Source organism: Yersinia sp. SCPM-O-B-9106 (C-191), from assembly GCF_026183365.1.
GTDB classification, from domain to species: Bacteria; Pseudomonadota; Gammaproteobacteria; order Enterobacterales; family Enterobacteriaceae; genus Yersinia; species Yersinia rochesterensis.
The window spans coordinates 3,110,396-3,225,738 of sequence record NZ_CP110791.1 but is presented as its reverse complement, the minus strand read 5'-3'; the positions used below and the strand labels follow the sequence as shown (position 1 = coordinate 3,225,738).

Sequence of the window (115,343 nt, the reverse complement as noted above, 5' to 3'; positions counted from 1 at the left end):
TGATATTCCGTGTTTTGATTCTCAAATTTAATTTCAAAACATTGGGCCGTGAAGACAGTGATCTCAAGCTTTATTCAAAACAAGATTACAAGCAGAAAGGCGAAAGTCAGGGTGATGAGTTCCAACAGCGCGCCAGTGCTTATTTAGAAGCTGCAGGTGGGAAAGACAATATTGCCAGCTATACCCACTGCTTTACCCGTTTAAGATTAGTTGTAAAAGACATGAGTCGTGTTCAACCAAGTACAGCATTCAAAGCCTATTCCGCGATTGAGGTTTATAAAAATGGTAATGATGTACAGGTAATTGTTGGCAACAATGTGACGCATATTTACGAACAATTTGCAGAGTTGATGAATTAAGGAGTTTTTAGATGAAAAAATCATCCATTTTGATTGCTGGTGGTGGTTCAACCTATACCCATGGCATTATTCTTATGCTGTTGGATAATTTACACCGTTTCCCTATTTCGGAAATAAAACTGTATGACGATGATGGCCCTCGCCAAGAAGTTATCGCCAAAGCTTGTGAGATTATTTTGCGTGAACAATCCAACGGAATAAAGTTCTCCTACACCACCGATCCTCAAGCTGCTTTTAGCGGGGTTGATTTCGTGATGGCACATATTCGGCAGGGCAAACTTCCGATGCGTGAAAAAGACGAAAAAATCCCAATGAAATACGGCTGTGTTGGGCAAGAAACCTGTGGTGCGGGGGGAATTGCCTATGGTATGCGCTCTATTAGTGGAGTGCTGGAAATTCTTGATTATATGACAGAATATTCCCCGAATGCCTGGATGCTTAATTACTCTAATCCGGCCGCTATTGTTGCCGAGGCCACTCGTCGCTTACGTCCTACTGCCCGTATTTATCATATTTGTGATATGCCTATCAGTATTGAAGAGGCAATGGCTAAAATATTGCATTATTCTTCCGCGGAAGATTTAGAAACTCGTTATTACGGGCTCAATCATTTTGGCTGGTGGAGTTCTGTGCGTGATAAAGCTACCGGCGAAGATTTAATGCCAAAATTGGCTGAACACGTACGCCAATATGGTTATGCTGATGAGCAAGGCGAGGGTAAAGAAGAAATAAGTTGGAATGAAACTTTTGCTAAAGCTCGCGATAGTTTTGCATTAGACCCTGGCAGCTTCCCAAACACCTATTTGCAATATTATCTGTACGGCGACGATATGGTAGCACATACCTCACCAGACTATTCCCGCGCAAATGAAGTGATGGAAGGCCGAGAAAAGTTTGTGTTTGATGAATGCCGTAAAATTATTGCTGAAGGCAGTGCGGAAAATACTCAACTTAAAATTGATGAACATGCGTCTTATATCGTTGATTTAGCACAGGCTATTGCATTTAATACCAAGCGCCGCATGTTATTGATTGTGCCTAATAAAGGTGTCATCAGTAATTTTGATCATGATGCGATGGTTGAGGTACCTTGTCTGGTAGGTGCGGAAGGGGTTGAGCCATTAGCTATTGGCGATATTCCGACTTTCCAGCGTGGCCTGTTATATCAACAACATGCAGTAGAAAAATTAGTGGTAGATGCTTGGATTGAAAAGTCCTACCAAAAATTGTGGCAAGCACTGACATTGTCTAAAACTATTCCAAGTGCCAATGTGGCGAAGCTGATTTTAGATGATTTAATTGAAGCTAATAAATCCTATTGGACGCTGAACTAGCCATGACTAAACACCGTTATGGTCTATTGGGATTGTAACGGTGTGCCAAATCCGCGTGAGACCAACACCAGGGATTCACGTTTTATAAAATACTCATTAAAGTATTTCCGCAATCTGCCGATACTAATGTCTGATATTTATATGCTTTTAATCATAATCTAGTTAGCCAGAGCAATAAATTAAAGATGGGGAATGGCAGGTGAGCGAAACGTCTAAAGAGAACTTTGTAAAAACCAATAAATTAGCAATCTGTGCAATTCTTCGTGATCTAAAGAAGAACGATACCGCAGTGATGGTCACTCATGCCCGTGGGCAATTCATTAGCCGCATTCTGGATGTGCTTCCTGACTCGGATCAATTTATTTTTGATTTTGGCAGTGTCAGTCATGAGAACATCGCAGCACTGGCTGCTAGCCAACTGACAATTATTGCAGAGCCTACCGGTGCTAAAATTGAATTTACCTGCAATCCACTGAAAGAAATAACGTATTTATCTTTACCCGCTTTCAGCACTTTCATTCCTGAAAGCCTTTACTTTATTCAACGTCGGGAATATTTCCGGGTAAGTATTCCTCAATGGCCTGCTTATTATTGTGCAGGGAAATTCGCCGACGGCAGTAAATTCTCTTACACATTAGCGGATGTTTCTTTGGGAGGAATGGGGGTTTATGCCGCTAAAGGTAGCGAGTTCCCGGTTCAAGGGTGCGGCATTTTGCGTGATGTGTCAGTTGATTTATGTGGCTTTGGTATTTTTAAATTGGATTTGCAATTTATCCGGGCTATCGATAAACAAGTGGTAAATAACAAAGGTGAAACCCTCACCGTGCAGCGCTTGAGTTTTAAATTCCCTCGCTTAAGCCCAATTCAAGAAAAAGGATTGCAACGGGCTATTTTTGAACTGGAAAAACAACAAACCGCCAAAGCCCGAAAATTTCAGGATGGAATTTAGTTTTTGAAACTATACCCTAAATAATTTGAGTTACAGGAAAGCGGTCAACGCAAATGTGGCTTGAAGTATGCGGATATATGGGTGATGACCCGCTGTTTGTGTTATTGTCGGCAGGCAGCAGGTATTTCAATTTCCTTTCTGGTTATGTTTATAACTGTTTGTTTTTTCTTCCTCATTTCATGCCCGCATCCCTGTTTTTTTCTTTGGGCTATAATTAATACTTTTCAGTTTTATTGCTCTTGCATCTTCATGCGTATTGTCAGTCTTTACCTACCTCTTTTTTGACTGAACATTTTTACGTGTCAGCCTTTTGTTTTCCATCTTCACTCAGCATTTTTGACAGCATGCTACTGCAATGGCGTTTCCTGCTCAATATCACGCGGCTCGCACCGCTCAGACGGCTCACCTGAGCAATTCATTTGGATAGGCTTTTATCCAGCTATCCCCGATTTTTTGTTATGTAGATCGCCATAAGATTGTATGAGCACCGGACCAGAAGGTACCTATGAAATTATTTCTTAAGACTATTCTTGGACAGCGCCCCATGTGGGGATCACGAACAAAAGTCACTCCCTGGCATGATTTTGCCCCGGTTAGGGAAGAATTATTCAGTGTGGAGAGGTTGGAGCAGCATGCTGAAAGCCTCGCCAAAGCTCAGTCGATAACTACCCACCCGCCACGGGTATCTACTTTGCATGCCCGTCTGGATGATAACGCCAATACCTTGTTGGCGGCGTATCGGGCCAGTGCCGCAGAGTTGGAAAAGGGCCGCGCAGTCGTCCCTGCGGCAGAGTGGTTGCTGGATAATTATCATCTGGTCGAAGAACAGATCCGCGAGATTCGCGATGATTTGCCGCCGGGTTATTACCGTCAATTGCCGAAATTAGCCGATGGGCCCTTTGCCGGTTATCCGCGTGTTTTGGGGATTACCTGGGCATTTGTGGCGCACACTGACAGTCACTTGGATCCCGATGCTTTATGTCGTTTTATTATGGCGTATCAGCGTGTTCAACCGCTGACCATCGGTGAGTTATGGGCGGTCGCGATCACTTTGCGTATCGTGCTGATAGAGAACTTACGTCGCCTTGCCGATCAAATAACACAAGGGCGTAAAGCGCGTGCAGATGCTGAGGCGCTGGCAAATAAGCTATTAAAAACAGGAGACAGCCGATTAGCGCTGGAGTCCGATATTGCAATGCGCTCCACGGAGCCTTTATCTGAGCAATTTGCATCTCAGTTGGCAAAACGGCTTAGAGACCAAGATCCGCGTACCACCCCCGCGTTAGGATGGCTGGAGGATCGCCTGAAATTACAAGGCGTAACGGTCAGTGAGGTGGTGCAGAATGCCCAATTACGGCAAGGGGCTTCCAACGTTTCAGTCCGAAATGTGATAACCAGTATGCGGCTGATTTCGGATATTGATTGGGCTGATTTGTTTGAGAGTGTCAGTCTGGTAGACGAATGCTTACGGCAGGGAAGCGCCTTTGCTAGCATGGATTTTCAAACCCGTAATCTGTACCGCAGTGCTATTGAACAATTATGCCGTGGTTCGACTTTCACTGAACTGGAGATTGCCAGCCTTGCTTTGCAAGCAGCGCAGAATGCCGCCGCTACGGCAGAACCTGAAAACGTCGACCGCTGCCGCGATCCCGGTTATCACTTGATTGGTGCTGGGCGGCGTGAATTGGAAGAGCAGGTCAGATTCAGCCCATCAATACGATTGTGGTTTAGCCGCTTGAGCATCCGCCTCGGGGTTGGCGGCTATATGGGGGCGATTTTACTGGTCACGGCTGGATTACTGGCATTGGCGCTGTGGGCGCTCTCTTTCCCCGGTTTGGCTACCGGATGGCTGGTGTTATTGGCCTTCGTTGGCTTTATTCCGGCCACTGAAGTGGCGACTGCGCTGATAAATCGCGTTATTACCTGGAGCTTCGGCGCCACTATTTTGCCGGGGTTGGAATTGACCAACGGCGTACCCGATGAGTTGCGTACCTTGGTGGTGGTGCCGACATTGCTGACCAGTAAGGCAGATTTACTGGAGCAAATTGACCAACTAGAAGTTCATCATTTGTCGGGCACCACCAGCTCTCTGACTTTTGCCCTATTGCTGGATGGGGTTGATGCAGACACCCAAGTGGTGGCCAGTGACGGCCCACTGTTGGCCTTGGCTGATGAAGCCATAGCCCGGCTTAATCAACAATATGGCCCCGGCCCGACTGGCCCGCGTTTCCTGCTGCTCTACCGGCAGCGAATCTTTAATGAAAGCGAAAATCGCTGGATGGGCTGGGAACGCAAGCGGGGTAAGTTGCATGAGCTTAACCGCCTGTTACGCGGAGCAACAGATACTTCATTTATTGCTACCGCCGCCGGTGAGCCACAGGTGCCCGCGGATGTGCGCTATGTCATTACGCTGGATGCCGATACCCGCCTTCCTCGCGATGCGGCACTGCGTTTGATTGGCAAAATGGCACATCCGCTGAATCGGCCGCGTTTTAGTGCTGATCAACAACGGGTGGTTGATGGCTACGGTATTCTCCAGCCTCGAGTGACATTGGCATTGCCGATGGGTAAGGGTAGCTCATTGTATCAATGGGTTTTTTCCGGCCCGGGGGGGATGGATCCTTATGCCGCCGCGGTTTCAGATGTTTATCAGGATATCTTTGGTGAAGGTTCTTACACCGGTAAAGGTATTTATGATGTTGATGCATTTGAAGCGTCATTGCTGGGCAGGGTGCCGGATAATACTTTGCTCAGTCATGACTTGTTTGAAGGGATTTTTGCCCGGGCGGGCTTAGCCTCGGATATTGAAGTGGTTGAGGAATCTCCGGCACGCTATGACGTGGTCAGCAAACGCCAACATCGCTGGACGCGGGGCGATTGGCAATTACTGCCATGGATTATCAAGTCATCTATTATCAAACCCGCTAATACCACACCCGCTAATACCAAACATAGCCCCGACAGCAAAAGTGTTCCGCTGTTGGGCCGCTGGAAAATGGTTGATAACCTGCGGCGTTCGCTGGTTGCGCCCTTCACATTGCTGTTGCTGGGGATTAGTTGGATGCTACCGATGCCCGCGGCGTGGGTCGGCGTGCTGTTGGTCATCGTATTGACCGCTTTACCCGCTTTTTTGCCGATTTTATGCTCCTTGTGGCCGGCCCCAAATACTCGGCTTAGTAACCATTTTCGCTCTTTATTCGACGATACCAAACGCGCCGCTAGCCAAACATTCCTTTCGCTGGTCTTTTTGGCCGACCATGCCTGGCAAATGGCGGATGCTATTGGTCGAACACTGATTCGCTTGTTTATTACTCATCGAAACTTATTGGAATGGATGACGGCGGCCCAATCCGCAGGGCAGCCGCGCCCCGGTTTATCCGGTTTTTATCGCCATATGGCTGGTGGCACATTATTCGGTCTGGTGATGTCCGTCATTGCATTTATTTCCTCCCTAAATGCTTGGCCGTTGATTTTGCCCTTTGCGGTACTTTGGTTGTTTGCACCCGCGATTGCATTGTGGACCAGCCGCACCTATCAGGTGGTGCAGCATAACCCGATAACCGCGGACGATATTCTTGAGTTGCGTTTAACCGCCCGCCGCACCTGGCGTTTCTTTGAAACCTTTGTCACACCCGACGAAAATATGCTGCCGCCTGATAACTTTCAGGAGGATCCAAAACCGGTGGTGGCACACCGGACATCGCCGACTAACATGGGCCTGTATTTGCTCTCGACCCTGGTGGCGCGTGATTTTGGTTGGGCAGGGACGTACCGCACGTTGGTGCGGCTGGAAACCACCTTTGACACATTTCATAAATTGGCTCTTTTCCGTGGGCATTTCTTTAACTGGTATGACACCCAGGATTTGCGGGTGCTGGAACCGGCTTATGTTTCTTCCGTCGACAGTGGGAATCTGGCTGGGCATTTGATTGTATTGGCCAATACTTGTGAAGAGTGGGCGGCAGAACCGCTAGCAGCTAACGGCGCTAAGGGGTTGATGGATAATCTGTTATTAGCGAAAGCCGCATTCAGAGAGTTACCGCCGGGAGATGATGATTTTAAACGCAAACTCTGGGCGATTCTGGCGCAAATCCGCATGGATTTAAAACATGTTGGTGAAGCGGAAATGCTGCCGCTGACATTGAAACCTTTGTTGGCGAAAGCCTCCGCGATGGTGCATGGCGTTGCTCGTCCAATCGATGACAATGCATTTATTGATTTAAGTTATTGGATTGAAACACTGATTGTGGCCGCCGCTGAACATGAATATGACCAGCGATTGACCCAAGAGATGCAGGAACAGGTCGCTGACCGGTTGCTAAAGTTAGCGGCCGAAGCCCGTCATATGGCGTTGGCGATGGACTTTGCTTTCCTGCTTGATCCTGAACGCAAATTACTGTCTATCGGCTACTCGCTGGTGGATAACAGCCTTGATCCAAGTTGCTACGATTTGCTGGCATCTGAAGCTCGGCTCGCCAGCTTGTTTGCTATCGCCAAAGGCGATGTGCCTACCCGGCATTGGTTCCGTTTAGGGCGAGCGGCAACCCCCATCGGCAAAGGGGCCGCGCTGATTTCATGGTCTGGTTCGATGTTCGAGTATTTGATGCCATCATTGGTGATGCGAGCGCCGGCGGGGAGTTTATTGGATCAAACCAATCAGTTAGTGGTGGAGCGGCAACAGGCTTATGGGCGCAGTTTGAATATTCCATGGGGGATCTCTGAGTCGGCATACAATGCGCGCGATATCGAGTTTACCTATCAATATTCTAACTTTGGCGTACCGGGGCTGGGGCTAAAACGCGGCTTATCAGAAAACACCGTCATCGCGCCTTATGCGACCGGCTTGGCAACCATGATTGACCCCCATGGCGCACTGCAAAATTATGAGCGGCTGGCCAAGATGGGGGCGCTGGGGCGCTATGGTTTTTATGAAGCACTCGATTTTACGCGCTCCCGATTGCCGGAAAATCAGCCGGTGGCGATTGTCCGCAACTATATGGCGCACCATCAGGGGATGACCATTGTGGCTATCGCCAATACTGTCCAGCAGGGGCGGATGCGCAACCGCTTCCATCGTGAGCCGATGATTCAAGCTTGTGAATTATTGCTTCAAGAACGTATGCCGCGCAATGTGGCCATTGCTTACCCGCGTACCGAGGAAGTCTTGCTTTCCGCCGTGGCAGATAACGCGTTGCCCACCATGCGCCGCTTTCATTCACCTGTTATAGGGGCACCCGTTATCGGGCCGCCTATTACTCATTTGTTATCCAATGGCCGTTATGCCGTGATGTTGACCACCGCCGGTGCTGGCTATAGCCGTTGGTTGGATGTCGCGGTCACCCGCTGGCGGGAGGATGCCACCTGTGATGATTACGGTTCCTTTATTTTCCTGCGTGATTTGCGCAGTGGCCGCAGTTGGTCGGCAGGGGCGCAATTAGCCGCCAGTGATAATGCGCATCGCGAGGTCATCTTTGGTGAAGATCATGCTGAGTTTATCTGCCGCGACGGCACACTCACCAGCACCATGAATGTGCTGATCTCCAGTGAAGACGATGGTGAAGTTCGCCGAGTTTCATTGCTGAACACGGGCCGCCGTGCGCGGGAGATTGAACTGACTTCTTATGCTGAAATGGTGCTCACTGCGGCGGCAGCCGACAATGCCCATCCGGCATTCGCCAAAATGTTTGTGGTCACTGAATTCTTACCGGAGCTGGGGGCATTAATTGCGACGCGGCGGCCTCGCACGGCGCAGGAACCTCAGGTCTGGGCGGCACATTTCATGGTAGCCGATGGTTTGCCAGTGTCAGTATTGCAATATGAAACCGACCGCGCGAAATTTATTGGCCGCGGTAACCGGGTGGCGACCTCAACAGCGATGCAAGTGGGGGAGTCACTGTCGAATACCCTGGGGACGGTGCTTGACCCGATATTCTCATTGCGCCAAAGCTTATTGGTTCCCGCCAGTAAGACGGTCACCGTCTCCTTCTGGACATTAATTGCATCATCGAAAGAAGCGCTGCTGGACAGTGTGGATCGACACCGTGACCGCAGCGCCTATGACCGGGCGAAAACACTGGCCTGGACTCAGGCTCAGGTACAATTGCGCCATCTGGATATCAAAGCGGAAGAAGCGGCCGATTTTCAGCAATTGGCTGCGCCGATTCTGTATGCCGATGCTCGTTTCCGCTCGCCGTCCACGACTATCATGCGCGGGGCGGGGGCCCAGTCAATGTTATGGGCGCAATCAATCTCCGGCGATTTACCCATCGTTTTGCTGCGTATTGAAGACATTGAGGACATTGAGCAAGTGCGGCAATTACTGCGCGCGCACGAATACTGGCGCATGAAACGCTTGGCTGTTGATTTAGTTATCATCAATGAGCGGGCCTCTTCTTATGTGCAGGATTTGCAAATTGCGATTGAAACCGCGGTGCGCAGCAGCCAATCGCGCCCTCGTTTTGGTGATGAACTGCGCCAAGGGTCGGCATATGCTTTGCGGGCTGATTTGATGAGTGCAGAAACGCGCGCGTTATTATATTCGGTTGCGCGAGTGGTGCTGTCCGCTCGTTATGGCACCTTGGGCAATCAACTGAATCATCTATTGTTCGCTCTCGATAAAAAAGTGCTTCCGTCCAATAAAAAGCGATTTTCATCAGATAAAAAGCTATTCGTATCAGACAAAAAAACATCCTTATCTGATAACCGATTGATTGAAAAAGATAAAAAAACAGGATTCTCCCTGATTAAATCGGCCAATTCGCCAGCAAATTCTCCATTGCCGCTAGCGAAAACATTATTACCGCAACCAGACAATCTGGAGTTTTTCAATGGGCTGGGCGGTTTTGGCCAACAGGGGCGGGAATATGTCACTTACCTCAATGATGGGGAAAATACCCCAGCGCCTTGGATCAATGTTATTTCAAATCAAACCTTTGGCTTCCAAGTTTCCGCAACCGGCAGTGGCTATACCTGGGCCGAAAATAGCCGGGAAAACCAGATAACGCCGTGGCTGAATGATCCGGTCATCGATTCGTCCGGTGAATGCCTGTATTTGCGTGATGAAGATTCCGGCCTAGTGTGGAGTCCGACGGCGCAGCCCATCCGTGATGGCGGCACTTACATTGCTCGCCATGGTCATGGCTACAGCCGGTTTGAGCATCAGGCCAATGGCATTGGTATGGCGCTGCTGCAATATGTGCCGCTGGCAGACCCCATCAAGATATCTCGGCTGACATTGCATAATATGTCGGATAAACCACGGCGTATCTCAGTCACGGCTTACGCCGAGTGGGTATTAGCGACGTCGCGCGGTGCCTCCGGGCCATTTATTATCACTGAGATGGATGAGTCGACCGGCGCGATGTTGGCGCGTAATCCATGGAGCACCGCATTCCCCGGCAGAGTTTCTTTTGCCGACCTTAATGGTCAGCAAAATAGCTGGACGGCTGACCGCAGCGAGTTCCTCGGCCATTATGGCAATAGCGCCGCGCCGCTTTCATTGTTGGCAAAAATACCGCTATCAGGTGCGACAGGCGCGGGGTTTGACCCATGCAGTGCGCTACAGCAGACACTTGAACTGGCCGCCGGTGAGCAGGTTGAAGTGGTTTGGTTTATCGGCCAGTGCGACTCAGTGAGCGATGCACAGACATTGATTACGCGCTACCGCGCCGCAAATCTGGATGCGGTGCTGACGGAAGTCACGGATTACTGGCGCACGGTATTGGAAGCGGTTCAGGTGAAAACGCCGGACAGGCAAATGGATATCATGCTCAATGGTTGGCTGCTGTATCAAACATTGGCCTGCCGAGTTTGGGCAAGGTCGGCGTTTTATCAGGCCAGTGGCGCTTATGGCTTCCGTGATCAGCTACAAGATGGCATGGCGCTCACCTTTGCTCTGCCGGAGACAACTCGCCACCATCTGCTACGGGCTGCCGGGCGGCAATTCATTGAGGGCGATGTTCAGCATTGGTGGCTGCCGCATTCAGGGCAGGGGGTGCGCACCCGAATCTCTGATGATCGGGTTTGGCTCTCTTATGCGACCGCCACTTATATACTTGCCAGCGGTGATGCTGCGGTATTAGATGAAATCGTGCCTTTCCTCGAAGGGCCGATATTGCATCCGGGCGAACACGATGCTTTCTTCCAGCCATTAGTGGCGCAAGAAACTGCCTCGCTGTTTGAACACTGCGCTAAAGGGCTGGATCAATGCATTGAACTGACTGGTGAGCTGGGTTTGCCATTGATGGGGACCGGCGACTGGAATGATGGGATGAACCGGGTTGGTGAAGAGGGAAAAGGCGAAAGTGTTTGGCTCGGTTGGCTGCTGGTGGCGACACTGAAAATGTTTATTCCGTTGGCGCAAGAGCGTGATCCGCTGCGGGCCAGTCAGTGGCAGCACCATCTCACCGGCTTAATTGCAGCATTGGAACGGGAAGCATGGGACGGCGATTGGTATCGGCGTGCCACTTTTGATAACGGCAGTTGGTTGGGTTCCAAAGAGTGCGAAGAGTGTCGCATAGATTCTATCGCTCAATCATGGGCGGTGTTATCTGGAGCGGCGGATCCCCAGCGGGCGGTGCAGGCGATGGCCTCGCTGGAGCAGCATCTCATTCGCCCAGATGATGGGATGGCGTTGTTGTTCACTCCTCCTTTCGATAAAACGCCGGATGACCCCGGCTATATCAAAGGTTATCCGCCAGGATTGCGTGAAAATGGCGGGCAATATAGCCATGCTGCAATGTGGGTGATTCTTGCTTTTGCCGAGTTGGGAAAAGGGGATAAAGCGCGTGATTTGTTTGCCTTACTTAATCCTATAAATCATGGAGATACTCCAGAGAGGATTGCACGTTATAAAGTAGAGCCTTATGTGGTAGCCGCTGATGTCTATTCTGTCGCGCCGCATGTCGGGCGTGGTGGTTGGACGTGGTATACTGGCTCAGCGGGTTGGATGCATCGTGCGGGTATTGAGGGCATTCTGGGTATCCGACGCGAAGGGCAAGAATTGGTGATTAATCCTTGTATTCCAGCTAGTTGGCCGGGGTTCGAAGCGACCATCAATCTTGCGAATACGCGCTATGCTATCCGTGTTGAAAGTCCGGCGCAGCGCTGCCAAGGGATCAGTTCAGCGACATTGAATGGTTCTCCTATCTCCTATCAGCTCGATGGATTGCGGGTCGCGTTGGATGGGGGGGAATACGAACTGATTATCGTTTTGTAGCGGTTATTCACTGAATCGAGATAGACACGACTGATTCAGCCAACGAGTCAATCAGCGCTATCTCAACTTAACAAAATAAAAACTAAAAAATATGTTGAATTATCATGCGATTGCCCCAATATTATAAGTAGAATAATAAGGAGGATTAAGTATGGGGATCAGCGAAGAAGAGAGTATCCGCCGTTTGACTGATGAAAAAAGCTCGATTGGTCATTCGGCTAAATGGGTAGCAATTATCTCTGCTATCTATTTCATTATTATGCTGTTTTATCAGCATGAATTGGGTGTGTTAACCTTAGCGGGTGGGATTTTTGTGGTGTCATTCTCAATCTGGATGAAAAAACGCCAGAAAGTAAAATCTTACAAGGATCAACTGCAACAGATGGGCAATGACAAAATGGTGTAATTTTTAGGGTATGGACTGATTGGTCAGAGAACAGCAGGCGCAATGCCTGATGAACTGTTCATCCTATTTCAGCGATTTAGACATATTAAATCCCGTCACTACAAATGCCATTTGCTCATATAATCTTTTCGCCTGTGGGTTATCTGCCGCGACACGCAGTTTTATTTCAAATATACCTTGGGCAACCAGCAGTTTTTCCAATTCCTGTAAACAGGCCGAGCCATAACCTTGGCGCTGATACTGTGGCAGCACATAAAAATCTTTAATAAAGGCTGCGCTATCATTTACCCCCAAACCAAACCACAAATAGCCCACCAGTTGTTTATCGAGTTCAGTGTCACTTTTATTATCGAGACAAAACAAATGATCGCCAGAGCTATTAACACCGTCTGGTAGGTAGCTATCAAAGAGGTGTGTAGCATGAGCCACGGCCTGTTCGGCGCTATAACCGCTGTTGGATGATAAATCTTGTGCATACTCGGCAATAAATAAATTCCGATAGTTGCAGAGTTCGTCAGTGCGCATTGCTCTGAGTGTGACCATGATGTTTTTCCTAATGAAACGCGCTATGGTGATTATTCAGTCTTAGGCCGAGTAAATTTAATTCGGAAAAAACAGAGTAACGCTTTTCAGATAGTAAAATATATAAAATAAATCATCAGTGGGAATGTTATGACAACACAAAATAGCCATAAAGATGCGGTTGAAAGGCAGTTTGGTGATCAGGCAAATGCCTATTTGACCAGCGCAGTGCATGCTCAGGGTAAAGATTTACAGCGCCTGGCGACCCTACTGCAACCCCACGGTGATGCCCGTCTGCTTGATCTCGGCTGTGGTGCCGGGCATGCCAGTTTCACCGCTGCGGCCGTGGTGAAATCGGTGGTCTCTTATGATCTCTCTGCACAAATGTTGACTGTCGTCAGCCAAGCTGCGGCGGATAAAAAACTGACGAATATTGAGGTAAAACAAGGGCTGGCTGAATCCCTGCCTTTTGAGGATCAGAGCTTTGATGTTGTCATCAGCCGCTATTCAGCCCATCATTGGCATGATGTCGGCCAGGCTTTACGCGAAGTTAAGCGGGTATTACGGCCCGGTGGCAAAGTTATTTTTATGGACGTGGTTTCCCCCGGTCATCCAGTGTTAGATATTTATCTACAAACGGTGGAGGTGTTACGCGATACCTCGCATGTCCGTAATTATGCACCGGGAGAATGGCTGGCACTGTTTACCGAGGCCGGACTGGCCATTAATGAAGTGACTTCCGATCGGTTATATTTGGAGTTCAGCAGTTGGATTGCCAGAATGCGCACACCAGCACATTTTGCCATCGCAATCAGCGAGTTACAAAAACTAGCCTCTGATAGCGTAATTAACCATTATGAGATTCAAGCAGATGGTTCATTTACCAGCGATATTATGATGATTGTTGCAAAATGTAGCTAAATATATCAAAAATTGGGCGGCGGTATATTATATCGACGCCCACCTTGGGGTATTCCTCTTTATTTTTCTCGTGCGACATAGATTAATTTATTTCCTCCTTATTCTCCTCACAATGATTGATGTTCTTTACATAGCATTACGTCCCCTTGCATTGGTTCGCTCATAATTAACCTCACAAAGACATTATATATCACCCGTTAGTTGGAGCATATTATGAAACTATTACCTATCATCGCCGCTGCACTTATTGCTACCGCCTCATTCGCCACTATGGCTGCACAAGAAGTTAGCCCAGCACAAGCGACTAAATTGCAAAGCATGGGGGTTATTTCTCTTTCTAATATCAGTGGTTCACCGACGGATGTGGAGTCGGCACTGAATGCGAAAGCGGATGCAGATGGCGCCAGCCACTACCGAGTCATTGGTATTAGTAACCCAGGTGACTCGAGTAATTACAGTGCCAGCGCTGAGATTTACCGTTAATCTTTCACCATAAGTGAAAATTAATGAAATAGTTAGATACAGTATTGGTATTGATTATAAGCCCGATGTAACAATGGTAATTCATTGTTTTATCGGGCTTGATTGTTTCAGCGCTGCGGGTATTCATAAAGACAAATTTCTTCTAAAAATATGCAGAAAATAGTTAACTATTAGAGCAATCTTAATGAGAACTTAATGAAAATAAGGTGTTATTGTAGTCCATCCGGGTTTCCGAGGAGTGGCCATGCTAAACACTGTCCGGCGTAATTTTAAAAGTCAGTTTTCTTATTTACAGCGTTTTATTGCTTCACCCCGCACGGTGGGGACATTGGCACCTTCTTCGCCTTGGTTATGTCAGGCGATGCTGAACCAGGTAGATTGGAAAAAAAGCCTTAATATAGCTGAGCTAGGGGCAGCTGATGGGGTGCTCACAAAACGAATTTTGTCGCACATGTCAGAAAGCTCCCGCTTGCAGGCTTACGAGATTCAGCCACATTTTGTACATTCATTGCATCAGATTAATGACCCACGTTTGCAGGTCGCTTTTCGATCCGCCGAACAATTGGATCAAGATTACGATGTGGTGTTTTGCTGTCTGCCACTGTTATCAATCCCGACCAAGATAAGTATCAGGATATTACAGCAGGCCCAGCAGCGTTTACGGGCAAACAAGGGCGTTTTGGTCTTATTCCAATACAGCCATCTTTCCGAGCCTTTATTATCCCGCTATTTCACTTGGAAAAAGATACGCGTGGTGCGTAATTTCCCGCCAGCTTTAGTCTATATTTGCCAGCCTCGTTAAAGGCGCAGTCTTTAACGAGCATTATTACTCAATCCGATTACCGGGGTATTAACTCGTCAAGCGGACGCAACGGTCAGTGCGGTTAGCCGAGCCCAGGCAGTGCAAATGACTCTTAATGGCGATCTGGATTTGAGGGGATGGGCCATTAGATGATCTTTGGTTTCGATTATGAAGATAACCTTATATATCATAGCGATATGATTCGCGGTAAAAAGAACTCAGACTTTGATATCTATCACCCGGTATACGGCTTGATGCCGCCTTCAACCGCCGTCAGTGCTAAAGACAGTGACTAGCGCGAGAATCTGAAAAGTTATAGCTGGTTTATGCAAGGTTCCATTGAGCTGACGGATAAATGGATTGTACTGGCAGGTTTACGTTACGATCGTTTTGATGTGTTCGCGGGTAAAGGCCAGCTTTTCATCAGCAACACTAATAGTTCTGACAGTAAATTAGTTCCCCGTACTGGCTTAGTTTATAAGCTGACCCCCGAAGTCTCTTTATATGGCAGTTACAGTGAGTCTTTCAAGACTAACTCATCTATCGCCCCCCAAATAGATTTGCTGCCAACGAAGCAAGTCCAATCCTGGGAAGTGGGTAGCAAAGTGGAGTGAGTTAATGGGGTAACGGGGACTTTGGCATTGTTTGATATTGCAAAACGTAATGTCATGGTCAATGAGTTAGTGAATGGTGAAACCATCACCCGCACCACGGGCCGAGTATGTTTGCAGGGGTGAATTAGATGTCACAGAGCAATTGATGGATAGCTTAAGTGTGATTTCCACTTATGCCTATACTGATGCCGAATCACGGAAGATCCTGATAATAAAGGTAATTTGATGGTCAATGTGGCGCGCAATAGAGCGTCTATATGCTTGACGCAAGCATTGGGGTCTACAGGTTGGTAGAGCGGTGATGATTTGCGAATGGGTGCGAGTGCACGCTATGTTGGACGGCGTGCTGGTGATGCAGCCGACAGTTTTACTTTAGATGATTACACCGTGGCTGATACCTTTATTTCCTATTCATTACCGATTAATAATTATCGGGTGAAATAGCGACTCAATGTGAATAACTTTTTTGATAAAACCTATTACCCACCAAGTGGCGGTAATTTACGCGTTGCTGTTGGCGAACCTCGGCAGTTTGTTTTGCGTGCCAGTATTGATTTCTAATTACGGTTATTACCCGATATAAATTGATGCTGTACATCAGGTGATGGTGCAATATGCTATCTATCATCTGTATCGTTAATTTTACAATGTTGTAAAGTTTGCACTACTCTCAATTATCGGTATGATTTGCACGGCTGAGTGTTATCCAGTTTTACCGGTCAACCAAAGTGGCCGGTTTTTTGATGTCGAGAATTTATCCTCAAAAGTGGATACGAAAGGACTTTCAAGTAATGACACAGACTATCTTTTTGGTCGGCGCGCGCGGTGCAGGTAAAACAACAATAGGGAAAGCGTTGTCGCAGGCGTTGGGATACCGTTTTATCGATACAGATTTATTTATGCAGCAAACTTTGCAATCGAGCGTGGCCGAAATAGTCGCCCGCGAGGGGTGGGATGGTTTCCGTCTGCGAGAAAGCATAGCCCTACAGACCGTAACTGCGCCTAAAACGGTGGTTGCTACTGGAGGAGGCGTGGTGTTATCTCTTGATAACCGTACATTTATGCGCCAACAAGGGGCGGTTATTTATTTGCGAGCATCAGCCAATGTACTGGCAGAACGTCTGGCGGAAGATCCAGAGGATGCCCAACGGCCAAGTCTGACGGGTAAGCCAATAGTTGAGGAAATGCGGGATGTCCTGGCCAGTCGGGAGCCGTTATATCAGGAGGTTGCTCACCATGTGCTAGATGCTACTCAATCCCCTGAAGAGGTCGTTGAACATATTTTGCAGATTTTGGCCAATGAAAAGGTGAAGTTGTCAGACGGCCCAATAGGCCTTTAACTAAATTTGTAAAATTTGCTATTTCTAACTTATAGCAAGAATTGCCCGCCTATCTGATTGCCTGTTAATTATACGAAGCGTACAATTATCACCTGCGTAATCATTTCGACGTAAATTATTTGCGTCAATTAATGCCACTTAAGGCAAGGCCACCAAGGCGGGCCGATGAAAACCTTCAAATCGTTTATCCAGCAACATACCAATTTTATGCCAGCATTCTGGTCAATATTGATTGTTGTTTTTGAAACTTCGCTGGCGCTGTACATTCTACGCAATCTCTAATATTTCTTCATTTTCGACTTATCAACTTTCACCTTGTGCGGTGAAGGGATTTGTCGCTTCCTGCATTTTAGCCGAATAGCAACTTTTTACCGGTGGAGATAGGGCCGACGGAGGCAAAATTGTATGCTTTATCCGCAACCATAGCAGTGAATTCGGTTATGATCGCATTTCCTCATAATAATCAGTGACAGAACATTTATAGTGACCCTAATATGAAAGCTCAATCTTGATTAAGACGCGGGTGCAAAACTATGCTGAAATTTAATGAGTATTTTACCGGGAAAGTGAAATCTATTGGTTTTGACAGTGACAGTATTGGGCCAGCTAGTGTTGGGGTGATGGAAAAGGGCGAGTACACTTTCAGTACAGCGAAAGCGGAAGAAATGACAGTGATTACCGGTAGCTTAAAAGTGCTGATTCCTGGCTCATCAGGCTGGGAAGTTTTCAAACCAGGTGAGACTTTCTATATCCCAGCGGAAAGTGAGTTTAACTTGCAAGTTGCTGAAGCATCTTCATATTTATGTAAATATTTGAGCTAGTTTACTCATCGAACTTGCCCTCTCAAATATGGAGAGGGCGATATTTTTCGTTATCAATGCCAGCCAATATTAGTGCTGAGCTTCGCCACCCAAGGCTTCAATCAGATTTTTAATCAGAGCAGCCAACTCGCTGGTCATCAGAATAAAATCGGCATCAAAACGTTGTGCAAAATCTTCCCGATCGATATCTTCATTCTGCTCACGCAGGGTGTCAGAGAATTTTAGGCGTTTCAGCGAGCCGTCATCGGACAGAACTAGCTGAACACGCTCTTGCCAGTCCAGGGCCAACTTAGTGACTAGCTTACCGGCTTCAATATGCACCGCAATTTCATCACTGAATAAATCCTGTTTCTTACAGCGAATCACGCCGCCATCTTCTAAAATGGCTTTCAGTTCAGCTTCATCCATCAGTGCAAAGCCAGCAGGTAATTCTTTGCTACGAACCCACTCAGTTAAGGTCAGCTCAATCGGATTTTCTAATGTCAGTGGCACCACCGGCAAGGAACCCAAGCTTTTTCGTAGCAATGCCAGGGTATCTTCAGCGCGTTTTGCACTGGCGGCATCGACCATAATCAAATCATTGACGGTATCAATCCACAAGAAGGTTTGGTTAAAGCGACTGAATGCACGCGGCAATAAACTGTGCAGAACTTCATCTTTTAATGAGTCTTTTTCAGTTTTTTTCAGTTTGCGATGTTGTTCACCTTCGAGGCGTTCAATTTTGGCTTGTAACTCTTGTTTAATCACCGGCGATGGCAATATTTTCTCTTCTTTTCGCGCACAAATGACGATTTGACCATTAACCGTATGGGTTAATGCATCGCTATGTGAACCCATCGGTGATACCCAACCGGTTTTTGCCATATCCTGACTGCCGCAGGGGGTGAAACTGAGGGCGCTTAACTGTTTCTCCATTTCATCCGCAGATAGAGAAACTTCCCGGCTTAAACGGTAAACCATTAAATTCTTAAACCACAACATAGTGTTATCCCTGGCTCGGGCGCGCTTTAAGCGCGCGAGTTAATCAGACGCAGTGCGGCATGATAACGAATTGACGCGCCTGTCCCTAGTAAAAAGAATAAGAAAAAAACAGAGCCAGCTCGCAATTTGTATAACCCTATTCCTCTTTGCTGGGATTCAATCACCATCAAATACCCAATAGTGAGTGACAAATATTGTGGCGTTACAGCGCACGGTCACAAACTGTAAGAATAAGGTTTTTATTATTGTCATTGTCTTGGTATATCGAAGGATGTTTATCGTTAAAATCAGTTGCCATAAACAACAAACAATCTTGTCGATGAGGTAAGGCGCTATGCGCATTGGTATAGATCTGGGTGGTACCAAAATAGAAGTCATTGCTTTAGCCAATAATGGGCAGGAGCTTTTCCGTAAACGGGTTTCTACCCCGCGCCATGATTATCAAAAAACTTTGCAGGCGATCGCGGCGTTAGTCTCTGATGCAGAAGAAGCTACTGGGGAGCAGGGCAGTGTTGGTGTCGGTATCCCGGGCACGTTATCTCCTTTCACTGGCAAGGTAAAAAATGCCAATTCTGTTTGGCTAAATGGACAAGAGTTAGATAAAGACTTGTCAACGTTACTCTCCCGTCAGGTGCATTTGGCTAATGATGCCAACTGTTTTGCTGTTTCTGAAGCAACTGATGGCGCGGGAGCCGGAAAGCACCTGGTATTCGGGGTCATTATTGGGACTGGTTGTGGCTCAGGTGTTGCCATTAACGGGTGTGTACATGCTGGCGGTAATGGTATTGCCGGTGAATGGGGACATAATCCGCTACCCTGGCAAGATGATGAAGAGCGGCAGTATCAGCAGGAAGTTGCTTGTTATTGCGGGAAAAAAGGCTGTATCGAGACTTTTGTTTCCGGCACTGGCTTTGCCACTGATTATTTTCGTTTGAGCGGGCAGCCGCTCAAGGGGCATGAAATCATGGAGTTGGTTGAACAAGGTGATGTGCTGGCTGAACAGGTAATGGTTAACTACGAGAGACGTTTGGCTAAGTCATTAGCTCATGTCATTAACCTGTTTGACCCTGATATCATCGTGTTAGGCGGGGGAATGAGTAATGTTGACCGCCTGTATAAAACATTACCTACCTTAATCAGCCCTTGGGTATTTGGTGGCGAGTGCGAAACCCCAATCCGTAAAGCTTTGCATGGGGATTCTAGTGGGGTGCGGGGTGCCGCCTGGTTGTGGCCTACCCTTCGGCCTTGACGCTACAGCGTTGTTAGCAGCGCTCATGCACCCGAATCACTTACTTGAGTAAGCTCATCGGGATTTATTCACTTGCCGCCTAGCTGTAACGCCAATGTCTTTGGGTAATAACATTCGGCCTTGACGCTACAGCGTTGTTAGCAGCGCTCATGCACCCGAATCACTTACTTGAGTAAGCTCATCGGGATTTATTCACTTGCCGCCTAGCTGTAACGCCAATGTCTTTGGGTAATAACTTCGGCCTTGACGCTACAGCGTTGTTAGCAGCGCTCATGCACCCGAATCACTTACTTGAGTAAGCTCATCGGGATTTATTCACTTGCCGCCTAGCTATAACGCCAATGACTTTGGGTAATACCTTCGGCCTTGACGCTACAGCGTTGTTAGCAGCGTTCATGCACCCGAATCACTTACTTGAGTAAGCTCATCGGGATTTATTCACTTGCCGCCTAGCTGTAACGCCAATGACTTTGGGTAATACCTTCGGCCTTGACGCAACAGCGTTGTTAGCAGCGCTCATGCACCCGAATCACTTACTTGAGTAAGCTCATCGGGATTTACTCACTTGCCGCCTAGCTGTAACGCCAATGTCTTTGGGTAATAACATTCGGCCTTGACGCTACAGCGTTGTTAGCAGCGCTCATGCACCTCATTCTGGACGGCCTATATTCAGTCTTGATTGACTCGGAAGACATTATCTAACCGGCTAACCCCCAATCCATTGACTTTTTTAACCTTAATTTGCACCGGGATTCTGTCTTTCATAGCCTCAACATGGCTGATAACACCAATGGTTTTACCAGATGCATTCAGGCTATCAAGGGCATCGAGCGCAGTATCCAGTGTTTCTGCGTCCAGCGTGCCAAATCCTTCATCGAGGAACAGTGAGTCAATACTGGTTTTGTGGCTGACCAGATCTGATAGCGCCAAAGCCAGCGCTAAACTCACCAGGAAGCTTTCTCCCCCTGACAATGTGCGAGTGTCACGCATAGCATCCGCTTGCCAAGTATCCACCACTAGCAGCTCCAGAGCATCACTGGTTTTACGCTGTAATTGGTAGCGTCCATGCAGCCGACTGAGCTGATTATTTGCCAGATAAACTAAATGGTCGAGGGTTAAACCTTGTGCAAATTTGCGGAATTTATCACCCTCTTTGGAGCCTATTAAATGATTGAGATAGCTCCAGTCATCATATTGCTGCTGGCTATGTTCAATTTGCTCAAACAGCGCATGTTGGTTGCTACGCCGAACAGTATCGCTTTCTAACTGATTGCGTAATTCGCCTTGCTGTAATGTATTGGTTTTTAGTTGGGCGAGTAATTGCTCTGACCGCTGTTGTAATACAACCAATTCAGATGCTTGGCTGACCCCCACTGGGCAGGATTGTATAAGTTGATCCATTGCCTCACTGGCTTGCTGCTGGCGGATGTGTGCTTGTTGTTGCCGCTCGCTCAATTGTTGTTTCAATTGTTGCAAACGTTGCCTTTCCTCTTCACTCAGCAGAGCGGCGGTTAAGGCGGCCTCATCGTCGAATTCACTGCTTGTCAGTGTTTGTTGTAATTCCGCTTGAGCCGCCGCCGCGCGCTGCTGATATTGGTGCTGTTGCTGTTCCAGACCTGCGAGCTCACCAGAGAGTAAATTAAGTTGAGATTGCGCTTGTTGCAGGGTTTGTGCTGCATTTTGCAGCTCCTGCTCCGTTTGTTGCTGTTGTTGGCGTAATAACTGACGTACCTCAATAACATTGCCGTCACCAAACAGAGCCTGGCGCTGTTGCTTTTGTTGTTGTAACAGGGCTTCAGTTTGTTGATGTTGTTGAGTCAGCAGAGATAATTGTTCTCGGCATTCTTGTAAATGGCGACGCTCATTTTCAATCTGCGTTTCCAGTGCTTTTTGCCCCAGCGCCAGCTGTTGTTGTTCTTGCTGATATTGGTGCCAGCGTTGATTCTCTTCTTCCCGTGATGAAAGCCAACTTTGTTGTTGATCTGCTTCAGGCAATGAGAGTGATAGCTCAGCCAGCGCATGGCTGAAGTTTTGATGCACTTTTGCTAACTCAGCGAGTTGATGCTGATGATGTGTAAGCAATTTTTGCTGGGATTCTTGCGTATCTTGTTGGCGTTGAGCAATTAATGCCAATTGCTGCTGATGTTTTTGTTGCTTCTGTTCTGCTTGAGTCAGAATATCTTTGGCCTGTTGATATTGCTGATTCAGCTGCTCATATTCAGCCAGTTTTAGCTGACAGTTTTGCTCTGATTGTTCCTGTTGCTCGAGCCAGATTATTAAGGTCGCCGGTTCATTTAAAGCAAAGCTCAGGGCTAATGGCTGGGTCAGTGTTTGCCATTGCTGTTGGTAATCTGCCAACTGCTGATTGCTGTGCTGTAACTCTTGTTCCAGATGTTTGAGCTGCTGAAGCAAGCTTTGAGTCTGGGCATTGAGTTCGGAACCTTCAGTTGATAGCCGCTCAACCTGTAGGCGCTGTTCCTCAACACGGATAGCTGTCTCTGAGGGCTTTACCGCCTGATACTCCGTAATGGCTGGGTGATCCAATGCACCACATAGCGGGCATGCTTCTCCCGGTTGCAGTTTGGTTCTTTCTGCCTCTAAGCTGACTATGTGTTTTTCGCGTTCCAGCAAAGTTTCCAGAGTCGTCAGATGTTGTTTTTGTTGTTTATATAACTGACGTTTCTCGGCCAATTGCTGCTCGAGTAGTATGAGTTGTTGTTGCTGGCTGACTGCTTGCTGTTGTTGTTTATCATGCTGGGCCTGAACTTGCTGCACCAATGGTGATAATGCCGCTAATTGTTGCCGCACTGGCCGTTGTTGCTGGAGTTCGAACAGTTGTTGGCGTAGCTGTGCCGAGGGTTGCAGTTGCTCAAGTGCGGTCAATTGTTGCTGAATGCTACTTGTCTGTAAGTGGGCTTGCACTAATGCCGCTTGCTGCTGTTTATCTTGTTTATTCAGTGTGTCAATTTGCTGCTGTAAGGTCGTGATTAATGCAACCTGTTGCTGTAACTGCTGCTCACTGTCAACCGCTTGTTGTTGCTGTATGTGTAATTGACGGAACTGTTCACGCCATAAAGGCAAGTTCTTTTCCCAGTGCTGATGGTGGGCATATTGCTGGCTGTACTCAGTCAGTTGTTGTAGGCGCTGCTGGGTTTGCTTTAGCTGCTGTTCGTTCAGCTCAAGCTGCTGTTTGCCTTGCTGCTCTTTAGTTTGTAACTGTTGTAATTGCGTGCCAAGCAGCATTAATGAGTGTTGCTGCTGAGCAATAAGATTATCTAGCGGAACGACCTTTTGCTCGATCAGTGTTTCTTGTTCATGCTGCTGGGCGGCTTGTTGTTGGCGAGCAAGATTGGCTTGCTCCAGCGCCTGAGTCAGTGGTGTGAGTTGCGTCTGAAGTTGTTGCTGTTGCCCGGTTAATGTAGTGATGCGCAGTTGTATTTGTTGCAAATCCTGTAGGCTGCGCGAGCGCTCGCGCAACAGGGGGCGCAGCTTTTCTGCCGGCTCACTGCGGGCCAACCGTTGCAGTTCGGGCTGCGCCTGTTGATATTCTTGCTCAATAAGCTTCTGTTGTTGTTGATATTCCAATGCATTTTTTTGCTGCTGCTGCCAACTGGTGAGCCAATTTATTTGGTTTTGATTCACCCGCTGTTCTGAGGAAAGCTGCTTTTCTTGTTCTTCGAGCGAGTTTAATTGTTTTGCCAGGGCTAAACGCTGCTCTTCATTTAGCAGTTCAATACCATTGGCGCGTTGGTGCAATGCGTCCAGCGCAGTCTTGGCCAACTTATGTTGTTCAAATACATGTTCAGATAGCCGCCCATAGATGTCGGTGCCGGTTAATTCTTCCAATAATTCAGCACGGTCATTGGCATCGGCATTGAGAAAAGCGGCAAATTGCCCCTGCGACAGCATCATGGATTTAGTAAAACGACCAAAATCCAGCCCGGTGATTGCCGCCACCATATCCAGTTTATCGCGCACTTTATCGGCCAGAATTTTGCCATTCTCGCACAGTGCCAGCTCAACTTTGGGGGCTTGCAGATTCCCTTCCGGGCTATTTTTAGCACGGCGCTGACTCCAAAATGCCCGATAACGCGTGCCTTTTACCTCAAATTCAACTTCAGCTAGCGACTCCGCAGTATGGCGGGTCATCAGCTCATTTTGGCCCGGTGAGACAGTCAAACGCGGAGTTTGGTGGTATAGCGCGAGACAAATAGCATCGAGGAGGGTGGTTTTACCGGCGCCTGTCGGGCCGGTGATTGCGAATAACCCATTGCTGGCAAAAGGCTCGGCAGTGAAATCAATCTTCCATTCGCCCTGTAGAGAATTAATGTTTTTCAGACGCAGGCTCAAAATTCTCATGCTGGTTGCTCCTCTGCGGCATCTTTACCTTGCGATATATCCTCAACCACCTGATTGAACATTTGGCGCATGCGTTCCTGACGAGGTTCGGCTAAATCCGCCTCCAGCGCCAGCCGGCGTTCAAATACATCAGTGACACTCAACTCATTGAGTGTTTCCTTTTCCTGCCGCTCAATGCTGTTATGACGCAGTTCTTTACTGCGGCGCAATAATACCACTTCCACCGGAAGTTCTGCGGCTAGTGCTTGAATTCGCCTTTGAATATCAGTGAGATAGTCTTTTGTGGCGACTTCAATATCCAGCCATACCGGTAACCCCTGATGGCCAGAAAATGCAGCCAGCTGTTGCTCTATTTGTGTTAAATCGCCTTTGATTAACTGCATCGGCTGAAATTGTGGGATGAATAGCGGGGTCACTGATGCTAATGCTTGCTGGGCAAACTCCACCAAATAAACACTTTTCTCTTTGCTCAATTCATCAAAACTCAAGGCAATTGGCGAGCCGCTGTAGCGAATATGCTCGGTTTTAGCGACTTGCTGAGCACGGTGAATATGGCCCAGAGCAATATAATCCGCCGGGGGGAAAGCTTGGGCTGGGAAAGCGTCTAATGTGCCGATGTAAATATCTCGAACCGAGTCTGTGGTGGTAACCCCCACCGTGGTTAAATGCCCAGTGGCAATAATAGGTAAGGGCAGGCCAAGCTCAGCGCGCAACTCAACGGCCCGCTGATAGAGCGCTTGATAGTGGGCCGCAATGGCTTCTTGTAATGCCAGTTGCTTTTGTCCGCCGGATTCGCCAGCCTGACTGGTGACTAAATCGCGTGGGCGCAAAAAGGGGATGGCGCACAGTATGGCCGCAGGTTGCTCCTGACGGTTTTTCAAAATAATAACTTGCTGGGCTAAATCACTGCTGGCGCAGGATATGACCGTGGTATTCAGATAAGAAAGCAAACCCCGAGATTCATTCAGCGTTGAGACTGAATCATGATTCCCCCCCAAAACAATTAACTGGCAATTTGTTGATTGAAGCTCGACCACGAAGCGATTATACAGCTCTCGGGCATAGCTGGGTGGGGAGCCAGTATCAAAGATATCACCGGCTATAATCAGCGCATCTACCTGATTTTCTTTGATCTGTTCAATGAGCCAGTGCAGAAATGCTTGATGTTCAGCCGCACGGCTTTTGGTGAAGAAATGCTGGCCTAAATGCCAATCAGAGGTATGAATAATGCGCATAAATCTCCCGCTAGGGCAGGTTGTTTTCCAAAGATATTGGCGCTGATTATAAACACTGCCCGCCGGATGTCGCGGCTAAAAAAACAGTGTGAATGAAATCTCCGAGACGCTTCGCAAACTTGAGTGCTGCATTTTGCAATTATCATAAAATTTATCACTATGCTTATTGCTTGCAAGAGCGCGATGTTTTTCATAAAAATGTCACAAAACTGACGCATAATGGCTCCCGAAATCAAATAGTGACCACTAACTTACTGGCAGGGTTGATGATGGCAAGACGCATACTGGTAGTGGAGGATGAAGCTCCAATCCGTGAGATGGTGTGCTTTGTGTTGGAGCAAAATGGCTACCAACCGTTAGAAGCCGAGGATTATGACAGCGCAGTAACTCGATTATCTGAGCCTTACCCTGATTTAGTGTTGCTGGATTGGATGTTACCAGGGGGGTCGGGGATTCAGTTTATTAAGCATATGAAACGCGAAGCATTGACCCGAGATATTCCCGTGATGATGCTGACCGCCCGTGGTGAAGAAGAAGACAGAGTTCGCGGTTTAGAAGTGGGCGCTGATGATTATATTACCAAGCCTTTTTCACCCAAAGAGCTGGTGGCGCGGATTAAAGCAGTCATGCGCCGGATATCGCCAATGGCGGTGGAAGAAGTGATTGAAATGCAAGGACTGAGTCTTGACCCCTCTTCACATCGGGTTATGGCCAATGAGCAAGCACTGGATATGGGGCCGACCGAGTTTAAATTATTGCATTTCTTTATGACCCATCCAGAGCGAGTTTATAGCCGTGAACAGTTGCTTAATTATGTCTGGGGCACTAACGTTTATGTAGAAGATCGCACCGTTGACGTGCATATTCGTCGGCTACGCAAGGCGCTTGAAACTGATGGCCATGACAAAATGGTACAAACTGTCCGGGGAACCGGGTACCGCTTCTCAACGCGCTACTGAGTTTTCAGTGCCGGAGAATTCGTTGTGTTAGAACGTTTATCATGGAAAACGCTGGCTTTAGAGCTGGCTCTTTTTTGTTTGCCCGCATTACTGCTAGGTGCCTTTATCGGGTATCTTCCTTGGCTATTACTCGTCTCAGTGGTTGCGGCGCTGGTCTGGAATTTCTATAACCAACTCAAATTATCTCACTGGCTGTGGTTAGACCGCAGCATGACTCCGCCTTCAGGGCGTTGGAGTTGGGAACCTTTATTTTATGGCTTATATCAGATGCAACTGCGAAATCGGCGGCGTCGGCGTGAATTAGCCTTACTTATCAAACGGTTCCGCAGTGGCGCTGAATCTTTACCCGATGCTGTGGTGATGACCACCATTGACGGCAATATTTTCTGGTGTAACGGTCTGGCTCAGCAATTACTGGGGTTCCGCTGGCCGGAGGATAATGGTCAGCATATTCTCAACTTGCTGCGTTATCCCGAATTCAGCCAGTATTTACAACAGCAAGAATTTTCCCGCCCACTCACCTTGCAACTCAATAATGGCTATTACGTTGAGTTCCGGGTGATGCCTTATTCAGAAGGGCAATTATTGATGGTGGCCCGTGATGTTACCCAAATGCGTCAGTTAGAAGGGGCGCGGCGTAATTTCTTTGCTAATGTCAGCCACGAACTGCGCACCCCCCTGACGGTGTTACAGGGGTATCTGGAAATGATGCACGACCAAGAATTGGCGGGGCCATTGCGGGATAAAGCATTGGGAACGATGCAGGAACAGACCAAGAGAATGGATGGGTTGGTCAAACAATTATTGACGTTGTCGCGCATTGAAGCCGCTCCTAATGTAGATCTGAATGAGCAGGTTGATATTCCACGAATGCTGAAGATATTACAGCATGAAGTGCAAGCGCTGAGTGGTGGGCGTCATGAAATTACTTTCCGGGTTAATGATCAACTGAAAGTATTTGGTAACGAAGACCAACTGCGCAGCGCGGTGTCTAATCTGGTTTATAACGCCGTCAATCACACGCCTGATGGCACTAAAATTGAAGTGTGTTGGCAGAAAACTGCGCAAGGCGCACAATTTCAGGTGAGTGACAATGGGCCGGGAATTAGCCCTGAGCATGTGCCGCGCCTCACTGAGCGCTTCTATCGGGTGGATAAGGCCCGCTCTCGGCAAACCGGGGGCAGTGGATTAGGGCTGGCAATTGTGAAGCATGCTCTGAGCCACCATGACGCACGTTTGGATGTCATGAGTGAAGTCGGTTTGGGGACGAGATTTATTTTTACCTTGCCGAATCGATTGATTGTTCCGACGGTTTTAACCGAGAATGCAGTCAAATCCTAAGACTGCATGGACATCAAGCTGATGAGATGGGGAAAACTGGCGCTGTTGCATGCCCTGTTCGGGTTTAGCTACGGCGTTTTAGCACAATCTGTAGCGGTTTCACCTGCTACAGAGATTCAATCGCCAAAACCACATACCCTATCCGGCAATCTTTCCAGTGTCGGCTCAGACACCTTAGCGAACTTGATGTCTTTATGGGCAGATGATTTTAATCATCATTATCCCGGCGTTAATTTGCAAATACAGGCGGCAGGTTCTTCTACTGCTCCTGCAGCATTGGCGGCTGGGGCGACTCAACTCGGCCCGATGAGCCGCCCAATGAAAGCGGCTGAAATCGCCGCATTCACCCAGCGTTATGGCTATCCGCCGCTTGCTGTCCCTGTGGCAGTGGATGCCTTAGTGGTTTTTGTCCATCAGGATAATCCACTGAGTAAAATCACTTTATCTCAGCTTGATGCTGTTTTTTCGCAAAATCGCCTTTGTGGAGAATCTCATCCGATCCAGCGCTTTGGTGAACTGGGCCTGAAAGGGCCGTGGGCGGAGCGCACTTTACAGCGCTATAGCCGAAATTCAGCTTCAGGAACCTATGGTTTCTTCAAGCAGCGAGTGCTTTGCGATGGTGATTTTACGAACAATATCAATGAATTGCCTGGTTCTGCTTCTGTAGTGCAAGCTGTCGCCGGTTCATTAAATGGAATGGGTTATGCCAGTATTGGTTTTCGCAACAGCGGTGTTAAACCCCTGTTACTGTCGGCGGATGGTCAGGATTATGTGATGCCGACGGCCGAGAATGTCAAAGCTGGCCGCTATCCCTTGTCGCGCTATCTGTATATTTATATCAATAAAGTACCGGGCCAGCCGCTAGAACCGCTGACTGCCGCCTTTCTTGAGCGCGTTTTATCGCCAGAGGGGCAAAAGCGCGTGACCCATGACGGTTATTTACCCTTGCCGCCAGATGTCCTGAATCACACTCGAAAAGATCTGGGTTTCGCCGATTAAATTAGCTGGGTTTGTTTGAGTGTATCGGCCATAAATTGTTAACGGTTGGATATAAATGATACAAATCATATGGTGTGTATTTCTATAAATCTGGCACGATTAACTAGTTTGTATAAATTGTATAGATGAAGACTCTGCTTTTGTGATCCTGACTTGCCTTTCTCCGCTATAAACGGTCTACTTACCGCCGTTGTTGGCCTATTCCACCTGCAAATAACTCCAAAAACACTGCATACTGACGAAATAGATTGCTTATTAACCGCCGGAGTTTGCGTTTATCAGAGCTTTGTGTCGTTTCGATCACGTAGGAAAGACCACAACTCAAGGACTTTTTCTTTTGATCATTTAACTAGGCAACGCACATCACTATGAGTCATCGTTTATCATCTAAAGATATTATTGCATTAGGTTTTATGACCTTTGCCTTATTTGTTGGAGCTGGCAACATCATCTTCCCGCCGATGGTCGGTTTACAGTCGGGTGAACATGTGTGGTGGGCCGCTCTGGGCTTCTTGATTACCGCGGTTGGATTGCCGGTCATTACCGTCATCGCGCTGGCTCGAGTGGGCGGAGGGATTGATGCTCTGAGTTCTCCCATTGGCCGCGGTGCTGGTTTGGTGCTGGCGACCGTCTGCTATCTGGCCGTTGGCCCTCTGTTTGCTACTCCGCGTACTGCCACTGTTTCCTTCGAAGTGGGTATCGCGCCTTTAACCGGTGATGGCCCGTTGCCGCTGTTTATTTACAGTGTGGTTTACTTCGCATTGGTTATTGGGATTTCTTTGTATCCGGGGCGTTTGCTCGATACGGTCGGGCATATTCTGGCCCCACTGAAAATTTTAGCGCTGGCTATTTTGGGTATTGCAGCTTTGATTTGGCCCGCCGGCCCATTGATTCCCGCTACTGATGCTTATCAGAATGCTGCTTTCTCTTCTGGTTTCGTTAATGGCTATCTGACTATGGATACCTTGGGCGCGTTGGTGTTCGGTATCGTCATCGTCAATGCTGCCCGGTCACGCGGTGTGGTTTCTGCTGGATTGCTGACGCGCTATACCATTTGGGCGGGTTTGATTGCCGGTGTCGGGTTGACGTTGGTCTACCTGAGCTTGTTTAAGCTGGGTTCAAGTAGCGGTGCTTTGGTACCCGATGCCCAAAATGGGGCAGTGGTATTGCATGCCTATGTTCAGCACACCTTTGGTGGTCTGGGCAGCGTGTTCCTGGCTGCATTGATTTTCATCGCCTGTATAGTGACCGCGGTGGGCCTGACCTGCGCCTGTGCTGAATTCTTTGCTCAGTACTTGCCGCTGTCATATCGCGCATTGGTGTTTATCCTCGGTATCTTCTCAATGATGGTGTCGAATCTGGGGCTAAGCCATCTGATTCAGATTTCCATTCCAGTGCTGACTGCAATTTACCCACCCTGCATTGTATTGGTATTGATGAGTTTCACTTTGCGCTGGTGGCATAATGCTTCCCGTATTGTGGCTCCGGTGATGTTGGTCAGCTTGCTGTTCGGTATCCTTGATGCGGTAAAAGCCTCGACTTTTGCACATTACCTACCGGAATGGACTCAAAATCTGCCGTTAGCTGAGCAAGGTCTGGCATGGTTGTCGCCATCCCTACTGGTATTCATCGTCATTGGGTTGTACGATCGCCTGTGCTGTCGCCAGGAAATTGCTGCTAAGCAATAACGGCACGGTCATCGGATATTTTTAGCCACGGCTCATCCCCGTGGCTTTTTGCTGAAAAAAGACGGGATAAAGTTCATGGAATTACCAGTCAAAAATAAGCTGAAACGCGGCCTGACGACACGCCACATCCGCTTTATGGCATTGGGGTCAGCAATAGGTACCGGCTTATTCTATGGTTCGGCTGATGCAATAAGAATGGCGGGGCCAAGCGTATTATTGGCATACCTGATTGGTGGCGTGGTGGCATTTATCATCATGCGGGCATTGGGCGAGATGTCAGTCAATAATCCGCAAGCCAGTTCTTTCTCACGTTATGCACAAGATTACCTTGGGCCAATGGCGGGCTATATCACCGGCTGGACTTATTGTTTTGAGATTCTGATTGTTGCGATTGCTGATGTGACCGCATTCGGTATCTATATGGGGGTCTGGTTCCCGGATGTGCCTCATTGGATATGGGTGCTAAGTGTTGTCCTCATCATTGGTGCCGTCAATATGATGAGTGTTAAGGTGTTCGGCGAACTGGAGTTCTGGTTCTCATTCTTCAAAGTTGCCACTATCATCATCATGATTTTAGCGGGTATTGGTATCATTGTTTGGGGTATTGGTAATGGCGGGCAGCCGACCGGTATTCATAACTTATGGACTAACGGCGGCTTCTTCAGCAACGGTTTTGTCGGCATGATTCTGTCATTGCAACTGGTGATGTTTGCTTATGGTGGGATTGAGATTATCGGTATTACTGCCGGTGAAGCAGAAGACCCGAAAAAGTCTATTCCGAAAGCCATCAACTCAGTGCCATGGCGTATTTTGATGTTCTACGTCGGCACCTTGTTTGTCATCATGTCTATTTACCCGTGGAACCAAGTCGGCACTAACGGCAGTCCGTTTGTCCTGACCTTCCAGCACATGGGGATTACGGTTGCTGCTGGGATTCTGAACTTTGTGGTGATTACCGCCTCATTATCAGCCATTAACAGTGATGTGTTCGGGGTGGGCCGTATGCTTAACGGAATGGCCGAGCAGGGCCACGCGCCGAAAGCTTTTGCTGCCATTTCTAAACGCGGAGTGCCGTGGGTCACGGTGTTAGTGATGATGGGGGCGATGCTAACGGCGGTCTATCTCAACTACATTATGCCGGAAAATGTGTTCCTGGTGATTGCTTCGCTCGCGACTTTTGCGACTGTTTGGGTGTGGATTATGATCCTGTTCTCCCAAATTGGTTTCCGCCGCTCGTTGAGCAAAGAAAAGATTAAGGCGCTGGATTTCCCGCTGCGTGGTGGCACCTTTACTTCGGTGGTGGCTATCATTTTCTTGGTATTTATCATTGGGCTGATTGGTTGGTTCCCAGCAACGCGCATCTCATTGTATGTCGGGCTGGTGTGGATTGTCCTGTTGCTGGTGGGATATTACTTTAAGGTCAGCTATCAGAAGAAGAAAGCGGCGGCGCTGAAAACCGCTGAGTAACACTGAATCAATATCGAGAATCAAGCCGGGAAATGTCCCGGCTTTTTTATTTTTAAAATGATATTTTTCATTTGGCTCTCTCCGCCCCCGCCCTCATCCTCAATATTTATGCTGATAGATGAGGGATAAATATTCACAACATGGCATTGTTGATACCGATTTATTTATACAGGTGATTTATATATACAGGTGAATGTGTCGCGGCGTTAATGTCTGCACCAGATAGCCTTAACAGCAAGCGTTTTGGTTAAAGCAGGAGAATTTTATGCTTAGTGGTTGGCATTTACCGGTCGCGCCTTTTGTCCGTCAGCGCGGCGATGCATTACATATCACACTGTGGTTACATGGAGAGTGGCTACAAGGTGATAATTTACCGGCACAGGTTTTCTTACGCTGTGAGCCAGATAATGAAGAATGGCTACTCAGTATGAAGGGCGAACTGATCAATGGTTTCTGGCGTTATCGCGCGAAATTACCGTTACATGAAGGCCAGCCCGCGCGGCGTTATTGCTTCAAACTGTTGTGGAATGATGATCAACTGTGGTTCGGCCCATTAGGATTTTCAGTCGTTCCTCCGGCGCAATTGGCTCAGTTTGCTATTGAGTTACCCGATAGCGGCCCAGACTGGGTGGCCGACCAGATTTTTTATCAAATCTTCCCCGACAGGTTTGCCAGCAGCCAGGGTGAGCATGGGGTGCAAAATGGCAGTTATATTCATCATGCCGCCGGTCATCCGGTAGCACGCCGTGACTGGCAACAGCCACTGGATGATGTGAATGCCGCCTCGACATTCTACGGCGGTGATTTAGCCGGTATCAGCCAAAAACTCCCCTATTTACAACAATTAGGGGTGACCGCGCTCTATCTCAACCCGATTTTCACCGCGCCCAGTGTGCATAAATACGATACGCAAGATTATTATCAGGTTGATCCCTACTTGGGCGGCGAGAGCGCATTTCTACAACTACGCAGCGCCACTCGCGATGCCGGTATCAAATTGGTGCTCGACGGCGTGTTTAACCATACCGGGGATTCCCACCATTGGTTTGATCGCCATCAGCAAGGGGAAAATGGCGCTTGTCATCACCCCGACTCACCTTATCGGGGCTGGTTTAATTTCTTCCCCGATGGGCGGGCACTGGATTGGAAAGGCCATGCCAGCTTACTAAAACTTAACTTCGCTAATGAAGATGTTGTTAATCAAATTTATCGCGCCGAAGACAGTGTGGTGCGCCATTGGTTGAAGCCGCCTTACAGTATCGACGGCTGGCGGCTGGATGTGGTGCATATGCTGGGAGAAGAGGGCGGCGCGAAAGGGAATTTACACCATTTGGCGGGGATTTATCAGGCGGCGAAAGAGGAAAATCCTCAAGCTTATATTCTGGGCGAGCACTTTGGCGATGCACGAAATTGGTTACATGCCGGAGTGGAAGACGCGGCAATGAATTATATGGGATTTGCTTTGCCGGTACGCAGCTTCCTGGCGGGCTGTGATGTTGCCTATCATCCCATAAAACTCAGCGCCGAGGATTGTGCCTATTGGATGGATGAATATCGTGCCGGATTGCCTCATGGTCATCAGCTGCGTTCATTTAATCAATTGGATAGCCATGATACCGCCCGTTTTATCACTTTGCTGAATGGCGATAAAACGCGAATGCAAATGGCGCTAATATGGTTATTTAGCTGGATTGGTGTGCCGTGTTTGTTTTATGGCGATGAAATCGGCTTGGATGGTGGTAATGACCCATTCTGCCGTAAACCTTTCCCTTGGGATGAGGCGCAGTGGGATAGCGATCTGCTGAAATTATGTCAGCGCATGGCGGCCTTACGGCACAAGAGTTTGGCATTGCGGCGCGGCGGTTGTCAGGTTATTCACGCCAATGGCGATTCTCTGGTCTTTATTCGCAGTTATCAGCGCGAACGGGTGATGGTCGCCATACAACGCAATCATGCTAGTGATGTCTTCCTGCCGGTTTCTCCTTTACTGAATGTTACGCAATGGCAACGTTTGGAGGGGGCGTCCGAGCTGAATATCACTGACGCGGGCATCAATCTGCAATTGTCTGGCGAGAATGTCACATTGTGGCGTGGTCAATCTTAGTTATTAGCCATAGTGAGTGCTAACTTAAGAGTTGGCCCCGCAGGATAAAGATATTAAAAGCGGCTAAGCGCCGCTTTTTCTTTGGGTGAGATATGATGTATATGACGGGTATAGACAGTTGTCAGGTAAATCCACCGAAGGGAAAATATGATGAGCACAACTAAAAGACAGGCATTGATTATCGGGGCCTCTCGGGGCTTGGGTCTGGGGTTGGCTGATGAGCTTAACCGCCGAGGATGGTCAGTGACGGCGACGACTCGCGGTGTAGCAAAAGATAGCGCTGCACATGCGGCCCATTGGTTAACATTGGATATTAACCAGCCTGAAAGTATTAAAGCCTTTTTACCACAGGTGCAGGGGCAGGTCTTTGATCTGATATTTATTAATGCCGGTATCTCTGGGCCGAAACATCAATCAGCGGTTGATGCCAAACCGGAGGAGATCCTCGAATTATTCCAAACCAATGCGATTTCACCGATTCGTATTGCCCAGCACCTGCTGGCACAGCGTAATCCAAACCGCAGTGTCTTAGCCTTTATGTCTTCGCAGTTGGGGAGTCTTGGGCATAATGCTTCCGGCCATAAGCCTTTGTATTCAGCTAGTAAAGCAGCATTGAATATGATGACGCGCAATTTGGTTGCTGAGGTAGCCGACCCGTCACTGACGGTATTATCCATTCATCCGGGTTGGGTAAAAACGGATATGGGTGGGGATGCTGCGCCACTGACGATTGCGACCAGTGTGAAGGGGGTTGTCGACCAAATTGAGCGCGCTTCCGGTAAGGGCGGTCACGGCTTTATTGATTATCAAGGGCATACATTGCCGTGGTGACATAAATAAACCAGTAAATTCCCCCGTCGATATATTGATGGGGGATGAATAGCATTGGTAATCAATCGCTATCAGTAGCCGATGGCCGCACCCGCAGGGCGGCGAACATCATTAGCCCCATACAGATAGCCCTCGCGGACTTTCCCTGAGACCGCAGAATCATTACCCGAGTTAGCAGGGCTGACGCCCTCAACTCCCGCTAAACCAACCAAAATTAGCTCCGCAGCGCCCCATGGATTCTGCTCGACCATTTTATATCCCATATTTTTCAGTAGATTAAGGCTATCTGCGGACACACCACGCTGTTCATAATAGACTTCATCAGGTAACCACTGATGATGAATGCGAGGCGCATCCACGGCCTCTTGTGGTGCCATACCGTGGTCAATGACGTTCAATGCAGTTTGCAAGGTAATGGTGATAATCCGCGAGCCACCCGGTGAGCCTAAGACCATAAATGTCTTACCGTCTTTGGTCACTAATGTCGGGCTCATAGACGATAGTGGGCGCTTACCGGGGGCGATAGAGTTGGTGGCTCCCTGAACCAAACCATACAGATTTTGCTCACCGACTTTGACGGTAAAATCATCCATTTCATCATTCAGGAAAAAGCCTGTGCCGGGTGCAATCACTACCGCGCCAAAGCGGCCATTCACGGTGTAGGTAGTGGAGACGGCATTGCCATCATGATCGACAATGGAATAATGCGTTGTTTCAGGTTTTTCATGCGGTTGCATGCCCGGCTGAACTTCTACTGATGGCGTGGCCTTGTTGGCGACGATTTGTTTACGAATATCAGCGGCATAACTTTTACTCAACAGGCGATCAGTCGGGTTCTTAACAAACTCGGGATCACCGAGGAAAGTATTGCGATCCATATAGGCATGGCGCATAGCTTCTGTCAGTGTATGGATGTAAGCAGCAGAGTTAAAACCCATACTCTTCAGGTCATAGCCCTCAAGGACATTTAAAGTTTCGCACAAGGTCACGCCGCCGGAGCTAGGTGGAGGGGACGACACGAATTTATAGCCACGATAGCTACAGGTAATAGGGGCGGTTTCTGTGATTTTATAATTGGCAAAATCGGCAGCAGTCAAAATACCCCCGCCTTTTTTAGCTGCGGCTTCAACTGCTTGCGGTATTTTCCCCTGATAGAAAGCATCTGGCCCTTTCTCCGAGATAGCCGTCAGAGTATCAGCCAGATCAGCTTGAATCAGGCGGTCACCCGGTTGTAGAGCTTCACCGTCTTTTCGTAGGAAAATACGAGCCGATTCAGGATCTTGACGGAAGCGCTTAACCGTTGTGTCCAAAATATCAGTATCGGCGCGGGTCAATACAAATCCTTCCCGTGCCAGTTTGATTGCCGGAGCCATGACCTGTTGGCGAGTTAATTTGCCGTATTTCTTCTGTGCGCTGTCCATTCCCAAGACTGTGCCGGGCACGCCCGCGGCCAGATAGCCATACAGACTGGCATCTTTAGTGACTTTACCCTCTTTATCCAAATACATATCGGCGCTGGCGGCGGCAGGGGCGGTTTCACGGAAGTTTATGAATGTATCCGTCCCATCCGCGAGGTGAATGGTCATAAAACCGCCACCGCCAATATTGCCACAGCAAGGGTTCACTACCGCCTGGGCATAACCCACGGCCACCGCAGCATCAATGGCATTCCCACCCATTTTTAAGATGTCAGTCCCAACCTGTGAAGCCAGATACTGGGATGTCACCACCATGCCATTTTTCGCTTCCACTGCGGGTGTTGAGGCCGCATGCAGTGCTCCACTGACCAGTAAAGCCAATGCAGCCAAGGGTTTGTTCCATTTTTGCAAATGCATTCTGACTCCTGTTATTTCTTGCCCGCCAGGGGTTACCCGGTCATTTTTGTCTGGCAGCTTAAAAGCGCTGCTTATGGTGTGTGCAAAACACACGCCAGTAATAATTAATAGCAGAATTAATGTTTATGGCTGCTAATTAATTGGTAACCGGAGGGGAGGGAGAAAGTTTTACTGACATTGACAGGGTGATTTTTACTCAGTTGAAGTTCAGGTGAATGCAAATAACCAATTGAAAATATTGATGTATTCTTAAATTGGATCAGCTGGGAATAAAACTGATTATTATATAAATTCTGCGGCGGGTGCTTGAAGCTGTCTGCTTTGGGTATTCTCGAATCAGGAATAGATGCACAGATATGGAGCAGATGTTGCCATAAAGCAGATAAGAAAAAGCCAGTCAGTGTGAACTGACTGGCTTGATACCCCCCGAGTCAATCAGGGGTGGCATAAACTATTATTACAGTTTAGAGGCGTTTTCAGACAGATATTTAGCAACGCCATCTGGAGATGCGCCCATACCTGCTTTACCTTTTTCCCACTGTGCAGGGCAAACGTCGCCGTGTTCTTCGTGGAATTGCAGTGCATCAACCATACGCAGCATTTCGTCAATGTTACGGCCCAGTGGCAGGTCGTTAACCACTTGGTGACGAACAACACCGTTTTTGTCGATCAGGAAAGAACCACGCAGTGCAACGCCAGCATCTGGGTGCTCAATGCCGTAGGCTTTCTGAATTTCGCGTTTGATATCAGCAACCATTGGGTATTTAACTTCACCAATACCGCCTTTATCAACCGGAGTTTTACGCCATGCGTTGTGTACAAACTCGGAGTCGAAAGAAACACCAACAACTTCAACGCCACGTTTCTGGAATTCTTCGTAACGGTGGTCGAAAGCGATCAACTCTGAAGGACAAACGAAAGTGAAGTCCATTGGCCAGAAGAACAGGACGGCAGGGCGGCCGTTCAGGTGTTTTTTCAGGTTGAAGTTTTCAACGATTTCGCCGCTACCAAGAACAGCAGCTGCTGTAAAATCAGGGGCTTGACGAGTTACCAGAACCATAAATTACTCCTGTTAATTAGGGATGGATTAACCATTTGTCTCAAAAGTATCGGCACAGCATAGGTATTTAAACGCAATGAATAAAGAGATAAATACCAATCGCTGTGATAGCTTTTACCTATTGTTACAACGATTTTAGTTTCGTACTCTTGCTAAGATACCCATTCTGACAGAAAGCGCAAGTGACTTAGAGTCAATAACCATATAGATAGGAATGTTTTTGTCTAAATTTGTTTATGCTGTGCTTGTTGCATCATTGCAGGATAAAAATCCCAAAAGAGTCTTTCTAGCGGCTGATAGTGTTGTTCTATGTCGTGAAAAGAGCCTGCAAGCGCGGCTAATTTAGGCCGGCGGTTAGCCATACCTTGTAACACATCAGCTATAAAGGGTAGTTCAGCGTAGCGTTCCAGCCAACGCTCCGGCCATAGATAAGCATTAAGGTTCTGGAAACGGGCCGGTGTCAGTGACAAATGTGGCAAAATTTGGCATTGCGCATGTTCAATAAAGTCAGGCAGCGAACAGGCAGGTACCAGTTTATCCCAATTGCGTGCCAGAAAATGATCCCACAGTACATCCAGAGTAATAGGGGCAACCCGGCGATAATCTGCACTGAAATAACCTCGGGCCTCTTTAACGAGTGGCGATGTATCCGTCATGACATCAACGCGCCGATGCATCATGATGCCAGCGACTATCTCAGGGGGGTATTCCCCTTGTGGATTACCGCGCACAAAGTCAGCCAGCAAATTGCCCAATAAAGAGCTGTCAGCCAGTGTTGCAAGATGGAGGTGAGCAAGAAAATTCATTCGCTGAGTATAATGCAAATAAAGGCTAAATATGCTTATTTCTTGCAGCCAGCCCTTGAGGGCTCTAGACTAGCCGCCTGTTTTTGTGAACCGGCCTCTTATATCTGTTGGCCGGGTCTGTTCTGATATGAAGTGGAAAGCCATGCGTGTTGCCGATTTTTCTTTTGAGCTGCCAGAATCTTTAATTGCCCATTACCCCCAGCCCCAGCGTAGCGGTTGCCGTTTATTGTCATTGGATGGCCCTACGGGAACATTAACGCACGGCATTTTCACTGATTTGCTGGATAAACTGGTGCCTGGTGATCTGCTGGTGTTCAATAACACGCGGGTTATTCCGGCGCGTTTATTTGGTCGCAAAGCCAGTGGCGGCAAACTTGAAGTGCTGGTAGAGCGCGTGTTGGATGATCATCGCGTCTTGGCTCATGTCAAAGCGTCAAAAGCCCCTAAACCCGGCACTGAGTTACTGTTAGGCGATGATGAGAGCATCCGGGCCACCATGTTGGCGCGTCATGACACACTGTTTGAGCTGCGTTTTGACGATGAGCGAGATGTTTTTACTATCTTGAATGCAGTCGGCCATATGCCTTTGCCACCTTATATTGACCGCCCTGATGAAGATGCTGATCGCGAACTGTACCAAACGGTATACAGCCAGCGCCCTGGGGCAGTCGCAGCGCCAACCGCTGGCTTACATTTTGATGAACCGATGTTGGCGGCTTTGCGGGAAAAAGGCATTGAGATGGCTTTTGTGACTTTGCATGTTGGTGCGGGGACGTTCCAGCCTGTGCGAGTTGATACCATTGAAGAGCACATCATGCATTCTGAATATGCAGAAGTGCCGCAAGAGGTGGTTGATGCGGTTTTAGCCTGTAAGGCCCGTGGTAATCGCGTCGTCGCAGTGGGCACGACATCAGTGCGTTCATTGGAAAGTGCCGCTAAGGCCTGCGATAATGGCCTGATAGCCCCTTTCTTTGGTGATACTCGCATCTTTATTTATCCGGGTTATCAATATCAGATTGTGGATGCATTAATAACCAATTTCCATTTGCCTGAATCAACATTGATAATGTTGGTTTCTGCTTTTGCTGGTTATAAAAATACTATGAATGCATACCAGCAGGCGGTTGCAGAGCAATATCGCTTTTTCAGTTACGGCGATGCTATGTTTATCAGCCGTAATCCACGGGCACCGCAAGAGCCGGTCACCCCGTAAATAATAGAGTGACGGGAAAAGGGTAAGAGAATTTTTTATAAGATTTTGAAATAGTTTGGTTTTATAGGTTATTTTGACGAAAGCGCAGTCTGTTATCAGACCGCGCTTATATCACTCAACAAAAGAGTTTAGGTGTGAATCAGAAGTTAAATTTCCCACCCAGAGAAGCGGCGATATCGGAGTAGCTGTTGTCGCCAATCTGCCCTGAAATGCCGCCCTGCATGCTCAGGTTAGCTGTCAGCTTAGCTTCCACCCCGGTCTTGAGTTCTCCGACGTTACGCGCTCCTTTGATATGGTCATCCACACCGTCCATTCGCACGCCATACTGGTTAGTATTATACACCCAGTTAGCTTCGACATAAGGCTGGAACTTGCGCTCAGTATCCTTATCTAACGCACTTTTCCCATTCAGATAAGCACGCAGACCCAGCTTGGTCTGCACGTTATTGTTGCCCAGACCCTGCACGTATGAACCTGTATTTTCCGTATGATCGTCAGCCTTAACCCCCATCCAGATTGCCTGGGCATGCGGTTGCAGCCACAAGGTGTTTCTGATTCCGTGGGCCGTCGTCCAGCTATTTACCAGCCAATCATAGCCCGTTTCAAGTGATGCGGTCATACCTTGGCTGTCATATTTTTCCTCTGCCATATCCTGACCATTCACCTGATTTCTGAACCAGTTGTATTGCAGCCAACTGTCAGCGTACAAGCCTCCTTTTTCCCGGTTATTCGCATACCAGGAACCATACATCCCCGTGCTATAACCCGCTATGGTATTACGTGAGCTGTAGCCTTTCTGGCTGTTATAGGTTTGGCCTTGTGCATTAGCATAGCCCCCCATCACCCCCAGATTGAATTTGCCCAAGGATTCGGATGATACTTGCAGCACGTCGCCACCCAGTTGCAGGACATAGCGGTTAGTGCTGGTTTTGTTCTGACCATCCGTCATCGATGCCTTATTGCGCCCACCTTCGTTACGCATCCACATTGAGGTTGAACGCGTTTCACCGGTGACCAGGTCCTCGTACTGTGTCTCTCCAGCACGATCGTGCAAACTCAGCGTAAACAGTGTATTTGCCGCCTGAAGGTTGGTCGCGTAGCTGGCAGCTTCAGGTCTTACCTGATTGCTATGGCTATCCAGATACCAATCATTTTCTTTTTTCACGAGAGAGTAGTCATATAACCCAGCGGTGATCCGGTTACCCTGCGTAAAGACGGCATCCGAGTCACCCTGTACAGTAATCAGCTTGAGGCCCAGAAGCGTTTGTGCGCCGTGGCCTTTTTCATTGACTAGGTAAAGTGTGCTTGTGCCGGAGGAGTTCCCCAGTATTGTCAACTGGTCGGTCAGCGAGTCATCGTCTGCAAGCACTGCGCCCAGGGAAACTGAACTACCCTGTACGCCGACGTAATCGCCGTTGATTATCAGGTTATTCCCTGCGCTGGTTGCTGTGGGATTAAGCACTATACTGCCGCGGTTATTGAAATGGCCGTCGATGTATGAGGTGACATATTGCTGGTTTGACAATGTCAGTACGCCGCTGTTATTCACGTTTCCTGACAACCTGCTCAGGTGATTAAGCTCGAGGGTTCCTGCGTTCGAAAATCCGTTCCCGGCCCGCCACACCGTAGAGTCCAGCAACGTCAGTTTGCTGCTGTTGTCGATATTTACCGCAGACACGCTGGTCGTAGCATTAGCTCTGACCTCTGAACCGCCATGGAGCGTGATATTACCTGTCCCGCTGATTTCATGGCTAAATTCACCTTTCGTGTCCAGAAATATCATCTCATTATTATTGGTGATCCCGCCGGTTCCAGCCGCGTTCACGCCTTGCAGAACCAACGTACCCGAATTGAGAACAGTGCCACCGGTGTAGGTGTTATTCCCAGCCAGGATAAGCATGCCGTTACCAGTCTGAACCACAGAACCGGAGCCGGATATCACGCCACCGTAAGTCAGTGCATCGCTGCGGTTAAATAACAGCGCACTGTTATTGATGATATTTCCGGCCACTGACCCGGTGGTGCCGCCGTTACCAATTTGCAGAGTGCCCGCGCTGATGATGGTACCGCCGGAATAGGTGTTGTCACCGGTCAGTGTCAGCAAGTCGTTGCCAGCCTTAGCCAGAACACCTAAGCCGGATATCACGCCGCCGTAAGTCAGTGCATCACTGCGATTAAATAACAGCGCACTGTTATTGATGATATTTCCGACCACTGACCCAGTGGTGCCGCCGTTACCAATTTGCAGAGTGCCCGCGCTGATGATGGTATCGCCAGTAAAGGTATTGTCACCGGTCAGTGTCAGTGGGCCGTTGCCAGTCTGAACCACAGAGCCTGAGCCGGATACCACGCCACCGTAAGTCAGTGCATCACTGCGATTAAATAACAGCGCACTGTTGTTGATGATATTTCCGGCCACTGACCCGGTGGTGCCGCCGTTACCAATTTGCAGAGTGCCCGCGCTGATGGTAGTCCCGCCGAAATAGGTGTTGTCACCGGTCAGTGTCAGTGGGCCGTTACCAGTCTGAACCACAGAACCGGAGCCGGATACCACGCCACCGTAAGTCAGTGCATCACTGCGATTAAATGACAGCGCACTGTTATTGATAATATCCCCGTCTACTGACCCGGTGGTGCCGCCGTTACCAATTTGCAGAGTGCCCGCGCTGATGATGGTACCGCCGGAATAGGTGTTGTCACCGGTCAGTGTCAGTGGGCCGTTGCCAGTCTGAACCACAGAACCGGAGCCGGATACCACGCCACCGTAAGTCAGTGCATCACTGCGATTAAATGACAGCGCACTGTTGTTGATGATATTTCCGGCCACTGACCCAGTGGTGCCGCCGTTACCAATTTGCAGAGTGCCCGCGCTGATGATGGTACCGCCAGTAAAGGTATTGTCACCGGTCAGTGTCAGCAAGTCGTTGCCAGCCTTAGCCAGAACACCTAAGCCGGATATCACGCCGCCGTAAGTCAGTGCATCGCTGCGGTTAAATAACAGCGCACTGTTATTGATGATATTTCCGACCACTGACCCAGTGGTGCCGCCGTTACCAATTTGCAGAGTGCCCGCGCTGATGATGGTACCGCCGGAATAGGTGTTGTCACCGGTCAGTGTCAGCAAGTCGTTGCCAGCCTTAGCCAGAACACCTAAGCCGGATATCACGCCGCCGTAAGTCAGTGCATCGCTGCGGTTAAATAACAGCGCACTGTTGTTGATGATATTTCCGGCCACTGACCCAGTGGTGCCGCCGTTACCAATTTGCAGAGTGCCCGCGCTGATGATGGTACCGCCGAAATAGGTGTTGTCACCGGTCAGTGTCAGTGGGCCGTTACCAGTCTGAACCACAGAACCGGAGCCGGATACCACGCCACCGTAAGTCAGTGCATCACTGCGATTAAATGACAGCGCACTGTTATTGATGATATTTCCGACCACTGACCCGGTGGTGCCGCCGTTACCAATTTGCAGGGCCCCCGCGTTGATAGTGGTACCGCCGGAATAGGTGTTATTGCTAGTGAGAGTAAGTGTTGCTGCGCCTGTTTTGACCAGCGAGCCCAAGCCTGAAATTAGCCCCGTCGCAGTTAAATTAGCGTTGGTTTGAAGTGTTCCAGTGGTCTTCAGCAGCATGTCTCGTGCTGTACTTATTGCTGCGGTATTTTCCAGGGTGCCACCATTGAAAGTCAGCCCACCCTCTGCTGCTCCGAGGTTGCTATCATTCGATACTGACAGAGTACCGGCATTGATATTCCATGCTGTGACTTCCGTGGTTGAACCGTTCAGTGTCCAGGTGCTGTTACCGGTTTTTACATAGTCGTTGAAACCATAATATTGCACGGCACCTGACCATGAGGACGGTGATGTTGCCGCGAGGCTGGAGACAAAGAAACTGCCATTGGTATCTCCTCCTAGCGCCAGCGTGTCCCCACCACTGCTAATGACATTACCAACAAAACTGTAGCCGGACTCAAGGGTCAGCGTGTTATTTCCGCCGGAAAATTCAATCGCGTTAGCCTGCGTTGTTCCGTTGCCCGCCAGCCCTCCAGCGATAAGATTCGATGTCGTGATGGTGCTTGAGCCAGTAGACACAACACCGACCCCGGCGGCACCATAAGTCCCTGACGTACCCTCGGCCCCAGCCTGTCCTACTGAACCTATAGTGCCTAGGGGCGCGCCAGCATAGTCTGTCCCACCCGCTGATCCACCGGTCGCTAAACCGGCTCTCCCTCCATTTCCACCGTTGATAATACCCCGGTTGACCAACTGAAAATTACTCCCTGTCACGGCAGTGGCACCCGCAGCCCCGTTCCCAGCAGTCCCACCAGAACTTCCATCACCACCATCGCCGGAACGACCGGAATTGTTTGCACCCTGTCCCCCTCGGCCACCGGCACCACCGAAAGCGTTACCACCGGCACCGCCCGACCCACCGATGATTGAGCCGTCATTGCTTAGGTTGAACCCACTCCCTGTCATCGCGTTGCCGCCCATGCCGCCATTTTCGGCGACCCCAGCCAGACCAGCATCTCCACCATTGCCACCGTTGGCGTTAGTCCACTGTATAGGCCAGCCGCCGTTGCCGCCATTGCCGCCGTTGGCATTGCCACCAGAACCGCCTGCGCCACCGGCAAGTAAATTACCCGTCGTGACGTCGATAGTACCGCCGGTTACGGCTACGTCACCTGTTCCGCCTGATGTTGCGGTATTGGTGGCATCTAAACCGTGACTGCCATTAGCCCCAGAATTACCGGGGTTCCCTGCTGTGTTACCATTGCTCCCTGTCGCGCCTGAGGTACCGGAGGCATCAACACCGGCGGTTCCTGCCTGGCCCACTGTACAATCAGCATAAGTGGTGCCATTTACAATGCAGCTAGCAGCCTGCGCGGAGGATATGGCGGCTCCAAATGCCAATGCGGCAGCGCAAGCAAGCACGATCGGATTAAGTCGAAATTGGGGCGATGTGGGTAAAAAATGAGATTTTCCATTTAAAACAATATTATGGGTGTTGTTCATGGTTTTCCTTCGAGTTAAAAATGGCTAAAGTGACGTATGCCCGAAGATGACCATCATGGGTTTCACTCCAACTGTTTGAGCAATAAGGTAAATATACGGTTTCAATCTTATTTAGATCTTTATCGGCAGGAGAAAGGAAATATTTAAGGAGGATTGTCAGACTAAGGATAAATATTCGTGCGCAATGTGTAAGTTGGCTGGTGATTCTTTGTTGCACTGGTGTTGCCCGGATTTAACTTCATAGTTCGCCCCCACATATGTCCAAGTATATCCCCATGGGTCTTGTACTCTGAGAATGGCGGGTGCAGGTCTAACTCGTGCAACTTTCTCATTCGATGTAACATATTGCATATGTTCGACACTATAGCCACAGCGCGGTATGTGGGGAGTAGGTGAGGGGGTTCGGTGAGGTGGAATGTGGCCGATTTATGCCAAAGATATGAGACAAAAATGCAGAATACCGCAGATAACGATAAGTGCTACTTAAGCTGGTTGCTTGTGTAGCGGGTTGGACAGTTGTTATGATGCGCTCCTTTTAATCACGCATCAGACTGTTTCTCTGATGCTGGAGGTTATGTGAAGTACGAATTACAAAAAACTGATGGGCGCGCCCGTCGTGGTCGTCTGATCTTTGAACGCGGTGTAGTAGAAACCCCGGCATTTATGCCTGTCGGCACCTACGGCACAGTAAAAGGGATGACGCCGGAAGAAGTTGCCGAAACCGGTGCGCAAATCTTGTTGGGGAATACTTTCCACTTGTGGTTGCGTCCGGGTCAGGAAATCATGAAGTTGCACGGCGACTTGCATGACTTTATGCAATGGCATGGCCCTATCCTGACAGACTCTGGCGGTTTTCAAGTGTTCAGCTTGGGTGCGATGCGCAAAATCAAAGAAGAAGGGGTGACATTCCAAAACCCTATCAACGGCGATAAAGTTTTTCTCAGCCCAGAAAAATCGATGGAAATCCAGAATGATCTCGGCTCTGATATCGTGATGATTTTCGACGAATGCACACCCTACCCAGCAGACTGGGATTATGCGAAGCGTTCGATGGAAATGTCATTGCGCTGGGCTGCCCGGAGTCGCCAACGCTTTGATGAACTGAACAATAAAAATGCATTGTTCGGTATTATTCAGGGCGGCGTTTACGAAGATTTACGTGATGTATCCGTAAAAGGGCTGGTAGATATCGGTTTTGATGGTTACGCTGTGGGCGGCCTGGCGGTTGGTGAGCCAAAAGAAGATATGCACCGCATTCTGGAGCATGTTTGCCCACAGATTCCGGAGGATAAACCCCGTTACCTGATGGGCGTGGGGAAACCTGAGGATTTGGTTGAAGGTGTACGTCGCGGTATCGACATGTTTGACTGTGTAATGCCAACGCGTAATGCCCGTAATGGTCATTTGTTTGTCACTGACGGAGTCGTAAAAATCCGTAATGCCAAACATAAGAGTGATACTGCAACGCTGGACGAGCATTGTGATTGTTATACTTGTCGCAATTATAGCCGTGCCTACTTGCATCATCTTGACCGTTGCAACGAAATACTGGGTGCGCGGCTGAATACCATTCATAACCTGCGTTACTACCAATGCTTAATGGCGGGTTTACGTCAGGCTATTGAAGAGGGTAAATTAGAGAACTTCGTTGAAGATTTCTATGGTCGGATAGGGAAACCTGTTCCGCCATTATCTCCACAAGTAAGCGTTTGATTTTAAAATTATTACCTTTGTATTTGTCGGTCTAACAGTTACGATTCACCGTTTCTGTTTTATCGCACTGATTTCACACTACTGATATTGATAACAATGAGGGAATTTTAATGAGTCTTTTCATTTCCGATGCTGTCGCATCCGCTGGGGCTCCGGCTCAGAGCAGCCCGTACTCCCTGGTGATTATGCTGGTGGTATTTGGTCTGATTTTTTACTTCATGATCCTGCGTCCACAGCAAAAACGTGCCAAAGAACACAAAAAACTGATGGATTCTATCGGTAAAGGTGATGAAGTTTTAACCACGGGTGGTTTACTGGGTCGTGTTACTAAAGTTGCGGAAACGGGCTACATCGTCATCGCACTGAACGACACCACTGAAGTGATGATCAAACGTGACTTCGTTGCTGCCGTTTTACCGAAAGGTACAATGAAAGCTCTGTAATTTTCGATTTTCCCGAAGGGAATTGCCGTGTTAAACCGTTATCCTTTGTGGAAGTATCTGATGCTGATCGTTGTGATCTTCATCGGTCTGCTATATGCACTTCCCAACCTTTATGGTGAGGATCCGGCTGTTCAAATCACTGGTGCGCGAGGAATCGCCGCCAGTGAAACAACGCTGGTCCAAGTCCGTGACGTTTTAGAAAAAGACAACATAGCGAGCAAGTCCATTGCGCTGGAAAACGGTGCAATCCTGGCTCGCTTTAGAGATCCCGACGTCCAGTTACGTGCCCGTGAGGCACTGATGGAAGCGATGGGCGACAAATACGTTATCGCGTTAAACCTGGCTCCAGCAACGCCTTCCTGGCTTGCTAAGTTAGGTGCCGAGCCGATGAAGCTTGGTCTTGACCTCCGTGGTGGTGTGCACTTCTTGATGGAAGTGGACATGGATACCGCGCTGGGCAAGCTGCAAGAGCAAACGATGGATACCTTGCGCAGCGATTTGCGTGAGAAAAATATCCCGTATGCCACTGTGCGTAAGCTAGATAACTATGGTGTTGAAGTGCGTTTCCGCGATGATAAAACCCGCGATGACGCTATCAGCTACCTTTCTTCTCGCCACCGTGACTTGGTGATTGGCTCCAATGGCAGCAATACCTTAAAAGCTGTGATGAGCGATGACCGTCTGCGGGAAGCGCGCGAATATGCCGTTCAACAAAACATTACGATTCTGCGTAACCGGGTTAACCAGTTAGGTGTAGCCGAACCCTTGGTTCAGCGCCAGGGTTCAGATCGTATTGTGGTTGAGTTACCCGGTATTCAGGATACAGCACGTGCTAAAGAAATTCTTGGTGCGACCGCGACTCTTGAATTCCGTCTGGTAAACAGCAATGTTGACGCCACTGTTGCAGCCTCCGGTCGTGTGCCGGGCGATTCCGAAGTTAAAAATACCCGTGAAGGCCGCCCGGTTGTCTTGTACAAGCGCGTCATCCTGACCGGTGATCATATTACCGATTCAACCTCCAGCACCGACGAATATAACCAAGCTCAGGTTAATATCTCGCTCGATAGCGCGGGTGGTTCTGTCATGTCTAATTTTACCAAGGACAATATCGGCAAGCCGATGGCGACTTTGTTTGTAGAATATAAAGACAGTGGTAAAAAAGATGCTAACGGCCGAGCGATTCTGGTTAAGCAGGAAGAAGTTATCAACATCGCGAACATTCAGTCGCGCTTAGGTAACAGTTTCCGCATTACCGGCATTGATAACCCGGCTGAAGCTCGTCAGCTTTCTCTGCTGCTGCGTGCGGGGGCATTGATTGCTCCAATCCAGATTGTAGAAGAGCGCACTATCGGGCCAACCTTGGGTTCTCAGAATATTACCCAAGGTCTGGAAGCCTGCTTGTGGGGCTTGGCGGTTTCTATCCTATTTATGGTGATTTACTACCGTAAGTTTGGTGTGATTGCCAGTACTGCACTGTTGGCTAACTTAGTGTTGATCGTGGGCGTGATGTCTCTGTTACCGGGGGCGACATTAACCATGCCGGGTATTGCCGGGATTGTATTGACGCTGGCGGTAGCAGTTGATGCTAACGTGCTGATTAATGAGCGAATAAAAGAAGAGTACAGGAACGGGCGGACGATCCAGCAAGCGATTCATGAAGGGTACAAAGGTGCCTTCTCGAGTATCGTCGATGCGAACGTAACGACACTGATCACTGCGATTATTCTATATGCTGTGGGTACCGGTTCGATTAAAGGCTTTGCCATTACAACGGCAATCGGTGTTATAACGTCAATGTTCACCGCAATAGTCGGTACTCGTGCCATCGTCAACCTGCTTTACGGCGGCAAGCGCATTAACAAGCTGTCTATTTGAGGAGTACGTTGTGGCACAGGATTATACTGTTGAACAACTGAACTATGGCCGTAAAGTCTATGACTTTATGCGCTGGGATAACGTCGCTTTCGGCATCTCGTTGCTGTTGTTGGTAGCATCCATTGCGGTTATCTCCGTTAAAGGGTTTAACTGGGGTCTGGATTTCACCGGTGGTACGGTGATTGAAATTAACCTGGAAAAACCTGCGGATCTGGATCAATTGCGCGATACGCTGGAAACGGCGGGTTTTGAATCGCCAATCCTGCAAAACTTTGGTAGCAGCCGTGATGTGATGATCCGTATGCCACCTGCAACCGGCACTGCCGGGCAGGAATTGGGCAACAAAGTCATCTCGGTTATCAATGAGTCAATTGATAAGAATGCATCAGTAAAACGCATCGAATTCGTCGGGCCGAGTGTGGGCAGTGATTTAGCCCAAGCCGGCGGTATGGCGTTGTTGGTCGCGTTGCTGAGTATTCTGGTTTATGTCGGTTTCCGTTTTGAATGGCGTCTGGCACTGGGGGCGGTTATCGCCTTGGCGCATGACGTGGTTATTACCATGGGGATCTTGTCGTTGTTCCATATTGAGATTGACCTAACCATCATTGCATCATTGATGTCGGTTATTGGTTACTCACTGAACGACAGTATCGTGGTATCAGACCGTATTCGTGAGAACTTCCGCAAGATCCGCCGCGGTACGCCTTACGAAATCATGAACGTGTCTCTGACCCAGACCTTAAGCCGTACTATCATGACTTCTGCAACTACGCTGATGGTGGTATTGATGCTGTTTATCTTCGGTGGTGCGATGCTGCAAGGCTTCTCACTGACGATGCTGATCGGTGTTTCCATCGGTACGGTTTCATCCATCTATGTTGCGTCCGCGCTGGCGTTGAAACTGGGTATGAAACGTGAGCATATGTTGCAGCAAAAAGTTGAGAAAGAAGGTGCAGACCAGCCTTCAATCCTACCTTAAGTTGTAAGCGATAGTCTGTAAGACTATAACCCTGACACTGGTATAGCCGGTGTCAGGGTTTTTTTATTGTTGTATTCGCGATTTCCCTGTTATGTCCTCACTGTAAAAATTACTATCCATTAATTTATATGATTCCCTTTTAGCATTTTTATTAAAAGAGATTACTTTTCTAATTATTTTCTGTGTGAATGTGTTTTTTATATTAATTTACCACATGGAATTAATAAGGATAATAAGTCATTAAGTTGTTTTTTTTATGAATATTTCCCTTTATTTAATATCTAATCACTCAATTTTAACCGATTGTTTAGGCGGTAACAGGCGTGTTTTATATATTAAGGTTTACATTGAATTTAATGGGGGAGTAATGATGATTGTTTCAAATATTATGAGTAACACTCAAGTTGTAATTACTAATGATGACCAAAAGGATAAGTCTGATAGTAATAATATTACGTTGGAAAAAATAAAACTAGAGATAGTGACTGCTTTCACGGGGATAGAATATGATGCAAAATCAAAAATAAGTAATCTAATAAAAAGAAATACAAATGTAACGACGCTGGAAGATGTAATAATTAGTGTAAATAAATATCTAGAGAAAAGTAAAGGTACAGACAGATGTAATCTGTTCATTTCAAATATAGAAAAAGACCAAGATTCGGAACTTAATAAAAGTTATAAATTAGAAAAGCATAGTAATGGGGTGTATCAATTCATTGACCGAAAAGATATTGTGAAATTCGAATTGTCATCTGAATTAAATGTAATTAATCAGCAGAAAGAGAAGAAAATTAAGGAGCGAGTTAATAGCGAAAAAAATAATGAGATGAAAAGGGCTGAGTTACGTTTAAAAGAGGAGGTAAAGGTAAAAAAAGAAGAAATAGAATGTATAAAAAACGAGTTGAGAGAGCTTTTTAGTCGATGTGGTATATTCCGTGGTTTAGTCGATGTCCATAGCAGGGTATTTGAATGCAAGGTATTTTCAGGTTCAGATAAGATAATAAAGGAATATAATGCTTTAAAAAATAAAATACCAGACTCGAGTGATTTAATTATGCTTAAAAAGCATTTTGATGAATTGGGAAAACTGAAAATAAGTTATAATGCTGATGTGGTCTTAAATATGAATTCATTATCGAATTTCCATGAGGATTTAGAGTCGTTCAAAAGTGAAGAAATCCCCGACACAGCACAAATGATAAGCACTATGCTAGAGAAAGTTTCCAGTCAAGAAAAAACGATTTGGACTAAGTTTATGGATTCTATCGCTTATTTTCTATTTCCCAACTTATTTGAAAGTAAAGAGAGTGACAAAATAAAGTTCGTCACCAACTTAGTCAATTTGAAGGGGTTAGTAACTGATTTATATGAGAAGCCAGATTATAAAAACGTGTTGAAAGCAAAGTGGCTCTATGGATTAGTGACTCAGATGCTAATTAAGGGCACACCAGCCCAATATCCTTTTGACCCTCTCAATGTGTTATCGCCGGATCGTAAAGTTTGGTTAGAACTGCAAAAGGGATGGTTGAAGCCCCTTGAGTCTAAATCCGATGAACCGAAGCTTTCGTCATAGTTGATCACCATAAACTGCCGCTTCCGCCCTTTGTTGTCGCGGCAGTTCGCGGTAAACTGTTGCTAAGTTTAAGCTCACTCATCAGGAAGCGCTATGCATTGCCCATTTTGTGCCGCTGTGGATACCAAAGTCATTGATTCCCGTCTGGTGAGCGATGGTTCGCAAGTGCGCCGTCGTCGCCAGTGTTTAGATTGTAATGAACGCTTCACCACTTTCGAAGTGGCTGAACTGGTGTTGCCGCGCGTGATTAAAAGTGATGAGGTGCGCGAACCCTTCAATGAAGAAAAATTGCGTCGCGGCATGCTGAAAGCATTAGAAAAACGCCCCGTCAGCTCTGATGATGTCGAAACCGCCATCAGTCATATTAAATCTCAGCTACGCGCCACTGGTGAGCGTGAAGTGCCCACCAAGATGGTGGGTAATTTGGTGATGGAAGCACTGAAACGCTTGGATAAAGTGGCATATATCCGCTTTGCCTCGGTATATCGCAGTTTTGAAGATATTCGCGAATTTGGCGAAGAAATTGCCCGCTTGCAGGACTAGCCGCGGTAGCCGTAAAGCCGTTAGCACCATGCTAATTGTCACCACATAAAAGTAAGGAAAGCCATGCAGCCCGATGAATTTTATATGGCCCGTGCCTTTGAGTTAGCGCGGTTGGGCCGTTTTACGACGTCGCCAAATCCGAATGTCGGCTGTGTTCTGGCGCGTGATGGTGAGATTGTCGGTGAAGGCTATCACTTGCGTGCTGGTGAACCCCACGCCGAGGTACATGCTTTGCGGATGGCGGGTGAGAAAGCGCGTGGCGCTACTGCCTATGTCACCCTTGAGCCGTGCAGCCACCATGGGCGTACGCCACCCTGTGCTGATGCTTTGCTTGCCGCAGGGGTGAAGCGCGTGGTGGCCGCGATGCAGGATCCAAATCCGCAAGTTGCCGGGCGTGGCTTATATAAACTGAAACAAGCGGGTATCGAGGTTCAACACGGTTTGATGCTGGCAGAGGCCGAAGCCACTAATCTGGGTTTCTTGAAGCGCATGCGCACCGGTTTTCCTTATCTACAACTGAAAATGGCAGCTTCCCTGGATGGCCGTACGGCGATGGCTTCGGGTGAAAGCCAGTGGATTACCTCGCCGCAGGCACGTCAGGATGTGCAGCGTTTTCGGGCGCAAAGCTCGGCCATCCTCAGTACCAGTGCCACAGTATTGGCCGATGATCCTTCGCTAACCTTGCGCTGGCAGGAATTAGATGCTGAAACTCAAGTGCTCTATCCTCAAGATACGCTGCGCCAGCCAGTTCGAGTTATCGTCGATAGCCATAACCGCGTGACGCCAAAGCACAAGGTGATACAGCAAGATGGCCCATGCTGGTTAGCTCGGGTTGAGGCGGATGAGCAAACATGGCCTGGCAATGTCGAGCAATTGTTGCTGCCCCGACATGGCAATGGGGTGGATTTAGTCTTATTGATGATGCAATTGGGTAAGCGGCAAATTAATTCTGTTTGGGTTGAGGCGGGGCCGCAATTCGCGGGCGCTTTGTTGCAGGCCGGTGTGGTTGATGAATTAATTCTTTATATCGCACCAAAATTATTAGGCAGTGATGCCCGAGGATTATGCCAGTTAGCAGGGTTAACCCGCCTCTCAGATGCCCCAGAGTTTACATTTAGTGATGTGCGCCAGGTGGGGCCAGACTTGCGTCTGCGCTTGAAACCGAAGTATTGATGAATTATCCAGCAGGGATTCACTCTGCTAATCATAGTCTTGCCAGCGTTTTACAAATGCGCAGGGGCGGGGCGTGAAAGAATATGATAGAATCCGCCCCCCTGCGGGGTATGAACCTATATTGAGGAAAGCTATGAACGTTATCGAAGGTGTTGTTGCTACTCCTAATGCCCGCGTGGCGATTGCAATTGCGCGTTTTAACAACTTTATCAATGACAGCTTGCTGGAAGGTGCTATTGATGCCCTGAAGCGCATTGGCCAGGTAACGGACGACAACATCACTGTTGTTTGGGTTCCGGGTGCTTATGAGTTACCGCTGGTTGCTAATGTATTAGCAAAAACAAATCGTTACGATGCGGTAATTGCTCTGGGTACTGTTATCCGTGGGGGCACGGCGCACTTTGAATATGTTGCTGGTGAAGCGAGTTCTGGTCTGGCAAGTGTGGCCATGAACAGCGATATCCCGGTAGCCTTTGGTGTGCTGACCACAGAAAGTATTGAGCAGGCAATTGAGCGTGCGGGTACTAAAGCAGGTAATAAAGGTGCAGAAGCTGCCCTGACCGCGCTTGAAATGATTAATGTAATCAAAGCTATTAAAGGCTGAATTTAGTTAAGTTAAGGGGAATTCCGTGAAACCTGCTGCTCGTCGCCGCGCTCGTGAGTGCGCTGTTCAAGCGCTTTACTCTTGGCAGTTGTCTAAAAACGACATCGCTGATGTTGAATTACAGTTCCTGTCTGAGCAGGATGTCAAAGATGTAGACATCGCCTATTTTCGCGAATTGCTGTCTGGGGTTGCCGTTCATGCCGCATCTCTGGATGCGCTAATGGCGCCTGTTCTTTCCCGCCAGCTCGAAGAATTAGGTCAGGTTGAAAGAGCGGTTCTGCGTATTGCGCTGTTTGAACTGAGCAAACGTGATGATGTCCCTTATAAAGTGGCAATCAATGAAGCGATCGAACTAGCCAAAACTTTCGGTGCTGCAGATAGCCATAAGTTCGTCAACGGAGTGCTGGATAAGGTGGCTCCGATGGTGCGTAAACGAAAATAATTCGTTGCATTAACGACTTGAATTAAGGCCGGATTCCGGCCTTAATTTATTGATCAGTTAACATTTCTGGAATTGTATTATGGCATGTGGCGAATTTGACCTCATTACCCGCTATTTTGACCGGTTCAGAAGTAATCGCCGAGATGTAGAACTGGGTATTGGAGACGACTGCGCACTTCTTACAGTGGCAGAGAAACAGCTGTTGGCCATCAGTACCGATACATTGGTGTCGGGCATTCATTTCCTTCCTGATATTGATCCGGCCGATCTCGGATACAAATCTTTAGCGGTAAACCTTAGCGATTTAGCCGCTATGGGGGCCGATCCCGCCTGGTTATCTCTTGCTCTGACCCTACCTAATGTCAATGAAGATTGGCTGCAATCATTCAGTGATAGCTTGTTTGATCAGCTTAATTATTACGGTATGCAATTGATCGGCGGTGACACTACGCGTGGGCCGCTGAGCCTGACGTTGACCATCCAAGGTTTAGTCCCTGAAGGGCGGGTACTGAAACGCGCTGGCGCTCGGATTGGTGACTGGATTTATGTGACCGGTACATTAGGCGACAGTGCCGCTGGCTTGGCAATTTTACAAAATGAGTTGCTGGTTGATGATGAGGCAGACAGGGCGGCGCTAGTTCATCGCCATTTGCGGCCACAGCCTCGGGTCTTGCAGGGGCAGGCTTTGCGCGACCTTGCCAGCTCGGCTATTGATATCTCCGATGGTCTCATTTCTGATCTACAACATATTCTGAAAGCCAGTCATTGCGGCGCACGTATTGAGCTGGATGCTTTGCCGTATTCTGATGCACTAAAAAATCAGGTGGATGCTGATCAAGCTTTGCGCTGGGCATTGAGCGGTGGCGAAGACTACGAACTATGCTTTACTGTACCGGAGATAAACCGGGGTGCGCTGAAAGTTGCATTGAGTCACACGGGCGCAAATTACACCTGTATTGGGCAGATTGGGCCACAAGCGGAAGGGGTTAAATTCTTCCGTGAGGGTAAGGCGGTTGAGATGAATTTGCGTGGTTTTGATCATTTCTCAGCAGGTAGCCCTCATGGTAGGTAATAGCATGAATGAAGCCAAACGTCGTCTGCGGTTATCTAATCCGTGGCACTTGTTGGCGACGGGTTTTGGCAGTGGTTTATCGCCGTGGGCTCCGGGCACCATGGGGTCTATTGCTGCGATTCCTTTCTGGCTGTTATTGATTCAGTTACCCTGGCAACTCTATTCTCTGGCGGTGATGTTTAGCATCTGTATTGGTGTTTATATCTGTCACCGCACCGCCAAAGATATGCAAGTTCATGACCATGGCAGTATCGTTTGGGATGAATTTGTCGGAATGTGGATTACCTTGATGGCACTGCCAGTCAATGATTGGCAATGGGTCGTCGCCGGGTTTGTGGTATTTCGTATTTTTGATATCTGGAAGCCGTGGCCGATTCGCTGGTTTGATCGCAACGTTCATGGCGGGATGGGCATCATGGTGGATGACATTATTGCCGGTGTGGTTGCAGCCGCGATTATTTTTGTCATCGGGCACTATTGGCCAATAGATTTATTTTATTAAATAGCCATTAGAACAAAGGCATAACCGAGTGGTTATGCCTTAATTATTATCACTCCAACCAGGCTTCAATCTGGCGCTGTATTCCCGCAGCATCTAAACCAAATTCAGCCCGCATTTCATCTTGTTCACCTTGTGGAACAAAGCTGTCTGGTAAACCGAGATTCAATACTGGCACTAACTGGCGTTTTACCATTAGCAGTTCATTCACACCACTGCCTGCACCGCCCATAATGGCGTTTTCTTCTACAGTAACCAGTACCTCGTGGCTGGCAGCCAGTTCCAGTACCAATTCTTCATCCAATGGTTTAACGAAACGCATATCTACCAGTGTGGCATTCAGATTGTCGGCTACCATTTGCGCCTGTGCCAGTAATGTCCCAAAGCACAGGATGGCTATTTTTTCACCTTCGCGGCGCACGATCCCTTTACCAATAGGCATTATTTCTAGTGGCTCTAATGTTACGCCAGTGCCATTGCCTCGCGGGTAACGCACTGCCGCAGGCCCTTGGTGGTGATAGCCGGTGTGCAGCATTTGGCGGCACTCGTTCTCATCACTAGGGGTCATAATTACCATGTTAGGGATGCAGCGCATGAATGATAGATCGAATGCGCCCTGGTGGGTTTGGCCATCCGCCCCCACTAAACCGCCGCGGTCAATGGCGAATAATACTGGCAGATTCTGGATAGCAACATCGTGGATCAGCTGGTCATAAGCCCGTTGCAGGAAAGTCGAGTAGATAGCAACGACCGGTTTGTAGCCGCCAATAGCTAAGCCAGCAGCAAAGGTCACGGCGTGTTGTTCGGCTATCGCCACATCAAAATACTGTTGTGGATATTCACGCGAGAAGCGCACCATCCCCGAACCTTCACGCATTGCGGGTGTTACTGCCATTAACTGACTGTCTTTAGCGGCGGTTTCACATAACCATTCGCCGAAGATTTTAGAATAAGTGGGTAGGTTGCCCTGACTTTTCGGCAAGGTGCCAGAGGCCGGATCAAACTTAGGTACAGCGTGCCAGCCAATGGGATCTTTTTCAGCTGGGGCGTAGCCTTTGCCCTTCTTGGTCATGATATGCAACAGTTGCGGGCCTTTTAGGCTGCGCATGTTTTTCAATGTTTGTGTCAAGGCTTGCACGTCGTGGCCATCAATCGGGCCGATATAATTAAAACCCAACTCTTCAAATAAGGTGCTGGGTACCACCATGCCTTTCAGGTGTTCTTCGGTGCGTTTCAGCAAGTCTTTAATTGGCGGTAAACCCGAAAGTGCTTTCTTTCCGCCTTCTCGTAGGCTGACGTAGAGTTTGCCAGATAATAGCTGGGCCAAATGGTTGTTCAGGCCGCCTACGTTTTCTGAAATAGACATTTCGTTATCGTTAAGGATAACCAGCATGTCTGAATGAATATCCCCGGCATGATTCATCGCTTCGAAAGCCATGCCGGCAGTAATGGCACCGTCACCAATCACACACACGGTACGCCGGCCTTTGCCTTCACGCTCGGCGGCAACCGCCATCCCCAAACCCGCACTGATGGAGGTTGAGGAGTGGCCGACAGAAAGTACGTCATATTCACTTTCATCACGCCATGGGAAAGGATGTAAACCATCTTTCTGGCGAATGGTACCTATCTGCTCACGGCGGCCGGTTAATATTTTGTGCGGATAAGCCTGATGGCCAACGTCCCACACCAGGCTATCAAACGGCGTATTGTAGACGTAATGTAACGCGACAGTCAGCTCAACCACACCTAACCCAGAAGCAAAATGCCCACTGGATCGGCTGACAGAGGCAAGCAAATACTGCCGCAGTTCATCACATAACTTCGGCAGACTTTCTTTCGGCAACATGCGCAGTTCTTCAGGATTCTCAGCAAGTGCCAATGTCGGGTATTTGGCTATATCAATACTCATTCGATGCTCATATCAAAAGTTTAAGTAGGCACTCACGGACTGCCAGTATATTTCTAATTATCACGCTCAATAATAAAACAGGCTAAAGCCTGTAGTGGCGCTATGTTATAGGATTGCTCTGACAACTCATTCAGGGCGCTAACGGCTTCCTGATAAAGGTCCATGGCTTTGGCTTTGGCGCAATCTAACCCCAGAAGTGCTGGATAGGTGCTTTTTCCGTGTTGCTGATCTGACCCCTGGCGCTTACCAATTGTAGCGGTATCACCAATAACATCTAAAATATCGTCTTGCACCTGAAAGGCCAGACCGATGGCGTTTGCATAGCGGTCAAGTAATGGCAATGCTTCGCGGCCAGGGGCACCGGCTGCCAAAGCGCCGAGACGCATGGCTGCACGGATCAATGCTCCGGTTTTATGCCGGTGGATTTTTTCAAGGTCAGCGAGTGCAATCTGGCGAGTTTCTGCTTCCAGATCCAAAGCCTGACCGCCACACATGCCCGCCACACCACTGGCATGGGCTAATTCTGCAATCATCGACAGGCGGTCTTTATCTGCCACTCCGGGCATTGGGGCTTCCGCCAGGATAGAAAATGCCAGCGTTTGCAATGCATCACCGGCCAGAATGGCATTGGCTTCACCAAACTTCACATGGCAAGTTGGCTGCCCACGGCGCAAATCATCGTCATCCATCGCCGGTAAATCATCATGAATTAATGAATAAGCATGGATACATTCAATTGCCGCCGCAGGGGCATCCAAACAGGTCAGTGACAGGCCGAACATTTGGCCGGTGGCGTAAACCAAATAAGGGCGCAACCGTTTACCACCCAGCACGGCACCATAGCGCATCGCCTCAACCAAATCACTGTTGCCAAAAGGAAGCGGCGCAATGAAATCCAACAGAGCTTGGTTGATTCGCTGCTGGTGCGCGGCAAGCTGCTGATTGAAGTCCACTGAGGAGTGAATGTTAGACATAAGGCTACTCAGTATCTGGAGTGAAAGGGGTTAATGGCGCATCAACATCGTCGCTCAACAGAACTTGAACGCGTTGTTCAGCTTGCAGCAAGGTTTGCTGCCCAAGACGTGCTAATTGCACCCCGCGCTCAAACTCATTTAATGCCTCTTCCAGCGGAAGCTCGCCGGACTCCAGGCGAGTAACAATCTGTTCCAGTTCGCTGAGTGATGTCTCAAAACTGGCAGCTTTGGTTTCAGGTGATGCGGCTTTTTTCGGCATAGTTTTATTCGACTCGGTATTTTTATGAAACGTAACCTTAGATGGCGCGTAACGTCTTCCTGCTTACAGAGAGCAACTCTTCAGGTCAAAAATGTATTACCGGCTATTCTAGCGGATAATGAAGGGGAAATCGTGACGTTTAAGTCCGGTTTTTAGTACGCAGCAGCACATCATATAGTGATATACTCCTCGGCTTGCATGTTTTCGCTAACACTTTTGACTGTTGCTCTCAATAGCGACGCCATCACTCCATAACCAGACAACTAAAGACCGCCATGAAGTTTATCATTAAATTGTTCCCAGAAATCACCATCAAGAGTCAATCTGTGCGATTGCGCTTCATTAAGATCCTCACAACCAATATCCGCAATGTATTGAAAAACCTTGAGGATGATACCCTCGCGGTGGTTCGCCATTGGGATCATATTGAAATCCGGACTAAAGATGACAATCTTGGCCCACAGATTTGTGATGCTCTGACCCGTGTCCCAGGGATCCACCATATCCTCGAAGTGGAAGATCGCAGCTACACTGATATGCACAATATTTTCGAGCAAACGCTGGAAGCCTATCGTGAAACTCTGATCGGAAAAACATTCTGTGTTCGGGTGAAACGCCGTGGCAAACATGAGTTTTCATCGGGTGATATTGAGCGATATGTTGGCGGCGGTTTGAATCAACATATTGAAAGTGCGAAAGTTAAACTGACTCATCCTCAGGTCACAGTCCATTTAGAAGTTGATCAAGGCAAGCTGACACTGATCAAGGCGCGTCATGAAGGATTGGGCGGCTTCCCGATTGGGACGCAGGAAGATGTTTTATCTCTGATTTCCGGCGGTTTTGACTCGGGTGTCTCCAGCTATATGCTGATGCGCCGTGGCTGTCGCGTGCATTATTGTTTCTTCAATCTTGGTGGCTCCGCTCATGAGATTGGGGTGAAGCAAGTCGCTCATTATCTGTGGAATCGTTTTGGTAGCTCCCATCGGGTGCGTTTTGTTGCCATTGATTTTGAGCCAGTGGTGGGCGAAATTCTCGAAAAAGTCGAAGATGGCCAGATGGGCGTGGTGTTGAAGCGCATGATGGTGCGTGCGGCGTCTCAAGTTGCAGAACGTTATGGCGTGCAAGCGCTAGTCACTGGTGAGGCGCTAGGGCAGGTGTCCAGTCAGACACTGACCAACTTGCGTTTGATTGATAATGCCTCTGACACGCTGATCTTGCGCCCACTGATCTCGCATGACAAAGAGCACATCATCAATCTGGCGCGTGAAATCGGCACCGAAGATTTTGCTAAGACCATGCCAGAATATTGCGGTGTGATTTCAAAAAGCCCGACGGTGAAAGCGGTTAAAGCCAAAATTGAAGAAGAAGAATCTCACTTCGATTTCTCCATTTTGGACCGAGTTGTAAATGAAGCCAAAAACGTTGATATCCGTGAAATTGCTGAACAAAGCCGTGAGCAGGTGGTTGAAGTTGAAACTGTCGCCGAGCTGGCGGATACCGATGTGTTGCTGGATATCCGTGCGCCCGATGAGCAGGATGAAAAGCCACTGAAGTTAGACGGAATTGAAGTCCGAGCGCTGCCATTCTATAAATTGAGTTCGCAATTTGCCGATTTGGATCAGAGCAAAAACTATTTGTTGTATTGCGATCGCGGTGTAATGAGCCGTTTGCAGGCTTTATATCTGCGCGAGCAGGGCTATACCAATGTGAAAGTTTACCGCCCTTAAAGGTAATAAGTTAACGGCTACTGCGCTTTGCCATTCTGAGCTTGCGCAGTGCTCGCCGTCACATTAGTTCACTGTATTATTATTCTCGGTAGTTATAAATCCCTGGCGGTAGTACCAACTGCCAGGCGATCTCTTCGGCCTTTTCTCGTCCGAGCAGTAAAAAAACAATCTTTAGCGCGAAATCGATGGATGTTCCTGGCCCCTGGCTGGTGACCAGATTGACTCGCCGGTCATAAACAACACGTTGATCCATCCATTTTGTTGGGTCAATTTTGTCTTTTAATGCTGGAAAACCAGTCATATTGCCAACTGGGAATAACTGGTGATGTTCAAGGACTAAGGCGGGTGCGGCGCAAATGGCGGCGACCAAACGGCCCTCTTTATGTGTTTGTTCTACAGTGGCGACTAACAATGGGCTGTCGCGAAAGCATTCTGCGCCCTTAATCCCGCCGGGAAGCACTACCACATCAAACTTTTGATCCGCCACATCCACCAGGCGAGCATCGGCCAGTAGTCGGACGCCGCGTGAACACACAATTTCTAGTGCGCCGTCACTGGCGACACTGGCGGTCGTGACGTTAATCCCCGCACGCACCAAAATATCAATGGTGGTGACGGCCTCGGTTTCTTCACTACCAGGTGCCAGACAAACCAGCGCCGATACGCTCATACTCATTTTCCTTACGTTTAATTAAGTCATACAACCGGGCATTCTCCGGCAAGGTCATGCCGTGACTGCGTGCGCGCTGCAGTAAGTAGCCGGTGATGTAGTCTATCTCGGTGTGTCGTTGGCAGCGTAAATCCTGTAATAGTGACGAAATGTTATCGGCGGTGCTCTGGATAACATCATTGACATAGCTTAACAGGCTGCTGGTTGAGGTATGGTAGCCCTCCATCTCCATCACACTGGCGACCTCAGCACATAATTTCTCAATCAGTTCTGGATAGCGTTGCAGATCCCCATTGCGGCAGTTATATAGGCCGGTAAGCGGATTAATCACACAGTTTACCGCCAGTTTTTGCCAGCATGCCGCAGAAATGTCGTCATGCCAGGCTACGTCCGGCAGGGCTTGGTGCAAAACATCGGCCAATTGGCTGATATCGGTTGTAACAGAGGACATCGGGCCAATATGGGTAATACCGCTGGCGACATGGACGATAGTGTTGCCATCCCTGCGCGCAGCATGGGTGGTCACACCATGGAGAAAGAGATGGTCATCCCGTGGTAATTCTTCCTGTATGCCCATCCCATTGTGTAACAGTAAAATCTTACATTCGGGGTTAAGTTTGGGCAGTAGGGCGGTGATGGCACTGGATACTTGCCATGCCTTTAAGCAAACCAATAATAATTCACTTTTTGACAGATGCTCGGGATCATTAGTGGGGAGATTCTGATTGAATGCTTCGCCACCTAACAATATGACATTAACTGAACAGTAGGGCTGTGGCACACGAAGCCAGCCTTGCACATCGTGGCCTTGCTGGTATAGCGCTGATAACCATAACTGCCCGAGAGCTCCGCAACCAAGCACAGTAATTTTCATTGAGACCTCCTTGGTATGGGCGGAAATATACCCGTCGCCCTTCAATATGCAGGGGTGTTGGCTGCCCTTGCTCACCCCAGTCACTTAGTTATCTAAGCTCTTGGAGATTTACTCGGTTGCCGCCTACCTGCATCTCGAAGTCACTTGGGGATATACAGTGTTTTCTCAGTATTATGCTCTGATTATAGACTTTTGGGTCACAAAACGAAGAGTTAGCTACAAACCGGCTTCACCCAGAACCGTAGAGGAATTGAGCCATTGGCAGCACTTGGCTTTGTCTGTTGGGATAAAGCGGTTATTATGCTAGCCATTCATTTTATCAGGAGGAGGGAATATGCCATCTTTCGACATCGTATCTGAAATTGATATGCAAGAAGTGCGCAACGCAGTGGAAAACGCCACCCGTGATCTGGCAAACCGTTGGGATTTCCGTAATGTTCCTGCGAGTTTTGAGTTAAATGAAAAGAACGAAAGTATCAAAGTGGCCAGTGAATCTGATTTCCAGGTTGAGCAGCTGCTGGATATTTTGCGTGCTCAATTGACCAAACGCGGCATTGAAGGGGCGGCATTGGAAATCCCGGAAGAAATGGACCGCAGTGGCAAAACCTACAGTGTGGATGCCAAATTGAAGCAAGGGATTGAAAGTGCTCAGGCTAAGAAGCTGGTTAAGCTGATTAAAGACAGCAAACTGAAAGTTCAGGCACAGATTCAAGGTGAACAAGTTCGGGTTACCGGTAAAGCTCGTGATGATTTGCAGGGTGTGATGGCATTGATTCGTGGTGCTGATTTGGGCCAACCATTCCAGTTCAATAACTTCCGCGACTGATTGATAACTAAAACAGGTACAAAGGCATTCATCTCCTTTGTACCTGTACCCGTCATACTTCAAGCGGCATATGCGTTGGCTATGTTCGTTACTCGGCTCGTCTATGGGCCTCGCCTCTGTGAGGCCGCTGCAAGCAGCGTTCAAATGCCGCCTGCCCGCAACTCGAATTATTTAGGGTGTAAAATTGGGGTTATATCGCGTTAACTAACTCTTCTAGCTGATTGCGATTAGTTTTTTTGGTATCCACTTTGACATAAGCGCTGCGCTCGGCTTTCACCACCACGGCTTCCGTGACACCGGGTTGTGCTCTGATTCGCTCTTCTAAGGCTGAATCTTTTACCGCCAATTCTGACAAGGTAATACGCAGGCTACTGACATAAGGTGGTTCTTGCATGGTGGCACTCACGCCAAACCACACCAGCGCAATAACTGCGCCACCCGCAAACACCATACTTGCCCCTTCCATACCAAATATCCAGCCACCTAAACTCCCGCCGATAGCCACACCAATAAATTGGCTGGTGGAGTAAATCCCCATTGCGGTGCCTTTATAGCCCGCTGGTGATTCTTTGCTGATCAATGACGGCAATATGGCTTCCATCACGTTGAAAGCAATAAAGAATAGTTGCACACCGGCAATGATAATCCACAGCTGTTGCCCGGCAGACCACAGCACCACTTCAGCAGCAAACAGCACCGCGACACAGCCCATAAAGACCTGTTTCATGCGGCGTTTGACTTCAGCATAAATAATAAACGGTACGACTGCGGCGAAGGAGACCAACATGGTCACCAGATAGACAATCCAGTGTTGAGCAGGCGCTAAGCCCGCACTGGCCATCATCTGTGGCAAGGCCACGAAGCTCGACATCAATAATATGTGCAAACACATAATGCCAAAATTGAGTTTGAGTAGCCGGCTATTGTTGAGCACTTTGCTCACACTGCCCTTGACGATACTGGATTCGCGATTCAGCACATGGCTATCGGCATCCGGCACCACGGCTAAGGTTATAACAATGCCCAATAGCGCGAGTAGGGCGATGCTCCAAAACAGGGCTTGCAAGCCAAAAGCATGGGTGACAATTGGCCCGAGCACCATGGCGATTGCAAAAGTGACGCCAAAGCTGACACCAATAAATGCCATCGCTTTAGTGCGGTTTTGTTCACGAGTCAAATCTGATAACAGCGCCATGACGGCGGCGGCGATCGCTCCGGAGCCTTGCAGCGCACGGCCCAGAATGATGCCCCAGATTGAATCACTCATGGCCGCAATGACACTACCCAGAGCAAAAATCAACAGGCCGCCGACGATTAACGGCTTACGGCCGATGCGATCAGAAACTAGCCCGAATGGGATCTGGAAAATGGCCTGAGACAGTCCATAGATACCAATAGCGATACCAATCAGTGCTTCACTGGCACCGGAAAGCGCCATGCCGTAGGTGGTGAGAACCGGCAAAACCATAAACATGCCGAGCATGCGCAAAGAGAATACTGTACCCAGCCCCCAGGTCGCCCGAAGCTCCAGTGGGGTCATTTTATTGTCGTTCATTACCACCTCAAAAAAACATTCTCTCCCATTGTAATGATGTTGGGCACAGCCAGTAAATCTATTGATGTTTAGAATGTATTACAGGCGAGTTTTTAGTTAACAGTAGGGGAGGGCAAAGCAGAAATAAAAAGTGGCTGTTATACCCGTCATACTTCAAGCTGCATGTGCGTTGGCTGCTCTCAATAACCCGAATCATTGACTGGCGTCAACTCATCGGGATTCTATCGCTTGCCGCCTTCCTGCAACTCGAATTATTTTGGGTATAGAAACAGCCACTTTCAGATCAACAGGGTTGAAGTTATCCGACGTAAGTCAGTAACCCAGCCGATGTAGGGACATTGAAATCAACAGACATCATGATGCTCAATGACGTAATGGCAATGATAGAGAATACAAAGAGTTTTCTCGCCCATACGATGTCATTGGTTGCCTTGTAACCGCGTAATGCCATCCCCAACCACCAGACACTCACCGCAGCAGCTACAACCAAGTATTTGTAACCGGCATAACCACTTAAGGTCAGCATCAAGGTGGCGACCATAAATGCCAAAATATAAAGGGTAATATGGTTTTTGGTGACCGATATTCCTTTTATCACCGGCAGAACCGGAATGTTGGCAGCTTGATAATCCTTAAAGCGGAAAATCGCGATGGCGTAGGAATGCGGCATTTGCCACAAGCTGAAAATAAGCAGCAGAATCAAGGCACCCATATCAAACTGCCCAGTAACGGCACAGTAACCAATCACCGGTGGGGCGGCACCTGACAAGCTGCCAATCAATGTGCCGTAGACGGATTTGCGTTTCATATAGAGGCTATAAACCCCGACATAAATCACGAAACCAATCACAGCCAGCCACATGGCTAATGGATTAGCGGCAACATAGAGCAGCAGCATGCCAGCAATACCCAGCACTGTTGCATAAATCAGGCTCACTTTCGGATCGATAAGCCCTTTTACCAGGACACGATTCTTCGTTCTCTCCATGATGCGGTCGATATCACGGTCGATATAGTTGTTAAAAACGCACCCGGAGGCAACAACTAACGAGACACCGAACAGGGTGGCGAGAAAAAGGGGGTAATCAATCACGCCTTTGGAAGCGAGGAGAAATCCCCCAACGACAGAAATTAAATTGCCGAAAATAATTCCTGGTTTAGTTACTTGCAGGTATTGCTTAATCATCACATGCAGCTCTTCAGTCAACCATCATATTGATGTTGAGGTTGTACATAATCCAGAGTGAGCCCACAACAACGATTGCGATAATCATAGCGGTGAACAGGAAAGCCACCAGATTCCAACGTTCCTCGGACGATCCATTCATATGTAGGAAGTACACCAGGTGCACGATAATCTGCACCACGGCTAAACCGACCACTGTGGCCAGAATAGTCGTATGGGAGGCGGTACCGCTCATCACCATAGCGAATGGAATAACAGTCAGAATGACCGACAGAATGAAGCCAATAATATATGACTTCAAGCTACCGTGGCTGGCTCCACCGTGAGTCGTTGTTGAATGACTAGATGTTGGATGGCTCATCACATAGCTCCTAACAGATAGACAACGGTGAATACGCAGATCCAGACCACATCCAGGAAGTGCCAGAACAAGCTCAGGCACATCAGGCGGGTACGGTTCGTTTCATTCAGGCCGCGTTTTGCTACTTGAATCATCATAATGATGATCCAAACCAGGCCAGCGGTAACGTGAATACCGTGGGTAGCAACCAGTGCGAAGAAGCTAGACAGGAACGCGCTGCGATCCGGGCCGTAACCTTCAGCAATCAGGTGATGGAATTCATAGATTTCCATTGCCACAAAGCCCAGGCCGAACAGGAAAGTTAGACCTAACCAGGTATTAACCTGGTTTTTGTGGCCTTTGTTCATGCCCAGCATCGCGATGCCGTAAGTAATACTACTAAACAGCAACAGGAAAGTTTCGACCAGAACAAAGTTCAAGTCGAAGATATCCCGGCCTGAAGGACCGCCAGCGGTCCCGTTTACCAGCACTGCATAAGTTGCAAACAAGGTCGCAAACAAAATACAGTCGCTCATCAAGTAGATCCAGAAGCCGAATACTTTCGTCGCTCCTGCATCGTGATGCCCATGCTCTGCATGGGCGACGTTATGGTTAGTCAGAGTTTCAGTTGACATGATTCACGCCTGCTTTGCTGATTTGTTCATGATGAAGATCTTCAATGCGCTCCACTTCTGCAACTGGCACATAGTAATCAACATCCTCGTCGAAGCTTTTCACAATCCAGGTCACAATCATGCCGACGAAGCCAACGATGGCCAGCCACCAGATGTACCAGATCATGGCAAAGCCGAAGATCAAGCTGAAGCCAGCAATAATCACACCTGCACCGGTGTTCTTCGGCATGTGGATTTCTTCATATTTCGCTGGGCGTTTGTATGCTTCGCCTTTCTCTTTCATATCCCAGAATTCGTCACGGTCTGTCACTTCAGGAACAACAGCGAAGTTATAGAACGGCGGTGGGGAAGAGGTAGACCACTCCAGCGTACGGCCACCCCATGGGTCACCGGTCAGGTCACGATTCTGTTCGCGGTCACGGATACTGACGAACACCTGGATAACCTGGCACAAGATACCGCAAGCAATCAGCACTGCACCGCCTGCTGCCACCATTAACATCGCGTGGAATTCTGGGTTGATGTCCTGGCTCAGACGACGGGTCATGCCCATAAAGCCCAGTACATACAGTGGCATAAAGGCAACGAAGAAGCCGATAATCCAGAACCAGAATGCACGGATACCCCATTTTTCATTCAGCGTGAAGCCGAAGGATTTAGGCCACCAATAAGTCAGGCCAGCGAAGCAACCGAACACCACACCACCGATAATCACGTTATGGAAGTGGGCAATCAGGAACAAGCTGTTATGCAGTACAAAGTTTGCGCCCGGTACAGCTAACAGAACGCCGGTCATCCCACCAATAGAGAAGGTGACGATGAAGCCAATAGTCCACAACATCGCGGAGTTAAGCTGAATACGGCCTTGGTACATGGTGAACAGCCAGTTGAAGATTTTCACCCCAGTTGGGATGGAAATAATCATGGTCGCTATACCGAAGAAGGCGTTAACGTTGGCACCTGACCCCATGGTGAAGAAGTGGTGCAGCCAAACAATAAACGACAGTACGGTAATCGCGATGGTTGCCCACACTAAAGAGGTGTAACCAAACAGACGCTTTCTGGAGAAAGTCGCGGTAACTTCGGAGAATACCCCAAATACCGGCAGAACCAGAATGTACACTTCCGGATGGCCCCAGGCCCAAATCAGGTTGATGTACATCATCATGTTGCCACCCATATCATTGGTAAAGAAATGGGTGCCAAGGTAGCGGTCCAGAGTCAGCAACGCGACGGTCACAGTCAGGATCGGGAAAGAAACGATAATTAAAATGTTGGTGCAAAGTGCCGCCCATGTGAAGACAGGCATCTTCATCATCGACATGCCAGGCGCACGCATTTTCAAAATAGTGGCGAAGAAGTTAACACCGGTCAGCAAGGTCCCTAAACCAGAAATCTGTAGACTCCAGATCCAGTAATCGACCCCAACACCAGGATTGTACTCTTTCCCTGACAGTGGCGGGTAGGCCAACCAACCGGTTTGCGCGAATTCACCGACCCCCAGAGAGATGTTGATTAACACCACCCCGACGACAAAGAACCAGAAACTCAGGGAGTTCAGGAACGGGAAGGCAACGTCACGAGCACCGATTTGTAGCGGTACGACCACGTTCATCAAACCCACCACAAAAGGCATCGCCATGAAGAAAATCATGATAACGCCGTGAGCGGTGAAAATCTGGTCATAGTGATGAGGCGGCAGGAAGCCGGCCTCGCCAGCGGAAGCAAGTGCTTGCTGGCTACGCATCATGATGGCGTCGGCAAAACCACGCAAAAGCATGACCATGGCGACCAGAATGTACATGATACCGATCTTTTTATGGTCAACCGAAGTCAGCCATTCGCTCCATAACCATTTCCATTTGCCGAAATAGGTCAGGGCAGCGACAAGAGCCAGCCCACCCAGAACAATTGCAGCAACAGTAACCATAATGATTGGTTCGTGTAGCGGAACCGCATCAAGTGTTAATTTTCCCAACATCGTTTTATTCCTCGGCTCCGGCGTGAGCGGCGTGTTCGCCCATATCCATGCCCTGGCTCATATCCATACCTTTATGGGTATCATCGCCTTTCTTGTGCATGTTCATATCGCCCATAAATTTGCCAATAATTCCCTTAAACAGCTCCGGTTTAACACTGGAGAAATACTCAACCGGGTTATTTTCGCTCGGTTCAGCCAGTTTATTGAAATCGTCAGTGGTATTCAGGGTGTTCGGCGATTTTTTCACCTGTGCGACCCACTGGTTAAAGTCTTCCTGCGTAGGTGTTGCGATCGCAGTGAATTTCATACCAGAGAAGCCTTTGCCACTGAAGCTGCTGGAAATACCATTGTATTTACCGGCTTCGTTAGCAATCAGATGCAATTTGGTTTGCATCCCAGCCATCGCATAAATCTGCCCGCCTAACTGAGGGATAAAGAACGAGTTCATTACTGAGTTGGAGGTGATTTTAAAATTCACCGGAACGTCAGTAGGGAAAGCCAGTTCATTTACTGTAGCAATACCTTGTTCTGGATAGATAAACAGCCATTTCCAGTCAAGGGAAACCACTTCAATAGTGATCGGTTCTTTACCAGCCACTTCGAGCGGTTTGAACGGGTCAAGTTCGTGGGAGGTTTTCCAAGTTATCGTGGCTAAAATAGCAATGATAATGATTGGAACAGCCCAAACAACAAGCTCAATTTTGTTGGAATGGGACCAGTTTGGGGTGTAGGTCGCACTTTTGTTGGACGCGCGGTACTTCCATGCAAAAGCAAACGCCATAAAAATAACCGGAACTACGACGATCAACATTAAACCGATAGCAGTGAGTATCAGTGTTTTTTGCTCGACTCCGATTGCGCCTTTGGGGTTCATCAATACCATATCGCAACCACTGAGCATTACCGTGGCTGCTAATAAAGACAACATACCCATATTTTTAATGTATTTCTTAAGTCTCATCTAACGACCTCAATTACAAAAGGGCTCTATTGTCGTTTCATGTGTGCGGGCATTTTACGGGAAGGTTGCAGGACTGTAAACATACATCAGATTGTGTCAGCGGCTTGTTGACACTTTATGTTAAGGGGGTCACAGATGTTGTGCAGCGTGATAATTTACTAATGGTAACAATATGTTGGCGAAAGTGCTTGGGAGTGAAACTGAGGATGTTAAGGAAAAACAACGGTAATTGGCGTTTTATTCGTGGTAAATACTGATTTTTAATTATTTCGTAAGCTTATTTTATGTAAATAATATGTGATGCAATGGTAAATTTAAATATATTCCGGAGCGCTATAAATAGCTGCTCCGGAATCATTTAGTTAGAAGTTATATTTAATGGAATAAACGATACCATCTTGTAAAAAATCTTCGCCTAATTTGTTATAAGCATAACGGTACTGAATACCAGTAGTGAATTGCTTAATTGGTGTCCACCAAAGCGCAATGGCTCCGTTCACCCCGTCACGGCCACCGTTACCTGCGGCGTAGCGCTCAGCGCGGTTGAACTCCAATTCATTCCAGTTGGTGATGCTGAAGTTCTCATCGAATGCAGTAAAGTCATAACCTGCAACCCAACCGACGACATAACCGTTATTGCCTGAGTAATAGGTTTGATCAACATAATGCAGTGCAACGAAGGGTTTCATCCACACGCCAGCAACCGTTGCGTTATAGCCGATGCCGTACAAGGTATTCACTTCATGGAAGTTACTGTAATTATTACCTTCTGCACTTGGCAGTGAGTAAGTTCCGTAAAGGTGGCCATACAGGTTGAAACCGGTATCGCCTAAGTAGTAACGCCCGGTTGTTTTGAAAGTATAACGTTGGTTATCACCAGGTTGTGCCGTTTTTGAATTGAATGGGTTTTCTAAGTCAAAGAAGCCGTAAACTTCGCCCCAGCTATAACCTGCCCCACCTTCCAACTCAATATATGCGAAGTCATCTTTATGCGAAGAATTACCTGATTTATGCGTCGTACTGCGCGTCCAGTCTAAGTAGTTCATGCTGATATTAGCAAATCCCCATTGGTATTCAGCTTGCACAGCCGGAGCCAAGGTGATCGCAGCCAGCGCCGCAGCACCGATAAGAATTTTACGCATAAATGCCTCTGTGTGGTTGAAAGATGTCAGGAGAAATAAAAGGACATAATCCCTAACAAAAAGTGCGCTCATCATAGACTCAGAGCACGAAAGGATAAATAGTTGAAAGTGACGCAGATCTCTTTTTGTGAATAATATTTTGCAATTGTTGCTTTGATTTGTGATTAAGCTCAACAAATCAGCAGGGGAGTATTCGGATAGCTTATTTTGTAACCATAAAAAAAGCCGGTATAAATACCGGCCTTTGTCATTTAATGCGGTTTATTAAGCTAACTTTTCGCGCCTGAGTGCAAGATAATCTAATACCCCACCGAGAACCATGCCGAGCACGCTGAGCTGAATACCCCGTAACAGCAACATGTCAGCCACTTGGGTAGCTGCGGTCCAATCTAGCGCATTACTTATCAGTAAAATCAACCATGCAGCGAGTAATACGCAACCAATTGTCAAAAAGCGTAATGCCCAGCGATAAGCCGTTTTAAACGCCGTTCGCGGCATAAATTCATCTGTTTTCTGCGTATGCTCCAACGTCTTGCGGCAGATATAAAGCAATATCAGGCCAGGAATGGCCGCAGCAATGGAGAATAAATAGAAGAGAGGCCAGCCATGTGTTTCAACAAACCATCCGGCGATTGGGCCAACATATACACGGCCCACTGCGGATAATGCTGATAACAAAGCAAATTGTGTCGCGGAGAAAGATTTATTACACAGCGTCATCAGCAGAGCAACAAACGCCGCCGTCCCCATACCACCACACAGATTTTCCAGGAAAATGGCGCTACCCATGGAGAGTATATTTTTGTCTGTAATGGATAATAGCCAATAGCCAATGTTGGATACGGCTTGTAAAATGCCGAATATCATCAATGCCCTGAATAAACTCAGGCGCTGCATCAGCAGGCCGCCATACAGTGCACCAATAATTGTGGCGATTAATCCTAGGGTTTTATTGACCAGTCCGACTTCACCTGCATCAAATCCCACTCCACGAATCAAGAAAGTGGTGCTCAAGCTGGCGGCAAAGGCATCGCCCATTTTGTACAGCACGATTAGCAGCAGAATTAGCCATGCATTGTTGCGACCAAAGAAATCGCGCAATGGTTCGACGATTGCCTGTTCCAGTGTTTTCGGCGGAGCAATTCGAATGTCGGGTTCAGGGGCTAATAAGGTGGTAAATACCCCAATGAGCATCAACCCTGCCATCAGCCAGTAAGTGGATTGCCAACCGAGATAGCGATCCGCTATCCATAGCGCCAGCCCGCCAGATACCAACATGGCGAGGCGATAACCCAGCACGGAAACTGCGGCACCGGTGCCGCGCTCTTCTGCCGTGAGTAAGTCGGTTTTGTAGGCATCAAAAACAATATCTTGCGATGCAGAACAGAATGCAACCAGCACAGCAATAGCGGCCAGCCACCATAAATGTTTAGCCGGCTCCATAAAGCCCATGGCGATAATGGCGATGATTAATAGCAATTGGCTGATTATCAACCAACCTCGGCGACGCCCCAAAAATGAAGGGGTATAGCGGTCCATTAATGGGGACCAAAGGAACTTAAAAACGTAAGCTTGGCCGACTAAGGAAAAAATACCAATGGTTTTCAGGTCGACGTTTTCGACCGTCATCCAAGCTTGCAATGTCCCGCCGGTCAGGGCTAAAGGCAGGCCTGAGGCAAATCCCAACAACAAAAGAACAAGAGAATTACGTTGGGTAAAAAGGTTCGAATAGCGATTGGGCATGTGAGACCTACATGCTCAACCCCATGAGCGGGGCAGAGCATTCTGTTAAGCAGTAATAATGATATTAAGCAAACGGCAGATTAGCGGGCATTTTGTTTGATAAAGCTGCTGACACTGGTGTCCTGCGCCATATCTGCAATCACATCACTCAACACGGTATTAACGGCATCAGTGATCTTTTCGTTGGTCGCAGTAAAGGCGCCCTGGACGTTATAGCTGGCGCGGTAGTTTTTAACCTGCTTATTGCCGTTTTTCGCGGTTGCAGTAATCGAAATGTCGGCTTTGGTGGTAATGTTATAGCGAAGATTACCTTCCTGTACGTCAGCAAACAGTTGATTGACAACAATTTGTAAGTCAACTGGCGCATTAGTACCAATCATATAGCCGCGAGCCGTCATTTGCTTTTCGAGCACTTCTTGTAACAGGAAACGCAGATCACGCGATGGCGTTAATACCACCAACTGACCATCACGATTCACCTTAGCCAACGCAGCATCTTGGCGCTGATCAGCCCCATTAATGCTGATAGTCACCCCCATCAGGGTTGGATCTTGAGGTGGCAAGACCACTTTCGGAGTGACATTCAATGTGTTGTTACTGGCAGCACAGCCCGCCAGAATAAAAACAGCTAACAGCGGGAAAAGAATTTTCTTTAGCATGTTCACTTTCTCAATAGTTATGGAATTCTTTAATAATCAGAGCGGGATAGCAGCCATGTTATTTTGCGAGTTTGCAGTGGCGACATCATAGCACTGCGAGTGGCTGGTGGAAGATCCTGATGTAGAGAATTTCACCAAAAAATACGTTTTTCCCCCAAGAGACCTTTCGTTTACGTCAAAGCGCTTACAAATAGCATTTTGGTTAATGAGGAGATTGGCCCCTTAGCTTGAGCCGATAGCGGTGAGATATTCGGGATATTTTGTATCTGAAATGTTATAAAACAGCGAAAATACACTAATATTGCAATAGAACCTGTATTGCAATAGAACCTAATTGCAATAGAAAGTAGGCAGTTTTCTGCCTCAGCAGTAAGGAGAGCATGATGATTTTGATTCGAGAACAAATTGAAGAAAAACTAAAAGCGGCATTCGAACCGGATCATCTGGAGGTAATTAATGAAAGTTACCGCCACAATGTTCCTGCTGGTTCGGAAAGTCATTTTAAAATTGTGATCGTCAGCGATAAATTTCAAGATCAACGCTTTCTTACTCGCCACCGCGCGATTTATAGTGCGTTGGCTGAAGAGTTGGCGAGCACGGTTCATGCGCTGGCTTTGCACACTTATACCCTGAAAGAGTGGGCTGGATTACAAGATACCGTACCGGCTTCACCCTCTTGCCGCGGAGCAGGAACGTTGGCTTAACAGGAAAATTGGCTTAAACGGCCAGATTAATTAAATCAGGCTTGATAACAGTAGTCATTCCAGCCTGATTTAGGGTATTAGTAGATGAGAATTTTGCAGGCGGCCTTAGGGCCGCTTGTGTTTCTGTATAGGCGACATTTGCATTTTATTGGTGCGCCACAGGAGTTTTAGCCGAGGGAACGATTCTCGCGTGAATTTTACCGCGACAACATTCGCTTGCTTTCCTCGACTCATAACCTGTGCGCCGCTATAATGTCGCGTCTTATTTTTCCGGAATGGTTTCGGGACGCTTCTGACATCTGGGATACTCGGTTCTGTATAATGCGGCCGTCCCGGTTCTTAGAGGGTGTTTTCAGAGTTCGCATCATTCCTGACAAAGGGTGTGATGCTGCTTCGATGGCAGCTTCTGGAGTTGACCGAGCACTGTGATTTTTTTGAGGTAACAAGATGCAAGTTTCTGTTGAAACCACCCAAGGCCTTGGCCGCCGTGTAACAATTACTGTTGCTGCTGACAGCATTGAGAAAGCAGTAAAAAGCGAATTAGTGAAAGCCGCTAAAAATGTTCGTATCGACGGTTTCCGTAAAGGCCACGTGCCGATGAACATCGTTGAGCAGCGCTACGGCGCATCTGTTCGCCAGGACGTTCTGGGTGATCTGATGCAACGTAATTTCGTTGATGCGATCATTAAAGAAAAAATCAACCCAGCTGGCGCACCTAACTATGTGCCAGGCCAGTACAAAGAGGGTGAAGATTTTACTTATTCCGTTGAGTTCGAAGTGTATCCGGAAGTTGAGCTGAAAGATCTGGAAAGCATTGAAGTAGAAAAGCCAGTTGTTGAAGTCAATGACGCTGACGTTGATACCATGCTGGAAACTCTGCGTAAGCAACAAGCAACCTGGAAAGAAACTGACGCCGCAGCAACAGCTGAAGATCGCGCAACGTTGGATTTCACCGGCTCTATTGACGGTGAAGTGTTCGAAGGCGGTAAAGCGACTGATTTCGTGCTGGCAATGGGTCAGGGTCGTATGATCCCTGGTTTCGAAGAAGGTGTAATCGGCCATAAAGCCGGTGAAGAATTCACCATCGACGTAAACTTCCCAGAAGATTACCACGCAGAAAACCTGAAAGGTAAATCAGCTAAATTCGACATCGTGTTGAAGAAAGTTGAAGTGCGTGAGTTGCCAGAACTGACTGAAGAATTCATCAAACGTTTCGGCGTTGCTGATGGTTCAGTAGCAGGCCTGCGTGCTGAAGTGCGTAAAAACATGGAACGCGAGCTGAAAGGCGCGGTACGCAACCGTGTTAAAACTCAGGCAATCGACGGTCTGGTTAGCGCTAACGAAATCGACGTTCCAGCTGCACTGGTAGAAAGTGAAATCGACGTTCTGCGCCGTCAGGCTGCACAGCGTTTCGGTGGCAACGAGAAACAAGCTGCTGAATTGCCACGCGAATTGTTCGAAGAACAAGCTAAACGTCGCGTTGTTGTTGGTCTGTTGCTGGGCGAAGTTATCAGCCAGCACGAACTGAAAGCTGATGAAGATCGTGTTAAAGCGCTGATCGAAGAAATGGCATCTGCTTACGAAGATCCGCAAGAAGTTGTTGAGTTCTACAGCAAGAACAAAGAGCTGATGAACAATATGCGTAATGTCGCTCTGGAAGAACAAGCAGTAGAAACTCTGCTAGCTAAAGCCAAAGTTACTGAAAAACCAACGACCTTTAGTGAGCTGATGAATCAGACCACTACTGCGTAATGTTTTTTAGCGCATCAAACTGGATATAATTTATCTGGTGTATTGAAAAAGCCCGTAGCCTTCTGGCCGCGGGCTTTTTCTTTTAGTAACAATAATCCTTCAATAGTATGATTAATCTGACATCTTTAGCTGTAATTTGCGCTATATTTGAAAAGTGTTAACAGGTAAATAATCACTAGGGCGTCGGGACTACGGCAGAGATTGTGAGTGAGTTTCAGGTTAAAAAGAGGGTTGTTAGACTAAAAAAAAGTTTCATTGGGGCTTGAAAATGAATATTAATCCCCCAATTAATCTAACAGACGTTCATCTGAAACACTGGTTGATTACCACCGTCGAATGAGTCTGTATCTACCCTAAATAATTCGAGTTGCAGGAAAGCGGCAAGGGAGATAACCCCGATGAGCTTACTGTTGTAAGTGATTCGGGTTATTGAGTGTAGCCAACGCACATGCAGCTTGAAGTATGACGGGTATAACCGGGCTGTTTGCACGCATGAACATAGTCATCATTGCTTATCTCAAGTAGAATCGGTTATGAATGGCGCCAAAGTAAATTCTATTAGGAGACGGTAATGTCATACAGTGGCGAACGAGATCAATTTGCACCTAACATGGCTCTGGTGCCTATGGTGGTTGAGCAGACTTCACGTGGAGAGCGTTCTTACGATATCTTCTCCCGTCTGCTTAAAGAGCGCATTATCTTTCTGACTGGCCAAGTTGAAGACCATATGGCCAACTTGATCACAGCACAAATGCTGTTTCTGGAAGCAGAGAATCCAGAAAAAGACATCTTCCTGTATATCAACTCGCCAGGCGGGGTGATTACTGCTGGGATGTCAATTTATGACACCATGCAATTCATTAAGCCAGATGTTAGCACTATCTGTATGGGCCAGGCGTGTTCAATGGGAGCATTCCTGTTGACTGCGGGCGCTAAGGGTAAACGTTTCTGCTTGCCGAATTCACGGGTTATGATTCACCAACCGTTGGGTGGTTTCCAAGGCCAAGCTACAGATATTGAAATTCATGCCAGAGAGATTTTAAAAGTGAAATCGCGTATGAATGAGCTGATGGCACTTCACACGGGAAAATCTCTTGAAGAAATAGAGAGAGACACTGAGCGTGACCGTTTCCTGTCTGCTGAACAGGCTGTAGAATACGGTTTAGTTGATTCTGTGTTCACCCGTCGTGACTAACGACTTATTTCTGTGAGCCGATATACTATAGTTAGTGTAAATAGATAGTGAATGTAAATAGAACAAATCGTAGTGCTGCATAAAGCCAATTGCGTATTGTTTGTGCCCTACTCATTATATCGGCTGTCCGTTGCAAGCTAACGTGGCGTACAGAAATAGCGAGAATAGTCTCCCTGTCGCATGGTTTCAGGTGTGACAGATACTGAAGAAGAGGTTTACTGATGACAGATAAGCGCAAAGACGGTTCTGGAAAGCTGCTGTATTGCTCTTTCTGCGGCAAAAGCCAGCATGAAGTGCGTAAGCTAATTGCCGGGCCGTCAGTGTATATCTGCGATGAATGTGTCGATTTGTGTAACGACATTATTCGCGAAGAGATCAAAGAAGTTGCGCCGCACCGGGAGCGTAGTTCGCTGCCAACGCCGCACGAGATTCGTCGCCACCTGGATGATTATGTCATCGGGCAAGAGCCGGCGAAAAAAGTGTTGGCCGTTGCGGTATATAACCATTACAAACGTTTACGCAATGGCGACACCAGCAATGGTATCGAGTTGGGTAAAAGTAATATTCTGCTGATCGGCCCGACAGGCAGTGGTAAAACGCTGCTGGCGGAAACATTAGCTCGCTTCCTGGATGTGCCATTTACCATGGCAGATGCGACCACACTGACCGAAGCCGGTTATGTGGGCGAAGATGTTGAAAATATCATTCAGAAGCTATTGCAGAAATGTGATTACGACGTTCAGAAAGCGCAACGCGGTATCGTCTATATCGATGAAATTGATAAAATTTCACGTAAGTCTGATAACCCATCAATCACCCGCGATGTTTCGGGCGAAGGTGTGCAGCAGGCCTTGCTGAAATTGATCGAAGGGACTATTGCTGCCGTACCACCACAAGGTGGTCGTAAGCATCCACAGCAGGAGTTTTTACAGGTTGATACCTCTAAAATTCTGTTTATCTGTGGTGGTGCTTTTGCGGGTCTGGACAAAGTTATCGGGCAGCGCATTAACACCGGAACGGGTATTGGTTTCGGCGCTACGGTAAAAGGCAAATCAGAAAAGGCAACAGAAGGCGAATTATTGAGCCAAGCTGAGCCGGAAGATCTGATTAAATTCGGTTTAATTCCTGAATTTATTGGCCGTTTGCCAGTGGTTGCAACCTTGAGTGAATTGAGCGAAGACGCCCTGATTCAGATTCTGAAAGAGCCGAAAAATGCGCTGACTAAACAATATCAGGCATTGTTCAATCTTGAAGGCGTTGAACTTGAATTCCGTGATGAAGCGCTGACGGCGATTGCTAAGAAAGCGATGGCACGTAAAACCGGTGCTCGTGGTTTGCGCTCTATCGTAGAGGGTGCTTTGCTCGATACCATGTACGATTTGCCGTCTATGGACAGCGTGGAAAAAGTAGTGGTAGATGAGTCAGTTATTGCTGGCCAATCTGCACCGATGCTGATTTATGGCCAGCCTGAAGCTCAAGCTTCTGGCGAATAATTAGCCAAATAATCCAGATGGTTAGTATGACAATGGGGGATTTTATCCCCCATTTCTTTTTCCTCGCATTGTAATCGTTGAATGTAAGACATTCGTCCCCATATACTCAATTACCTATTTAGTGAAACTCGTGATGACTCGTGTTTCACGAGATTCCCAGTAATCTGGCGGAAGCTAAACTAAGAGAGAGCTCTATGAACCCTGAGCGTTCCGAACGCATAGAAATCCCCGTATTGCCTCTGCGCGATGTGGTGGTTTATCCGCATATGGTGATCCCACTGTTTGTTGGCCGGGAAAAGTCAATTCGGTGCCTGGAAGCTGCAATGGACCATGATAAAAAGATCATGCTGGTTGCGCAGAAAGAAGCCTCGACGGATGAGCCTGGTATCAATGATCTGTTTTCAGTCGGCACCGTAGCCTCTATTTTGCAAATGCTGAAATTGCCTGATGGCACGGTAAAAGTGCTGGTTGAAGGGCTACAGCGTGCGCGTATCACCACGCTTTCCGACAGCGGCGAGCATTTTGCTGCGCAGGCGGAATATCTTGAATCGCCGGTGATGGACGATCGTGAACAGGAAGTGTTGGTTCGCACGGCGATTAATCAGTTTGAAGGCTACATCAAGCTGAATAAAAAGATCCCGCCAGAAGTCCTGGCTTCGTTGCACAGTATTGATGATGCAGCACGCCTGGCTGATACTATCGCGGCTCATATGCCGTTGAAGTTAAATGATAAACAAGCTGTTCTGGAAATGTTCGATGTGACCGAACGTCTGGAATATCTGATGGCGATGATGGAGTCTGAAATCGATCTGTTGCAGGTCGAAAAACGGATTCGTAATCGTGTCAAAAAGCAGATGGAAAAGAGCCAGCGCGAGTACTATTTGAATGAGCAAATGAAAGCCATTCAGAAAGAACTGGGCGAGATGGACGATGCACCTGATGAGCATGAAGCGCTAAAACGCAAAATTGAAGCGGCTAAAATGCCGAAAGATGCGCGTGAAAAAACTGAAGCTGAACTGCAAAAACTGAAAATGATGTCGCCGATGTCGGCTGAAGCCACTGTAGTTCGTGGTTACATTGATTGGATGTTGCAGGTGCCGTGGAACAGCCGTAGCAAAGTTAAAAAAGACTTGGTAAAAGCGCAGGAAGTTCTGGATACCGACCATTACGGCTTGGAACGCGTTAAAGATCGTATTTTAGAATACCTCGCAGTACAGAGCCGGGTCAGCAAAATCAAAGGGCCAATCCTGTGTCTGGTGGGGCCTCCTGGGGTGGGTAAAACCTCTTTGGGGCAATCTATTGCTCGGGCGACAGGCCGTCAGTATGTGCGTATGGCATTGGGTGGCGTGCGTGATGAAGCGGAGATTCGCGGTCATCGCCGTACCTACATCGGTTCCATGCCAGGTAAATTGATCCAGAAAATGGCAAAAGTCGGGGTGAAAAACCCGCTTTTCCTGTTGGATGAGATTGATAAAATGGCGTCTGACATGCGCGGCGATCCAGCGTCTGCATTGCTGGAAGTGTTAGATCCAGAACAAAACGTGGCATTTAACGATCACTACCTGGAAGTGGATTACGATCTCTCGGATGTGATGTTTGTGGCGACCTCTAACTCCATGAATATTCCAGCCCCGTTGTTGGATCGTATGGAAGTTATTCGTCTGTCTGGCTATACCGAGGATGAGAAACTCAATATTGCTAAACAGCATTTGCTGCCAAAACAATTTGAGCGTAATGCCATCAAGAAAGGTGAGTTGACCATTGATGATAGCGCGATCATGAGTATTATCCGTTATTACACCCGTGAAGCTGGGGTGCGTAGTCTGGAGCGCGAAATCTCCAAACTGTGTCGTAAAGCAGTCAAAAACCTGCTGATGGATAAAACGGTTAAGCACATTGAAATCACTGGCGACAACCTGAAAGACTTCTTGGGTGTACAGAAAGTCGATTATGGCCGTGCTGATACTGAAAACCGTGTAGGGCAAGTGACGGGCTTAGCATGGACAGAAGTGGGCGGTGATTTGCTGACCATCGAGACCGCGTGTGTGCCGGGTAAAGGTAAACTGACTTATACCGGTTCACTGGGCGAAGTTATGCAAGAGTCCATTCAGGCTGCATTGACCGTGGTGCGTGCGCGTGCGGATAAATTAGGCATTAACCCTGATTTCTACGAAAAACGCGATATCCATGTGCATGTGCCTGAAGGCGCGACGCCGAAAGATGGCCCAAGCGCAGGTATTGCGATGTGTACCGCGCTGGTTTCTTGTCTGACGGGTAACCCGGTGCGTGCCGATGTTGCCATGACTGGCGAAATCACTTTGCGTGGCTTGGTATTGCCAATCGGTGGTTTGAAAGAGAAACTGCTGGCGGCTCACCGTGGTGGGATCAAAGTGGTGCTGATTCCAGATGATAACAAACGTGATTTGGAAGAGATTCCGGACAATGTTATCGCCGATCTGGAAATTCATCCGGTTAAACGAATTGATGATGTTTTAGCCATTGCTTTGCAAAATCCAGCCTTCGGGGCACAGCCGGTAGCGTCAAAATAGTGACGGATCGCAAAAAGTATTGATAAAACTGATGCTGGGAAGTGAAATGCTACTTGCCAGCTATTTTCTGTGCCGCTAAGTTAGTTCATCTGTCTGACAAAAGTTTAAGCCTTTGGGCTGCTTGCTAAGGTCGGGCAGGGTTGATATAACAGCTGCGCTGTCGTGTTGTCCGTAGGGATTTTCGGCGCGACAATAGAATTCTAAAGGGGATGAAAGAGTGAATAAGTCACAACTAATCGACAAAATTGCCGCAGGTGCTGATATTTCTAAAGCGGCCGCTGGACGCGCGTTGGACGCAATTATTGCTTCTGTTACTGAATCTTTGAAAGAAGGGGATGACGTAGCTCTGGTTGGTTTTGGTACTTTTGCAGTACGTGAGCGTTCTGCACGTACTGGCCGTAACCCTCAGACAGGCAAAGAAATCAGTATTCCAGCCGCTAAAGTTCCAGGTTTCCGCGCCGGTAAAGGCTTGAAAGACGCTGTAAACTGATTGCCGCGCCAATTATCACCTGTAGCCGAATATTGTTTGTGTTAAACAATAACCTGACGCAAACAATAACCTGACGCAGTTGAGCTGGTAAGGTAAGATACAAGGCGCATCGTTAATGATGCGCTTTTTTTTCGCGCAGCAGCATGAAGGGCTGTCGCAAGGAATGCTGGGTTTATTTAGACCTGCGCAACAGTTTTTATCCATATTACAGCGGAGTATTGTCACATTATGATGGACAATTTACGCGCGGCTGCTAATAACGTCGTGCTCAAAATCATTCTAGCCTTGATCATGTTGTCCTTTATCCTGACTGGGGTTGGCAGCTATTTGATTGGCGGTTCCAACGACTTTGCAGCCAAAGTTAATGGCCAAGAGATTAGTCGTGGTCAGTTAGAACAGGCTGTGCAGAGTGAACGTGGCCGCTTGCAACAGCAATTAGGTGAACAGTTCTCCGCATTGGCTGCGAATGAAGGCTACATGCTACAACTGCGTCAGCAGGTACTTGGGCAATTGGTCAACAATATGTTGCTCGACCAATATGCTAAAAAATTAGGCCTGACTGCCAGTGACGAACAAGTGAAAGATGCCATCCGCCAGGCACCTTATTTCCAGACTGATGGTAAGTTCGACAACAGCAAATATCTTGAGCTGGTTAATCGCATGGGCTACACCCCAGACCAATTCGCTCAATTACAGCGCCAGCAGCTGGTTAATCAGCAATTGCTACAAGCCTTTGGTGATACTGGCTTTGTACTGCCTGTCGAAGCACAGGCGATGTCAGCGTTGATTTTACAACAGCGTGACGTCCGTCTGGCAACGCTAGACCTTAAAGCTCTTCAAGCGCAGCAGAAAGTCACTGATGAAGAACTGCAAGCGTATTACGACCAAAATAAAAATAGCTTCATTGCACCTGAACAAATGAAAATCAGTTTCATTGCGATGGATGCCGCTGCGATGCTGGATAAAATCACGATCACTGAAGAAGATATCGCCGCATATTACGAGCAGCATAAAAGCACCTATACCCAGCCAGAGCGACGTAACTACAGTGTTATTCAGTTTAAAACTGAAGCTGAAGCCAAAACTGCATTGGATGAGTTGAAAAAAGGCGCTGATTTTGCCGCTATGGCAAAAGAGAAATCGACTGACATTATTTCCCGCAAAAATGGCGGCGAATTGGGTTGGTTGGAGCCGGAAACCACCGCGGATGAGCTGAAACAAGCCAATCTGACTGAAAAAGGTCAGTTGTCTGATGTGGTGAAATCTTCTGTGGGTTATTTGATTGTTCGTCTTAACGATATCAAACCTGCACAGGTAAAACCGTTGTCAGAAGTTCATGATGCACTGGCTAAACAGGTTAAGCAGGAAAAAGCAGTTGATGCTTATTACGCCTTACAGCAAAAAGTAAGCGAAGCTGCTACCAGTGACAACGAATCTCTGGCGTCGGCAGAAGAAGCCGCAGGTGCTAAAGCTAAGCAAACTGACTGGTTCACCCGTGATGCTGTGCCAGCTGAGGTTAATTTCAAACCTGTGGTGCAAGCAATCTTTGAGGGTGGCTTAGTGGGTGAGAATGGCGCACCTGGCAGCAACTCTGATGTCATCACCGTTGATGGCGACCGTGCTTTTGTTATCCGCATTGACGGCCACAAACCTGAAGGTATTGAGCCATTTGATCAAGTTCGTGATCAGGTTGCCGAGCTGGTAAAACGTCAGAAAGCAGAACAATTGGCCCGTGTTGATGGTGAGAAGATCCTGACTGCGCTGAAGCAAGGCAAAGGCGAAGAAGCGATGAAAGCCGCTGGTATTAGCTTCGGTGAGCAGAAAACCTTGTCACGAGCACCAGATGATGACCAATTAGTACAGACTATCTTTAGCTTGCCTCATCCGCAAAAAGACCAGCCGGTGTATGGCTTGTCTCAGGACCGTCAAGAAAACATCGTCTTGATCGAGCTGTTATCGGTGACTCCGGGTAAATTGCCGGAAAGCGAGATGAAGGCCTTCGTCGCGAAGATGGAAGAAGGGTCTAGCGGTGTGACCTTTGATGCACTGATGGCGAACTTGCGCAAACAGGCCACTATTAAGATGGGTCCTGCGGAGCAACAACAACCTCAATAAAGTCATCATTGCAATAAGCTCCGCATTGATTTGCAATTCGATGTAACAACGAAAGGTCGCTTTGGCGGCCTTTCGCATATCTAAAATCTGCCCTTTGCGGCAAATCGGAGGCTGAGGCAAGGTAGGTATGCTGTCAAACACAAGGAGGATACAGCATGAAATTCATCGGAAAATTATTTGTCATAGCCGCATTATTAGCAGGTTTTAATATCCAGCCTTTGGCTTATGCCGCTCCCAGCCTCTCGGAGGGTAAAGCTCTCAACCCATCCGACAAAATCACGGCCAAGAGTAATCTTGCACCCAAAACCCCGGTAAAAACCACACATGATAAAATGATTGTAACTGCTACAGTGGGCAATCCGTTGGATAACGCACAGAACCAAATCAATATTAATAGCGCTGATGCGGAACAGTTGGCACAGTCCCTCAACGGGATAGGCAGGAAGAAAGCCGAAGCCATTGTGAACTATCGCGAGCAGTTCGGTTTTTTCACTGATGCAGAACAATTACTTGAAGTTCCGGGTATTGGCCCCTCTTTCTTAGAGAGAAATCGCGGCAAGCTGAGAATGTAGACGTCAGTTATAAAAGAGTCAGGCGGGTATTAGTGAGTATTTGTCTGGCTCTTTCATCACAAACAATGCCCAGTATTCCATAATGTAAGGCGCAACTGTCCGGTAAAAATGTGACGTTAATCTGAATTATTGTGATGTTAATCCTAATTATATAGTAAGCATTCTATGAAGTGACTTTCCTCTGCTAGTCTTTCTTTCGAGGTCATACCAGTTGTGGTTATCACTTTATTATTACGATTAACTGTTTGGAGAAGCTCGTCGCCATGCATACTCATATCAAAGTTAGGGGTTTTCATATTGATGTTTTTCAACATGTTAATAATGCCCGCTACTTAGAGTTTCTCGAAGAAGCGCGTTGGGAATGGCTTGAAGGGGAGCCAGCCGCGCAATGGATGGCTGAAAATCAAATCGCTTTTATAGTAGTTAATATCAATATTAACTATCGTAAACCCGCAGTCTTGGGTGACTTATTGCGGATAGATAGCCAACTGTTAAAGTTGAATGGGAAAAGTGGTGTGATGAAACAAATTGTCACGCTGGAACCTGAGTTAATTCCGATAGCTGATGCAGAGTTGACTTTTGTTTGTATCGACCTGCATAGCCAAAAGGCATTACCCATTGATGGGGAATTGCATGAAAAGCTTCAGGAGTTTGTTAATCGAGGGCGCTAAAAGGAAACTGTGATTAATATTAATCTAGACCTACCTCGCTCTGATTGAGCGAGGTCGTGAGCGCAGGGCAGTGATTTCGCTCAGGTAGTCACACTGGAGTACAAGATCAAACCAGCCCGGTTTTTTGTTTTAAGCTCAATAAAACTTTAGATTTATTAGCCAGATAGAACTCTAGCCCTTTGGCGCGTAAGTGGCAGGCAGCACATTGACCGCAGCCATCACCCTGAATCCCATTGTAGCAGGTTAGGGTGTCATGACGGACGCGATCAAGTTGCTGATAATAATCTGCCAATGCCCATGTCTCGGCTTTATCAAGCCACATCAGCGGGGTGATGAATGCTATATCTCGACCAATACCTAAATCTATTGCATGGTTAAGGGCCTTAACGAATTCATCCCGACAATCTGGGTAACCGGAGAAATCTGTTTCGCAGACGCCAGTAATAACCGCTTGGGCTTGTACCTGATAAGCATAAATGGCCGCCAAGGTCAGAAAAAGAATATTACGGCCAGGAACAAATGTGCTGGGAAGTGAATCTCCAGCCTCTTCATTGTGGATTGGGACGGGAATACTGTCTCGAGTCAGGCTGCTGACCGCTAGCTCATTGAGCATCGTCACATCCAACACTTTGTGCGCTTTAGCGCCCAGTTGAATTGCCAAATCGCGAGCAACATCGATTTCTGTACGGTGTCGCTGCCCGTAATCGAACGTTATGCAGTGGACTTCATCATACTGCTGTAATGCTTGAATTAAGCAGGTTGTGGAATCTTGCCCACCACTAAAAACAACTACGGCACGTTTCATACTGTTACCTCGTACGGCTGTGAGCTTTAACTAGCTAATCTCACAGCAAAATTAAAAACTGGCAGTATGGTACTCAGATAGTGCTAGAAAAGGTAGCTGCCTGAGTTTGGTTATCAGGTTGTTGTGGGGGTAACCATGCTTGGCTGAAGTCGAACCAACCGTAACCTGTTAATGTTACACCATTAATTCGTGGTGGGGCATTGACCTGATATTGATAGTTGAACAGCGGCAGAATCAGCCCGGACAACATCAGGTTATTATAGTGTTCCCGTAATTGGCGAAAACGTTCTGGAGCCAGTTCGATTTGCTGAATGTGAGCTAGCGTGTCTTGCTGCTGTTCCCGTTGCTGTGGTGAGAGTATGCCACGCCACAGTGGATCAAGCCGGAGCCAGCTTTCCATTGCGGCTTCAGGTGATTCACCGACTAAATGGTCTGCTAATAATAAATCAGCCTTTTCAATTTGGCGGGTATCTTTCCACTGTTTATCGTCGCTAGCACGGATTTCTAAGGTACAACCTTGTGCTGCCAATACTGTTTTTAGTTGCTCGGCGACACTTTTTAGCTCCATTGGTGGCTGATATATCAGTATCAGATGGGCTGGCAACTGGGGGTCTTCATCAGCCTTAAACTTCGGGATTGGCCAGCCCGGCAGCATTTCATGGCTTGGCGTTATGATTCCGCGTCGGATTGATAGCTCCTCCAATATGCCGGAGGTTTGCACTAACATCAGCAACTTGGCTATTTGCTGCGGAGTCATATCACTGCGGTGCTGATTAATTGCCAGATAACAAAATCCCAGGCTCATACTGCGCTGGACGGGGCGTGCTAAAGGGAAGTCCTCTTCCTGACCGATGGTAATACGCACCGGATGTTGGCAACCCCCGTCGGCTGAGTGCTCCATCAGACTCGGGGTTATCCAATACTCGATAATCTCCAGATAAGGGTGCTGCAAATGGTAGAATTCATGTTGTTCTAGCCGTACCAGATGCTGTTCGAAAGTCGCCAACTTAAAAGGACCTGCGCCCAGCAGGGGGTGGTCTGGATGAAATAAGCGGCAGGGTAAATCAGCCAATCGATGAGCTAACCAGTAATCCGGCTGAGAAAGTGTAAATTGCAAACATAAAGCGTGGGGGAGGGTGATGGTCAGGATATTGGCAAAACTGGGTTGGCTGCGCGTATTTTCCCGCAGTAACATCAGCGTCTGCAATAATTGCTGGCCGTGAAGGCGTTCCCCATTATGCCAACGCAACTGACTACGCAAAAAGAAGCGCCAGGTTAAACCATCATCACTGACTTGCCAGTGGTGAGCCAGATCCGGTTTGGGCTGAGGGTCACCGGTGTTAAAACGGGTCAGGCCCGCGTGTAAGGTATAAATCAGGTGTTGTTCGGCCCTCCCTATGGCGGTGAGTGGGTTTAAGGGTTCAAGTGTACGGTAATAAGGAATACGCAATACAGGGCTGTCTGCTTGCCATTGCCCGCCCATATGAGGGTTCAGCAAGGCTTGTAGGCGGTCGGGTGCCAGTTGAGCCAATTCGAGTGCAGCCTGGCTATCACCTTGTTCGAGAAACACCTGTAGATAGGCTGCCCGAAGTGCATCGGGGTTTTTCAGACATTGCAGTTGTGCCCGTTTTCCCCGACCCACCTGTGAATGCCAACTGAGCCACTCATTAGCCTGTAGCTGTTGTATTAAGGTGCGAGCATGACGTTCGCTGCAAAACAGCAGGCCAGCAACCTCACCGACGGTAGTCGCCGCTAAGTTATCTCCGAACTTTTGGTATAGGCGCTGATATTGGGTGAGCCGATGTATAATGCGCATAATTAAATCCGGAATAGTTTAAATTATTTGTTCACTATTAGTTCCGTAAATACTACGCCATAATTTTATACATATCACCAGTTTCACTCTTTATGAGGTTTTAAATGTACCGTTTAGCCGCTTTTGATATGGATGGAACCTTGCTAATGCGCGACCATAAGATTGGCGGCGCGACATTGAATGCGTTACACCAGTTAGTGGAGAGCGGAGTGATCCTGACATTTGCCACTGGTCGGCATTACCTTGATATGAAAGGCATTCTGTCTCATTCAGGCATTAACGGTTATTTAATTACTGGCAATGGCACTCGAGTGTGTGACATGGATGGAGTGCATTTAGATGGTATGGATTTACCGGCAGAGCTGGTGGAGTTTGTGCTGCGTACCCCATGGCAGACAAATGCCAGTGTTCATATCTTCCGTGATGATGGTTGGTTCACTAATTACAATGATCCAGCATTACTGGCGGCCCATAAAACCAGTAGTTTTCAGTTCCAACTGACCACGCTGGATGCATTACCGATGACGGGTAATCACAAAGTTTGCTTTATTGCGTCACATCAAGAGCTAGCTGAACTTAAGATTCAGCTTGAGCAGCAAATGGGCGAAAAAGCTGATTTTTGTTTCTCGGCCGAGGAGTGCCTCGAAATGTTGCCTCGTGGTTGTAATAAAGGGGCGGCTTTAGAGCGATTAAGCCATCATCTTGATTTAACCTTGGCTGATTGCATGGCGTTTGGCGATGCGATGAATGATAAAGAAATGTTGTCGCGAGTCGGCCGTGGGCTAGTGATGGGAAATGCATTACCGCAATTGAAGCAAGAGTTACCTCAATTACAGATTATTGGTCGCTGCGAGGAACAAGGCGTAGCTCACTATTTGCAACATTGGCTAAGTTCACCACACCTCACCTATTCCCCCGAATTCTGAGGTCATATGCCCTTGGTTCTTTAAACTGAACCTTGGGTGTAGCTATTAGCCAGCCGGATAACCATCCGGTTTTTTTCTTCCTCAAAGGGCCTATATTAAGGCCCTTTTATCAATGAGTTAAAGGTTATTTAATTCATTGCGATAAGATGTTAAATCGCCGATATTGTTGCTTACCCACTGAGGATCGTAATAAGTATCGAGATAACGCTCGCCGCTGTCACAGAGTAGCGTCACGATAGCACCTGTTTGGCCCTGCTCGCGCATTTGTTTAGCTAATTGTAATGCTCCCCAAACGTTAGTGCCGGTGGATGCACCCACTTTGCGGCCCAATATACCCTCCAACCAATGGATGGTGGCAACACTGGCGGCATCAGGAACCCGTAACATGCTGTCGATCACTTCTGGGATGAATGAAGGCTCAGCACGTGGCCGACCAATCCCCTCAATCCGGCTACCACAACTGCCTGTGACTGTACGGTCACGGTGACAGAAACAATCATAAAAAACTGAGTTTTCCGGATCGACCACCATCAGTTGGGTGTCATGCCCTTGATAGCGAATGTAGCGCCCCAAAGTGGCGGAGGTGCCGCCAGTGCCGGCGCTCATGACAATATAGTTAGGAATTGGGTGTGGTTCGCGGGCCATTTGGCGGAAGATACTATCGGCAATGTTATTATTCCCACGCCAATCAGTTGCCCGCTCAGCATAAGTGAATTGGTCCATATAATGGCCGTTAAGCTCACGTGCCAATTGCTCGGATGCAGCATAAATTTGCCCGGCATGGTCGACAAAATGGCAGCGCCCACCATAGAAAGTGATTTGCTCCACTTTACGTCGAGCAGTACAACTTGGCATTACTGCAATAAATGGCAAACCAATCAGGCGGGCAAAATAGGCCTCTGACACCGCGGTGCTCCCTGATGAGGCTTCTATTATTGTGGTGTCTTCTTTGATCCAGCCATTACATAGGCCATAGAGAAACAAAGAGCGGGCCAAACGGTGCTTTAAGCTACCGGTTGGATGTGTACTTTCATCTTTTAAATAGAGATAAATGCCGGGAAATTCGGGCAGATTTAAGCGGATTAGGTGGGTATCAGCGGAGCGTTGAAAATCAGCTTCTATTTCACTGATAGCATTTTTTACCCAAGTGTTGGTCATTTTATGGCCTGCGATGTAGGTAGTAAACTAATGATGACTAGGTTAACGGTTATCAAAGAAAAAAACGTTGCCATTTTTACTTCTTTATCGCCAAATGGTAGAAATTTATTCTATGGTTATTCGCTATGTTAGATAAAACTGACCGTAAGCTCCTGTGTATGTTGCAAGAAGATTGCACGCAATCACTGCAAGTGCTGGCCGAAGCTGTCAATTTGACTTCTACACCTTGCTGGAAACGTTTGAAGCGCCTTGAGGATGATGGGTTTATCCGCAGGCGAGTGGCATTGTTAGATAGCGAAAAGTTAGGATTAGGACTCACGGCATTTGTGCTGATCAAAACACAGCAGCATAATAGCGATTGGTATCAGGAGTTCGTCGAGTTCACCAAGCAAATGCCAGAGGTGCTGGCATTTTATCGAATGGCGGGGGAGTACGACTATTTGATGCAGGTTGAAGTCGCTGATATGAAGAGTTATGACAACTTTTACAAACGCATGGTGAACGGTGTGCCGGGGTTGATTGATGTAACATCCAGCTTTGCAATGGAAAAAATTAAATACACCACTGCGTTGCCTGTACCTGAGTGATTCCTGTCATTTTTCAAACTGCGGAGTGTGGGTTGCTTGGCATCTATTGGGTATAAAAAACCATTTTAACGATGGTATTCTACTGCCCTGTCGCATTTAGCGAGCAAATACCGATGTTATTCGGTGTCAGACCATGGAATAAAACTGAGTGAGATTGTTTGCACAATTAGGCTGGTATTTCCGCCGTGAGTGGCGCCGCTATGTGGGAGCGGTACTATTGCTGATCATTATTGCTATCCTGCAATTATTACCACCTAAGTTGGTAGGGGTAATTGTTGATGGCATCAGCACAAAACAGATGTCGACCAATATGTTATTGGTATGGGTTTGCGTGATGCTAGTGACGGCTATCGTGGTCTATCTGCTGCGTTATGTTTGGCGCGTTTTACTTTTTGGTGCTTCCTATCAATTGGCTGTGGAATTACGCGGCAATTTTTATCGCCAACTTAGCCGACAAGCCCCAGGTTTTTATTTACGTCACCGCACCGGTGATTTAATGGCGCGCGCTACCAATGATGTCGATCGCGTGGTCTTTGCCGCAGGTGAGGGGGTATTAACACTGGTGGATTCGCTGGTGATGGGGTGTGCGGTATTGATTGTCATGAGCACCCAAATCAGCTGGCAATTAACTTTGCTGTCATTGCTCCCGATGCCGGTCATGGCGGTGGTCATCAAATATTACGGCGACCAACTGCATCAGCGTTTCAAATCAGCTCAGGGGGCATTTTCTGCGCTTAATAATCAGGCGCAGGAAAGCCTCACCAGCATTCGCATGATTAAAGCTTTTGGCCTGGAAGAGAACCAATCACAACAATTTGCGCGGGTTGCCGAAGAAGCGGGTGCTAAAAATATGTATGTCGCCCGCATTGATGCTCGTTTTGATCCGACAATTTATATTGCTATCGGTATCGCAAATTTATTGGCTATTGGCGGTGGTAGCTGGATGGTGGTTAACCACAGCATCACCTTGGGGCAGTTGACCAGCTTTGTTATGTATTTAGGCTTAATGATTTGGCCGATGTTGGCGCTGGCGTGGATGTTCAATATTGTTGAACGCGGCAGTGCTGCTTATAGCCGTATTCGTAGTTTGCTGGAAGAAGCGCCAGTGGTGCAAGATGGTGACATCGAACTGTCGAGCGAGCGCGGTACTTTGGCGGTGAATATTCGTCATTTCTATTATCCAGAAGCCAAACAGCCCGCTCTGCATGATGTCGCACTGAAACTAGCTCCAGGGCAGATGCTTGGGTTATGTGGGCCAACGGGGTCTGGCAAAAGCACCTTGCTGGCACTGATTCAGCGGCAATTTGATATTGATGACGGCGCGATTTGCTATCAAGGGCATCCGCTGTCTGATATCCGTTTGCATGACTGGCGTGGGCGCTTATCCGTGGTCAGCCAGACGCCATTTTTATTCTCTGATACCGTCGCGGGCAACATTGCACTGGGTAAACCTGATGCGACCCAAGATCAAATCGAACGGGCTGCCCGCTTAGCCAGTGTGCATGAAGATATTTTACGTCTTCCTCAGGGGTATGACACGGAAGTGGGCGAGCGCGGTGTGATGCTGTCCGGTGGACAAAAACAGCGGATTTCTATCGCCCGAGCGCTGCTATTGGAGACTGAAATTCTGATCCTCGATGACGCGCTCTCTGCGGTTGATGGTCAAACCGAACATGAAATCTTAAAGAATCTGCGCGAGTGGGGCGAACATCGTACCGTGATTATCAGCGCACACCGCCTTTCTGCCTTAACTGAAGCCAGCGAAATTCTGGTGATGCAGCACGGCGGGGTGATGCAACGCGGTACTCATAATGTTTTGGTGAATCAGTCTGGGTGGTATCGGGAAATGTATCGCTATCAGCAATTGGAGGCGGCATTGGATGACGGTGAGTCGGAGGCCAAAACCGATGAGTAAAGTTAAGCAACTTTGGCCGACACTAAAACGCCTGCTTTCCTATGGTTCCCCTTATCGCAAGCCATTAGGGTTGGCGGTTCTGATGCTGTGGATTGCTGCGGCTGCTGAGGTCAGTGGCCCTCTGTTGATCAGTTATTTCATTGACCACGTGGTGGCGAAAGGCACTTTGCCGCTGGGGTTGGTCAGTGGGTTGGCTTTGGCTTATTTGCTACTGCAATTACTGGCAGCCACATTGCACTATTTTCAAGCATTATTGTTTAATCGCGCGGCAGTCGGTGTGGTTCAACGGCTCAGGATTGAAGTGATGGATGCAGCTTTGCGCCAGCCTCTCAGTGCTTTTGATACCCAACCTGTCGGGCAATTGATTTCCCGCGTAACGAACGACACCGAAGTCATAAAAGATTTGTATGTGATGGTGGTGTCGACGGTATTGAAAAGTGCGGCACTAATTGGCGCGATGCTGGTGGCAATGTTCAGCCTGGATTGGCGCATGGCGCTGATTTCGATCTGTATTTTTCCCGCAGTGCTGGTGGTTATGGCGATTTATCAACGTTATAGCACACCGGTCGTCCGTCGGGTTCGAGCCTATTTAGCGGATATTAATGACGGTTTTAATGAAGTCATTAACGGAATGGGCGTTATCCAACAGTTTCGCCAGCAAGTACGTTTTGGTGAGCGCATGGCGTCTACTAATCTCGCTCATTATAAGGCGCGGATGCAAACGTTGCGTCTGGAAGGCTTTTTATTGCGCCCATTGCTGAGTCTATTTTCAGCCATGGTGCTGTGTGGTTTATTGCTGCTTTTCGGCTTCAGTCCAGAGGGTTCTGTGGGGGTCGGGGTGCTGTATGCGTTTATCAACTACCTTGGTCGTCTCAATGAACCATTGATTGAATTGACATCACAGCAGTCGGTCATGCAGCAAGCAGTGGTTGCAGGGGAGCGTATTTTCGAGCTGATGGACAGCGCCCAACAAGGCTATGGCACTGATGACCGTCCACTGACGAGCGGCCGTATTCAGGTTAATAATGTCAGCTTTGCTTATCGCCACGATAAAATGGTGCTGCAAAATATTTCCCTGGATGTGCCTTCGCATGGGTTTATCGCGCTGGTTGGGCATACTGGCAGTGGCAAGAGCACCCTGGCAAATTTGTTGATGGGCTATTATCCGGTGCAGCAAGGTGAGATTTTACTTGATGGTCGGCCACTATCTGAATTATCACATCAAACATTGCGCCAGGGTGTGGCTATGGTGCAACAAGATCCAGTGGTATTAGCCGATTCATTTTTTGCTAATGTGACATTAGGCCGTGATATTAGTGAGCAGCAAGTGTGGGATGCGCTGGAAACTGTGCAATTGGCTCCGCTGGTCCGTGAATTGCCAGATGGGTTGCACAGTTTGCTTGGAGAGCAGGGCAACACCTTGTCAGTCGGGCAAAAGCAGCTTTTGGCGATGGCACGAGTATTGGTGCAGGCACCACAGATTCTTATTTTGGATGAAGCGACGGCTAATATTGACTCTGGCACAGAGCAAGCCATTCAGCGAGCTTTGCAATTGATCCGCAAAAACACCACCTTGGTGGTGATAGCTCACCGCCTTTCGACCATTGTCGAGGCGGATACTATTTTGGTATTGCACCGTGGTGTAGCTGTTGAGCAGGGTAAGCATCAAGAGTTGCTGGCGGCACATGGGCGCTATTATCAAATGTATCAATTGCAATTAGTCAGTGAAGATTTGGCGGCCATTGACCAAATCGAAACTGCGATAAGTTAAAGAATAAGCTGCGGGGGCGATGTCCTCGCAGCTTCCCGCTATTTTCCATTTCATTTCTGTTATTTTTCTTTCAGCCAATAGCCCAGCGAATACCTATCAAGAAGCATTGCCGCACCATAATCAGACAACACAAGCGCGCGAAGATATCGTGGTGCACTTTTGCGACGCGCGTCGCACTAATTTGGTGCGTAAAAACTGTTCAATCCTCTCTATCTAGTGACACCGCTGTCGTGCTGTACATCTCAACCCCCATCAACCCGCCCTTTTTGCATTAAATTCTCGTCAATATTATTTATGGCATAGCCTTTGCTTTACTTCTTTTGTGGCAGACATGAATTCAATTTAATTCGAGAAGGGGCAAATATGAAGCTGGTTACCGTGGTTATCAAACCATTTAAGCTAGAAGATGTGCGTGAAGCCTTGTCCTCTGTAGGTATTCAAGGGTTGACCGTAACCGAAGTGAAAGGATTTGGTCGCCAGAAAGGACATGCAGAACTCTATCGGGGAGCGGAATACAGCGTCAATTTTTTACCCAAAGTAAAGATTGATATCGCGATTGCTGATGATCAATTGGATGAAGTTATTGATGTTATCAGTAAGGCCGCTTATACCGGCAAAATTGGTGACGGCAAAATTTTCGTTGCTGAATTGCAACGTGTTATTCGCATCCGTACCGGCGAAACAGACGAAGCAGCACTGTAATTTGCAGGCTCAAATTTAGTGAATAGGGATGGGTTGATGATGAAAAAACTTTTATCCGTGTTGGGCCTGAGTTCGGTAGCAATGCTGCCCTCTTTGGCAATGGCTGCTGCACCGGTGGTAGCTGACAAAGCAGATAATGCCTTTATGATGATTTGCACCGCGTTGGTGCTGTTTATGACGGTCCCCGGTATTGCCCTGTTCTACGGCGGCCTGCTGCGTTCCAAAAACGTATTGTCGATGATGACTCAGGTCATGGTGACCTTTGCGCTGATTTGTGTTTTGTGGATTTTGTATGGCTACAGTCTGGCGTTCAGTACCGGCAACGCATTCTTCGGTAACTTTGATATGGCGATGCTCAAAGGTATTGGCCTGACTAGCTTGAGTGGCACTTTCTACCAATATATCCATGTGGTGTTCCAGGCTTCATTCGCCTGTATCACAGTTGCATTGGTGGTCGGTTCATTTGCTGAGCGAATCCGCTTCTCTGCGGTGCTTATTTTTGCCGTGTTGTGGTTCACTTTCTCATACCTGCCAATGGCGCACATGGTCTGGGGCGGCGGTTTCCTGGCACTGGACGGCGCTCTGGACTTCGCGGGCGGCACAGTGGTGCATATTAATGCCGCGATTGCCGGGTTGGTAGGGGCTTACTTACTGGGTAAACGTGCCGGTTTTGGTAAAGAAGCTTTCAAACCACACAACTTACCGATGGTGTTCACCGGGACTGCAATTCTGTATATCGGCTGGTTTGGTTTCAACGCCGGTTCAGCTAGCGCCGCTAACGAAATTGCTGCATTAGCTTTCTTGAATACAGTTGTCGCGACAGCGGGTGCCATTCTTTCTTGGGTATTTGCTGAGTGGATTTTACGTGGTAAACCATCACTGTTAGGTGCTTGTTCAGGTTGTATCGCCGGTTTGGTGGCGATTACACCGGCGGCAGGGACTGTCGGTGTTGGCGGCGCACTGATTATCGGCCTGGTGGGTGGTGTTGCCGGTCTATGGGGTGTGGTTTTGCTGAAGAAATGGCTGCGGGTGGATGATACCTGTGATGTGTTTGGTGTCCACGGTGTATGCGGGATTGTCGGTTGTATCCTGACCGGCGTCTTCACCTCTGCTTCATTAGGCGGTACCGGTTACGCGGCTGGCGTCACCATGGGGCATCAAGTCGGTGTGCAATTATTTAGCGTGGGCGTGTGTTTGGTCTGGTCTGGTGTCGTTGCTTTCGTCGCCTACAAAATTGCTGACCTGGTGGTTGGCCTGCGGGTACCCGAAGAGCAAGAACGCGAAGGTCTGGATGTTAATAGCCACGGCGAAAATGCCTATAATCAGTAAACTAAGAATGGCAGCAGAATAAATAATAATAATGGTAGCAACAGGGGCGATGGCGACATCGCCCCTTATTATTGATGGCGATTACCGATGTAAACGAATTACACCTTCCTGCACGGTAGAGGCGACCAAGACTCCTTCCCGATTATAGATTTGCCCGCGAACAAAACCACGAGCCCCAGAGGCTGAAGTGCTTTCTACTGCATATAGCAGCCAATCATCAAGCCGGAATGGGCGGTGGAACCACATGGAATGATCAATGGTGGCAATTTGCACGCCTGGTTCAAGGAAGCCAATGCCGTGAGGCTGTAAGGCCGTTGGCAAGAAATTGAAATCAGAAGCATAACCCAGCAAATACTGGTGAACGCGCAAGTCATCCGGCATTTGGCCATTGGCGCGGAACCAGACGTAGCGGTTAGGTTCTGCTTTTGAACCTTGCAGTGGGTTATGGAATTTCACCGGGCGCATTTCAATCGGCTGATTGCCAATAAACTTCTCCCGCACTTTTTCGGGGATCAGATGAGCAAATTGGCGGGCAATCTCGGTTTCCGACATCAATCCCTCCGGCGGTGGGACATCTGGCATAGTATTTTGGTGTTCAAAACCATTTTCCTGACTCTGGAACGACGCCGTCATATAGAAGATAGGTTTACCATTCTGAATCGCGCTGATCCGACGGGCGCTGAAACTATTGCCATCGCGTAATGTTTCTACGTCATAAATGATGGGTTTGCTGCTGTCCCCTGGGCGCAGAAAATAGCTGTGAAATGAATGGACGAGCCGATCAATAGGGACGGTTTGTTTTGCCGCATAAATAGCCTGACCGACAACCTGACCACCAAATACCTGGCGCAAGCCCAGATCTTCACTTTGGCCCCGGAAGATCCCTTCTTCAATTTTCTCCAAATCGAGCAGATCGAGCAGTTTTTCTAATGCCTGGCTCATGTTGTAGTCCCTGATGATTGAGTTCATACACAGTGTGCGGAATCCATTGGGCGGTCGTCAATATATTGCTGTGAAACAGCTGTACGATTGAAGATAGCTTGATAAGGAATAGTCTGATAAATGGCTCAATTGGGAGAGAATCGGCAGGGAGTAGATGATTGTGCTATAATTAGCTTGCTAGGTGGTTGAAGCCACTGATTAAACGCCAGCTCTTATATGAATAGCTGGCATCTTAATAATAAGAAGGAGTGCGACCTATGAAACCTTGGCAATTAATAAAATTCTGGCAGATAGTGGGTGGGGCAGCATTGGTCGTTAGTTTAGCGGGGTGCGCCCACAAAGGGGCTGATGTTCCCGTTCCGGCATCCGCAGGAGCCACTGCGGCACCTATTGCTCAACCTGCTGTGCAGGGAACAGTGAATATCCGCGAGCGTATTGCTTTGCCACCTGATGCTATCGTCACGGTAACGCTGTCGGATGCTTCACTGGCTGATGCGCCAACTCGGGTTATTTCTCAGAAAGCAATTCGTACTGAGGGTAAACAGGCTCCGTTTAGTTTTACCTTGCCGTTTAACCCAACTGAGATCCAGCCAAATGCCCGTATCATCGTAAGTGCGGCTATTACACGTAATGGTCAGCTTCTGTTTATCACTGATACCATTCAAGAAGTGATTAACAACGGCACTGGCACTCAGGCGAATCTGCTACTGGTTCCAGTGACCTCTGTTGCAATTGAAACTGCACCTACAGCCACAACGACCGGTACTGGGACGATACAGTAATTCTCATGTCGCTTTATGCGCTGCAGTGTCTTGAACTGTGGCGCTAAAGCTCACTGTAGCGCCAGCGATATTGCTGTAAATCAATACGCCCAGCGGGACTTATTTCAATACCTTCAGCCAGCAATGCATTTTTCTGTCTAAGATAATCTTCTCCGACTAACGATATCTCCCCGTGACGATTAATCACCCGATACCAAGGTAATGTAGAGCCTTCAGGTAAGCGTTTCAGAACGCCGCCAACTTGCCGCGCAGCTCTGGGTGAGCCTATCAACCGGGCAATATCGCCATAAGTGGTCACTTGCCCAAATGGAATCGCCGCCACAACCTGAAATACTCGCTGACGGAAGCTGTCGATTATTGGCGGGTGATTTTGCTCTGCTGCGTCATTTAGCGTTTCAGCGTCATCCGGGCTTGATAGCTCAGTTCTTGGTGATGTCACTGCGTCCTCTTTCTTATTGGTTATCTGTGTTAGCAAATAGTGTGGCGCTATCGAGAAAATGAGAGTGATATAAATAGAATGAGGAGAATAAATAACATCATCAGAGATTTTTTTGCCACAAGAAAATAGATTTCGCCCGAAGATTAAGTATGCTGGGCAAGAAATAATCAGTTAGCGCGTGTTGTCTTGCTATTTCGAGGTCCATAGTCGATAATGCCCACCGCTCCAGAGTACAAGGAGCCGTTAACGTCAATGGAGGTCCTGTTGGTTCTCCCGCAACACTAACTTGTGAACTCGGTCAGATCCGGAAGGAAGCAGCCGTAGCAGGCGAGGTGTGTGCCGGGATGTAGCTGGCAGGGCCTCCACCAATTTTGGCGAGTCATTCATTATCAAAATCATTCGGCTTATCAACTCTCTTCGCCAGCACAATATCAACCAGTAGTTATCAACTAATCATTATCAGCGATAAATCTTTTTGCCCCCCTATGTCTATAGTGCTAACCGACCGTTTATTGAAAGTTAATACAAGAATTTTCTTATTTATTTGCAAGTTAGATTTTTAATTTGCATCTTAGATTTGGTCTATAACTAATAATGTTTTTAAATTATTAGTGGCCAGGAGGATTTGATAAATTAAATAGCACAACAATACAGCATCACTTCAATGTTCTGATAAACCCCCATGACTTCATCTAGACACGCTTCATTTAAACACAGATGCGCAATAACGCGGGATTAAAGTTAACCTTCAATACCTGGGTGTTTTATCTCAAATTGAACACTTACAACCCGCTGACTGCATTGAAGCCGATAACAATTATCGGCTCAACGTTGTGTGTCTTAACCAGCGTTAAGCAGACTATTTCACATGTTGCCACACAGTAGGTGGAATTTTATCATAAAGTTTATTCATTGTGAGCTCAGCTAAGCGATGGTCTGCAGCTGAATAAAATAATTCCAGCTCATCATCTGAAAGTTCGTACTTATTCTTTTCAATTACACGTTCTAATGTATCAATAGTTGTACATTTTCTTAAACGCATCAGGTAGTCAGTTTTTGTCATGGTGAATCTTCTTCTCGATATAAAAATAATATAGTGAAACTATTCTTTAAGTTTTCATCAGGGTACAGATGTATTCTCCTGAGAAAAGTCTGAATAAACGCTCTTTGGTTTTTTGCCAGCGACGCAATTCAGGATCATTGATCCCATAACTACTAAACAGAGTATATGTATCGTCTAAATATTCTTCCACTAACTCTGAAAGGTCTACGCCATCTGGGTATTTTATTTTAAAACTCATCACAAATGAAGCTATATGCTCGATCAAATCATTCAATTGTAGATTTACGGCAGAAGTCGGGTCATTTACCCAACCATGGTGGCTGTCACCAAGGGTGGCAATGCCTTCATCATACAAACTCTCACATAAAAACTTCAATTGGGCAATGTCATGCCGCTTCGGTGAGTACTCATCCATATCATCCCCTCCGTAAACGCTTAATTCGGTGTTGATAACACAATGTGAGTAGATCGGTAATCATATAAATGCAAAAGCTTATCGGTAAAGTAAATAAACGTTTCTTGCTATAAATATAAATCATTTCTCCGCTCATCGCGCAACTTTATTACTTAATCTTACAATTCATCAGCGGTTGAAGGTCTGTCATTGTTAATTATATCAAAAGTGATTTTTTCTGGGTGTACAATAAATGTTACAGCATTTGTTAACAACTCTTCAGTATTGATATCTAAACAGGGGTTGAAAATATACCACTGATAAGAGTAAGTCATTGAATAATAGTTATCTTTCAAATTTATAATATCAAGAATTTCTAATGAACCAGTGGTGTACTGGGCATTCTCCGAATAATACATTAACCCAGAAACCAAGCTTTCTTCAATTTCACCTATGTTATTCTTGATAACATTCCTCAGTAATGAAATCGGGTAACGCCCTGAGAAAAAGTCCCCAGCTATTTCATTGTTCATTAATTGTCCGCTCATGGTGACAAGATTAATTCATTAACACACTGCCATTGTTACAAAAAATGCGATGATATCTGTTTTCAGTAACTATTCGCATGATTTGAAGTAAAAATTTCAAATTTAATGAGATTTATCTACTAAACCGCTTAGTTAGCATTGAGTGACGTTATTAAGGTCGTATTCAATAACACTGTTCGACAATAAAATTAAAAAACTTAAATAGAGTTTTGCATATTTAAGGTTATTACTCACGCTTAACTCAGCCTACTTCTATTAATTTAGAATGCTATGCCGGTTTTATCAAGAGGAGGGACTCCCGTAAGGCTGGTTTTCTATTGTGTAAATTACCGTTTTGCGAGCGTTAACGAAGAGTTCTGCTGCTAGAGTACCAAAATCATGCCCACCCTCACCAGTAAGATATTAGTAAAAATACTTTAATTTGCTGTAACTAAGCATGTTCGCACTGCTTATTTTATCAACAGCACCGGATTTTTATCCACCTCTGTTGATGTTGTATCGATACCCCGTCATGAATTGTTACCTTTGAAATATTTATGGTAGAGATGCACACTTGAATTTGACTAAGTAATGTGATGTTATAATATATCATTAATCACTTATTCTTCTCTGACATGAATAAATTCTCTGCTCGATTTACCCCGCTACCGCACTGGACGTTATTTTCACTTTCTTCCTTACAGCGCATTGTCGGTGTTGCCTTACTTTGTGTGTTGTTGTGGTGTGCCATTTATTGGGCGAATGTATTGCCATGATAAATTTGAGAAATATTGAGATTGGATATGAAAACCGTGCCCTAACACCATCAATTAATGGTTGTTTTTCCGCAGGTTCGCTTACTGCAATTATTGGAGCCAATGGGGCGGGTAAATCCACTTTACTTAAAACTTTGGCGGGCTTACAACCAGCTGTTGCGGGGAAAGTGACATTTACTGGCGGGAGATCCCCGCAAATAGCCTACCTTCCTCAACAAGCTGAGTTAGACAGGCAGTTTCCTATTGTTGTCCAAGATGTAGTGGCGATGGGGTGTTGGCCACAAAGTGGATTATTGGGTGGAATTAATCACCAATCACGGCAACGAATCAAACAGGCATTAAGTGCGGTCGGAATGCAGGATATGGCTCGCCAGCCGGTTGGTGAGCTTTCGGGTGGACAATTGCAGCGGGTGCTATTTGCTCGTCTTTTAGTACAACAAGCGCAACTGATTTTGTTGGATGAGCCTTTCACCGGTATTGATAGCCAAACTGTCGGGTTGTTACTTGAGGTTATTCATCAGCTACATAATGAGGGGAGAACCATAATTGCTGTCCTGCATGATATGTCGATGGTGGCCGACCATTTCCCTCATGCATTGTGGCTAACATCTCAAGGCTATTGCTGGCAATCCTCTGATCAGGTTTTAGCCCAGTGGCACCACTCTCAGGGTTCATCTTGCCCGTTTTCCGCACCGCCCAACTCTCTGAGGGCAATCAATCCATGATATTGCTTCATTTACTTGTTGATCCTTTTTTGGATTTTGGCTTTATGCGCCGGGCATTGATCGCGTGTTTAGCTCTGTCACTCAGTTCTGCGCCATTGGGGGTTTTCTTATTATTACGACGAATGAGTTTAGTCGGTGATGCTCTGTCGCACGCAGTATTACCTGGGGCGGCTATCGGATACCTGATTTCGGGTATGTCACTGGTGGCCATGGGCGTCGGGGGATTTATTGCCGGGCTGGCGGTTGCCATGATGTCGGGATGGGTGAGCCGCCGAACACTGTTAAAAGAAGATGCCAGTTTTGCCGGTTTCTATCTGGGTTCTTTGGCTTTAGGGGTCACGCTAGTCTCTTTGCGCGGCTCCAGTATGGATCTGCTCCATGTGTTATTCGGTTCTATTCTCGCTGTTGATGCCAACGCCATGACCATGGTTGGGGTAATAACCACTTTCTCTATGTTGGCTTTAGCGGCTATTTATCGCGCGCTAGTGGTGGAGTCATTTGATCCTGTTTTCCTGCGGGTCAGTATGGGGCATTGGTTGATGGTGGTTCATGCGCTGTTTCTGTCATTAGTCGTGCTTAATTTAGTGGCTGGATTTCAAATTCTGGGCACGCTGATGTCAGTCGGACTAATGATGCTCCCCGCCGCCAGTGCGCGTTTTTGGGCCAAAAACTTACCTCAAACCTTGGGCATTGCCATGGCGATTGGCATGATTGCCAGTCTCGTCGGGCTACTGTGGTCGTATTACGCCTCATTGCCGGCCGGGCCAGCTATTGTCCTGAGTGCCAGTCTGATTTTCTTTTTATCTATTTTATTTGGAAGGCGCGGTGGAGTTTTAGCTACTGCGCGCCGTTGAGAACTATTTCTTATTAAGAACCCCGTGTCATTAAAGGAGAGTTAAATGAAGTATTTACCTATTAGTTTGGCGGTAGCTGCTCTACTGTCAAGTCCGCTGGCAATGGCGAAAACGGTCGAGGCTGTCGCCAGTTTTTCTATTTTAGGTGATATCGTCAAACAGGTTGGAGGCTCACATGTCAATGTGGTGACCTTAGTTGGCCCGAATGGGGACCCCCATGGTTTTGAACCCACGCCGAAAAATAGTAAGCAATTGTCCAAAGCCGATGTGGTGTTTGTCAGTGGGTTAGGGCTGGAAGGCTGGTTAGAACGGCTGATCACAGCCTCCGGTTATAAAGGGCAGGTCGTCATCGCGTCAACCGGGGTTGATACCCGCAAGATGGATGAAGAGGGCAAAATGGTGACCGACCCTCATGCCTGGAACAGTATGGCGAATGGTATTAAATATGCTAACAACGTAATGAATGCATTGATTATCGCCGATCCTGAAGATGCAGATTATTTCCGTAAGCGCGGGGGGGAATATATTCAACAACTGGAGAAATTGGATGCTTATGCCAAGGCGCAGTTTGCCGCGATCCCCGCTGGGCAGCGCAAGGTTCTAACCAGCCATGATGCATTTGGTTATTTTAGTCAGGAATATGGGGTTAATTTCTTATCACCTGTTGGTTTCTCTACAGAATCTGAAGCCAGTGCCAGTGGAGTTGCTGCGCTGATTAATCAAATCAAAAAAGAGAAAATAAAAACCTATTTCATTGAAAACCAAACTGATCCTCGGCTAGTAAAACAAATTGCTGAAGCCAGTGGCGCACAAGCTGGCGGAGAGCTTTATCCCGAGGCATTATCTGTAGCCGACGGCCCAGCAGCGACTTACACACAAGCCTTTAAACACAATGTGGACACTATTGTGGGTAGCATGAAGTAGTTATCGGAAGAAAATTTCTCAGCCTCAAGGGAAACTAAGGGGCTGAGTTATTAATCCTTTATGACAAATAGAAAAGCCCCGTTGGGCAGCAACGGGGCTTTTGACTGCAACATATTCAACATCACCGTTTTTTATGAGTACCTCCCTGAACGGCTTTAAAACGTGGATTACTTTTGCAAATAACATACACCCGACCACGGCGACGGACGATTTTACAATCGGGATGACGGTTTTTTGCCGATTTCAATGAACTCAATACTTGCATAATTAACTCTCAGAATTAGCTGTTTTTTGGCGTCAGGAAGCTGCCGAACCGCTTATGGAAACGCGCAGTGCTGCCTTCTTTTGAAAACTCTTTTTGTTTACCGGTGTAATACGGATGCGATGCCGAGGAGATATCCAGTGTGACATAGGGATAGGTCTGCCCATCGCGTTCAATGGTTCGCGATGTGGCGATGGTTGACCCAACGGTGAAATAAGTGTCCGCACTGGTATCGTGAAAAACCACAGTCCGATAATTAGGGTGGATGCCAGGTTTCATAAAAACTCCAATTGTTATGTTATACTATAACAATAATTATGCTCCATTCGTTTTTCACTTTCAAGTCCGAGTTTCAAGTCCGAATAAATAAAAAAAAACCGCAAACCGAAGTTTGCGGACTTTTTTAAAGTGGGTGAGGTGCTTGCTTGCGATTAAGCGACCACGTGCAACCCCAAAACAGCAAAAATGTTCGCCAAAATACCTACGATAATAGCTGCGATAGGGCCTGCCGCTAGTTTCATGACCGGGCGGCCACAAATCTCGTTGAGGATATACAAGCTGACGACTACAAAAATGCCGGTGCCGGGCCAGATTTGATTTGCGGCATTAACCCCGCCCACCAAAAGTGCAATTTCAAGAATTTGCGTCATGGCGGTACGAATATTATCACCGGACATTTTTAACGATGGGAAACGGTTCATCGCCTTGCCAATTCGGCTCAGACTGGTAATTTCAACGCCCATAGCACCAGCCCCAAGTATGCCTGCAACCACTGGGTTAGGCGCAAGGTAGCCTAAGCCGAGGAACCAGTCACACCAGCCGTTGGTGCCATATACGCCACTTATCATTGCGGTGGTGATAATCAGTGGCATGAAAGCCAGAGCTTGAACAATGGCGACGATAGCTGCTGAGGTAATTTGCCCTTTTCCGAGCAATGCTGCTGCAATTGGCTCTCCGGCAATCCAATGGTAGTGGGCAGTGATGGTGATTAATGCCGCCATTGGGAGTAGATAAATCGCGTTTTTCCGAATGCGCTTAATATTGTCGTCAAACAAGCTATGTTCTATTTCTTCGCCGTGGCGTTTATCACGGGAAGCAAAGAACAGTAAGCAAATCATGCCAAACAGCATCGCAATGCCTTCTGGGCTGAGTGCCACTTCATTACCCGCAATAGTGACGGGGTTAATTCGTTCAATCACAACACGGGCCAGGAAGGCGATAATAATGGTGATTAACCCCGCTTTTTTGCCGAATTGATAACCGACGGCAATAGCAGGGAAGGCGACAAACGCATAAATTATTGGGTCGCCTACTGACGCGAGGGCATCCAGGAAATTGACGGGTAGATAACTGAAGCCCTTAATCAGCCCATCCAGCGCGATAGTGATTAACGCCCCATAAACAGTACCAATTAATACGGCTAGCTTAGTATTATTCAGTGATACACCAATAATATCCGCTGTCAGCAAAACAATATGAATGACAATAATCCCCGTTGCCAACGTAATTGGCATGGCGAAACCGGTGATGAACCCAATACTGATAGCAAAGGAGATACCCGCCAGCTCTTTTCGGCTCATATTGCCGTTCATAAACTCCGGCATAATAGGCCGCAATCCATCGTGATAAACCGCGATAGACTTGTTGGCAAGAAAAGTGGCATACCCTCCCATTAGAGCGAAAAGAATAATCTTAACTAAATTAAACGATTCCATATCACGACCCCATCGAGGCCAATAGGCCCCCGGCTAATTTGTTTATTATTGTTGTCAATTGCGTCAGTCTTTTTCAGTCAAAGTGGCTTACTGTATATATTCACAGCGTTATTTGTCCACCAATAAAACGGCGCATAAGGCTTTAACAGAGTTTTCAACGCGATCATTGGTAAAGCCAAATGCTTTTTTACCTTGATCTATCAATTGGCTGATATTGGCTTCTGAGGGCTGGGTCAGAGCATTCGCTATTGTGGCGCACTTATCGCGGCCAATTAGGGCGTAAGCCATAGCAAGAGCGCCGCCGGCACCACTTTGGCAAGCGCCCACGTAATAGTCGAAACTGCCATTTTTGACTTTCATGGCGGCATCCATGTCAGTAAAAATTTCACAGGAAATTTTATCTGCGCCATATTTAGCTAAACAATCTCGTATTTCGTTTTTATTCAGTTGCCCACCAATAGCGATTTTAAGCATTCTTACTTCCCCTTAAGTATCCTGAATATATCCCATTATTTGCTAGTGCCAGTGAGCTGCCGCCAGAAAGAGTGGCCGTTTTGTGGTGCAGTTGCCGCAAAAAACTCACAGACTGTCGCACCAACATCTGACATTGTTTCTCGGCTTCCCAAGCGAATGGCCTTTTGCGGCGATTGCGCCATTCCCGCATGATAGACCAGCAGCGGCACCTGTTCCCGGGTGTGTTTACTATGGCCGATTGTCGGGTCGTTGCCGTGATCTGCCATCACGACCAGGCAATCACCTGGCAACATAGCTGCCGTTATTCTGCCTAGCATGTTATCGACCAATTGCAGACATTCTGCATAGCGCGCAACATCCTGCCCATGGCCCGCCAGGTCAGTTTCCTGAATATTAGTGCAGATGAAAGCACTACCTGCACGTTGCACTTCTTCCAATGTAATATCCAGAATGGTTTGTGAATCAACCAATTGCTGGTAGTTTCGCCCTGCTGAGTTGGCAACAATATCAGCGACTTTACCCACCAGCACTGTGGGAATATTCACTTTTTCAAGCTGATGAGGTACCTGAACATCGGCGTCAACGCCATAACCGAGGTGAATAACCTGAAAACCATTATCGTAAACACCTGATTTTGGGCTGTTAATACCAATATAATGTTGTTGCTTAACTTCAGCTGCGCTGATGATTGCGTGGCTATTCATCAGCACCCCCCCATAGGCAATGACGCGGTTAACTGCCACACAACCCCGCACTATCCGACCTATCTTTTCGACCTGCTCAAAATTAATAGCATCTAAATTAGCACAAATATTAAATACTTGGCCTAAATCTGCTTCAAGATTATCGCCAATTGCGACGCAGTTATTGACCCATAGAAATTGCAAATTGCTGCTATCATCAGGTGCACTGCGCTCTTCAACTTGATAACCCTGCTGGCGTAATGCATCAGCCACACGCGTTTTTACACTGGAGAATGGCATGCTTAAAGGTGAGCGGGGTAGGGTGCCCATGATCTCCTGGTGGCCCATAAAGGTGTCTCCACCCTCATGTTGCAACAGCGCGACACCAAAACTGGCCTCGGGGTTATCTTGCATCACGCTGCCGTGAAAATCTGGCGAACCAATATGTAGCGCATTGATTAGCCCTATTTTTTCCAAATTGGGTAAACGCAATTCGGGGTAGGTCTGCAAAATATGGGCACAGGTATTCGCCTCTATATCCTGTGGACGAACTTCAGCGACATCGGGCATGGCCCCTACGCCAAAGCTGTCAATGACCAGCACGATAAACTTACTCATAACCCCTCCTGCCCGGTGGCGTGGGAATAGTATTCCCCTGGCTATCATAAATCCCGAGTAATGTGGGCTGACCAGACTGGATCCCGCCGACCAGAACCACGTCACTGCGGGTGACGAAAATCTGTGTACGAAAGCACATCACCACAGGGCTGCCGACGGCGAATGGCTCGGTAAGACCTATTGTATAATCGATACTGGCATTGTCTGGATTCAGTACCTTACTGACATGCCATTGTTGGTCATATACCAGGGCATTATTCAAATGACCGCGCCGATAGTAACCGCCACCATAGCAATGACTTTTACCTTGATGGCAATGGGAAATCTCTGTCAGATACAGCATGGCAATATGTTCGGGCTGGTTACCCTGTTGGTTAGAGGGCATAGTTCCGGTCAATGAGTGGCCCGGTTCGGCGTGTGTGACACCCCATTTAGCCAGTTGTGGCAAGCTTTCAATGCTAGTTGCTGAAGGGCCGTTGACCTGTTCTACCTGGATGCCGTGCTGCTCAAGAATACTTTTTGCTTCAATCAGGGTATTAAGATTCGGGCTGGGCAATGTCTTGCCTTTTTCACTATCAAAAAGCATGCAAGGGAAATGGGTAACACCCACCAAACGGATACCAGAAATTGTCTTTATTTCTTTGATAACATTGGGTAATTCATCCAGTGAGAACCCTGCCTCTTGCCCTGGGTAAATCAGGTCATCGTGATGGCAAACTTTTAATAACAGCGCTTGCTCTTTATTCTGACGGACTGCGGCAGCAGCAATTTCTCGTGCTTTGGCGACACTGTAAACGGTAATGACTTCGGGTTGACGAGACACCACTTCATCTACCATCCCGCTGGGGATTTGGACTAAATGGCCGATGTGGGCCACTGGCAAATTATGTTGATAGAGTTGGCGCGCCTCTTTGAAATCCACCGCGACGATACCTTGATAGCCACATTCCAGCAGGAGCTTACACAGCAGGGGATTTCGGCCAAATTGTTTGCTCATCAGATAAAGAGTGATGCCATGGCGTGTTGCTGTTTCCAGCAGTAAATGCGCATTTTGTTTGACCTGATCAACATCAATAACATAACTGTCAGGTTTTATAACTCCTTGTTTCCAAAATGAAATCGCCGCTTCTATGAGCGCTGGGTTTTGTTTTTGTAATGCTTTTAGTAGCATATTTGATCCCTAAATATACTCGTCATAATTCAAGCTGCATGTGCGTTGACTGCTTTCATGTAATTCGAATTATTGAGAGTAAAATGATATTTTAATTGTTCATTTTTTTGAATATTTAATCTATGTCTAAATTATTAGCTCTCAATCTGTTGGGCCAGATGCAAGCCATATAAGTTTGCTAATAAATATCCCAATTCGTGATCGGGTACTTCAAAGACAAACAGTGAGAGTAGATCGTTATTAATATCTCTGATATTGGCAAAAATTGCTGTGGTTTCGATCTCTTTTAATATTTCATCGTCGATAGCCGGAATAACCTGTCCCTGACTCGCTCGCATCAGCGCATTGGCCATGTGAGTAATCAGCATTTCTCCTTGGGGATGACGAATAGATAATTGCCAGTGTTGTTCCAAACGAGTGAGAACCTTGAGCATCCCGCTGTAGACCGCAGAATCAATAACCTGCGCGTCATATAAAATTTTCAATCTCGTTTCCATTGGTTCGTTATCTTCATTTTTATGAATATTTATATCATAGTAATTTATTGTCTGGCTGCAAATGCTCAACTCACTATTTGATATATTGATCACAATATAAACGCTCTGACGGAATTGGCTGCTTTAAGGAGGGCATTTATACCCTGTTTTCTACTGGCTTAATGTTAGGGCCAGACCAATGACAAAGAAAAAGGCCGCTGAGTTTAGACTGAGCGGCCTTTTTAGTCTGACATTATTTATTGCGAATAAGGTTTATTTCACCTTATGGTCAACCGCATGTACATGTTCTAAATCTTCATTTTTCCGGCTAAAGCGGCGGCGAACCACCACGAAGAACACCGGAACAAAGAAGATAGCCAGTACTGTCGCGGTTATCATACCGCCCATTACACCGGTACCGACCGCATTCTGTGCACCAGAACCTGCACCGCTACTGATAACCAGCGGCATAACCCCAAGGATAAAGGCCAGTGAGGTCATCAAGATTGGACGCAGACGCATACGCACTGCTTCTAAGGTTGATTCCACCAAACCTTTGCCTTCTTTATCCATCAAGTCCTTAGCGAACTCAACAATCAAGATGGCGTTCTTGGCCGATAGCCCAATGGTGGTCAATAAGCCCACCTGGAAGTAAACGTCATTTTCCAGCCCACGCAGAGAGGCGGCAATTAACGCACCGACCACACCCAGTGGTACCACCAACATCACAGAGAATGGAATTGACCAGCTTTCATACAACGCAGCCAGACACAAGAAGACCACAATCAGCGAGATGGCATACAGCGCTGGCGCTTGGTTACCCGACAAACGTTCCTGATAGGACATGCCCGTCCAGTCATAACCCACGCCGCTTGGTAATTTAGCGGCCAATTCTTGCATCAGGTCCATAGCTTCACCGGTACTTTTACCCGGAGCGGCCTGACCCAGAATTTCCATGGATGGTAAGCCGTTATAACGTTCCAGTCGTGGTGAGCCGTATTCCCATTTGGCAGTGGAGAAGGTGGCAAATGACACCATCTGACCTGCATTATTACGGACATACCACTTATCAATATCACTCGGTAACATACGGAATGGAGCATCCGCCTGCACATAAACTTTCTTCACACGACCGCGGTCGATAAAGTCGTTTACATAGCTGCCGCCCATGGCGGTACCCAAGGTAGTATTGATATCAGAAATTGCCACGCCCAGCGCTTGTGCTTTTTCCTGATCTACTTCGACTTTGAACTGAGGCGTATCTTCCAGCCCGTTTGGCCGCATACCCACCAGCATATCCGGGTGTTGTGCCGCCATACCAAGCAGTTGGTTACGGGCTTCCGTTAACTTCTGATGCCCCACGTTACCTTGGTCAATTAACTGGAAGTCGAAGCCGGTAGCGGTACCCAATTCCACAATCGCCGGCAAGTTAAAGGCGAAGACCAAACCGTCTTTAATTTGCGAGAAAGCAGCAGAAGCACGACTCACAATGGCCGGAACTTTGTTTTGCTCGCCAGGGCGTTCATCCCAATTTTTCAAACTCACGAATGCCAGACCGGTATTCTGACCTTGACCGCTGAAACCGAAGCCGTTAACCGTAAATACAGAGTTAACCACGTCTTTTTCTTTGTCGAGATAATAGTCAGTAACCTGATTCAGCACTTTCTGAGTTCGTTCTTGGGTCGCACCCGCAGGCATTTGTACCATGGTCAGGAACACGCCCTGATCTTCTTCCGGCAAGAATGAAGAGGGTAAGCGCAGGAACAACACGCCCATACCAATCACAATAGCCAGATAGATAACCAAATAACGGCCGGTGCTGCGCAGGATATTGGCAACACTGTCGGTATAGTGGTGGGTACTGCTCTCAAACATGCGGTTAAACCAACCAAAGAAGCCGGTTTTCGGGCCATGTTCGCCTTTAGCGATAGGTTTCAACATGGTGGCGCACAGTGCTGGGGTCAGAATTAATGCTACCAGAACCGAGAGCACCATGGCCGAAACGATGGTAATAGAGAACTGACGATAAATCGCCCCGGTTGCGCCGCCGAAGAAGGCCATCGGAACAAATACGGCAGAAAGCACCAACGCGATCCCCACCAATGCACCCTGGATTTGCTCCATGGATTTCTTAGTGGCTTCTTTCGGCGGTAGCCCTTCCTCTTGCATCACACGTTCGACGTTCTCGACGACGACGATGGCATCATCCACCAATAGCCCTATCGCCAACACCATCCCGAACATCGTAAGAGTGTTTATCGAATAGCCAAAGGCGGAAAGAATGGCGAACGTCCCCAGCAATACGACCGGTACCGCAATGGTTGGAATCAACGTTGCGCGGAAGTTTTGCAAGAACAGATACATCACCAAGAACACCAGGATGATAGCTTCGACCAGCGTCTTAACCACTTCGTTAATGGAGATTTTAACGAACGGTGTGGTGTCGTACGGGTAAACCACTTTCAGCCCTGCGGGGAAGAACGGCTGTAATTTTGCCAGTTCAGCTTTTACCGCAGCAGAGGTGTTCAGGGCGTTAGCCCCTGTCGCCAGCTTAATACCGATACCTGCCGCTGGCTTACCATTATAACGAGCAATAATGTTATAGCTTTCAGCACCCAATTGAACGATAGCCACATCTTTCAGGCGAACCTGTGAGCCATCAGTATTGACTTTCAGCATGATCTGGCTGAATTCTTCCGCATTGGTCAGACGGGTCTGAGCAATAATAGAGGAGTTCAGTTCTTGACCCGGCACTGGTGGCGTACCACCTAATTGCCCTGCGGCAACCTGGTTATTCTGTACTTTGATCGCGTTGATAACATCAACCGGCGTCAAACCGTAGTTATTCAGTTTATGCGGGTCCATCCAGATACGCATCGCGTATTGGGAACCGAATAACTGAACATCACCTACCCCCGTGGTACGGCTGATCGGGTCTTTAACGTTAGAACCGACATAGTCAGCAATATCTTCTTGCAGCATGGTGCCGTCTTCAGAAATAAAGCCGGCAACCATCAGGAAGCTACTACTGGACTTTTCAACGCTCACACCTTGCTGCTGCACTTCTTGCGGCAGTAATGGCATGGCTAATTGCAGTTTGTTCTGGACCTGAACCTGCGCGATATCGGGATCAGTGCCGGAGTTAAAGGTCAACGTCAACTGAACGTTACCGGAGGAGTCACTGCTGGAAGACATGTACAACAGGTTATCGATACCGTTCATGTTCTGTTCGATAACCTGCGTAACTGTATTCTGCACAGTCGTCGCATCGGCGCCAGGATAGTTGGCGGAGATTGTAATTGCCGGCGGCGCAATGGTCGGATATTGCGCAACAGGTAATTTCATTATCGCAAGGGTACCGGCTAACATGATTATGATAGCGATAACCCAAGCGAAAATAGGGCGATCTATAAAGAACTTAGCCATGAATTACCGGCTCCTTTTAAGACTTCTTCTCTGTATCAGCCGGGGCTGCTTTTTGCGCCGGGTCAGTAACTTCCTGCACTCTTACCTGCACACCCGGTCTGATTTTTTGCAAGCCGGAAACAATAAGACGATCGCCTGCTTTCAATCCGTCAGTCACCAACCATTTATTACCAATGGCTTGATTAGCAACCAGTGTACGCAATTCAACTTTGTCATCAGCTCCAACGACCATCGCCGTTGCTTCGCCGCGAGGGTTACGTGTTACACCTTGTTGAGGCACTAATAGTGCATCAGGGCGGACACCTTCATCCAGACGGGCACGGACAAACATCCCTGGTAACAGCGTTTCATTCGGGTTAGGGAAGATAGCGCGGATAGTGATAGAACCGGTGGTTTCATCCACAGTCACACCAGAGAATTCCAACGTACCGGTTTCTGCGTATTCAGCGCCGTTTTCCAGTAACAAGCGAACTTTAGCTTTACCGTTTTCTTGTTTGAGCGTGCCATCAGCCAGCTCTTTTTTCAGACGCAGGAACTCATCACTTGACTGAGTAACATCAACGTACATCGGGTCAAGTTGTTGGACTGTTGTCAACGCGGTTGCCTGGCCACTGGTCACCAATGCACCTTCAGTCACTGAAGATTTACCGGTACGACCACTGATTGGCGAGGTCACATGAGTATAAGCCAGGTTAATACGGGCACTTTCTACCGCTGCTTTTGCTGCCAGAACGGAAGCATTGGCTTGCATAGAGTTAGACACCGCTTGGTCATACTCTTGCTTACTGATGTAGTTGGTGCCGAGCAATGGTTTGTAACGATTAACGGTCAGACGAGCGATTTCAGCGGCAGCTTGTGCTTTAGCCAAGTCACCTTTTGCGCTGTCATAAGCGGCCTGATAAGTTGCTGGATCAATTTGATAAAGTGATGTTCCGGCGGTGACATCACTGCCTTCAACATAGTTACGTTTAAGAATAATACCGCTAACTTGCGGGCGAACTTCTGCAACACGGAATGCGGACGTACGGCCAGGCAATTCAGTTGTGATATTCAGTGGCGCTGCTTTCAATGTCACAATGCCGACTTCAGGTGCCTGTTGAGCATGGGCTTGCACCGCATCTTTATCATTACATCCTATAAGTACTAAGCTGCCTGAAAGTACCAGAATTGCAGCCAGAGGCATTACCCCTCTGTTTTTGCTCATAGATAAACCTCAAGTGTCCGATTTTTAATTTCATTCAATGGATCACAAGCTTTAAAACCCATTGCTGCGTAAATTATATGTGCGTGCTATGGTACATACATTCGTGAATGTATGTAAATCACACCCCCCCGAAAAAACAACACTATGGCACGAAAAACCAAACAGCAGGCCGAAGAGACCCGGCAACACATTCTAGATGCCGCAGTGCGGGAATTTTCTGCGCACGGTGTTTCCGGTACTTCACTTGCTGATATTGCTGTCGCTGCGGGAGTTACCCGTGGCGCAATTTACTGGCACTTCAAGAATAAGGTAGACCTGTTTAACGAAGTTTGGGAGTTATCAGAGTCTAATGTCGATCAGCTCGAATTAGAGTATCAGGCAAAATATCCTGATAATCCACTCCGTATTCTGCGTGAAATACTCATTCATGTGCTTGTTTCTACGAGTGAGGATTGTCGCCGCCGCGCGTTAATGGAAATTATATTCCATAAATGTGAATTTGTCGGGGAGATGACCTCTTTCCATGATGCACGCAAAGTTCTTGATTTAGCTAGTTATGAGCGAATTGAGTCTGTTTTGCAAGGCTGTATTGATGCTCATCAACTCTCCGTCAATCTTGATACTCACCGTGCTGCGATTATCATGAGAGCCTATATTACAGGTTTGATGGAGAACTGGCTTTTTATGCCAGAAAGTTTTGATATAAAACAAGAGGCACCGATATTAATTGATGCTTATCTGGAGATGCTAACCCACGGGGTTTCATTGCTAAGAAAGACATAGGATTAACTGGAGATGTTTATATGAGCGATAAAACGAGTTCACTGGTTGTTATTGCCAATGGTGCTGCATATGGCCAGGAGTCGCTATTTAACGCGCTGCGTTTATCTATTACATTGAAAGAACAGCAGACAAACCTCGATTTGCGCCTATTTTTAATGTCTGATGCCGTTATTGCCGGTCTTAATGGGCAGCAGCCCCGAGAGGGTTATAACTTACAACAGATGTTGGAAATCCTTACGGCACAAAATGTCCCGGTTAAACTATGTAAAACCTGTGCGGATGCCCGTGGTATTAGTGAATTAGTCTTGGTTGATGGTGTAGAGATTGGGACTTTGGTTGAACTGGCTCAATGGACACTGGCGGCCGAGAAAGTTCTGACGTTTTGAGCAGTAAAAGAAAAATGCCTATTGATGCTCTAATAAACCATTATTTCGGGCTGTTACATTTGATTCCGTCGTAAGTGCGTAACTGCCCGCATTATTACAGCTATTCACGCTCTGAAAGACTTTTCTTATTATGACTCGAGACTGAACGTGATAGGATTTCAGCCTCTCTGTTGAAATGAAGTTCAAATATGAGCAGCAGATTTCACAATCCATATTTTTTACCATTTTCTTTGTCGGTTTCTTTGCCAACAGGCGCGTTTTTACTACGTCTGCGGACAATGATTATCTTGCTTATAATTGCATTGCTATTTTCGCCGTCACTTTTCGCTGCTGGAATGAATATAGATGTGCCGACACGCAATGAAGTGCTGAGCCAACTGGATGCATTATCAAAGCAAAAAATACTGTCGCCAGCTGAAAAGTTATCGCAACAGGATCTGACAAAAACGCTGGAATACCTTGATACTATTGAGCGTACCAAGCAGGAAGCCAGTCAACTTAGACAACAATTAGCACAGGCCCCGGCGAAACTACGGCAAGCGACTGACGGACTGGATGCGCTTAAAAATAATTCAGCGGATACTCTGACTCTAGAGTCCCTGGCAAACTATTCATTGCGCCAGTTGGAATCACGTCTAAATGAGACACTGGATGATTTACAATCTGCCCAAGAAGACCTCTCAGCTTATAACAGCCAGCTAATTTCCCTGCAAACTCAGCCAGAACGCGTGCAAAGTGCGATGTATAACGCATCGATGCGTTTAATGCAGATTCGCAATCAACTCAATGGATTGGCTCCGAAGCAAGAAGTTTTGCGGCCGACCCAACAACAAGCGCTATTGACTGAGCAAGTCATGCTAAACGCGCAGCTAGATTTGCAGCGTAAAAATCTGGAAG

The 115,343-nt window shown here is 47.6% G+C and carries 94 protein-coding genes, 1 other RNA gene and 1 pseudogene (2 of these 96 running past the window's edge); 57 read left to right on the top strand and 39 right to left on the bottom strand.

Annotated elements, in window-relative coordinates; translation table 11 throughout:
- The 5 genes from OP863_RS14685 to OP863_RS14665 form a co-directional block, all read left to right on the top strand.
- Window positions 1-359, top strand: the 3' portion of a protein-coding gene (locus OP863_RS14685) for an alpha-glucoside-specific PTS transporter subunit IIBC (RefSeq protein WP_038631418.1). It extends 1,186 nt beyond the left edge of the window; 359 of the gene's 1,545 nt are visible here — the last part of the coding sequence; its start codon lies off the left edge, out of view; its stop codon occupies window positions 357-359.
- An 11-nt stretch (window positions 360-370) separates the two neighbouring features.
- Window positions 371-1,693 (top strand): 6-phospho-alpha-glucosidase, encoded by a 1,323-nt coding sequence (locus OP863_RS14680; protein ID WP_265525461.1) that lies wholly within the window; start codon window positions 371-373, stop codon window positions 1,691-1,693.
- Between the two features lie 199 nt (window positions 1,694-1,892).
- Window positions 1,893-2,642 (top strand): flagellar brake protein, encoded by a 750-nt coding sequence (locus tag OP863_RS14675; protein WP_145510265.1) that lies wholly within the window; start codon window positions 1,893-1,895, stop codon window positions 2,640-2,642.
- Window positions 2,643-3,147: 505 nt separating this feature from the next.
- The gene (locus tag OP863_RS14670; protein WP_265525460.1) at window positions 3,148-11,859 is read left to right on the top strand and encodes a GH36-type glycosyl hydrolase domain-containing protein; all 8,712 of its coding nucleotides are present in this window, start codon (window positions 3,148-3,150) and stop codon (window positions 11,857-11,859) included.
- 151 nt (window positions 11,860-12,010) lie between these two features.
- On the top strand, window positions 12,011-12,265 hold the full coding sequence (locus tag OP863_RS14665; RefSeq protein ID WP_038631426.1) for a hypothetical protein: 255 nt from the start codon (window positions 12,011-12,013) through the stop codon (window positions 12,263-12,265).
- Between the two features lie 63 nt (window positions 12,266-12,328).
- Here OP863_RS14665 and OP863_RS14660 read toward each other — a convergent pair whose 3' ends face one another.
- The gene (locus OP863_RS14660; protein ID WP_145587498.1) at window positions 12,329-12,808 is read right to left on the bottom strand and encodes a GNAT family N-acetyltransferase; all 480 of its coding nucleotides are present in this window, start codon (window positions 12,806-12,808) and stop codon (window positions 12,329-12,331) included.
- Window positions 12,809-12,937: 129 nt separating this feature from the next.
- On the opposite strand from OP863_RS14660, the gene OP863_RS14655 reads away from it, so the two are divergent.
- The 6 genes and pseudogenes from OP863_RS14655 to ppnP all read left to right on the top strand — a co-directional run bounded on the left by OP863_RS14655 (window position 12,938) and on the right by ppnP (window position 17,768).
- The gene (locus tag OP863_RS14655; RefSeq protein WP_265525459.1) at window positions 12,938-13,708 is read left to right on the top strand and encodes a class I SAM-dependent methyltransferase; all 771 of its coding nucleotides are present in this window, start codon (window positions 12,938-12,940) and stop codon (window positions 13,706-13,708) included.
- Window positions 13,709-13,921: 213 nt separating this feature from the next.
- On the top strand, window positions 13,922-14,191 hold the full coding sequence (locus OP863_RS14650) for a DUF1471 domain-containing protein (protein WP_004392288.1): 270 nt from the start codon (window positions 13,922-13,924) through the stop codon (window positions 14,189-14,191).
- 244 nt (window positions 14,192-14,435) lie between these two features.
- Complete coding sequence (locus OP863_RS14645) at window positions 14,436-14,993, top strand: class I SAM-dependent methyltransferase (RefSeq protein WP_145587502.1); 558 nt, start codon at window positions 14,436-14,438, stop codon at window positions 14,991-14,993.
- A gap of 15 nt (window positions 14,994-15,008) precedes the next feature.
- Window positions 15,009-16,168, top strand: a pseudogene (locus OP863_RS19960) (TonB-dependent siderophore receptor); the annotation flags it as partial.
- Between the two features lie 230 nt (window positions 16,169-16,398).
- Complete coding sequence (aroL, locus tag OP863_RS14620) at window positions 16,399-16,947, top strand: shikimate kinase AroL (protein WP_038631434.1); 549 nt, start codon at window positions 16,399-16,401, stop codon at window positions 16,945-16,947.
- A 533-nt stretch (window positions 16,948-17,480) separates the two neighbouring features.
- Complete coding sequence (gene ppnP, locus OP863_RS14615; RefSeq protein WP_004392282.1) at window positions 17,481-17,768, top strand: pyrimidine/purine nucleoside phosphorylase; 288 nt, start codon at window positions 17,481-17,483, stop codon at window positions 17,766-17,768.
- 69 nt (window positions 17,769-17,837) lie between these two features.
- Here ppnP and rdgC read toward each other — a convergent pair whose 3' ends face one another.
- Window positions 17,838-18,749: a recombination-associated protein RdgC gene (rdgC, locus tag OP863_RS14610; protein ID WP_004392281.1), complete on the bottom strand. Its 912-nt coding sequence runs from the start codon at window positions 18,747-18,749 to the stop codon at window positions 17,838-17,840.
- 334 nt (window positions 18,750-19,083) lie between these two features.
- Here rdgC and mak point away from each other — a divergent pair, with 334 nt between their 5' ends.
- A complete protein-coding gene (gene mak / locus OP863_RS14605) occupies window positions 19,084-19,998 on the top strand; it encodes a fructokinase (RefSeq protein ID WP_038631436.1) in 915 nt (304 codons plus the stop codon).
- A 669-nt stretch (window positions 19,999-20,667) separates the two neighbouring features.
- Here mak and OP863_RS14600 read toward each other — a convergent pair.
- Together OP863_RS14600 and sbcD are read right to left on the bottom strand one after the other, a co-directional pair.
- Window positions 20,668-24,357 carry an AAA family ATPase gene (locus OP863_RS14600; RefSeq protein WP_265525457.1) on the bottom strand — a complete coding sequence of 1,230 codons (3,690 nt, stop codon included), beginning with the start codon at window positions 24,355-24,357 and terminating at the stop codon, window positions 20,668-20,670.
- Window positions 24,354-25,592 carry an exonuclease subunit SbcD gene (gene sbcD, locus OP863_RS14595; protein WP_038631440.1) on the bottom strand — a complete coding sequence of 413 codons (1,239 nt, stop codon included), beginning with the start codon at window positions 25,590-25,592 and terminating at the stop codon, window positions 24,354-24,356. Before sbcD ends, OP863_RS14600 begins: the two co-directional genes overlap by 4 nt.
- Before the next feature lie 269 nt (window positions 25,593-25,861).
- On the opposite strand from sbcD, the gene phoB reads away from it, so the two are divergent.
- The 7 genes from phoB to OP863_RS14560 all read left to right on the top strand — a co-directional run bounded on the left by phoB (window position 25,862) and on the right by OP863_RS14560 (window position 34,981).
- Window positions 25,862-26,551, top strand: a complete 690-nt coding sequence (phoB, locus tag OP863_RS14590) for a phosphate response regulator transcription factor PhoB (RefSeq protein WP_038639373.1) — start codon at window positions 25,862-25,864, stop codon at window positions 26,549-26,551.
- Window positions 26,552-26,575: 24 nt separating this feature from the next.
- On the top strand, window positions 26,576-27,892 hold the full coding sequence (gene phoR, locus OP863_RS14585) for a phosphate regulon sensor histidine kinase PhoR (RefSeq protein WP_038631442.1): 1,317 nt from the start codon (window positions 26,576-26,578) through the stop codon (window positions 27,890-27,892).
- A 21-nt stretch (window positions 27,893-27,913) separates the two neighbouring features.
- Window positions 27,914-28,891, top strand: a complete 978-nt coding sequence (locus OP863_RS14580; RefSeq protein WP_120011412.1) for a PstS family phosphate ABC transporter substrate-binding protein — start codon at window positions 27,914-27,916, stop codon at window positions 28,889-28,891.
- A gap of 368 nt (window positions 28,892-29,259) precedes the next feature.
- Window positions 29,260-30,579 carry a branched-chain amino acid transport system II carrier protein gene (brnQ, locus tag OP863_RS14575; protein WP_038631446.1) on the top strand — a complete coding sequence of 440 codons (1,320 nt, stop codon included), beginning with the start codon at window positions 29,260-29,262 and terminating at the stop codon, window positions 30,577-30,579.
- A 75-nt stretch (window positions 30,580-30,654) separates the two neighbouring features.
- Window positions 30,655-32,046, top strand: a complete 1,392-nt coding sequence (gene proY, locus OP863_RS14570; RefSeq protein WP_038631448.1) for a proline-specific permease ProY — start codon at window positions 30,655-30,657, stop codon at window positions 32,044-32,046.
- A 265-nt stretch (window positions 32,047-32,311) separates the two neighbouring features.
- Window positions 32,312-34,150 carry a maltodextrin glucosidase gene (gene malZ, locus OP863_RS14565; RefSeq protein WP_038631450.1) on the top strand — a complete coding sequence of 613 codons (1,839 nt, stop codon included), beginning with the start codon at window positions 32,312-32,314 and terminating at the stop codon, window positions 34,148-34,150.
- A 150-nt stretch (window positions 34,151-34,300) separates the two neighbouring features.
- On the top strand, window positions 34,301-34,981 hold the full coding sequence (locus tag OP863_RS14560; RefSeq protein WP_038631452.1) for an SDR family oxidoreductase: 681 nt from the start codon (window positions 34,301-34,303) through the stop codon (window positions 34,979-34,981).
- A gap of 71 nt (window positions 34,982-35,052) precedes the next feature.
- Here the strand turns inward: OP863_RS14560 and ggt are convergent, their stop codons facing one another.
- From ggt to OP863_RS14545, 3 genes are all read right to left on the bottom strand, one after another.
- Window positions 35,053-36,816 (bottom strand): gamma-glutamyltransferase, encoded by a 1,764-nt coding sequence (ggt, locus tag OP863_RS14555; protein ID WP_265525456.1) that lies wholly within the window; start codon window positions 36,814-36,816, stop codon window positions 35,053-35,055.
- A gap of 457 nt (window positions 36,817-37,273) precedes the next feature.
- Window positions 37,274-37,876, bottom strand: coding sequence for a peroxiredoxin C (locus OP863_RS14550; protein WP_004707520.1), 603 nt, complete (start codon window positions 37,874-37,876; stop codon window positions 37,274-37,276).
- 224 nt (window positions 37,877-38,100) lie between these two features.
- The gene (locus OP863_RS14545) at window positions 38,101-38,682 is read right to left on the bottom strand and encodes an ACP phosphodiesterase (protein WP_265525455.1); all 582 of its coding nucleotides are present in this window, start codon (window positions 38,680-38,682) and stop codon (window positions 38,101-38,103) included.
- A 142-nt stretch (window positions 38,683-38,824) separates the two neighbouring features.
- Between OP863_RS14545 and queA the strand changes: the two genes are divergently transcribed.
- Entirely contained in the window at window positions 38,825-39,895 is a 1,071-nt protein-coding gene (queA, locus tag OP863_RS14540; RefSeq protein WP_038631461.1) for a tRNA preQ1(34) S-adenosylmethionine ribosyltransferase-isomerase QueA, read from the top strand.
- Window positions 39,896-40,034: 139 nt separating this feature from the next.
- On the opposite strand, the gene OP863_RS14535 is transcribed toward queA, so the two are convergent.
- A complete protein-coding gene (locus tag OP863_RS14535; protein WP_265525454.1) occupies window positions 40,035-44,909 on the bottom strand; it encodes an autotransporter outer membrane beta-barrel domain-containing protein in 4,875 nt (1,624 codons plus the stop codon).
- A gap of 576 nt (window positions 44,910-45,485) precedes the next feature.
- Between OP863_RS14535 and tgt the strand changes: the two genes are divergently transcribed.
- The 11 genes from tgt to pgpA all read left to right on the top strand — a co-directional run bounded on the left by tgt (window position 45,486) and on the right by pgpA (window position 55,831).
- Entirely contained in the window at window positions 45,486-46,622 is a 1,137-nt protein-coding gene (gene tgt / locus OP863_RS14530) for a tRNA guanosine(34) transglycosylase Tgt (protein WP_265525453.1), read from the top strand.
- Window positions 46,623-46,732: 110 nt separating this feature from the next.
- On the top strand, window positions 46,733-47,065 hold the full coding sequence (gene yajC, locus OP863_RS14525) for a preprotein translocase subunit YajC (protein WP_005166605.1): 333 nt from the start codon (window positions 46,733-46,735) through the stop codon (window positions 47,063-47,065).
- A 27-nt stretch (window positions 47,066-47,092) separates the two neighbouring features.
- Window positions 47,093-48,940 (top strand): protein translocase subunit SecD, encoded by a 1,848-nt coding sequence (secD, locus tag OP863_RS14520; protein WP_071841783.1) that lies wholly within the window; start codon window positions 47,093-47,095, stop codon window positions 48,938-48,940.
- Between the two features lie 10 nt (window positions 48,941-48,950).
- The gene (secF, locus tag OP863_RS14515; RefSeq protein WP_145589743.1) at window positions 48,951-49,919 is read left to right on the top strand and encodes a protein translocase subunit SecF; all 969 of its coding nucleotides are present in this window, start codon (window positions 48,951-48,953) and stop codon (window positions 49,917-49,919) included.
- 367 nt (window positions 49,920-50,286) lie between these two features.
- Window positions 50,287-51,495, top strand: coding sequence for a hypothetical protein (locus OP863_RS14510; RefSeq protein WP_265525452.1), 1,209 nt, complete (start codon window positions 50,287-50,289; stop codon window positions 51,493-51,495).
- 93 nt (window positions 51,496-51,588) lie between these two features.
- Window positions 51,589-52,038, top strand: coding sequence for a transcriptional regulator NrdR (nrdR, locus tag OP863_RS14505; protein ID WP_004393175.1), 450 nt, complete (start codon window positions 51,589-51,591; stop codon window positions 52,036-52,038).
- A 63-nt stretch (window positions 52,039-52,101) separates the two neighbouring features.
- A complete protein-coding gene (ribD, locus tag OP863_RS14500; protein ID WP_265525451.1) occupies window positions 52,102-53,211 on the top strand; it encodes a bifunctional diaminohydroxyphosphoribosylaminopyrimidine deaminase/5-amino-6-(5-phosphoribosylamino)uracil reductase RibD in 1,110 nt (369 codons plus the stop codon).
- Window positions 53,212-53,344: 133 nt separating this feature from the next.
- Entirely contained in the window at window positions 53,345-53,815 is a 471-nt protein-coding gene (ribE, locus tag OP863_RS14495) for a 6,7-dimethyl-8-ribityllumazine synthase (protein WP_004393184.1), read from the top strand.
- Window positions 53,816-53,840: 25 nt separating this feature from the next.
- The gene (gene nusB / locus OP863_RS14490; RefSeq protein WP_038631480.1) at window positions 53,841-54,257 is read left to right on the top strand and encodes a transcription antitermination factor NusB; all 417 of its coding nucleotides are present in this window, start codon (window positions 53,841-53,843) and stop codon (window positions 54,255-54,257) included.
- Window positions 54,258-54,336: 79 nt separating this feature from the next.
- Entirely contained in the window at window positions 54,337-55,329 is a 993-nt protein-coding gene (gene thiL, locus OP863_RS14485; protein WP_265525450.1) for a thiamine-phosphate kinase, read from the top strand.
- Window positions 55,330-55,333: 4 nt separating this feature from the next.
- Window positions 55,334-55,831: a phosphatidylglycerophosphatase A gene (pgpA, locus tag OP863_RS14480; protein ID WP_038639382.1), complete on the top strand. Its 498-nt coding sequence runs from the start codon at window positions 55,334-55,336 to the stop codon at window positions 55,829-55,831.
- Between the two features lie 49 nt (window positions 55,832-55,880).
- On the opposite strand, the gene dxs is transcribed toward pgpA, so the two are convergent.
- From dxs to xseB, 3 genes are read right to left on the bottom strand one after another with little or no spacing between them, the layout of a single operon-like run.
- On the bottom strand, window positions 55,881-57,740 hold the full coding sequence (gene dxs / locus OP863_RS14475; protein ID WP_265525449.1) for a 1-deoxy-D-xylulose-5-phosphate synthase: 1,860 nt from the start codon (window positions 57,738-57,740) through the stop codon (window positions 55,881-55,883).
- Window positions 57,741-57,793: 53 nt separating this feature from the next.
- Window positions 57,794-58,714: a (2E,6E)-farnesyl diphosphate synthase gene (ispA, locus tag OP863_RS14470; RefSeq protein ID WP_265525448.1), complete on the bottom strand. Its 921-nt coding sequence runs from the start codon at window positions 58,712-58,714 to the stop codon at window positions 57,794-57,796.
- A 4-nt stretch (window positions 58,715-58,718) separates the two neighbouring features.
- On the bottom strand, window positions 58,719-58,973 hold the full coding sequence (xseB, locus tag OP863_RS14465; RefSeq protein WP_038631488.1) for an exodeoxyribonuclease VII small subunit: 255 nt from the start codon (window positions 58,971-58,973) through the stop codon (window positions 58,719-58,721).
- Between the two features lie 275 nt (window positions 58,974-59,248).
- Between xseB and thiI the strand changes: the two genes are divergently transcribed.
- The gene (gene thiI / locus OP863_RS14460) at window positions 59,249-60,700 is read left to right on the top strand and encodes a tRNA uracil 4-sulfurtransferase ThiI (RefSeq protein ID WP_038631490.1); all 1,452 of its coding nucleotides are present in this window, start codon (window positions 59,249-59,251) and stop codon (window positions 60,698-60,700) included.
- Between the two features lie 79 nt (window positions 60,701-60,779).
- Here the strand turns inward: thiI and yajL are convergent, their stop codons facing one another.
- Together yajL and panE are read right to left on the bottom strand one after the other, a co-directional pair.
- The gene (yajL, locus tag OP863_RS14455; RefSeq protein WP_145589740.1) at window positions 60,780-61,370 is read right to left on the bottom strand and encodes a protein deglycase YajL; all 591 of its coding nucleotides are present in this window, start codon (window positions 61,368-61,370) and stop codon (window positions 60,780-60,782) included.
- Window positions 61,333-62,244, bottom strand: coding sequence for a 2-dehydropantoate 2-reductase (gene panE / locus OP863_RS14450; protein ID WP_265525447.1), 912 nt, complete (start codon window positions 62,242-62,244; stop codon window positions 61,333-61,335). The genes yajL and panE overlap by 38 nt, the downstream gene beginning before the upstream one ends.
- Before the next feature lie 334 nt (window positions 62,245-62,578).
- On the opposite strand from panE, the gene OP863_RS14445 reads away from it, so the two are divergent.
- Complete coding sequence (locus tag OP863_RS14445) at window positions 62,579-63,070, top strand: YajQ family cyclic di-GMP-binding protein (RefSeq protein ID WP_004393506.1); 492 nt, start codon at window positions 62,579-62,581, stop codon at window positions 63,068-63,070.
- A gap of 190 nt (window positions 63,071-63,260) precedes the next feature.
- Here OP863_RS14445 and OP863_RS14440 read toward each other — a convergent pair whose 3' ends face one another.
- From OP863_RS14440 to OP863_RS14400, 9 genes are all read right to left on the bottom strand, one after another.
- Window positions 63,261-64,625 carry an MFS transporter gene (locus OP863_RS14440; RefSeq protein WP_186368263.1) on the bottom strand — a complete coding sequence of 455 codons (1,365 nt, stop codon included), beginning with the start codon at window positions 64,623-64,625 and terminating at the stop codon, window positions 63,261-63,263.
- A gap of 298 nt (window positions 64,626-64,923) precedes the next feature.
- The gene (gene cyoE, locus OP863_RS14435; RefSeq protein WP_265525446.1) at window positions 64,924-65,811 is read right to left on the bottom strand and encodes a heme o synthase; all 888 of its coding nucleotides are present in this window, start codon (window positions 65,809-65,811) and stop codon (window positions 64,924-64,926) included.
- Window positions 65,812-65,824: 13 nt separating this feature from the next.
- A complete protein-coding gene (locus tag OP863_RS14430; protein WP_005163527.1) occupies window positions 65,825-66,172 on the bottom strand; it encodes a cytochrome o ubiquinol oxidase subunit IV in 348 nt (115 codons plus the stop codon).
- Window positions 66,172-66,786, bottom strand: a complete 615-nt coding sequence (locus OP863_RS14425) for a cytochrome o ubiquinol oxidase subunit III (protein ID WP_005163525.1) — start codon at window positions 66,784-66,786, stop codon at window positions 66,172-66,174. Before OP863_RS14425 ends, OP863_RS14430 begins: the two co-directional genes overlap by 1 nt.
- Window positions 66,776-68,767, bottom strand: coding sequence for a cytochrome o ubiquinol oxidase subunit I (cyoB, locus tag OP863_RS14420; protein WP_050291378.1), 1,992 nt, complete (start codon window positions 68,765-68,767; stop codon window positions 66,776-66,778). Before cyoB ends, OP863_RS14425 begins: the two co-directional genes overlap by 11 nt.
- 4 nt (window positions 68,768-68,771) lie before the next feature.
- Window positions 68,772-69,728: a cytochrome o ubiquinol oxidase subunit II gene (cyoA, locus tag OP863_RS14415; protein WP_050291377.1), complete on the bottom strand. Its 957-nt coding sequence runs from the start codon at window positions 69,726-69,728 to the stop codon at window positions 68,772-68,774.
- A 362-nt stretch (window positions 69,729-70,090) separates the two neighbouring features.
- On the bottom strand, window positions 70,091-70,870 hold the full coding sequence (locus tag OP863_RS14410) for an outer membrane protein OmpK (protein ID WP_038631503.1): 780 nt from the start codon (window positions 70,868-70,870) through the stop codon (window positions 70,091-70,093).
- A 264-nt stretch (window positions 70,871-71,134) separates the two neighbouring features.
- Complete coding sequence (gene ampG, locus OP863_RS14405; RefSeq protein WP_038631505.1) at window positions 71,135-72,613, bottom strand: muropeptide MFS transporter AmpG; 1,479 nt, start codon at window positions 72,611-72,613, stop codon at window positions 71,135-71,137.
- An 80-nt stretch (window positions 72,614-72,693) separates the two neighbouring features.
- The gene (locus OP863_RS14400) at window positions 72,694-73,272 is read right to left on the bottom strand and encodes a lipoprotein (protein ID WP_038631507.1); all 579 of its coding nucleotides are present in this window, start codon (window positions 73,270-73,272) and stop codon (window positions 72,694-72,696) included.
- Window positions 73,273-73,655: 383 nt separating this feature from the next.
- On the opposite strand from OP863_RS14400, the gene bolA reads away from it, so the two are divergent.
- The 9 genes from bolA (at window position 73,656) to OP863_RS14355 (ending at window position 84,813) form a co-directional block, all read left to right on the top strand.
- On the top strand, window positions 73,656-73,976 hold the full coding sequence (gene bolA, locus OP863_RS14395) for a transcriptional regulator BolA (protein ID WP_072082505.1): 321 nt from the start codon (window positions 73,656-73,658) through the stop codon (window positions 73,974-73,976).
- A gap of 447 nt (window positions 73,977-74,423) precedes the next feature.
- Entirely contained in the window at window positions 74,424-75,728 is a 1,305-nt protein-coding gene (gene tig / locus OP863_RS14390) for a trigger factor (protein ID WP_004393494.1), read from the top strand.
- Between the two features lie 571 nt (window positions 75,729-76,299).
- Window positions 76,300-76,923, top strand: a complete 624-nt coding sequence (gene clpP, locus OP863_RS14385) for an ATP-dependent Clp endopeptidase proteolytic subunit ClpP (protein WP_004392666.1) — start codon at window positions 76,300-76,302, stop codon at window positions 76,921-76,923.
- A 221-nt stretch (window positions 76,924-77,144) separates the two neighbouring features.
- Window positions 77,145-78,416, top strand: coding sequence for an ATP-dependent protease ATP-binding subunit ClpX (gene clpX, locus OP863_RS14380; RefSeq protein WP_004714578.1), 1,272 nt, complete (start codon window positions 77,145-77,147; stop codon window positions 78,414-78,416).
- 194 nt (window positions 78,417-78,610) lie between these two features.
- Window positions 78,611-80,965 (top strand): endopeptidase La, encoded by a 2,355-nt coding sequence (lon, locus tag OP863_RS14375; protein WP_004707582.1) that lies wholly within the window; start codon window positions 78,611-78,613, stop codon window positions 80,963-80,965.
- Window positions 80,966-81,182: 217 nt separating this feature from the next.
- Complete coding sequence (gene hupB, locus OP863_RS14370; protein WP_004392663.1) at window positions 81,183-81,455, top strand: nucleoid-associated protein HU-beta; 273 nt, start codon at window positions 81,183-81,185, stop codon at window positions 81,453-81,455.
- A gap of 228 nt (window positions 81,456-81,683) precedes the next feature.
- Window positions 81,684-83,570, top strand: a complete 1,887-nt coding sequence (gene ppiD / locus OP863_RS14365; RefSeq protein WP_265525445.1) for a peptidylprolyl isomerase — start codon at window positions 81,684-81,686, stop codon at window positions 83,568-83,570.
- Between the two features lie 155 nt (window positions 83,571-83,725).
- Complete coding sequence (locus tag OP863_RS14360) at window positions 83,726-84,142, top strand: ComEA family DNA-binding protein (protein WP_145589736.1); 417 nt, start codon at window positions 83,726-83,728, stop codon at window positions 84,140-84,142.
- 263 nt (window positions 84,143-84,405) lie between these two features.
- A complete protein-coding gene (locus OP863_RS14355) occupies window positions 84,406-84,813 on the top strand; it encodes a YbgC/FadM family acyl-CoA thioesterase (protein WP_145589735.1) in 408 nt (135 codons plus the stop codon).
- Window positions 84,814-84,919: 106 nt separating this feature from the next.
- Here OP863_RS14355 and queC read toward each other — a convergent pair whose 3' ends face one another.
- Window positions 84,920-85,618 (bottom strand): 7-cyano-7-deazaguanine synthase QueC, encoded by a 699-nt coding sequence (gene queC / locus OP863_RS14350; protein WP_038631516.1) that lies wholly within the window; start codon window positions 85,616-85,618, stop codon window positions 84,920-84,922.
- A gap of 73 nt (window positions 85,619-85,691) precedes the next feature.
- Window positions 85,692-87,434 carry an SgrR family transcriptional regulator gene (locus OP863_RS14345; protein WP_145591269.1) on the bottom strand — a complete coding sequence of 581 codons (1,743 nt, stop codon included), beginning with the start codon at window positions 87,432-87,434 and terminating at the stop codon, window positions 85,692-85,694.
- 104 nt (window positions 87,435-87,538) lie between these two features.
- On the opposite strand from OP863_RS14345, the gene cof reads away from it, so the two are divergent.
- Window positions 87,539-88,360: an HMP-PP phosphatase gene (gene cof, locus OP863_RS14340; protein WP_145589732.1), complete on the top strand. Its 822-nt coding sequence runs from the start codon at window positions 87,539-87,541 to the stop codon at window positions 88,358-88,360.
- 117 nt (window positions 88,361-88,477) lie between these two features.
- On the opposite strand, the gene OP863_RS14335 is transcribed toward cof, so the two are convergent.
- The gene (locus tag OP863_RS14335; RefSeq protein ID WP_145589731.1) at window positions 88,478-89,518 is read right to left on the bottom strand and encodes a PLP-dependent cysteine synthase family protein; all 1,041 of its coding nucleotides are present in this window, start codon (window positions 89,516-89,518) and stop codon (window positions 88,478-88,480) included.
- 125 nt (window positions 89,519-89,643) lie between these two features.
- Here OP863_RS14335 and OP863_RS14330 point away from each other — a divergent pair, with 125 nt between their 5' ends.
- The 6 genes from OP863_RS14330 to amtB all read left to right on the top strand — a co-directional run bounded on the left by OP863_RS14330 (window position 89,644) and on the right by amtB (window position 95,822).
- A complete protein-coding gene (locus tag OP863_RS14330) occupies window positions 89,644-90,105 on the top strand; it encodes an Lrp/AsnC family transcriptional regulator (RefSeq protein WP_038631524.1) in 462 nt (153 codons plus the stop codon).
- A gap of 148 nt (window positions 90,106-90,253) precedes the next feature.
- On the top strand, window positions 90,254-92,020 hold the full coding sequence (locus OP863_RS14325) for a SmdA family multidrug ABC transporter permease/ATP-binding protein (protein ID WP_265525444.1): 1,767 nt from the start codon (window positions 90,254-90,256) through the stop codon (window positions 92,018-92,020).
- Window positions 92,013-93,791, top strand: a complete 1,779-nt coding sequence (locus OP863_RS14320; RefSeq protein WP_145589729.1) for a SmdB family multidrug efflux ABC transporter permease/ATP-binding protein — start codon at window positions 92,013-92,015, stop codon at window positions 93,789-93,791. Before OP863_RS14325 ends, OP863_RS14320 begins: the two co-directional genes overlap by 8 nt.
- 19 nt (window positions 93,792-93,810) lie before the next feature.
- The gene (locus OP863_RS14315) at window positions 93,811-94,008 is read left to right on the top strand and encodes a hypothetical protein (protein WP_145589728.1); all 198 of its coding nucleotides are present in this window, start codon (window positions 93,811-93,813) and stop codon (window positions 94,006-94,008) included.
- A gap of 146 nt (window positions 94,009-94,154) precedes the next feature.
- Window positions 94,155-94,493: a P-II family nitrogen regulator gene (glnK, locus tag OP863_RS14310; RefSeq protein ID WP_002208627.1), complete on the top strand. Its 339-nt coding sequence runs from the start codon at window positions 94,155-94,157 to the stop codon at window positions 94,491-94,493.
- A gap of 39 nt (window positions 94,494-94,532) precedes the next feature.
- Window positions 94,533-95,822 carry an ammonium transporter AmtB gene (amtB, locus tag OP863_RS14305; RefSeq protein ID WP_038639390.1) on the top strand — a complete coding sequence of 430 codons (1,290 nt, stop codon included), beginning with the start codon at window positions 94,533-94,535 and terminating at the stop codon, window positions 95,820-95,822.
- Between the two features lie 81 nt (window positions 95,823-95,903).
- On the opposite strand, the gene tesB is transcribed toward amtB, so the two are convergent.
- The gene (tesB, locus tag OP863_RS14300; RefSeq protein ID WP_038631531.1) at window positions 95,904-96,764 is read right to left on the bottom strand and encodes an acyl-CoA thioesterase II; all 861 of its coding nucleotides are present in this window, start codon (window positions 96,762-96,764) and stop codon (window positions 95,904-95,906) included.
- A gap of 257 nt (window positions 96,765-97,021) precedes the next feature.
- Between tesB and OP863_RS14295 the strand changes: the two genes are divergently transcribed.
- Window positions 97,022-97,546 (top strand): YbaY family lipoprotein, encoded by a 525-nt coding sequence (locus tag OP863_RS14295; RefSeq protein ID WP_145589727.1) that lies wholly within the window; start codon window positions 97,022-97,024, stop codon window positions 97,544-97,546.
- Between the two features lie 43 nt (window positions 97,547-97,589).
- On the opposite strand, the gene OP863_RS14290 is transcribed toward OP863_RS14295, so the two are convergent.
- Entirely contained in the window at window positions 97,590-97,985 is a 396-nt protein-coding gene (locus tag OP863_RS14290) for an MGMT family protein (protein ID WP_271301894.1), read from the bottom strand.
- A 262-nt stretch (window positions 97,986-98,247) separates the two neighbouring features.
- On the opposite strand from OP863_RS14290, the gene ffs reads away from it, so the two are divergent.
- Window positions 98,248-98,344, top strand: an RNA gene (gene ffs / locus OP863_RS14285) — signal recognition particle sRNA small type.
- A gap of 500 nt (window positions 98,345-98,844) precedes the next feature.
- On the opposite strand, the gene ymoA is transcribed toward ffs, so the two are convergent.
- From ymoA to OP863_RS14270, 3 genes are all read right to left on the bottom strand, one after another.
- On the bottom strand, window positions 98,845-99,048 hold the full coding sequence (gene ymoA, locus OP863_RS14280; RefSeq protein WP_002208622.1) for an expression modulating protein YmoA: 204 nt from the start codon (window positions 99,046-99,048) through the stop codon (window positions 98,845-98,847).
- A 46-nt stretch (window positions 99,049-99,094) separates the two neighbouring features.
- Window positions 99,095-99,463 (bottom strand): Hha toxicity modulator TomB, encoded by a 369-nt coding sequence (gene tomB / locus OP863_RS14275; protein ID WP_265525443.1) that lies wholly within the window; start codon window positions 99,461-99,463, stop codon window positions 99,095-99,097.
- A gap of 158 nt (window positions 99,464-99,621) precedes the next feature.
- Window positions 99,622-99,975: a hypothetical protein gene (locus tag OP863_RS14270; protein ID WP_265525442.1), complete on the bottom strand. Its 354-nt coding sequence runs from the start codon at window positions 99,973-99,975 to the stop codon at window positions 99,622-99,624.
- A 766-nt stretch (window positions 99,976-100,741) separates the two neighbouring features.
- Here OP863_RS14270 and OP863_RS14265 point away from each other — a divergent pair.
- Genes OP863_RS14265 through OP863_RS14255 form a run of 3 tightly spaced genes read left to right on the top strand, consistent with a single transcriptional unit; the run spans window position 100,742 to window position 103,248 of the window.
- Window positions 100,742-101,470, top strand: a complete 729-nt coding sequence (locus OP863_RS14265) for a metal ABC transporter ATP-binding protein (protein WP_038631543.1) — start codon at window positions 100,742-100,744, stop codon at window positions 101,468-101,470.
- Window positions 101,467-102,324, top strand: coding sequence for a metal ABC transporter permease (locus tag OP863_RS14260; protein WP_038631544.1), 858 nt, complete (start codon window positions 101,467-101,469; stop codon window positions 102,322-102,324). Before OP863_RS14265 ends, OP863_RS14260 begins: the two co-directional genes overlap by 4 nt.
- 45 nt (window positions 102,325-102,369) lie before the next feature.
- Window positions 102,370-103,248 carry a metal ABC transporter substrate-binding protein gene (locus OP863_RS14255; RefSeq protein WP_145589724.1) on the top strand — a complete coding sequence of 293 codons (879 nt, stop codon included), beginning with the start codon at window positions 102,370-102,372 and terminating at the stop codon, window positions 103,246-103,248.
- 121 nt (window positions 103,249-103,369) lie between these two features.
- Here the strand turns inward: OP863_RS14255 and ykgO are convergent, their stop codons facing one another.
- The 9 genes from ykgO to acrA form a co-directional block, all read right to left on the bottom strand.
- On the bottom strand, window positions 103,370-103,513 hold the full coding sequence (ykgO, locus tag OP863_RS14250) for a type B 50S ribosomal protein L36 (protein WP_050113290.1): 144 nt from the start codon (window positions 103,511-103,513) through the stop codon (window positions 103,370-103,372).
- Window positions 103,514-103,528: 15 nt separating this feature from the next.
- The gene (locus OP863_RS14245; RefSeq protein ID WP_038631547.1) at window positions 103,529-103,789 is read right to left on the bottom strand and encodes a type B 50S ribosomal protein L31; all 261 of its coding nucleotides are present in this window, start codon (window positions 103,787-103,789) and stop codon (window positions 103,529-103,531) included.
- Between the two features lie 152 nt (window positions 103,790-103,941).
- Window positions 103,942-105,225, bottom strand: a complete 1,284-nt coding sequence (locus OP863_RS14240) for a YhfT family protein (RefSeq protein ID WP_038631550.1) — start codon at window positions 105,223-105,225, stop codon at window positions 103,942-103,944.
- 108 nt (window positions 105,226-105,333) lie between these two features.
- Window positions 105,334-105,699, bottom strand: coding sequence for a DUF2620 domain-containing protein (locus OP863_RS14235; RefSeq protein ID WP_145509613.1), 366 nt, complete (start codon window positions 105,697-105,699; stop codon window positions 105,334-105,336).
- Between the two features lie 35 nt (window positions 105,700-105,734).
- Window positions 105,735-107,000, bottom strand: a complete 1,266-nt coding sequence (locus tag OP863_RS14230) for a phosphopentomutase (protein WP_265525441.1) — start codon at window positions 106,998-107,000, stop codon at window positions 105,735-105,737.
- The gene (locus tag OP863_RS14225; RefSeq protein WP_265525440.1) at window positions 106,993-108,171 is read right to left on the bottom strand and encodes a YhfX family PLP-dependent enzyme; all 1,179 of its coding nucleotides are present in this window, start codon (window positions 108,169-108,171) and stop codon (window positions 106,993-106,995) included. The genes OP863_RS14230 and OP863_RS14225 overlap by 8 nt, the downstream gene beginning before the upstream one ends.
- Before the next feature lie 134 nt (window positions 108,172-108,305).
- Window positions 108,306-108,668 (bottom strand): PRD domain-containing protein, encoded by a 363-nt coding sequence (locus OP863_RS14220; protein WP_145589721.1) that lies wholly within the window; start codon window positions 108,666-108,668, stop codon window positions 108,306-108,308.
- 252 nt (window positions 108,669-108,920) lie between these two features.
- Window positions 108,921-112,073: an efflux RND transporter permease AcrB gene (gene acrB / locus OP863_RS14215; protein WP_145589720.1), complete on the bottom strand. Its 3,153-nt coding sequence runs from the start codon at window positions 112,071-112,073 to the stop codon at window positions 108,921-108,923.
- Window positions 112,074-112,089: 16 nt separating this feature from the next.
- Entirely contained in the window at window positions 112,090-113,277 is a 1,188-nt protein-coding gene (gene acrA, locus OP863_RS14210; protein ID WP_038631561.1) for an efflux RND transporter adaptor subunit AcrA, read from the bottom strand.
- Window positions 113,278-113,421: 144 nt separating this feature from the next.
- Between acrA and acrR the strand changes: the two genes are divergently transcribed.
- The 3 genes from acrR to mscK form a co-directional block, all read left to right on the top strand.
- Entirely contained in the window at window positions 113,422-114,060 is a 639-nt protein-coding gene (acrR, locus tag OP863_RS14205; protein WP_038631563.1) for a multidrug efflux transporter transcriptional repressor AcrR, read from the top strand.
- A 20-nt stretch (window positions 114,061-114,080) separates the two neighbouring features.
- Window positions 114,081-114,446 (top strand): DsrE/DsrF/TusD sulfur relay family protein, encoded by a 366-nt coding sequence (locus tag OP863_RS14200; protein ID WP_265525439.1) that lies wholly within the window; start codon window positions 114,081-114,083, stop codon window positions 114,444-114,446.
- A gap of 188 nt (window positions 114,447-114,634) precedes the next feature.
- A protein-coding gene (gene mscK, locus OP863_RS14195; RefSeq protein ID WP_038631568.1) for a mechanosensitive channel MscK crosses the window boundary here: on the top strand, window positions 114,635-115,343 show its 5' portion. 2,753 nt of this gene lie beyond the right edge of the window; 709 of the gene's 3,462 nt are visible here — the first part of the coding sequence; the start codon lies at window positions 114,635-114,637; its stop codon lies beyond the right edge, outside the window.

Bases quoted from the DNA above. Each gene is read 5' to 3' on its own strand.
- OP863_RS14255 (WP_145589724.1), top strand. From the start codon at position 102,370: ATGAAGTATTTACCTATTAGTTTGGCGGTAGCTGCTCTACTGTCAAGT.
- OP863_RS14445 (WP_004393506.1), top strand. From the start codon at position 62,579: ATGCCATCTTTCGACATCGTATCTGAAATTGATATGCAAGAAGTGCGC.
- tig (WP_004393494.1), top strand. From the start codon at position 74,424: ATGCAAGTTTCTGTTGAAACCACCCAAGGCCTTGGCCGCCGTGTAACA.
- thiI (WP_038631490.1), top strand. From the start codon at position 59,249: ATGAAGTTTATCATTAAATTGTTCCCAGAAATCACCATCAAGAGTCAA.
- OP863_RS14655 (WP_265525459.1), top strand. From the start codon at position 12,938: ATGACAACACAAAATAGCCATAAAGATGCGGTTGAAAGGCAGTTTGGT.
- queA (WP_038631461.1), top strand. From the start codon at position 38,825: ATGCGTGTTGCCGATTTTTCTTTTGAGCTGCCAGAATCTTTAATTGCC.
- sbcD (WP_038631440.1), bottom strand. From the start codon at position 25,592: ATGCGCATTATTCATACCTCTGATTGGCATTTAGGCCAGCATTTCTTC.
- OP863_RS14440 (WP_186368263.1), bottom strand. From the start codon at position 64,625: ATGAACGACAATAAAATGACCCCACTGGAGCTTCGGGCGACCTGGGGG.
- xseB (WP_038631488.1), bottom strand. From the start codon at position 58,973: ATGCCGAAAAAAGCCGCATCACCTGAAACCAAAGCTGCCAGTTTTGAG.
- lon (WP_004707582.1), top strand. From the start codon at position 78,611: ATGAACCCTGAGCGTTCCGAACGCATAGAAATCCCCGTATTGCCTCTG.
- panE (WP_265525447.1), bottom strand. From the start codon at position 62,244: ATGAAAATTACTGTGCTTGGTTGCGGAGCTCTCGGGCAGTTATGGTTA.
- glnK (WP_002208627.1), top strand. From the start codon at position 94,155: ATGAAGCTGGTTACCGTGGTTATCAAACCATTTAAGCTAGAAGATGTG.
- dxs (WP_265525449.1), bottom strand. From the start codon at position 57,740: ATGAGTATTGATATAGCCAAATACCCGACATTGGCACTTGCTGAGAAT.
- OP863_RS14260 (WP_038631544.1), top strand. From the start codon at position 101,467: ATGATATTGCTTCATTTACTTGTTGATCCTTTTTTGGATTTTGGCTTT.
- proY (WP_038631448.1), top strand. From the start codon at position 30,655: ATGGAATTACCAGTCAAAAATAAGCTGAAACGCGGCCTGACGACACGC.
- ppiD (WP_265525445.1), top strand. From the start codon at position 81,684: ATGATGGACAATTTACGCGCGGCTGCTAATAACGTCGTGCTCAAAATC.
- OP863_RS14545 (WP_265525455.1), bottom strand. From the start codon at position 38,682: ATGAATTTTCTTGCTCACCTCCATCTTGCAACACTGGCTGACAGCTCT.
- OP863_RS14240 (WP_038631550.1), bottom strand. From the start codon at position 105,225: ATGGAATCGTTTAATTTAGTTAAGATTATTCTTTTCGCTCTAATGGGA.
- acrB (WP_145589720.1), bottom strand. From the start codon at position 112,073: ATGGCTAAGTTCTTTATAGATCGCCCTATTTTCGCTTGGGTTATCGCT.
- OP863_RS14355 (WP_145589735.1), top strand. From the start codon at position 84,406: ATGCATACTCATATCAAAGTTAGGGGTTTTCATATTGATGTTTTTCAA.
- OP863_RS14265 (WP_038631543.1), top strand. From the start codon at position 100,742: ATGATAAATTTGAGAAATATTGAGATTGGATATGAAAACCGTGCCCTA.
- ppnP (WP_004392282.1), top strand. From the start codon at position 17,481: ATGCTGAAATTTAATGAGTATTTTACCGGGAAAGTGAAATCTATTGGT.
- OP863_RS14645 (WP_145587502.1), top strand. From the start codon at position 14,436: ATGCTAAACACTGTCCGGCGTAATTTTAAAAGTCAGTTTTCTTATTTA.
- pgpA (WP_038639382.1), top strand. From the start codon at position 55,334: ATGAATGAAGCCAAACGTCGTCTGCGGTTATCTAATCCGTGGCACTTG.
- queC (WP_038631516.1), bottom strand. From the start codon at position 85,618: ATGAAACGTGCCGTAGTTGTTTTTAGTGGTGGGCAAGATTCCACAACC.
- OP863_RS14650 (WP_004392288.1), top strand. From the start codon at position 13,922: ATGAAACTATTACCTATCATCGCCGCTGCACTTATTGCTACCGCCTCA.
- OP863_RS14360 (WP_145589736.1), top strand. From the start codon at position 83,726: ATGAAATTCATCGGAAAATTATTTGTCATAGCCGCATTATTAGCAGGT.
- ampG (WP_038631505.1), bottom strand. From the start codon at position 72,613: ATGCCCAATCGCTATTCGAACCTTTTTACCCAACGTAATTCTCTTGTT.
- acrR (WP_038631563.1), top strand. From the start codon at position 113,422: ATGGCACGAAAAACCAAACAGCAGGCCGAAGAGACCCGGCAACACATT.
- OP863_RS14315 (WP_145589728.1), top strand. From the start codon at position 93,811: ATGTCCTCGCAGCTTCCCGCTATTTTCCATTTCATTTCTGTTATTTTT.
- OP863_RS14330 (WP_038631524.1), top strand. From the start codon at position 89,644: ATGTTAGATAAAACTGACCGTAAGCTCCTGTGTATGTTGCAAGAAGAT.
- OP863_RS14320 (WP_145589729.1), top strand. From the start codon at position 92,013: ATGAGTAAAGTTAAGCAACTTTGGCCGACACTAAAACGCCTGCTTTCC.
- cof (WP_145589732.1), top strand. From the start codon at position 87,539: ATGTACCGTTTAGCCGCTTTTGATATGGATGGAACCTTGCTAATGCGC.
- cyoA (WP_050291377.1), bottom strand. From the start codon at position 69,728: ATGAGACTTAAGAAATACATTAAAAATATGGGTATGTTGTCTTTATTA.
- tomB (WP_265525443.1), bottom strand. From the start codon at position 99,463: ATGGATGAGTACTCACCGAAGCGGCATGACATTGCCCAATTGAAGTTT.
- ribD (WP_265525451.1), top strand. From the start codon at position 52,102: ATGCAGCCCGATGAATTTTATATGGCCCGTGCCTTTGAGTTAGCGCGG.
- OP863_RS14600 (WP_265525457.1), bottom strand. From the start codon at position 24,357: ATGAGAATTTTGAGCCTGCGTCTGAAAAACATTAATTCTCTACAGGGC.
- OP863_RS14410 (WP_038631503.1), bottom strand. From the start codon at position 70,870: ATGCGTAAAATTCTTATCGGTGCTGCGGCGCTGGCTGCGATCACCTTG.
- OP863_RS14680 (WP_265525461.1), top strand. From the start codon at position 371: ATGAAAAAATCATCCATTTTGATTGCTGGTGGTGGTTCAACCTATACC.
- OP863_RS14245 (WP_038631547.1), bottom strand. From the start codon at position 103,789: ATGAAACCTGGCATCCACCCTAATTATCGGACTGTGGTTTTTCACGAT.
- OP863_RS14200 (WP_265525439.1), top strand. From the start codon at position 114,081: ATGAGCGATAAAACGAGTTCACTGGTTGTTATTGCCAATGGTGCTGCA.
- OP863_RS14580 (WP_120011412.1), top strand. From the start codon at position 27,914: ATGAGATGGGGAAAACTGGCGCTGTTGCATGCCCTGTTCGGGTTTAGC.
- OP863_RS14430 (WP_005163527.1), bottom strand. From the start codon at position 66,172: ATGAGCCATCCAACATCTAGTCATTCAACAACGACTCACGGTGGAGCC.
- tesB (WP_038631531.1), bottom strand. From the start codon at position 96,764: ATGAGCCAGGCATTAGAAAAACTGCTCGATCTGCTCGATTTGGAGAAA.
- OP863_RS14225 (WP_265525440.1), bottom strand. From the start codon at position 108,171: ATGCTACTAAAAGCATTACAAAAACAAAACCCAGCGCTCATAGAAGCG.
- ggt (WP_265525456.1), bottom strand. From the start codon at position 36,816: ATGCATTTGCAAAAATGGAACAAACCCTTGGCTGCATTGGCTTTACTG.
- brnQ (WP_038631446.1), top strand. From the start codon at position 29,260: ATGAGTCATCGTTTATCATCTAAAGATATTATTGCATTAGGTTTTATG.
- OP863_RS14670 (WP_265525460.1), top strand. From the start codon at position 3,148: ATGAAATTATTTCTTAAGACTATTCTTGGACAGCGCCCCATGTGGGGA.
- yajC (WP_005166605.1), top strand. From the start codon at position 46,733: ATGAGTCTTTTCATTTCCGATGCTGTCGCATCCGCTGGGGCTCCGGCT.
- amtB (WP_038639390.1), top strand. From the start codon at position 94,533: ATGAAAAAACTTTTATCCGTGTTGGGCCTGAGTTCGGTAGCAATGCTG.
- phoB (WP_038639373.1), top strand. From the start codon at position 25,862: ATGGCAAGACGCATACTGGTAGTGGAGGATGAAGCTCCAATCCGTGAG.
- bolA (WP_072082505.1), top strand. From the start codon at position 73,656: ATGATTTTGATTCGAGAACAAATTGAAGAAAAACTAAAAGCGGCATTC.
- ispA (WP_265525448.1), bottom strand. From the start codon at position 58,714: ATGTCTAACATTCACTCCTCAGTGGACTTCAATCAGCAGCTTGCCGCG.
- mak (WP_038631436.1), top strand. From the start codon at position 19,084: ATGCGCATTGGTATAGATCTGGGTGGTACCAAAATAGAAGTCATTGCT.
- OP863_RS14235 (WP_145509613.1), bottom strand. From the start codon at position 105,699: ATGCTTAAAATCGCTATTGGTGGGCAACTGAATAAAAACGAAATACGA.
- yajL (WP_145589740.1), bottom strand. From the start codon at position 61,370: ATGAGCGTATCGGCGCTGGTTTGTCTGGCACCTGGTAGTGAAGAAACC.
- clpX (WP_004714578.1), top strand. From the start codon at position 77,145: ATGACAGATAAGCGCAAAGACGGTTCTGGAAAGCTGCTGTATTGCTCT.
- OP863_RS14220 (WP_145589721.1), bottom strand. From the start codon at position 108,668: ATGGAAACGAGATTGAAAATTTTATATGACGCGCAGGTTATTGATTCT.
- malZ (WP_038631450.1), top strand. From the start codon at position 32,312: ATGCTTAGTGGTTGGCATTTACCGGTCGCGCCTTTTGTCCGTCAGCGC.
- nrdR (WP_004393175.1), top strand. From the start codon at position 51,589: ATGCATTGCCCATTTTGTGCCGCTGTGGATACCAAAGTCATTGATTCC.
- aroL (WP_038631434.1), top strand. From the start codon at position 16,399: ATGACACAGACTATCTTTTTGGTCGGCGCGCGCGGTGCAGGTAAAACA.
- OP863_RS14425 (WP_005163525.1), bottom strand. From the start codon at position 66,786: ATGTCAACTGAAACTCTGACTAACCATAACGTCGCCCATGCAGAGCAT.
- OP863_RS14335 (WP_145589731.1), bottom strand. From the start codon at position 89,518: ATGACCAACACTTGGGTAAAAAATGCTATCAGTGAAATAGAAGCTGAT.
- cyoB (WP_050291378.1), bottom strand. From the start codon at position 68,767: ATGTTGGGAAAATTAACACTTGATGCGGTTCCGCTACACGAACCAATC.
- OP863_RS14550 (WP_004707520.1), bottom strand. From the start codon at position 37,876: ATGGTTCTGGTAACTCGTCAAGCCCCTGATTTTACAGCAGCTGCTGTT.
- ykgO (WP_050113290.1), bottom strand. From the start codon at position 103,513: ATGCAAGTATTGAGTTCATTGAAATCGGCAAAAAACCGTCATCCCGAT.
- OP863_RS14560 (WP_038631452.1), top strand. From the start codon at position 34,301: ATGAGCACAACTAAAAGACAGGCATTGATTATCGGGGCCTCTCGGGGC.
- OP863_RS14665 (WP_038631426.1), top strand. From the start codon at position 12,011: ATGGGGATCAGCGAAGAAGAGAGTATCCGCCGTTTGACTGATGAAAAA.
- cyoE (WP_265525446.1), bottom strand. From the start codon at position 65,811: ATGATTAAGCAATACCTGCAAGTAACTAAACCAGGAATTATTTTCGGC.
- ribE (WP_004393184.1), top strand. From the start codon at position 53,345: ATGAACGTTATCGAAGGTGTTGTTGCTACTCCTAATGCCCGCGTGGCG.
- clpP (WP_004392666.1), top strand. From the start codon at position 76,300: ATGTCATACAGTGGCGAACGAGATCAATTTGCACCTAACATGGCTCTG.
- rdgC (WP_004392281.1), bottom strand. From the start codon at position 18,749: ATGTTGTGGTTTAAGAATTTAATGGTTTACCGTTTAAGCCGGGAAGTT.
- ymoA (WP_002208622.1), bottom strand. From the start codon at position 99,048: ATGACAAAAACTGACTACCTGATGCGTTTAAGAAAATGTACAACTATT.
- acrA (WP_038631561.1), bottom strand. From the start codon at position 113,277: ATGAGCAAAAACAGAGGGGTAATGCCTCTGGCTGCAATTCTGGTACTT.
- OP863_RS14660 (WP_145587498.1), bottom strand. From the start codon at position 12,808: ATGGTCACACTCAGAGCAATGCGCACTGACGAACTCTGCAACTATCGG.
- OP863_RS14295 (WP_145589727.1), top strand. From the start codon at position 97,022: ATGAAACCTTGGCAATTAATAAAATTCTGGCAGATAGTGGGTGGGGCA.
- OP863_RS14230 (WP_265525441.1), bottom strand. From the start codon at position 107,000: ATGAGTAAGTTTATCGTGCTGGTCATTGACAGCTTTGGCGTAGGGGCC.
- OP863_RS14400 (WP_038631507.1), bottom strand. From the start codon at position 73,272: ATGCTAAAGAAAATTCTTTTCCCGCTGTTAGCTGTTTTTATTCTGGCG.
- thiL (WP_265525450.1), top strand. From the start codon at position 54,337: ATGGCATGTGGCGAATTTGACCTCATTACCCGCTATTTTGACCGGTTC.
- OP863_RS14510 (WP_265525452.1), top strand. From the start codon at position 50,287: ATGATGATTGTTTCAAATATTATGAGTAACACTCAAGTTGTAATTACT.
- OP863_RS14345 (WP_145591269.1), bottom strand. From the start codon at position 87,434: ATGCGCATTATACATCGGCTCACCCAATATCAGCGCCTATACCAAAAG.
- OP863_RS14535 (WP_265525454.1), bottom strand. From the start codon at position 44,909: ATGAACAACACCCATAATATTGTTTTAAATGGAAAATCTCATTTTTTA.
- OP863_RS14270 (WP_265525442.1), bottom strand. From the start codon at position 99,975: ATGAACAATGAAATAGCTGGGGACTTTTTCTCAGGGCGTTACCCGATT.